This window comes from Limoniibacter endophyticus, from assembly GCF_014652835.1.
In the GTDB taxonomy this organism is placed as follows: Bacteria; Pseudomonadota; Alphaproteobacteria; order Rhizobiales; family Rhizobiaceae; genus Limoniibacter; species Limoniibacter endophyticus.
This window is the reverse complement of the sequence record NZ_BMZO01000006.1, coordinates 115344-230686: the sequence shown is the minus strand read 5'-3', so window position 1 is coordinate 230686 and position 115343 is coordinate 115344. Positions and strand designations below refer to the sequence as shown.

General features: G+C 57.8%; 88 protein-coding genes and 1 pseudogene (2 of these 89 cut by a window edge). 53 read left to right on the top strand and 36 right to left on the bottom strand.

Going from position 1 to position 115343, the window contains the following annotated elements; all coding sequences use genetic code 11:
• Both IE151_RS10495 and aptA read left to right on the top strand, forming a co-directional pair.
• On the top strand, nt 1-511 hold the 3' end of the coding sequence (locus tag IE151_RS10495) for a M20 family metallopeptidase (RefSeq protein ID WP_189489958.1). 920 nt of this gene lie to the left of the window's left edge; only the last 511 of its 1431 coding nucleotides appear in the window; its start codon lies off the left edge, out of view; the stop codon is at nt 509-511.
• A gap of 44 nt (nt 512-555) precedes the next feature.
• On the top strand, nt 556-1893 hold the full coding sequence (gene aptA / locus IE151_RS10490; RefSeq protein ID WP_210310887.1) for an omega-aminotransferase AptA: 1338 nt from the start codon (nt 556-558) through the stop codon (nt 1891-1893).
• A gap of 101 nt (nt 1894-1994) precedes the next feature.
• On the opposite strand, the gene tlpA is transcribed toward aptA, so the two are convergent.
• Nucleotides 1995-2702, bottom strand: coding sequence for a thiol:disulfide interchange protein TlpA (gene tlpA / locus IE151_RS10485; RefSeq protein WP_189489957.1), 708 nt, complete (start codon nt 2700-2702; stop codon nt 1995-1997).
• A 42-nt stretch (nt 2703-2744) separates the two neighbouring features.
• Here tlpA and argH point away from each other — a divergent pair, with 42 nt between their 5' ends.
• The 17 genes from argH (at nt 2745) to IE151_RS10400 (ending at nt 37408) form a co-directional block, all read left to right on the top strand.
• Nucleotides 2745-4145 carry an argininosuccinate lyase gene (argH, locus tag IE151_RS10480; RefSeq protein ID WP_189489956.1) on the top strand — a complete coding sequence of 467 codons (1401 nt, stop codon included), beginning with the start codon at nt 2745-2747 and terminating at the stop codon, nt 4143-4145.
• A gap of 36 nt (nt 4146-4181) precedes the next feature.
• The gene (locus tag IE151_RS10475) at nt 4182-4385 is read left to right on the top strand and encodes a hypothetical protein (protein WP_189489955.1); all 204 of its coding nucleotides are present in this window, start codon (nt 4182-4184) and stop codon (nt 4383-4385) included.
• A 14-nt stretch (nt 4386-4399) separates the two neighbouring features.
• Nucleotides 4400-5659 carry a diaminopimelate decarboxylase gene (gene lysA, locus IE151_RS10470; protein WP_189489954.1) on the top strand — a complete coding sequence of 420 codons (1260 nt, stop codon included), beginning with the start codon at nt 4400-4402 and terminating at the stop codon, nt 5657-5659.
• Nucleotides 5660-5758: 99 nt separating this feature from the next.
• The gene (locus IE151_RS10465; RefSeq protein ID WP_244636703.1) at nt 5759-8332 is read left to right on the top strand and encodes a TIGR02302 family protein; all 2574 of its coding nucleotides are present in this window, start codon (nt 5759-5761) and stop codon (nt 8330-8332) included.
• Between the two features lie 117 nt (nt 8333-8449).
• Entirely contained in the window at nt 8450-9055 is a 606-nt protein-coding gene (locus tag IE151_RS10460; RefSeq protein ID WP_189489953.1) for a biliverdin-producing heme oxygenase, read from the top strand.
• Nucleotides 9056-9059: 4 nt separating this feature from the next.
• Nucleotides 9060-9458 (top strand): YbaN family protein, encoded by a 399-nt coding sequence (locus IE151_RS10455; protein WP_189489952.1) that lies wholly within the window; start codon nt 9060-9062, stop codon nt 9456-9458.
• A gap of 315 nt (nt 9459-9773) precedes the next feature.
• A complete protein-coding gene (locus IE151_RS10450) occupies nt 9774-11642 on the top strand; it encodes a TRAP transporter large permease (RefSeq protein WP_189489951.1) in 1869 nt (622 codons plus the stop codon).
• A 93-nt stretch (nt 11643-11735) separates the two neighbouring features.
• A complete protein-coding gene (locus IE151_RS10445; RefSeq protein ID WP_189490023.1) occupies nt 11736-12746 on the top strand; it encodes a TRAP transporter substrate-binding protein in 1011 nt (336 codons plus the stop codon).
• 75 nt (nt 12747-12821) lie between these two features.
• Nucleotides 12822-13625: an SDR family NAD(P)-dependent oxidoreductase gene (locus IE151_RS10440; protein ID WP_189489950.1), complete on the top strand. Its 804-nt coding sequence runs from the start codon at nt 12822-12824 to the stop codon at nt 13623-13625.
• Entirely contained in the window at nt 13625-14476 is an 852-nt protein-coding gene (locus tag IE151_RS10435; RefSeq protein WP_189489949.1) for an IclR family transcriptional regulator, read from the top strand. The genes IE151_RS10440 and IE151_RS10435 overlap by 1 nt, the downstream gene beginning before the upstream one ends.
• A 32-nt stretch (nt 14477-14508) precedes the next feature.
• A complete protein-coding gene (locus IE151_RS10430) occupies nt 14509-16140 on the top strand; it encodes an acyl-CoA synthetase (protein WP_189489948.1) in 1632 nt (543 codons plus the stop codon).
• 9 nt (nt 16141-16149) lie between these two features.
• Nucleotides 16150-16905 carry an SDR family NAD(P)-dependent oxidoreductase gene (locus IE151_RS10425; RefSeq protein WP_189489947.1) on the top strand — a complete coding sequence of 252 codons (756 nt, stop codon included), beginning with the start codon at nt 16150-16152 and terminating at the stop codon, nt 16903-16905.
• Between the two features lie 4 nt (nt 16906-16909).
• Entirely contained in the window at nt 16910-17749 is an 840-nt protein-coding gene (locus IE151_RS10420) for a PPC domain-containing DNA-binding protein (RefSeq protein ID WP_244636702.1), read from the top strand.
• A gap of 285 nt (nt 17750-18034) precedes the next feature.
• Nucleotides 18035-18685, top strand: a complete 651-nt coding sequence (locus IE151_RS10415; RefSeq protein WP_244636701.1) for a helix-turn-helix transcriptional regulator — start codon at nt 18035-18037, stop codon at nt 18683-18685.
• 404 nt (nt 18686-19089) lie between these two features.
• Entirely contained in the window at nt 19090-34284 is a 15195-nt protein-coding gene (locus tag IE151_RS10410) for a carbohydrate-binding protein (RefSeq protein WP_189489946.1), read from the top strand.
• 63 nt (nt 34285-34347) lie between these two features.
• Nucleotides 34348-36108, top strand: a complete 1761-nt coding sequence (locus tag IE151_RS10405) for a type I secretion system permease/ATPase (RefSeq protein WP_308430496.1) — start codon at nt 34348-34350, stop codon at nt 36106-36108.
• On the top strand, nt 36098-37408 hold the full coding sequence (locus tag IE151_RS10400) for an HlyD family type I secretion periplasmic adaptor subunit (protein WP_189489944.1): 1311 nt from the start codon (nt 36098-36100) through the stop codon (nt 37406-37408). Before IE151_RS10405 ends, IE151_RS10400 begins: the two co-directional genes overlap by 11 nt.
• Nucleotides 37409-37422: 14 nt before the next feature.
• Here the strand turns inward: IE151_RS10400 and IE151_RS10395 are convergent, their stop codons facing one another.
• Both IE151_RS10395 and IE151_RS10390 read right to left on the bottom strand, forming a co-directional pair.
• Nucleotides 37423-38187 (bottom strand): RES family NAD+ phosphorylase, encoded by a 765-nt coding sequence (locus IE151_RS10395; RefSeq protein ID WP_189489943.1) that lies wholly within the window; start codon nt 38185-38187, stop codon nt 37423-37425.
• Nucleotides 38147-38524, bottom strand: coding sequence for an MbcA/ParS/Xre antitoxin family protein (locus IE151_RS10390; RefSeq protein WP_189489942.1), 378 nt, complete (start codon nt 38522-38524; stop codon nt 38147-38149). The genes IE151_RS10395 and IE151_RS10390 overlap by 41 nt, the downstream gene beginning before the upstream one ends.
• Nucleotides 38525-38775: 251 nt before the next feature.
• Here IE151_RS10390 and IE151_RS10385 point away from each other — a divergent pair, with 251 nt between their 5' ends.
• Complete coding sequence (locus tag IE151_RS10385) at nt 38776-38913, top strand: hypothetical protein (protein WP_189489941.1); 138 nt, start codon at nt 38776-38778, stop codon at nt 38911-38913.
• Nucleotides 38914-39174: 261 nt separating this feature from the next.
• Here the strand turns inward: IE151_RS10385 and IE151_RS10380 are convergent, their stop codons facing one another.
• Nucleotides 39175-39573 (bottom strand): hypothetical protein, encoded by a 399-nt coding sequence (locus IE151_RS10380; RefSeq protein WP_189489940.1) that lies wholly within the window; start codon nt 39571-39573, stop codon nt 39175-39177.
• Nucleotides 39574-39702: 129 nt separating this feature from the next.
• Here IE151_RS10380 and pcaF point away from each other — a divergent pair, with 129 nt between their 5' ends.
• Both pcaF and IE151_RS10370 read left to right on the top strand, forming a co-directional pair.
• Nucleotides 39703-40905: a 3-oxoadipyl-CoA thiolase gene (gene pcaF, locus IE151_RS10375; protein WP_189489939.1), complete on the top strand. Its 1203-nt coding sequence runs from the start codon at nt 39703-39705 to the stop codon at nt 40903-40905.
• A gap of 69 nt (nt 40906-40974) precedes the next feature.
• Nucleotides 40975-41544: a DUF2239 family protein gene (locus tag IE151_RS10370; RefSeq protein ID WP_189489938.1), complete on the top strand. Its 570-nt coding sequence runs from the start codon at nt 40975-40977 to the stop codon at nt 41542-41544.
• On the opposite strand, the gene IE151_RS10365 is transcribed toward IE151_RS10370, so the two are convergent.
• The 5 genes from IE151_RS10365 to IE151_RS10345 all read right to left on the bottom strand — a co-directional run bounded on the left by IE151_RS10365 (nt 41545) and on the right by IE151_RS10345 (nt 46675).
• Nucleotides 41545-41907, bottom strand: coding sequence for a VOC family protein (locus IE151_RS10365; protein WP_189489937.1), 363 nt, complete (start codon nt 41905-41907; stop codon nt 41545-41547).
• Between the two features lie 21 nt (nt 41908-41928).
• Nucleotides 41929-43137: a plasmid replication protein RepC gene (gene repC / locus IE151_RS10360; RefSeq protein WP_189489936.1), complete on the bottom strand. Its 1209-nt coding sequence runs from the start codon at nt 43135-43137 to the stop codon at nt 41929-41931.
• A 215-nt stretch (nt 43138-43352) separates the two neighbouring features.
• Nucleotides 43353-44384: a plasmid partitioning protein RepB gene (gene repB, locus IE151_RS10355; RefSeq protein ID WP_189489935.1), complete on the bottom strand. Its 1032-nt coding sequence runs from the start codon at nt 44382-44384 to the stop codon at nt 43353-43355.
• Complete coding sequence (gene repA, locus IE151_RS10350; protein WP_382344738.1) at nt 44384-45613, bottom strand: plasmid partitioning protein RepA; 1230 nt, start codon at nt 45611-45613, stop codon at nt 44384-44386. Before repA ends, repB begins: the two co-directional genes overlap by 1 nt.
• Before the next feature lie 606 nt (nt 45614-46219).
• Nucleotides 46220-46675 (bottom strand): GNAT family N-acetyltransferase, encoded by a 456-nt coding sequence (locus IE151_RS10345; RefSeq protein ID WP_189489933.1) that lies wholly within the window; start codon nt 46673-46675, stop codon nt 46220-46222.
• Between the two features lie 179 nt (nt 46676-46854).
• On the opposite strand from IE151_RS10345, the gene IE151_RS10340 reads away from it, so the two are divergent.
• Nucleotides 46855-47250, top strand: coding sequence for a response regulator (locus IE151_RS10340; RefSeq protein ID WP_189489932.1), 396 nt, complete (start codon nt 46855-46857; stop codon nt 47248-47250).
• Here the strand turns inward: IE151_RS10340 and IE151_RS10335 are convergent.
• The 3 genes from IE151_RS10335 to alr form a co-directional block, all read right to left on the bottom strand.
• Complete coding sequence (locus IE151_RS10335) at nt 47243-49171, bottom strand: PAS domain-containing sensor histidine kinase (RefSeq protein ID WP_189489931.1); 1929 nt, start codon at nt 49169-49171, stop codon at nt 47243-47245. The two genes, IE151_RS10340 and IE151_RS10335, sit on opposite strands and share 8 nt — an antisense overlap.
• A gap of 184 nt (nt 49172-49355) precedes the next feature.
• Nucleotides 49356-50612, bottom strand: a complete 1257-nt coding sequence (locus IE151_RS10330; protein WP_189489930.1) for a D-amino acid dehydrogenase — start codon at nt 50610-50612, stop codon at nt 49356-49358.
• Between the two features lie 29 nt (nt 50613-50641).
• Entirely contained in the window at nt 50642-51772 is a 1131-nt protein-coding gene (gene alr, locus IE151_RS10325) for an alanine racemase (protein ID WP_244636699.1), read from the bottom strand.
• Between the two features lie 127 nt (nt 51773-51899).
• Here alr and IE151_RS10320 point away from each other — a divergent pair, with 127 nt between their 5' ends.
• A complete protein-coding gene (locus tag IE151_RS10320; RefSeq protein ID WP_189489929.1) occupies nt 51900-52370 on the top strand; it encodes an Lrp/AsnC family transcriptional regulator in 471 nt (156 codons plus the stop codon).
• On the opposite strand, the gene IE151_RS10315 is transcribed toward IE151_RS10320, so the two are convergent.
• On the bottom strand, nt 52358-53599 hold the full coding sequence (locus tag IE151_RS10315; RefSeq protein ID WP_189489928.1) for a glucoamylase family protein: 1242 nt from the start codon (nt 53597-53599) through the stop codon (nt 52358-52360). The two genes, IE151_RS10320 and IE151_RS10315, sit on opposite strands and share 13 nt — an antisense overlap.
• A 167-nt stretch (nt 53600-53766) precedes the next feature.
• Nucleotides 53767-54219 (bottom strand): cupin domain-containing protein, encoded by a 453-nt coding sequence (locus tag IE151_RS10310; RefSeq protein ID WP_244636698.1) that lies wholly within the window; start codon nt 54217-54219, stop codon nt 53767-53769.
• A gap of 208 nt (nt 54220-54427) precedes the next feature.
• Here IE151_RS10310 and msuE point away from each other — a divergent pair, with 208 nt between their 5' ends.
• The 8 genes from msuE (at nt 54428) to IE151_RS10270 (ending at nt 63662) form a co-directional block, all read left to right on the top strand.
• On the top strand, nt 54428-54991 hold the full coding sequence (msuE, locus tag IE151_RS10305) for an FMN reductase (protein ID WP_189489926.1): 564 nt from the start codon (nt 54428-54430) through the stop codon (nt 54989-54991).
• Nucleotides 54992-55218: 227 nt separating this feature from the next.
• Nucleotides 55219-56556 (top strand): LLM class flavin-dependent oxidoreductase, encoded by a 1338-nt coding sequence (locus IE151_RS10300; protein ID WP_189489925.1) that lies wholly within the window; start codon nt 55219-55221, stop codon nt 56554-56556.
• Between the two features lie 27 nt (nt 56557-56583).
• On the top strand, nt 56584-57576 hold the full coding sequence (locus IE151_RS10295) for an ABC transporter substrate-binding protein (protein WP_189489924.1): 993 nt from the start codon (nt 56584-56586) through the stop codon (nt 57574-57576).
• Nucleotides 57577-57587: 11 nt separating this feature from the next.
• Nucleotides 57588-58493 carry an ABC transporter permease subunit gene (locus IE151_RS10290; protein WP_189489923.1) on the top strand — a complete coding sequence of 302 codons (906 nt, stop codon included), beginning with the start codon at nt 57588-57590 and terminating at the stop codon, nt 58491-58493.
• A complete protein-coding gene (locus tag IE151_RS10285; protein ID WP_189489922.1) occupies nt 58466-59230 on the top strand; it encodes an ABC transporter ATP-binding protein in 765 nt (254 codons plus the stop codon). The genes IE151_RS10290 and IE151_RS10285 overlap by 28 nt, the downstream gene beginning before the upstream one ends.
• Before the next feature lie 194 nt (nt 59231-59424).
• A complete protein-coding gene (locus tag IE151_RS10280) occupies nt 59425-60756 on the top strand; it encodes an MFS transporter (protein WP_189489921.1) in 1332 nt (443 codons plus the stop codon).
• A 225-nt stretch (nt 60757-60981) separates the two neighbouring features.
• A complete protein-coding gene (locus tag IE151_RS10275; protein WP_189489920.1) occupies nt 60982-62406 on the top strand; it encodes a mannose-1-phosphate guanylyltransferase/mannose-6-phosphate isomerase in 1425 nt (474 codons plus the stop codon).
• Between the two features lie 131 nt (nt 62407-62537).
• Nucleotides 62538-63662, top strand: a complete 1125-nt coding sequence (locus IE151_RS10270) for a zinc-dependent alcohol dehydrogenase family protein (protein ID WP_189489919.1) — start codon at nt 62538-62540, stop codon at nt 63660-63662.
• Here the strand turns inward: IE151_RS10270 and IE151_RS10265 are convergent.
• The 4 genes from IE151_RS10265 to IE151_RS10250 are packed head-to-tail and all read right to left on the bottom strand — an operon-like array spanning nt 63659 to nt 67738.
• Nucleotides 63659-64498: a carbohydrate ABC transporter permease gene (locus IE151_RS10265; protein WP_189489918.1), complete on the bottom strand. Its 840-nt coding sequence runs from the start codon at nt 64496-64498 to the stop codon at nt 63659-63661. The two genes, IE151_RS10270 and IE151_RS10265, sit on opposite strands and share 4 nt — an antisense overlap.
• Nucleotides 64499-65410: a carbohydrate ABC transporter permease gene (locus tag IE151_RS10260; protein ID WP_189489917.1), complete on the bottom strand. Its 912-nt coding sequence runs from the start codon at nt 65408-65410 to the stop codon at nt 64499-64501.
• 7 nt (nt 65411-65417) lie between these two features.
• Nucleotides 65418-66650 carry an ABC transporter substrate-binding protein gene (locus IE151_RS10255; RefSeq protein WP_189489916.1) on the bottom strand — a complete coding sequence of 411 codons (1233 nt, stop codon included), beginning with the start codon at nt 66648-66650 and terminating at the stop codon, nt 65418-65420.
• A gap of 17 nt (nt 66651-66667) precedes the next feature.
• A complete protein-coding gene (locus IE151_RS10250; protein WP_189489915.1) occupies nt 66668-67738 on the bottom strand; it encodes an ABC transporter ATP-binding protein in 1071 nt (356 codons plus the stop codon).
• Nucleotides 67739-68114: 376 nt separating this feature from the next.
• On the opposite strand from IE151_RS10250, the gene IE151_RS10245 reads away from it, so the two are divergent.
• The 7 genes and pseudogenes from IE151_RS10245 (at nt 68115) to cysG (ending at nt 78487) form a co-directional block, all read left to right on the top strand.
• Nucleotides 68115-68717: an ANTAR domain-containing response regulator gene (locus IE151_RS10245; protein WP_189489914.1), complete on the top strand. Its 603-nt coding sequence runs from the start codon at nt 68115-68117 to the stop codon at nt 68715-68717.
• The gene (locus IE151_RS10240; RefSeq protein ID WP_189489913.1) at nt 68714-69922 is read left to right on the top strand and encodes a CmpA/NrtA family ABC transporter substrate-binding protein; all 1209 of its coding nucleotides are present in this window, start codon (nt 68714-68716) and stop codon (nt 69920-69922) included. The genes IE151_RS10245 and IE151_RS10240 overlap by 4 nt, the downstream gene beginning before the upstream one ends.
• A gap of 331 nt (nt 69923-70253) precedes the next feature.
• Nucleotides 70254-71555: an MFS transporter gene (locus tag IE151_RS10235; RefSeq protein ID WP_189489912.1), complete on the top strand. Its 1302-nt coding sequence runs from the start codon at nt 70254-70256 to the stop codon at nt 71553-71555.
• 19 nt (nt 71556-71574) lie between these two features.
• Nucleotides 71575-74023: pseudogene (nirB, locus tag IE151_RS10230) on the top strand (nitrite reductase large subunit NirB).
• Nucleotides 74024-74026: 3 nt separating this feature from the next.
• Nucleotides 74027-74359, top strand: coding sequence for a nitrite reductase small subunit NirD (gene nirD, locus IE151_RS10225; protein ID WP_189489911.1), 333 nt, complete (start codon nt 74027-74029; stop codon nt 74357-74359).
• Nucleotides 74356-77031: a nitrate reductase gene (locus tag IE151_RS10220; protein ID WP_189489910.1), complete on the top strand. Its 2676-nt coding sequence runs from the start codon at nt 74356-74358 to the stop codon at nt 77029-77031. Before nirD ends, IE151_RS10220 begins: the two co-directional genes overlap by 4 nt.
• The gene (gene cysG, locus IE151_RS10215; RefSeq protein WP_189489909.1) at nt 77009-78487 is read left to right on the top strand and encodes a siroheme synthase CysG; all 1479 of its coding nucleotides are present in this window, start codon (nt 77009-77011) and stop codon (nt 78485-78487) included. Before IE151_RS10220 ends, cysG begins: the two co-directional genes overlap by 23 nt.
• Nucleotides 78488-78492: 5 nt before the next feature.
• On the opposite strand, the gene IE151_RS10210 is transcribed toward cysG, so the two are convergent.
• The 4 genes from IE151_RS10210 to IE151_RS10195 all read right to left on the bottom strand — a co-directional run bounded on the left by IE151_RS10210 (nt 78493) and on the right by IE151_RS10195 (nt 82226).
• Nucleotides 78493-79650, bottom strand: coding sequence for an NAD(P)/FAD-dependent oxidoreductase (locus tag IE151_RS10210; RefSeq protein WP_189489908.1), 1158 nt, complete (start codon nt 79648-79650; stop codon nt 78493-78495).
• Nucleotides 79647-81038 (bottom strand): NAD(P)/FAD-dependent oxidoreductase, encoded by a 1392-nt coding sequence (locus tag IE151_RS10205; RefSeq protein ID WP_189489907.1) that lies wholly within the window; start codon nt 81036-81038, stop codon nt 79647-79649. Before IE151_RS10205 ends, IE151_RS10210 begins: the two co-directional genes overlap by 4 nt.
• Nucleotides 81035-81346 carry a (2Fe-2S)-binding protein gene (locus IE151_RS10200; protein ID WP_189489906.1) on the bottom strand — a complete coding sequence of 104 codons (312 nt, stop codon included), beginning with the start codon at nt 81344-81346 and terminating at the stop codon, nt 81035-81037. The genes IE151_RS10205 and IE151_RS10200 overlap by 4 nt, the downstream gene beginning before the upstream one ends.
• Nucleotides 81347-81443: 97 nt before the next feature.
• Nucleotides 81444-82226: an IclR family transcriptional regulator gene (locus tag IE151_RS10195; RefSeq protein ID WP_244636697.1), complete on the bottom strand. Its 783-nt coding sequence runs from the start codon at nt 82224-82226 to the stop codon at nt 81444-81446.
• Between the two features lie 179 nt (nt 82227-82405).
• On the opposite strand from IE151_RS10195, the gene IE151_RS10190 reads away from it, so the two are divergent.
• From IE151_RS10190 to IE151_RS10155, 8 genes are all read left to right on the top strand, one after another.
• The gene (locus IE151_RS10190) at nt 82406-83176 is read left to right on the top strand and encodes an enoyl-CoA hydratase/isomerase family protein (RefSeq protein ID WP_189489905.1); all 771 of its coding nucleotides are present in this window, start codon (nt 82406-82408) and stop codon (nt 83174-83176) included.
• Nucleotides 83177-83266: 90 nt separating this feature from the next.
• Entirely contained in the window at nt 83267-84325 is a 1059-nt protein-coding gene (locus IE151_RS10185; RefSeq protein ID WP_189489904.1) for an ABC transporter substrate-binding protein, read from the top strand.
• Between the two features lie 117 nt (nt 84326-84442).
• Nucleotides 84443-85522 carry an ABC transporter ATP-binding protein gene (locus IE151_RS10180; protein WP_189489903.1) on the top strand — a complete coding sequence of 360 codons (1080 nt, stop codon included), beginning with the start codon at nt 84443-84445 and terminating at the stop codon, nt 85520-85522.
• The gene (locus IE151_RS10175) at nt 85519-87258 is read left to right on the top strand and encodes an ABC transporter permease subunit (RefSeq protein WP_189489902.1); all 1740 of its coding nucleotides are present in this window, start codon (nt 85519-85521) and stop codon (nt 87256-87258) included. The genes IE151_RS10180 and IE151_RS10175 overlap by 4 nt, the downstream gene beginning before the upstream one ends.
• Before the next feature lie 53 nt (nt 87259-87311).
• A complete protein-coding gene (locus tag IE151_RS10170) occupies nt 87312-88826 on the top strand; it encodes an AMP-binding protein (protein ID WP_189489901.1) in 1515 nt (504 codons plus the stop codon).
• A 17-nt stretch (nt 88827-88843) separates the two neighbouring features.
• Complete coding sequence (locus IE151_RS10165; protein ID WP_189489900.1) at nt 88844-89932, top strand: hypothetical protein; 1089 nt, start codon at nt 88844-88846, stop codon at nt 89930-89932.
• Between the two features lie 11 nt (nt 89933-89943).
• Nucleotides 89944-91236 (top strand): NAD(P)/FAD-dependent oxidoreductase, encoded by a 1293-nt coding sequence (locus tag IE151_RS10160; protein WP_189489899.1) that lies wholly within the window; start codon nt 89944-89946, stop codon nt 91234-91236.
• Nucleotides 91229-92179 (top strand): ornithine cyclodeaminase family protein, encoded by a 951-nt coding sequence (locus IE151_RS10155; protein ID WP_189489898.1) that lies wholly within the window; start codon nt 91229-91231, stop codon nt 92177-92179. The genes IE151_RS10160 and IE151_RS10155 overlap by 8 nt, the downstream gene beginning before the upstream one ends.
• A gap of 76 nt (nt 92180-92255) precedes the next feature.
• Here the strand turns inward: IE151_RS10155 and IE151_RS10150 are convergent, their stop codons facing one another.
• The 10 genes from IE151_RS10150 to IE151_RS10105 form a co-directional block, all read right to left on the bottom strand.
• The gene (locus IE151_RS10150; protein WP_189489897.1) at nt 92256-93056 is read right to left on the bottom strand and encodes a phosphodiesterase; all 801 of its coding nucleotides are present in this window, start codon (nt 93054-93056) and stop codon (nt 92256-92258) included.
• 64 nt (nt 93057-93120) lie between these two features.
• On the bottom strand, nt 93121-94413 hold the full coding sequence (locus tag IE151_RS10145) for an ABC transporter substrate-binding protein (protein WP_189489896.1): 1293 nt from the start codon (nt 94411-94413) through the stop codon (nt 93121-93123).
• Between the two features lie 42 nt (nt 94414-94455).
• A complete protein-coding gene (locus tag IE151_RS10140; RefSeq protein ID WP_189489895.1) occupies nt 94456-95277 on the bottom strand; it encodes a carbohydrate ABC transporter permease in 822 nt (273 codons plus the stop codon).
• Complete coding sequence (locus tag IE151_RS10135) at nt 95277-96197, bottom strand: carbohydrate ABC transporter permease (RefSeq protein ID WP_244636708.1); 921 nt, start codon at nt 96195-96197, stop codon at nt 95277-95279. The genes IE151_RS10140 and IE151_RS10135 overlap by 1 nt, the downstream gene beginning before the upstream one ends.
• Nucleotides 96198-96199: 2 nt before the next feature.
• On the bottom strand, nt 96200-97348 hold the full coding sequence (locus IE151_RS10130) for an ABC transporter ATP-binding protein (protein WP_189489893.1): 1149 nt from the start codon (nt 97346-97348) through the stop codon (nt 96200-96202).
• A gap of 185 nt (nt 97349-97533) precedes the next feature.
• Nucleotides 97534-98565: a LacI family DNA-binding transcriptional regulator gene (locus tag IE151_RS10125; RefSeq protein WP_189489892.1), complete on the bottom strand. Its 1032-nt coding sequence runs from the start codon at nt 98563-98565 to the stop codon at nt 97534-97536.
• Entirely contained in the window at nt 98562-99410 is an 849-nt protein-coding gene (locus IE151_RS10120) for an ABC transporter permease (RefSeq protein ID WP_189489891.1), read from the bottom strand. Before IE151_RS10120 ends, IE151_RS10125 begins: the two co-directional genes overlap by 4 nt.
• On the bottom strand, nt 99407-100228 hold the full coding sequence (locus tag IE151_RS10115) for an ABC transporter permease (RefSeq protein WP_189490018.1): 822 nt from the start codon (nt 100226-100228) through the stop codon (nt 99407-99409). The genes IE151_RS10120 and IE151_RS10115 overlap by 4 nt, the downstream gene beginning before the upstream one ends.
• A 69-nt stretch (nt 100229-100297) precedes the next feature.
• Entirely contained in the window at nt 100298-101434 is a 1137-nt protein-coding gene (locus IE151_RS10110) for an ABC transporter substrate-binding protein (protein ID WP_189489890.1), read from the bottom strand.
• A 34-nt stretch (nt 101435-101468) separates the two neighbouring features.
• Nucleotides 101469-102620, bottom strand: a complete 1152-nt coding sequence (locus tag IE151_RS10105) for an ABC transporter ATP-binding protein (protein WP_189489889.1) — start codon at nt 102618-102620, stop codon at nt 101469-101471.
• 247 nt (nt 102621-102867) lie between these two features.
• On the opposite strand from IE151_RS10105, the gene IE151_RS10100 reads away from it, so the two are divergent.
• The 3 genes from IE151_RS10100 (at nt 102868) to IE151_RS10090 (ending at nt 106758) form a co-directional block, all read left to right on the top strand.
• On the top strand, nt 102868-103524 hold the full coding sequence (locus tag IE151_RS10100) for a peroxiredoxin (protein WP_189489888.1): 657 nt from the start codon (nt 102868-102870) through the stop codon (nt 103522-103524).
• A gap of 39 nt (nt 103525-103563) precedes the next feature.
• Nucleotides 103564-104466 (top strand): LysR family transcriptional regulator, encoded by a 903-nt coding sequence (locus tag IE151_RS10095; RefSeq protein ID WP_189489887.1) that lies wholly within the window; start codon nt 103564-103566, stop codon nt 104464-104466.
• Nucleotides 104467-104559: 93 nt separating this feature from the next.
• Nucleotides 104560-106758, top strand: a complete 2199-nt coding sequence (locus tag IE151_RS10090; protein WP_189489886.1) for a malate synthase G — start codon at nt 104560-104562, stop codon at nt 106756-106758.
• Between the two features lie 32 nt (nt 106759-106790).
• On the opposite strand, the gene IE151_RS10085 is transcribed toward IE151_RS10090, so the two are convergent.
• Nucleotides 106791-107666: a DMT family transporter gene (locus IE151_RS10085; protein WP_210310885.1), complete on the bottom strand. Its 876-nt coding sequence runs from the start codon at nt 107664-107666 to the stop codon at nt 106791-106793.
• 165 nt (nt 107667-107831) lie between these two features.
• Nucleotides 107832-108794, bottom strand: coding sequence for a dihydrodipicolinate synthase family protein (locus IE151_RS10080; protein WP_189489884.1), 963 nt, complete (start codon nt 108792-108794; stop codon nt 107832-107834).
• 273 nt (nt 108795-109067) lie between these two features.
• Here IE151_RS10080 and IE151_RS10075 point away from each other — a divergent pair, with 273 nt between their 5' ends.
• The 3 genes from IE151_RS10075 to fdhD all read left to right on the top strand — a co-directional run bounded on the left by IE151_RS10075 (nt 109068) and on the right by fdhD (nt 112673).
• Nucleotides 109068-109484 carry a group III truncated hemoglobin gene (locus tag IE151_RS10075; protein WP_189489883.1) on the top strand — a complete coding sequence of 139 codons (417 nt, stop codon included), beginning with the start codon at nt 109068-109070 and terminating at the stop codon, nt 109482-109484.
• A 100-nt stretch (nt 109485-109584) separates the two neighbouring features.
• On the top strand, nt 109585-111873 hold the full coding sequence (locus IE151_RS10070) for an FdhF/YdeP family oxidoreductase (RefSeq protein WP_189489882.1): 2289 nt from the start codon (nt 109585-109587) through the stop codon (nt 111871-111873).
• The gene (gene fdhD, locus IE151_RS10065) at nt 111870-112673 is read left to right on the top strand and encodes a formate dehydrogenase accessory sulfurtransferase FdhD (RefSeq protein ID WP_189489881.1); all 804 of its coding nucleotides are present in this window, start codon (nt 111870-111872) and stop codon (nt 112671-112673) included. The genes IE151_RS10070 and fdhD overlap by 4 nt, the downstream gene beginning before the upstream one ends.
• A gap of 28 nt (nt 112674-112701) precedes the next feature.
• Here the strand turns inward: fdhD and IE151_RS10060 are convergent, their stop codons facing one another.
• A complete protein-coding gene (locus IE151_RS10060) occupies nt 112702-113004 on the bottom strand; it encodes a hypothetical protein (RefSeq protein WP_189489880.1) in 303 nt (100 codons plus the stop codon).
• Nucleotides 113004-115343 carry the 3' portion of a cytochrome c oxidase subunit I gene (gene ctaD / locus IE151_RS10055; protein ID WP_189489879.1) on the bottom strand. 165 nt of this gene lie beyond the right edge of the window, so the window shows 2340 of its 2505 coding nt (coding positions 166-2505); its start codon lies beyond the right edge, outside the window — the gene reads right to left on this strand; its stop codon occupies nt 113004-113006. The genes IE151_RS10060 and ctaD overlap by 1 nt, the downstream gene beginning before the upstream one ends.

Here is a 115343-nt window from a genome sequence, read left to right as displayed (position 1 = left end):
ATGCATGCAGAACCAGCTCGAACGGCTCGGTCCGGCGATTTTCAGCGAAGATGACAAGGCGACGGCACGCAAGTTTCAGGCGACGTTTACTCCGGAAGACATCGCCTCCTCCTATGCCCGCTTCCAGGTTCAACCAAAGAAGGACGCGCCGCTCTGCGACCTCATCGTGCCGCTCTATGCCGGTGACAGCACGATCGTCGGCTCAACCGATGTAGGCAGTGTCAGCTGGGTTGTGCCGACAGTGCAGATGCGCGGCGCGACTTATGCGATCGGAACGCCCGGCCATTCCTGGCAGCTCGTCGCCCAGGGCAAGCTGCCAGCCGCCCATAAAGGTATGGCCCATGCCGCTAAGGCCATGGCGGCAACGGCCGTTGAGCTCTTCCTCAATCCCATGCTTGTCGAGGAAGCCAAGGCAGACCTTCAGGCGCGACTGGATGACAACCCGTTCATTAACCCTATTCCCGACGATGTGATGCCGCCGATACCCACACAAACGGCGGCTAGGCCGTGACCGGCTCATCCCTCACATTCCCCAAAGACGAAGACGAGACGATAATGGACACACTGCACCTCGGCGCCAATTCCCTGGAATCCTATTGGATGCCCTTCACTGCCAATCGGGATTTCAAGAGAAATCCCGAGCTCGTAACGGGCGCGTCTGGTATGTATTATACAACGCGTGACGGTAAGCCGCTGCTTGACGGCATTGCTGGTCTCTGGTGTGTCAACGCCGGGCACGGTCATCCTAAAATTGTCGAAGCGATCCAGAAACAGGCCGCGCAGCTGGACTTCGCGTCATCCTTCGGCTTCGGACACCCGCTGGCGTTCGAATATGCGAACCGTCTCATCTCGGTCGCGCCGGAAGGTCTCGACCATGTTTTCTTCACCAATTCCGGGTCAGAAGCCACAGATACAGCGCTGAAGCTCGCTCTCGCCTATCATCACGCTCGTGGCCAGGGGCAACGCCAGCGCATCATCGGACGCCAGCGCGGCTATCATGGCGTTGGCTTCGGCGGCCTTTCCGCTGCGGGTATGGGGCCCCACAAAAGACAGTTTGGCATGCTTCTTCCCGGCGCCGCACATATGCCGCACACACACGATCCATCCCGTAATGCCTTCAGCCTTGGCCAGCCCGCCCATGGTGCGGAGATCGCCGATACTCTGGAGCAGATGCTGCAGACATATGATCCGTTAACCGTAGCCGCCGTTATCGTCGAGCCGGTAGCCGGCTCAACCGGCGTGCTTGTGCCGCCCATTGGGTACCTGGAAAGGTTGCGCGATATCTGCACACGTCATGGCATTCTGCTGATCTTCGACGAGGTTGTGACGGGTTTTGGTCGTCTCGGTCATGCATTTGCTGCCCACCGATTCAACGTGACCCCCGACCTGATAGCCATTGCCAAAGGTATGACGAACGGCGCCGTTCCTATGGGTGGCGTCATCACCTCGGGCGAAATCTATCACACACTCATGGACAGCGCAGCGCATGGCGCAGTGGAATTATCGCACGGCTACACCTATTCCGGCCATCCGCTCGCGTCAGCCGCTGCACTTGCGGCTCTCAACGTCTATATCGAAGAAGGCGTATTCGAGCACGCCGCTGCGATCGAACCTCTCTGGCAGAACCGTGTCCATGAAATGAAAGGGCTGCCAGATGTCGTCGACATCCGTAACCTCGGGCTCCTGGCCGGTATCGAACTGGGCACAGATGTCGCAAATGGTAAAGCTATCGCCAAGAAGGTCTATGACTACTGCTTCGAACGTGGCGTCCTGATCCGCCCCGTGGCCAACACTATCGTTCTGTCTCCGCCGCTCATCATCTCAGAAGAGGAGATCGATGTGCTGTTTTCGACGCTCGCAGCCGCGCTTGAAGCCGCTGGAAGCCAGCTTTGATATGCAGAGCACATTCGTGAGCCGTGAAAATCCATCGCCCGCGATAGATGAACAGAAGGAGTTTACAAGGTCGCTGCCGCATCCCCGGGGGTATTTTGCGATCACCGGCCCATGGCGCGCATGATCAGCGCCTTGGCGTCGCGGCTGTTCCATTCAGCCGGGCCGTTCATGGAACCGATGAGGCAACCCTCCCTGTCTACCAGAAGCGTGACCGGCAGGCCCAGCGCAAGCCCCCTGCTCTTCAACTCGTTGAAGATGCCCAGCGTATTGTCGCGATAATAGGCAAGGTTCTTGTTGCCGATCTCACGCAGGAAGCCCTTCGGCTTTTCGTCTCCGCCCGTGTCTACATTAACGGCGATGACGGAAAAATCCTTGCCGCCGAGATCTCCTTGCAGCGCATCGAGTGCCGGCATTTCGGCCCGGCACGGGGCGCACCACGTCGCCCACAGATTGACGAGCAGGGTTTGATCGCGCAAATCGCCGATCTTCATAGGATCACCTTCCGGCGAGTTGAAGGACAGGTCACCGACCGCCTGCACCGGATCGGCCGCGAGCATGGCTGCAACCTCGCCCTGCGCTGTCTTTGCAATTTCAGCCAGCTCGCCCGAACGCAGCAGGCACGCCTTGTCTTCTTCGCTCCCTGTTTCGGCAACGGTGACGACCGGTGGAGGCGTAGACGGCGAAGAAGTGCCCGCAATCTGGTTGCCAGAAGGCGCTTCATTGACATATACCGCGACTGCCCCTGCCGAGAGACCAGCAACCGCGGCAAGGATTGCGAGGGTAGCAGGGGTAAGCTTCTTGAAGATCATAATTCACCAGTCACGTAATTTTCTAAAGCGCGGGTTAGCACGATGAAGGACGACAGACAAAGCAACGCGATGTGGGGCGGCCGCTTCGCTTCCGGACCTGCTGCTGTCATGGAAGCAATCAATGCCTCCATCGATTTCGACAAGAAGCTCTACACCCAGGACATTCGCGGTTCGTTAGCCCACAGCGCAATGCTGGCAGAAACCGGCATAATTTCGGCAGAAGATCAAAAGAAAATCGCCGATGGCCTCAACACAATTCTGTCAGAAATCGAGGAAGGACGTTTCACGTTCTCGCGCAAGCTCGAAGATATTCACATGAACATCGAGGCCCGGCTTGCCGAACTGATCGGCCCCGCTGCCGGACGCCTGCACACGGCACGCTCCCGCAACGATCAGGTAGCCGTCGACTTCCGTCTCTGGGTGAAGGAAGAGCTGATCCGCACGCGCGAAGCGCTGCGTGCTCTGATCGAAGCGTTTGTGACTCGCGCCGAGGAACACGCGGCGACCGTTATGCCGGGTTTCACCCATCTGCAAACCGCGCAACCGGTCACTTTCGGTCATCATTGCATGGCCTATGTCGAAATGTTCGGACGTGATCTTTCGCGCGTCAATGACGCGATCGAGCGCATGGACGAGAGCCCGCTCGGTGCCGCTGCCCTCGCCGGAACCGGCTTCCCCATCGATCGCCATCGGACGGCGAAGTCTCTCGGCTTCCGTGAGCCAACCCGCAATTCGCTCGATAGCGTTTCCGATCGTGATTTCGCGCTGGAGTTTCTCTCCCTCGCCTCGATCTGCGCCATGCATCTGTCGCGTCTGGCTGAAGAAATCGTGATCTGGTCAACTCCGCAATTCGGCTTTATCCGCCTGTCCGATTCGTTCTCGACCGGTTCCTCCATCATGCCGCAGAAAAAGAACCCGGATGCGGCCGAACTCGTGCGCGCCAAGACAGGCCGAATCAATGGCGACCTGATTGCGCTCCTGACCGTGATGAAGGGCCTGCCATTGTCCTATTCGAAGGACATGCAGGAGGATAAGGAAACGGTGTTCGACGCAGCCGAAGCGCTCGATCTGGCCATTGCCGCCATGACCGGCATGATTTCCGACATGGAAGTTCAGAAAGCGGCGATGAAGAAGGCCGCGGGCTCTGGCTATTCGACCGCGACGGATCTTGCCGACTGGCTGGTGCGCGAGGCGGGTCTTCCCTTCCGCGACGCCCACCATGCAACAGGCCGTGCGGTAGCGCTGGCCGAGACAAAAAAGGTCGGGCTCGAGAAGCTCACGCTCGACGAGCTGCAGGGTATCAACCCGGCGATTACCAACGCAATTTTCGACGTGCTGAGCGTCGATGCGTCCGTGCGCTCACGCGCCTCCTTCGGCGGAACGGCTCCACAGGAAGTGCGCAAGCAAATTCGTTACTGGAAAAAGCGCCTGAAAAAGGCTTGATTGGCCGTGCTCGTTTATCGTGATCGGATCAGACTCATGAAATTTCGTACAACTGCTACCCTCGCCGTTCTGATGGCTGTCATTGCCGTGACGGCGTGCGGACGCAAGAACGCGCCGATCACGCCCTACGAGGCCGGCATGGAAGCACGCCGACAGGCGGAGAAGAACAACGAGCCGCTGCCACCAGAGCCGAAGAAACCGGTGGCCGACCGTCCCTTCATCCTCGACAAGCTTATCTGATCCGGATTTTCCCAGTGCATCACTTTGACTATCGCGACGGCGTGCTCCATGCCGAAGATGTCTCCATTCCGGCGATTGCTGCGGAAGTAGGAACGCCCTTCTACATCTATTCCCGCGCCACTCTGGAGCGCCATTACACCGTTTTCTCGGAAGCATTTTCGAGCCTGGACGCGATGGTCTGCTACGCGATGAAGGCGAATTCCAACCAGGCCGTGCTGACAATCCTGGCCAATCTCGGGGCGGGCGCCGATGTCGTCTCGGAGGGCGAGCTGCGACGCGCGCTGAAGGCTGGCATTCCCGCTTCGAAGATCCTCTTCTCCGGCGTAGGCAAGAAAGCCAGCGAAATTGATTTTGCTCTGAAGGCCGGCATCTGCTGCTTCAACGTAGAATCCGAACCGGAACTTGAGCTGCTTTCGGCTCGCGCCACGGCTCTTGGGATTCATGCTCCAGTATCGCTGCGCATCAATCCGGATGTCGACGCCAAGACGCACAAGAAGATTTCCACGGGCAAATCCGAAAACAAGTTCGGCATTCCCTATATCCATGCCCGCGAGGTCTATGTGCGAGCGGCGAGCCTGCCAGGCATCAAGGTGACCGGCATCGATATGCATATTGGCAGTCAGATCACCGATCTCCAGCCCTTTGACGACGCGATCGCGCGCCTTTGCGAACTGGCGACCAGCCTTCGCGACGAGGGCGTTCCTATCGAGCATGTCGATCTCGGCGGCGGTCTCGGCGTACCTTACAACCCCTCTCAGCCTTTGCCGCCGCTGCCAACCGCCTATGCGGAAATCGTGCGAAAGCACATGGAGCCGATGGGACTGAAGGTCTTTTTCGAGCCTGGCCGTCTGATCGCTGCCAATGCCGGCCTTCTTGTCAGCGAAGTCGTCTTCCTGAAGAAGGGCGACGGCAAGAACTTCCTAATCGTCGACGCTGCGATGAACGATCTCATCCGCCCTACGCTCTACGAGGCGTTCCATGAGATTAGGCCGGTAGTCGAGAAGGGTGGCGAGACGATCACAGTCGATGTCGTCGGACCCGTCTGTGAGACGGGCGACTATCTCGGCCTTGAGCGCGCTCTTCCCGCTTTGACGAGCGGTGAGCTGATCGCCGTCTTCACGGCGGGTGCCTACGGTGCAGTGCAGGCCTCGACCTATAATACCCGCCCACTCGTGCCGGAAGTGCTGGTCGATGGCGACCGCTTCCATGTCATCCGTTCGCGTACCGATTATGACGCGCTGATCGGGCTGGATTCCGTCCCCTCCTGGCTCTGAGCTGCCCTCGCGCATTAAGAGACCCAAATCATCTTTTTGTGTGCGCCTCGCCTTCGCCTGATTTGCGCTTAGTCTTGGTTCTATGGCAATCTACGAGCCATGATCCGCCAGACCGAGGAACCGATGCCCGGACCGCAAGCGCAAGACGGAAAAGTCAAGGACGCAAAACTGGCGCGCATGCGTGTGTCGGTTGGTGCCGTCATGATTTTCGAGCGCCTCTGGCCGCTTGTCGTCCCGCCCCTCATCATTGTCAGCACCTTTATCTCGCTCTCGTGGTTCGGGCTGTTCTGGCGGTTGTCCGACTGGCCGCGCATCGGCATCGGCCTTACCCTTGCCGCCGTCTTTCTTGCAGCGCTCTGGCCGCTGCGGAAATTCAGCAGACCCACGCGCGAGGAAATCGAACGCCGCATCGAGCGCGCCAATGCACTGAAGCATCGCCCTATAGCCACGCAGACCGATCGCATTGCTGGCGTAGCTGCCAAGGACGGTTTCGCCCAGGCGCTGTGGGCGGAGCACCAGCGCCGTCTACGCGAAGGGGTGGACAGTCTGCATGGGGATCTGCCGAGTACAAAAATGGCCGAGCGCGACCCCTATGGTATTCGAGCCGGCGCGCTTCTGGTTCTTGTCATCGCCTTTGCATTTTCCTACGGCCCCAATGCGGGATCGCTGACAGACGTGTTCCGCTATTCAGGCGGTCCGGCAAATGTGGAACGTCGCATTGATGCGTGGGTCACACCGCCCGGCTACACGGGGCGCCCTGTCATCTACCTGACAGCTCAAGCCAATAGAGAAAAAACGGAATTTTCCGTACCGGCAGGCAGCATGCTGAGTGTACAGGTCGGGGGCGGAACGGGCGCTGAGCGCCTTGCCATCTCTCCAGACTCCGGCGAGACGGTCGAAATCGAGAATGAGATGAGCCAGAGCGGCACGACAAATACCGCCTCGCGCGGCGCCCGCTTCAACACCCCGGTGGCCCACGATTCAGCTGCCCAACTTTCCAGCGGCATGCGCGGCCTCCAGAGCTGGAGCTTCAAAGTCATCCCGGACAAGGCTCCTACGATTGCCTTTGACGGCGAGCCACACCGCGCCCGCAACGGCACGCTCGAAATTCCCTATATCGTCAAGGATGACTATGGGGCCGTGAAGGGCCATGTGCAATTCGATCTGGCAGAGCCCGTCGACGGCGCGCGACCGCTCTTCGAGGCACCGGAACTGGCGCTCGGCGTGCCGCGTCGTGGTGAAGAAAAAGCACGTGTCCGAAAGGATCTGACCGAGCATGTGTGGGCCGGCGCCGATGTAAACATCGTTCTTTCCGTGAGCGACGGCGCCGAACAGGAAGGCCTCACACAGCCGCTTCGCATTACCATGCCCCAGCGCCCCTTCTCCAACCCGCTGGCGCGCGCGGTGCTTGAGCAGCGCCGCCTGCTTGGAATGGACGCCAACGCCAGGCATCGCGTTCTGACACTGATGGACGCGATGATGCTGCGCCCCGACGACACAATCAACAATACACAAAACTTTCTCCTGCTCGCCAGCGCACGTGCACGGCTCAGCCAAGCCCATAGCGACGACGCCCTACGCGACGTCGTCGCCTATTTGTGGTCGATTGCCAACCAGATCGAGTCCGGCTCCATGTCGGATGCGCAACAGCGTCTTTCTCAAGCACAGCAGGCACTGCGCGAAGCCTTGCAGAATGGCGCGTCGGACGAGGAAATCAGCCAACTTATGCAGGAACTGCGACAGGCGATGAATGAGTTCATGCAGGAACTGGCGCGCCAGGCTATGCAGAATCCCAATTCCCAGCAACAGGCATCGCCCGACGCGCAAATGCTGTCGCAACGCGACCTCGAGCGCATGCTTGACCAGATGGAAAACCTGGCAAAATCCGGCGCGCGCGATCAGGCCGAACAGATGCTGTCGCAACTTGAAAACATGCTCAACAATCGCCAGGCCGGCCAGCCACAACAAGGTCAGGGTGGCGAACAAAACGCAATGCGCCAGAGCATGGACGAACTTGGGCGTCTGCTGCGCGAGCAGCAGCAACTAATGGATGAGACCCATCGTCAAGGACAGCAAGGTCCGGGGCAACAGGGTCAAGACCAGCAAGGCCAGGGAGAACAGGGCGAGGGCCAGCAGCCCGGTCAAGGCGAAGGTGAGGCCCGGGAAGGTCAGCAGCCTGGCCAGGGAAGCGGATATGGGGATCTGCAAAGCCGCCAGAACGGGATACAGCGCGGTCTTTCGGAACTGACGGAAAAACTGCGACAGCAGGGGATCGAACCGGGTGAAGGGTTCGGCGAAGCAGATGGCGCGATGGGACAGGCAGGCGAGGCGCTTGGCCAGGAGCAGAGCGAACGAGCAGTCGGCGAGCAAGGACGCGCCATGGAAGCGATGCGCCGCGGCGCCCAGGACATGATGCAGCAGATGCAACAGGCCCAGCAAGGGCAGGATGGACCTTCGGGACAGGCGGGCAACCGAAACCCGTCCGACCGAGATCCCCTGGGCCGTCCGCGCGCAACCACCGGTCCGCAATTTGACAGCGGTGTGGAAATTCCCGACGAGATCGATGTGCAGCAGGCTCGCCGCATACTCGAGGAAATCCGCAAGCGCCTCGGCGACGCGTTGAGCCCGCAGCTGGAGCGCGAATATCTGGAACGCCTGCTGCGAATGGAATAATTTCCCCGGCGATCATATCCGTCGCACCAGCCTCATCCTGATTTGGATTGCGCAAGATAAGGTGGGTCATTATTTATCTTGTCGGTGCATACGCCAATTCAGAACTGGGGCATCCGCATGACAATGCATGATCCAATCGCACAGCCGTCCGCTGCCGGACGCTGGCAGACATTGAAGGTGCTGACCGCCGGCACACATGAAACGCTCGACAAGCGCATCATGGCCGCGCGCCCCTTTGAAAATCAGGAGCGCTACGCTCTGTTTCTCGTCATCCAGCACCGTTTTCATCAGGCTATCGATACCTACTATGATGACGCGACACTGAACGCGCTGATCGAGGACCTGTCGCGTCGCAAACGCCTCGATCTGATCGCGCAGGACCTGGCCGATCTGGGAAAGATGCTCCCCTCCCCTTCCGAACCTGCCGACGCAGTCGACCCGGCGGAAAAACTCGGCTGGATTTACGTCGCAGAAGGTTCCAATCTCGGTGCTGCCTTTCTGTTGAAGGCGGCGGCTGCCATCGGTCTGAACGCCGCGCATGGTGCACGCCACCTCGCTGCCCATCCCGATGGACGCGGCAAGCATTGGCGTAGCTTCACGACGGTCCTGGATTCGCTTGCGTTCTCGCCCGAGCAGGACGATCTGGTATGCCAGGGCGCGGTCAAAGCCTTCCAGTATGTGCATCGCCTGACCGACGAAACGTACGACGCAATGGCTGGCTGATATCATGTCTGATCCGAGCGGCGCGCGACCGGCAAAATTCCGTGCCCTCTTCCTTCTACTCGGTCTGCTTATGGTCGCATTCGGCGTGATCGGCGCCTTTTTACCGATAATGCCCTCCACGATTTTTTTTATCGTCGCCGTCTGGGCTTTCGGCCGGTCTTCACCGAAACTCGAAACCTGGCTGCTGGATCATCCACGCTTCGGGCCACCGCTGCTGCGCTGGCAAAAACACGGCGCAATCTCTCCCGCCTCCAAACGTCTCGCCTGTGCAGGCATCGCCTTCGGCTATCTAGTCTTTTTCGTCACAGTCGGGCCGGATGTCTGGTTGGCTTTGGTCGTCGCGACCTTCATGCTAGGCTGTACCGTCTTCATCCTGACCCGACCATCCGGCGTGGCTGGCTGACGCGAAGCTTAGCCGAAGCAAATCCTGTTCTTTCACTTGGTCCATAATGTGGATCGAAAAATAGTGCGCGTATGCTTGCGCCATATGACTTTCTATGCCACCACTTAGCTTATGGAGATTTACAGGTTCATGTGATGGACCTGAGAAGTCGGCGGTCCAAGGGGAGTTGGTCCGCTGTGGGAGGAGTTCCGGATAATTTCGCGGAACGAATGGATTCTTTTGCACGCTCGAAATCCTCATTTCGACGCATGGGTTTGCTTGCCCAAAAAAGAACCGGTCGTGCGGGCGATTCTCCGGAAATGAGGAGGAACCATTATGGCAAATGCCGGTCCGGAGACGATGGAGTTCATCACCGTCGCCGAAACCCCGGAAGCCCACTCGGGCTCCCGCTTTATGCGCCCCGTGGAAGTCGTGTCGGCAATATTACTGGTCGCCATTATCGGCTTGCTGCTTGCCGGCGTCATTTCGCGCTACGTTTTTCACTACCCGGTTATATGGATCGACGAAGCAGCATCGATCGCCTTTCTTTGGCTCGCCATGCTGGGTGCCGCGATCGCCATTGATCGAAGCGAGCATCTACGCCTCACGATCTTCCTCAATTCCTTGGGCGAGAAGGCCAAAGCTTTCGCAGAAACGCTAGGGCTTGTGCTGATCGCCACATTTCTGGGCATTCTCCTGCCGCACGCGGTTGAATATGCCATCGGTGAAATGGATATCACATCCTCGGCGCTCAACATTCCCGTCGGGTACCGCGTATCAGCCCTTGCGGTTGGCATGGCGCTGATGTTGCTCCTGGTCGCGGCGCGCCTGCTCAAGACAGCGAAGCCTGTCGATTTCATCACCTCGGTTGCGTTTGTGGGCGGTATCACGGCGCTACTATGGCTGGTTTCGCCCAGCCTTTCCTCGCTCGGCAACTATAATATCCTGATATTTCTCGTCACTGGCGCCGCTTTCTGCCTGGCGCTCGGAGTGCCCATTGCCTTCTGTTTCGGTATCGGAACACTGGCCTTTTTGAGCTTTACGACTTCCATGCCGCTCGTCGTCATGGTGAGCCGCATGGATGAAGGCATGTCGAGTCTCATCCTGCTCTCGGTTCCCGTCTTCGTATTCCTCGGTTGCATCCTTGATGCGACCGGCATGGGCAAGGCGATCGTCGATTTCCTGGCCTCCATGCTTGGGCATGTAAAGGCAGGCATGTCCTACGTGTTGCTGGGTTCGCTCTTCCTCGTGTCGGGTATTTCCGGCTCGAAAGTTTCGGATATGGCAACAGTCGCCCCCGCGCTTTTTCCGGAAATGAAGCGGCGCGGCCACAAGCCGAAGGAAATGATCGCGCTTCTGTCCACCGGCGCCGCCATGGCCGACACAGTGCCGCCGAGCATCGTATTAATCGTGCTGGGCTCGGTCGCCGGGGTATCGATTGCAGCACTTTTCACTAGTGGTTTCGCCATTGCCATCGTGCTCTTGCTCGTGCTCTGCGCACTTGCGCGTTTCAAGGCTATACGAGAAAGCATGGACGGTGTGCGGCGTCCCTCGCTGGCCATCATCGGCAAGGCGGCGCTTATAGCCGCACCCGCTCTCGTGCTCCCCTTCATCATCCGCTATAGCGTGGCAGGCGGCGTGGCCACGGCGACCGAGGTCTCGACCATCGCCGTAATCTACGCTCTCGTCATCGGCATGGTGCTCTATGGCGGCATCGGTCCGAAAAAAATGTATCGCATGCTCGTTGAAACGGCTGCGATGAGCGGTGCCATCCTGCTCATTCTGGGTACAGCTGCCGCCATGGCCTGGGCGTTGACGCAGACGGGCTTTGCCTTCCAGCTGCGGGACATGATGACGGATTTGCCCGGCGGCTGGTTCACCTTCATGCTCATGTCGATCGTGCTTTTCATGCTGCTTGGCTGCGTTCTCGAAGGTTTGCCGGCTATTGTGTTGCTCGCCCCGATCATGTTCCCGATCGCACGCGCCATCGGCATCAATGACGTGCACTATTCCATGGTCGTCGTAACGGCGATGAATATTGGCCTGATCGCGCCGCCCATCGGCGTCGGCTTTTATATTGCATGCAAGATTGGGAACGTCTCTCCCGACGAAGCCATGGGTGCCATCTGGCCCTATATCGGTGCGCTGATCTTCGGCCTTCTGGCGATTGCCGCCGTGCCGTGGTTCTCCACCGTTCTTCTGTAAGGAATCGTCAGGCGTGTTGAGGAGCGCGCCTGACGGAAATGCCAGTCTGAAATCTGAACATTTGTCTGCAATGCGGAGGACATTCGAATGACAATGACCATTAATCGTCGCACCATGCTGATCGGAACCGGCGCGATTGCGCTTGGTGCCGCCTTCCACACGAAGGCACGCGCAGCCGAGTACACCTATAAGTTCGCCAACAATCTTCAGGCCTCGCACCCGCTCAACATCCGTCTCAATGAAGCGACGGCGAAAATTCTCGAAGAGACCAGCGGTCGCCTGCAGATCAACGTCTTTCCATCGAGCCAGCTCGGCAATGACACCGAAACCCTGTCGCAGCTGCGTAGCGGCGCTGTCGAGTTCTTCTCGCTGTCGCCCCTGATCCTTTCAACGCTCGTTCCGAATGCGGCAATCAGCGGCGTTGGCTTCGCCTTTCCCGATTACAAGAGCGTCTGGGCGGCGATGGACGGCGAACTTGGAGCATATGCACGCAAGCAGATCGAAGATAAGGGTCTCGTGCCCATGGACAAGATCTGGGACAATGGCTTCCGCCAGATCACCAGCGGCAGCAAGCCGATCAATACGCCCGATGATCTGAAGGGGTTCAAGATCCGAACCCCTCCCGGCCAGCTCTGGACCACCATGTTCCAGACACTCGGTTCGGCGCCAGCCACCATCAACTTTGCCGAAGTCTACACCGCCCTTTCAACCGGTCAGGTCGATGGCCAGGAAAATCCGCTCGCCATCGCTTCAACCGCCAAGCTCTACGAAGTGCAGAAGCATTGCGCGATCACCAACCATATGTGGGACGGCTTCTGGTTCCTGGCGAATAAGCGCGCCTGGGAAAATCTGCCTGAAGATATTCGCGAAGTGGTAGCGAAGAATCTCAATGCGTATGCCGATCTGCAGCGTGCCGATACGGAAGAACTCAACAAGACGGTCCGTACCGAGCTGGAAGGTCTTGGCATGACCTTCACCGATCCGGACCCGCAAGCATTCCGCCAGGTTCTGATCGACGGCGGCTTCTATGCGCAGTGGAAGGAAAAGTTCGGCGAAGAAGCCTGGACAGCGCTGGAAAAGGCAGCAAACGCCGATCTCGGCTGATTCCCGGCGTCGTCTGAAATAGGGGGCTGCGCTGGAAGCGGCGCGGCCTCGATTTCCCAATGCTTCGAGGCCAGTGTGAACAAACGTCTAGAGAATAAGTGCGCTATCGTGTTCGGTGCAGGATCATCCGGTCCGGGCTGGGGCAATGGCAAGGCCGCGGCAGTGCTTTATGCACGCGAAGGGGCAAAGGTTGCCTGCATTGATCTGTCGTTCGAGGCGGCGCAGGAAACCGCCGAAATCATAGCAGAAGAAGGCAATGAAGCCATTGCCATCGCCGCCGACGTCACCTCGCTTTCTTCGACCCGCGAGGCGGTCAATGCCGCCCACAAGGCCTTTGGAAAGCTCGACGTGCTGCACAACAATGTCGGCATCACCCACATGAACGGGCCGGTCGAGCTTTCGGAAGCGGACTTCGAAGCCTCGATGAAAATCAATCTGGGTTCGGTTTATCACACGACAAAGTGCGTCATCCCGCACATGATCGAGGCCGGCGGCGGAGCCATCGTCAACATCTCCTCGCTCGCCGCGATACGTTGGACCGGCTATCCCTATTTCGCCTACTACGCCAGCAAGGCAGCCGTGAACCAGGCAACCGTGGCGTTGGCCGTGCAGTATGCGAAACAGAAGATCCGTGCCAATTGCATCATGCCGGGCTTGATGGACACGCCGCTGATCTACAAGCAGATTTCCACCCAATATGCGACAGCCGAAGCGATGGTAGCCGGGCGCGGTGCTGCGGTCCCCGGTGGCAAGATGGGCGATGCGTGGGATGTGGCCTACGCCGCTCTCTTCCTCGCCTCCGATGAGGCAAAGTTCATCACCGGCGTCTGCCTCCCTGTCGATGGCGGCCAGAGCTGTACCGTTCCGGAGCCACGTTGATGGTAAGTTCTCGCGCAGAGAAGGACCTGACCGGTGCACAAAGCGTGGACCGGGCACTGCGGCTTCTGGCGCTCGTCAGCCGGCAGGCCGAGCGCGGCATGCCGCTCTCCACCATCGTCGACCGGAGCGGCCTCAACAAGCCGACCGTGCGTCGCCTTCTCCTGGCCCTGATCCGCGCGGGACTGATAGAGCAGAACATCGTCAATCGCCGCTACTATATCGGCGAGGAAGCCTATGTGCTCGGCTCGCTTGCTTCGCGTCGTTACGGGCTTTTGCAGATGTCGATGTCGAGCCTCATCCGCCTGTCCCGCAAGACCGAGGACTCGAGCTTCGTTTCCGTTCGGCGCGATACTTATTCCGTCTGCCTGCACCGCGAGGAAGGTACCTTCCCCATCCGCACACATGCGCTGCAAGCCGGGTTCGAGCATCCCTTGGGCGTGGGTGCCGGGTCGCTTGCAATGTTGGCTTCTCTTCCCGACGACGAGATAGCCTTCATCCTCGATATAAACCGTCCGCTGTTGATGGAGCGCTTCCCGAAGCTGCATCCCGACCGGATATGGGCTGACGTGCATGCTACGCGCGAAACCGGCGTCGCATTCAATCCGGGCCTCGTCTACGCCAATTCCTGGGGCATGGGCATGGCAGTTCTGTTTCCGGACGGAAAACTGGCCGGCGCGCTCAGCATCGCCGCCATCGACAGCCGCATGCAGGCAGAACGCCAGGGTGAGCTGACAGAACTCCTCAGGGCCGAGGCCCGCACGGTGGAGGCCGAACTCGCCCGCACCTTCAAACTGAAACAGGAAGCCGAGCGTCCCTCGCTGCGCAGCGCGCTGGAGAGGGCCTTGCACTAATGAATAGCATCGTAGACATGGAGCATACGAATATGACCGTGAGCGACCCCAAAGGCGGCCTGCGCCCCTGTTCCACCCGCGTCATGAACCTGTCGAACTTTCTCACGCAGGCTGCGCGACGCCATCCTGAGAAGGTCGCGCTGGTCTGGGGCGGCCAGCAGTGGCGCTGGGAAGAGATGGAAGCACGCGTCAACGCGATGGCGCATGCTCTGATGACGGAATTCGGCGTTACAAAAGGCGATCGTATCCTCATCCAGTCCTCAAACTGCAATCAAATGTTTGAATCCATGTTCGCCTGTTTCCGGACCGGCGCGGTCTGGGTGCCGGCAAACTTTCGTCAGACACCTGACGAAGTGGCGTATCTGGCGCAGGCGAGCGGTGCGACTGGCGTTATTTGCAATGCCGCCTTTCCAGATCACGCGAAAGCCCTGAGCGAGCAGGCTCCGGATATTCGTTTCACCATTGCCATTGGAGATACTGCATTCGGCGAAAATTACGATGCTATCGTCGCGCGCAACCTTGGCCAGATAGTCTATCCTGTCGCTGTCGATCGTGACGATCCATGCTGGTTCTTCTTCACCTCCGGCACGACTGGCCGCCCCAAAGCGGCCGTGTTGACGCATGGTCAAATGGCGTTCGTCGTCACCAACCACCTCTGTGACCTGATGCCAGGCACGAATTTCGACGACGCCTCGATTGTCGTCGCTCCCCTGTCGCATGGCGCAGGCGTTCATCAGCTTTGTCAGGTGGCGCATGGAGTGACGACCATTCTGCTTCCTTCCGATCGCTTTGACGTGGATACGGTTTGGTCCCTGGTGGAAAAATGGAAAGTCACGAATCTCTTCACCGTGCCCACCATCGTCAAGATGCTGGTCGAGCACCCTTCGGTGAATGCGTATGACCGCTCGTCCTTGCGCTACATGATCTATGCAGGCGCGCCGATGTACCGCGCCGATCAGCAGAAGGCGTTGCAGACGCTGGGATGTGTTCTGGTGCAGTATTTCGGCCTTGGTGAGGTTACCGGCGCCATCACGGTGCTACCTCCGGCATTCCATCATGCAGATGATGGTCCACATGCACGCATCGGCACCTGCGGCTTCGAGCGCACCGGCATGCAGGTGGAAATTCAGGACGACAATGGTAATCCGGTCAAGCTCGGGGAGAGTGGCGAGATTTGCGCCATCGGTCCAGCAGTGTTTGCCGGCTACTATCAAAATCCTGAGGCCAACGAAAAATCCTTCCGCAATGGTTGGTTCCGCACGGGCGATCTCGGCCACATGGATGAAAACGGCTTTGTCTATATTACGGGCCGGGCCTCGGACATGTACATTTCCGGCGGATCCAACGTCTATCCGCGCGAGATCGAAGAAAAGATCCTTCAACATCCGGATGTCTCGGAAGTGGCTATCGTGGGCGTCCCGGATCCTGTGTGGGGCGAAGTGGGTATTGCAGTGTGCGTTCTCGCTGATGGAGCCAAGGCTGACGCTGCCGGTCTCGCAGCCTGGCTCGATGGCAAGGTCTCTCGCTACAAGCTGCCCAAACGTTACCTGTTCTGGGATGCTTTGCCGAAATCTGCCTACGGCAAGATCACTAAAAAGATGATCCGCGAGGAGCTGACAGCGCGTGGCGAACTCGATGCGCCCGAAGCAAAGCTTTCGGCATAGGGGAAGCACATGACGCAGTACAAGCAAGCTGTCCTGGTTACCGGAGGCGCATCCGGCATCGGGTTCGAAACTGCCCGCCTGCTGATCGAAGAAGGCGCGCTGGTCCATCTCGTCGACCGGTCCCAGGAGGCACTCGACAAAGCCTGTGACGAACTCGCTATTTCGCGCAAGTTTGGTCACGCCATCGATATTACCGACGACAAGGGTATCGATGCGCTGTTCGATGCCATCTTTACCGATGGCGGCCTCACCGGCATCGTCAACTGCGCCGGTATCGGTCTCGACAAGCCTATGGTCGATACCGGCGTCGAGGAATTCCGCCGCATCCTCGACGTCAACGTGACAGGAAGTTTCATCGTGGCGCGTGCCGCAACCCGTCACTGGCTGAAAGACAAGCGAGCCGGAGCCATCGTCAACATTTCTTCTGTTTCCGGTTTGACCGGAAACAAGGGACGCAGCGCCTACGGTTCTTCGAAAGGCGCGATAAACACAATGACCTATATTCTCGCCACCGAGCTTGGCCGCAACAATATCCGCGTCAATGCCGTCGCCCCCGGCGCCGTTGATACTCCCCTCGCCCGTGCGGTTCACACCGAGGATGTGCGTCGCCAATGGCATGAACGCATTCCTCAGGGCCGATACGGCGATTCACGCGAAATCGCTCAAGCCGTGTCATTCCTGCTCTCGGACAAGGCTTCCTATGTGAATGGGCAGGTACTGGCAGTGGATGGCGGCTTCGTCAATGCCGGCCTCGCCCCGGAGTAAGCACATGCGACATATCCAGCACCCTGGCCAGGCAACTCCGGAACGTGCTTCCGCCCTTGCCTGCACGGTAACGCGTCATCGCATCACTATTGGCGCGCATAAACCAATCTGCGATGCGTTGACCGAGGCCCTGGACGAGAACGACATAGAAAGCGCATATGTCTATCTGAAAGGCGGCGCGTTCGATCCACTGGTCTATGTCTATCCCGCTCTTTCAAATGACGGGATCCATGCCGCTTGGTATAGCGAGGAGCGACGCTTCGATGCACCTTCGAAGCTGAATGAGGCTGCACTTTTCTTTGGACGCCGTGATGGCAAGCCATTTCTGCATTGCCACGGCCTCTGGGATCACCCAAACGGCGAAAAGTCGGGTGGGCACCTGATGCCGTTCGATGCGGAGCTTGCAGCTCCCATCGAGGTCGATGTTCTTGCCATTCATGGCGCGATCATGGATCAGCTTGAAGATGAGGAAACAAGGTTCAGGCTCTTCACACCGGTGAAGACGGAAGTCCCCTCCCCTGCCGGGGCAAAACGCGCTGTACTTTGCCGGATCAAGCCTAACGCCCCCATCGACGAAATCGTAGAAAAGATCACGACGCACAGTGGTTTCGTCAGCGCCAGGCTCCATGGCATCGGCAGTCTCGTTGGCTGCGACTTTGAAGACGGGCAGCATATGGCGTCCATTGCCTCGGAACTCTATATCCGCGACGGAACGGTTCAGCATGGGAAAGCAAGCCTCGACATTGCCGTCGTCGATACCGAGCCGAAAATTTTCACCGGCCGCATTGTCCGGGGTGCAAACACGGTCTGCGTTACCTTCGAGCTACTGATCGTCGAGGACTGACGCCCGTTGTCTTCTTCAGCGCCGGCGGTATGCGTGAGCGCTTGTTTTTCATCCGGCACGTCGGCCTGAAGGCGCCTCCGGATTTATATTCTAAACATGCTTAATGACATGGACGCCTCGGAACTCTTCACGATTTCCGGGGTTTACGCAATGAGTGCAAGAACTTGAACGGGAAATTACCGGTCGCAGAAGCGGAGGATCTTCCACTTCTCGGAACAAGTTTTGATTCCAATTGCAATAAATAGCGAATTATTTATTATGTTGGACAGCGTGCCGAGGTTTTTCATGAGCGTTTCCAGAGCAATCATTGTCAGCGATAGTTCTTTGCTGGGATCGAGCCTGGAAATGGCCTTGTCCAAGAATTTCGACCTCATCCTGAAATTGCCGGATCTTCGTCAGGTCAAGGTCGATTCAGCCTGGGCCGATACGGTTGTCCTCGTTGATGCTCCCTACCCCGACCACACGATCGGCCTCCTGAAAGAGATGATCGGGGAAGTAGATCTCAGTCGCACCATCGTTCTTCTGCGCGGCAGCCAGGCTGCGATCGATTTTCGCGACGTCGTGGGTTTCATCGGCGCGGTTCTACCCAATAATTCCACGGTCGAGGAAGTCGGGCTGGTGGCGCGCGTCGTTCGTCAGGGGCTTTTCCTTGCACCGACGGAAATGCTCTCGCTGAACGTGCTCGTCTCAGACGAGACGCCCGAGGACAATGCGCCAGCAGAGCTGACCGAGCGCGAGCAACATGTACTCGCCCTCATCTGCGAGGGCGCCGGCAATAAGGTTATAGCGCGCAAGCTTGATATCAGCGATTCCACCGTGCGGGTCCACGTACGCGCCATTCTTCGCAAGCTCGGTCTTCAGAACCGGACCCAGGCTGCGCTTTACGCCGTGGGACGTCTGCAAAAACCAATGCGTCCCGCCTCCTTCATGAATTAGGTCGGCACCAGCGCCCCCCCTGAGCGCTTGGGCAATGCTTGGCTTATAAAACTTCCATCAAAACACTCTTCAAGATCGGTCGCACCTCGCGCCTCCTTCCCGAAGCACGGTGTCTGCACATCTCGTCCTCCGACTGGGGGGAATGCCAGGCACTAGTCATATTCTACAGTGTTCAAGGGCTGCGGAGGCTGTCACTATCAGAAGCCAAATCTTAACGTTCTGTTTACTATTTTAATTGCCGCTACGCGTTTCGTTTACGTGTCGGCGAAACGACTAGTCGTTTTTCGTGCCCCGATAGCCGGAATGTTGCATTCCCGAGCCGGTGGCAGCGCGCGATACTTCTTCTGAAATTGCCATTTTGGGGCTCGGGCGGTGATCTTCGCCGCCTCTGGGGGACAAGCGTGATGACAAATGACGATGGCTTTGGCAGCCGCGAGAGCGGCCTGCATGGGATTTCTGACGCCTATAGTTCAGACCCTGTCACAAAATCTGACCAGACGACAGCGAGCTTCACGATCGAGGTGCGCGCGGAAGGCAACCATCCCCTGACGATCCGCTATGCGAATGGCTGGTCGGACGAGCGCACCGCTATTCTCATGCTCGACGGGGTTTCCGTACAGGCCCTCACCTTCCCGCCTACTGGTTCCTGGGCAACATCGGAAAACCTCGGCATCCGGTTGCAGCTGTCAACTGGATCGCATCTCCTTCAAATCGTCGCCACCAACGGTGCAGGTCCGGATGTCACGAATATTGCTCTCGGCGAGGAAGCGCCGGCAACGGGACTTCTGGCATTCGGTGCGAATGCCTTCGCCTCCCTCAATCTGGCGTCGATCGCCGCCCTTGCACTGACCAGCAAACTCGGCGAAGCGCAACCGCCGATAGAAGCCAACGCCGCGGCCCTGGATGAGCCGGACGCGGCGGCAGGGAATGCTGAAACCTCCACGCCAGACCAGAAGCAAGTAGCGGCGGCGCAGGACGGCGACGCTCCTGACCTCGACGCCCGTTCCACGGGCGCGCTGGAAGCACCAGCTGAGGGGCCAGCCCAACGAGCTGCCACGGATACGCCTCCCGCAAATAGCGATGGCGGGGCAGAAAACAGCGGAGCAGGTGCGGGAGCGGTCAGCGAAGGCGGGCCGCTCATTTCGTCTCTGGATATGGATTTCTCCCGGAACGGGAGCGCCACCGCCAGCAATGTCCAATCCGGCGCCGGCGCCGTCTCCCCGTCCCCACTGGAAAACGGCGGGAGCAGCGCCCTCTCCCCTGCCCCGTCCTTACCCGGCGGCTCGAACTCCGCCGCCACCCCGGACGGAACAGAGCTTCCGGCTCCAGGTGAGCCAACGAACCCGACAAACCCATCAGAACCCGCCGTTCAGCCTCCGGTCGATCAGGACGACACGGCAGCGAATGACGATGAAGACGACGACACCCCGTCCAATCCGACAAACCCAGAACCGCAGGAGCCTGCCGTGCCTACTCTCGCTGAATCCTCGCTTCGCATTCAGGCAGAAAATGCCGCTTTCGGATACACTTCCACCGGCAATCTGACGACCGATCCCACCGTAGTGTCCGTAACCACGGCTGGCGCAAGCGACATCCCCAACGCGGATGCCGCCGATGGCGATGCTTATGTCGACTTTGCCGGCTATAACGGCAACAACAACGCAGGTGCCGGGCAATATATTGAGTGGACATTCACGGTAGACGAGGCAGGCGTCTACGACATCGGCGTCGGCTACGCCTTTTTCTCGGCAGGTGTCAACAATCGCCCGATGCGTCTCGATGTGAACGGCCAGCTCTGGGATCGCGTTTTTGATTTCAAGACCACCGGGGCCAACACGACCTACTCCGAGGCCACGACTCGGGTCGCTCTGCAGGCCGGCGAAAACACGATCCGCCTGACCGCAAACGGCTTCAGCGGACCGAATATCGACTATCTCGAAATCCGCGAAGCGGACCCGAACATGATCGTCGTGCAGGCAGAGAGCCTGGCAACCCAAGTCGGCAGCAATACGAACGGTGCGATTAACCGACCGATCGATTCCACCAACACTCCGAGCAGCGAAATATTTCGTTTCGGTGCCGAAGGCGAATCCTATCTCGAGTGGGCACAGAATTCGGCCACGCAAGCGTCTATGACGATCGATGTTCCGGTATCCGGAACCTACACCTTTGCAGTTACCTACGCCAATGGCGGAACGACCGACCGCCCGTTACAACTCTATGGCGGCGCTGTCAGCGGCAACCCGCTGGCCACGCTCCAGTTTGCCAGCACACGTCCCAACGCCCTGACGGGACTCCCGAACGACCTTGCAGACCTGGGCGGGGTGCAGACCGCACCGGCTGGCGCCAACGGCGTCGGCCAGGGCTGGGAGGGATGGTCGGTCGAGACCATTACCGTTCACCTGGAAGCGGGGCAGAACACGCTTATACTCAGCGGCGCCGGGGTTACGACCGGACCAAATATCGACAAGTTCGTCATCAAGCTTCTTGAAGCCGATACAACGGAAAATACGCCACCGACGGCTCTCAGTCTCGACATTGACGGCGTCGAGGACACTCAGATCCAGGTCGATATTGCCGAACTGATCTCCGACGCTGAAGATGAAGCGCTGACCATTACAGCTTCCGTTTCCGCGGAGCAGGGCGCTGTAAGCGTCAGCGGCACGATCATCACCTTTACGCCTCCCGCAAATTTCAACGGTTCGGCGCAGATCAGCTATACGGTTACCGACTCGCAGGGTTTGTCGGATACCGCGACGGTCAATGTCGCGGTTGCAGCTGTCAACGATGCACCAACCCTCAGCGGCTCTCTTGCCGCGCAAAGCGTCGCGGCCGGTACGGAGCATATTATTGACCTGCCACTGACCGCCGCCGATGTGGATAGCCCAACGGTTTCGCTGTTCATTGCCAATGCCGATGCACTGCAGGGATTCTCCATCGTCGATGGCAAGCTCGTCATTGCGCCCAGCGTTATCGCAGGCACTTACGCCGTCTCGATAGCAGCAAGCGATGGAAGCCTGACATCGGAGCCGATCATCCTGAACCTAACGGTTACCCCTGGGCCGGTCGATCCAGAAAACAACGCCCCGCAGATCACTACCGAGCCCGGGTTTACCGTAAACGAGAACATGTTGAGCGTGGGGCAGGTTATTGCGACCGACCTTGACGGCGACAGCCTCACTTATACGCTTACCGGCACGGACGCCGCTAAATTTACCATTGACGCAAATGGAAATATATCACTGATCGCGGAGGCAGATTTCGAGCAACCCGACGATGCCGACGGGGATGGCATCTACTCGGCGACCGTAACTGTCAGTGACGGCGTTAGCACCTCTGCGCAAGACATTCAGATCGAAGTTGCAGATGTCAACGAGGCTCCGAACAGCATCAGTTTTACCGGAAATGACAGTTTCGTCGAGAATGTCACGCACAATACCGTGCTTGGCACCGTTGATGCAGCCGATCCCGACGGCGATCAGCTGACATTTTCCGTCAGCGATAGCCGTTTCTTCATCAATGAAGGCGGTCAACTGATCGTGGCAGAAGGCGCGACGTTCGATTTCGACGAGGAACAATCGCTCGAAATCGTCGTGACTGCGACCGACGGTGAATTCACGGCGACCCAAAGCTTCAATTTCGCCATTACCGAGGCGCCGGATGTCGGGCCGGAGGAACCGGTCGATCCGCATAATGTTGTGTTCGATCCGGCGGGCCTTACGCCATACAGCACCCAGGACAGTGGCCCAGGGGGTACGATTACAGACGATGGCAGCACGTTGAATCTCGACGGCAACTTCTGGAAACGTGCGGCCCTCGGAGAGAGCTACACAATCACCGAGAATACCAAACTTACCCTCACCGTCACCGTAGGCGGCATACTACCGGAAATCATCGCCGTCGGCTTCGATGACGATGAACTGCCATTCGAAATGAGCGACAAGTCGATTTATCAGATTGCTGGATCACAAGGCCAGTCTTCTTTTGTCGATCTTCGCAACGGAGCGGCGGGAAACCCAGGGGAGGTGATTACCCTCACCATCGATCTCTCTGCCCATGCTGGCAAGACGATCAATTCCCTTGTCTTCATTGCCGATGATGATCAGTCGAGCAATGGCGTCGGCTCCGTCAGCTTCTCCTCTGTACAGCTCGCGGAAGTAGCACCGGAGAATACCGCACCCAGCGTTGTTGGCGGCGGGTTCATCGACATGAGCGTCAACGAACGCGCCACGCTCGAAGTCGATCTGCCCTTTGTCGATGCAGATGGGGATGCGCTGAGCTACAGCCTTGCGGTCTCCGACGCACAAGGCGGCGCGGTTAGCGGCTTCGAAGACCTGACCTTCGAAAACGGGGTTCTATCAGGCCCGGTTACCGCACTGCCTGGCACCTACACGATCGTCGTCACGGCAAGCGACGGGCGGGGCGGCTCCGCCGTCAGCGACTTTGTATTGACCGTTGCAGATGTCAACGATGCCCCCATTGCCGATTCCGGCAATCTGTTCGAGCCGCTCGAGGCGGTCACTGGTCAGGAAGTATCCATCGACATCGCCATGTATGGTGACGCATTCTCCGACGCGGACGGTGATGAACTCACCTTCACGGTCGAAGGTCTACCCGACGGTCTGAGCCTCAATGAGGAGGGCGTCATCGTCGGTACGCCGACGCAGCCCGGAAGCGGCTTCTTCACCATTATCGCCACTGACCCGCTAGGGTTGAGTGCTTCGCTGGAAATCGCCTACAATGTCGAGGGCGAGCCGATTGGCAATACAAGCTTCACCGTCGAAGCCGAAGCCTTTACCGGCCTGTCGTCCGCAACCGGCTTCTACGCTTCCGCGGCTACGACCGCCTCCGGCGATCAACTCATCCGGACCAATGCCAATCAGGCCGGGAGCGTGGAGACCGTTCTGTCGCAAAACGGCCTGGCTTCAGGCTGGTACACCGTCACTATCACCGTCTTTGACGAAACCGACGGTAACGCTTCATTTACCTTAAAAATCGGTGACACGGTTCTCGCCGATAATCTCAGCTTCAACGACAACGGGACTTTCAACGACCCGTCTGCGATCCGGGGCAATGCCGCTCAGGCCGGAAACCTGAAAACCATCACCTTCACCACACCGGTATTCGTTGATGCCGCCACGATCGCTCAGATCACCGGCCAGGCCGATAATGGCGAGTATCTTCGCATCGACAAGTTGAGTTTCACGTCCACCGATGCGCCCCTTGAGCAGGCCCCGAGCGCCATTACCCTGACGGGTGACACGATTAGCGAGAACGCCGCCGCAGGCGTCATCGGAACATTGTCGGCAATCGATCCGGATGGCGACAGCAATGCAATCGTCTACTCGACGACGGATGAGCGCTTTGTCATCGAAGGCAACACGATCCGTCTCGCCGATGGCGTCAGCCTCGATCATGAGGAGGCAGAGACCGTGACGGTCTCCGTCGTCGCCACCGATACCCAAGGGCTTTCTACGACCACTGAACTCACAATCAATGTCGGCGACGTGAACGAGGCACCGGAACTGGCCGCCGGCGCCACTGTAGAGGACGTCGCGCTGGATGCGGGGGAGGGGACCACCATTGATCTCGCCAGTGCCCTTGGCGCGACAGACCCTGACGCAGGTGATAGCGTGAGCTATATTGCGACGCTCGCAAACGGCGCGCCCCTGCCGGCGGGTTTCAGCCTCGAGAACGGCACTTTGACTATCGCAAGTGACGTCGCGGCCGGTGTTTATGCGATCTCGGCTGCGGCAAGCGATGGCGAAATGTCATCGGAACCGGTCACCTTCACAGTGACCGTCGGAGAACCCGCTGCCTTCACACCGATAGTCGTGCAAGCCGAAGATGCACAGCTCACCGTTCTCGATAATGACGCTAATACGACAGACACGACAATACGCAATCTCGCCAATCCGGAAACAACAGCCGGTCTCGTCGATGGGTTGCGCCCGGATTATTCCGGTACTGGCTATCTTGATTTCGGCGATTTCCCAGGCGACAGCGTTACCTTCACGGTCACCGTGTCGGAAGCTGGCACCTACGACCTGAACGTGCGCTACGCCTCGGTCAATGAGCGTCCGCTCAGCCTCAGCGTCAACAATGGCACCGTTTCCACGATGCCCTTCCCGGACACGAGCGTGCCGGCGCAGAATGGTCAGCCGGCTATCGAGGGCTTCAACAACTGGGAATTTTCGACCGTCGGCGTACAGCTGGTTGCCGGGGTGAATACGATCACGCTCGCCATTCCCGCTGGTGCCAATACCGGTCCGAACATTGACCGTATCGAGCTTACCGAGGGCGGTAGCGGACCAATCCCCCAGGATACCTCTGCGGATGCGGACGAGATCCCGCTCTTTCTTAGCGGTCCACAGGAACCGTTGAGCGGTGCAGCAGCCGAATCGATCAATTTCAACCTTGCCGGTATAGATGCTGATATCGTCAAGGTTGAAATGAGCTTCGACGGCGGCACCACCCGCGTTACCGTGCTTCCGGACACTGACGGCGATTACGCAGTCGATGGCTCCGCTCTTGCCGCAGGCAGCTACACCGCGATCGCCTATGTGACGGATGCTGCCGGCAATCAGGCCCAGTCGCAGATGAACATCGTCATTGCGGGCCCGGTCGTCATTGCTCCCTTCACCATCCAGGCTGAAGACGAAACCAAGGTCATGGTGCAGGACAGCGGCACAGGTGACAGCGACGCAAGCCTGACGCGGGAAGTCAGCGCGAGCCGTCCCGATGCGACCGGTAATTACCGCACGGGTGCCGTGGATGGCGCCTATATCGACTTCGGCACGAATGCGGGCGATGGTATCACCTTCAATATAGACGCCCCAGCCGCCGGAACCTATCTCGTCACGTTCCGCTATGCCAATGGCGGCACCACGGACCGGCCTCTGGCTTTATCCGTCAACGGTAGCAGCGAGGGCCCTGTATCCTTCGTCCCGGGTCCGGTGGTAGGTACTGGCTCGGAGGCGACAGGCTGGAATTCCTGGGTCGAGAAAACCGTCGAGATTACTCTGGCCGAGGGTGCCAACACTGTCAGTCTCGAGATTCCGGCTGGTGCGACGGCTGGTCCCAATATCGATCAGGCAACTTTCGAATATGTCGACGAGGGCAATCCCTCCGAGCCATTCCTGGTGACGATCGAAGCGGAGACTTTCACCGTCTCCGATGTCGAAGCCACTGCCTCGACCCCGGCCGATACTGTTCCACGCACACCCGAAAACAAGGAACCGAATGCCAATACGGGCAATAGCGGCCCTGGCCAGATCTTCGATGCCGATGGCCTGCGCCCAGGCTACGAAGGTAGCGGCTATCTCGACATGGGTAATGACATCGGCGATCAGGCTGGCTTCAATATCACGGTCGAAGAAGCAGGCACCTATCAACTTACCGTCCGCTATGCCAATGGCGGCGACGCCAACCGCCCGATGACCCTGAGCATTAACGGTGTAACTCAGCTTGTAAATTTCAACTCGACCGTTCCCGCCGGTGGCACGGCCGACCAAGGGTGGTCAACCTGGGTAGACGTAACCATCGATGTCCAGTTGAACGCGGGCATCAATGCGATCTCCTTGGCTAATACGATCACCAACGGCCCCAACATCGACAATGTGACAATCAGCCGGGACGGCGATGACGGGCCGGGCGAAACCCGCGACCTGATCCGTTTCGAAGAGGTCGTCAAGATCAACTTCCAGCCAGCTTCCGGGCAGACCTCGAACGGGCTCCCTGCCGGATACCAGACGCCTCAGGGCTTCCTTGCGGATGTCGGCCTGGGGTTCGGAGATCGTGGCAACGGATTCTCCTATGGATGGGTAACGGAAGAAAGTGTAGCAGACGGCACGACCAATGGCACGATTGCCGCAAATCAGCCGACCAATGCGCACTGGTATAAGAACACGGTTTCCGAAGCCTCCGATCTGCAAAAAACCTACGCTCATTTCGAGATGCCGGGATCGGGTGTCTCAAGAGCATGGGAAATGGCATTGGCGAACGGCACCTATCAGGTGACCATGTCTATTGGCGACACTGCCGGTGCGCCGGATTCAACTTACGCGATCAATGTCGAAGGTCAGGACGTCATGCCTGACTGGGTACCCACTGCGCCCAACGGCAATAATAGCGGCGCGGGCTATCGCTCCACGCTCGTCACCACCATTGTGACGGTGACGGATGGACGTTTGACGATCGACTCGATCGGCGGCACGAACACGGAAATCCAGTATCTCGAGATCGACAGGGTTCCGGACCTGACACCTGACGATGGCGTTCCCGCAGATCAGGATTTTTCCTACTTCGTCGCCCCGGTTGCAGCCTCTCTCGAAGACGGGCAAGTGTCGATCGCCATCGGTCCTAACGGCGAGCTGCCCACCGGCATCGATCCAACCTCGACTTTCGTCGTCGGCATCAATCTGCAAGCCGATGGCAATCGTGGCCCCAACATCGCCTATACGGATAATATCAAGCTGGTCGAGACGCTGACGGGTATCGAAGTTCCTGTCTCCATCCAGATCAGCGGCGGTGCCGATACACTCAACATCCGTCCGCTTCAGGACCTGAAGGAGAATACGAGTTACACACTCAAGGTACAGGATGTCATGGATCTTGGTTCGATCACCGACCCGGACGGACCGCTCAAGCAGTTTCAGGACCTGACAACCACCTTCGTTACCGGCACGGCGCCAGTCGATGTACCGCGTGAAGTCGCTTTCACCACGGACGTTCTTCTCAATGGATTTGCCGACGGGGCAGGGGGCTTTACAACGGTCGAGTTCGGACCCGATGGCAAGCTCTATGTCGCCACGATCACCGGCGAAATCCATCGCTGGACCGTCAACGCTAACGGCACGATCGACAAGGCTTCGCAAGAAACATTGTCGCTCAGCTATCTCGATGCCGGTGGCGGCGAACGGCGCGGCATTGTCGGCTTTGTCTTCGATCCGAATGATCCCAACACGATCTGGATTACCGATAACGCACCCATTCCGCGTGAATCGAAAGCCTTTGACACCCCCGAATTCTCGGGACGCGTCAGCAAGATCACGCTCGCGGATAATTTCCAGAATTCTACGGCGGAAGCTTATATTACCGGACTGCCGCGTTCGGGCGGCGATCACCTGACGAACAGCCTCGAATTCCGTCAGAATCCGGACTATTCGCCAACCAATGGTGAACCTGAATATCTGCTCTATCTCAGCCAGGGGTCTAACTCGGCTGCGGGTGCGGCTGATGGTGCCTGGGGCAATCGTCCTGAGCGCCTGCTGAATGCGGCGATTCTGGAGATCGACCCGACGCGGACGCCCCCGAGCGGCGGCTTCAGCGTTCAGACCGAACCGAGCCAGGCGGGCAATCCGAGCTACCAGTCCCCGGCTGCAAATTTCAATATTGATGGCACCTATCCGGGCTTCTACAATCCTTATGCGTCGGATGCGGTTCTTTCGATCTATGCCACCGGCGTGCGCAATGCCTATGATCTTGTCTGGCATTCCAACGGCAAGCTCTATGTGCCAACCAACGGAACGGCTTCGGGCGGCAAAACGCCGACAGACCCGACACAGCCTGGCCTCGATACGACCATCTCCAATTCGCCGAAACAGTACGACTACTTCTTCACAATCGACGAAGGTAAATATTACGGCCACCCGAACGTTCTGCGCGACGAATATATTCTCAATGGTGGCAACCCGACTGGAGGTTCGGATCCGAACGAGGTTGTCGGCGGCAATGACGGCAATTCCAACACAGACGGTTATCAGTCCGGCGTGCAACCGGATGCGGATTACGACCTCGATGGCGTCTACAATCTGGGCTATAATCAGTCGCCCAATGGCGCGGTTGAATATACTGGCAATGCTTTCGGCTCGAACCTGAAGGGAGCCGTGCTCTTTGCCCAGTTCTCGACCGGCGATAATGTCCGCTATATCCAGGTGGATGCGGAAGGCAATATCATCGGCGACGACGTCCTGCGCCGGCCGGATGGCTCGGTAATCGATGATTATATCGATCCGCTCGATATCATCCAGAACCCGGTGACCGGCCAACTTTACCTGATGACGCTCAATCGCAGCACAGGGGCCAGCCAGCTCATCCTTCTGACTCCGGCCCCGGGTGGTGTCAGTCAGGATCTGACGGCAGATGAGGGCAATGATCTGACGCTGGTCGCTCTCGATGTCAGCGACCCGGCAGCGGCAATCTTCCGCATCGACGGTCTCGACAGCGACATCACCGCGATCCGCATATCGTTCAATAATGGGCCTAAACAAACCATCACGATTGATGCACAAAAGCAGTTCACCATTGATCTGGGCGCACTCACCGGTCCGGTCACCGCAACAATCGAGGTCACCGACGACGCGTTGAACACCGCAACCGCTTCGTCGGTCTTCGTACCGGGCGAGGAACCCTCCGGCGAAGACTTCGTGTCGCTCGTCACGATACAGGCCGAAGACAAGACCCCTGCTGACGGCACCTCCGTCACGGTCGCGACCGGCACTGGAGCTCAAATCCAGATCCGTGACGCGTCCAATCCAGAGGCTGCCGGCACGGCCGGAACGGTCAATGGTCTGCGCCCGGGTGCTTATGGCACGGACGGAAACACGAACGGCGATGACGGGGTACCCGGCGGCTATGCCGATTTCGGCTCCACAAATGCCGATTTCCTCACTTTCAACTTCTCGGTGCCTGCCGATCAGGCCGGCAATGCGATCCTGCGCTTCCGCTATGCCAATGGCAGTACCGCTGACCGTCCATTGCAGCTTGAAATCAACGGCAATATCATCAAGGTCCAGTCTTTCCTGCCAACCACCGTCACCGATGGAAGCGACCCGTGGAACAACTGGCAGACCGTTGATATTCCAGTCGTTCTTACAGGCGGCGCCAACACCGTAACGGTGCGTTCCGTCAACAATACCGGTCCGAATATCGATCAGCTCGAGATTCTCGTGCCGGCCGACGGAAACTCCGTTCCGAACGACGGCGAAATGATCATTGATGGCATTACCTATGTGAAATACGAGGCCGAGAATGCCGATCTAGGCGGTGCGGCCATCGTGACTGAAGACAGGAACCAGTCAGGCGGTGCCTTCGTCGATTATGTCGGCACAGCAGATCAATCTGTCAGCTGGACGATCTCGACGTCGACGAGCGGCAGCTACAATCTCGACGTGCTCTATGCGCTCGCCTCGACCAAAACCGCGCGTCCGATGACGATCTCCGTCAACGGCGTGGTCGTCCAGACGTTGCCTTTCCTGCCTAACTCCAACGCAAGCGAAACGACATGGGGACCGCAATCCGTGACGCTCGATCTGGCCGCGGGCACGAATGTCATCACCCTGACCGCACCCGACGGCAACGGCCCCAACCTTGATTATATGCGTGTCACCAAGACGCCTATATCGGTCTTCGAACCGGATTATGCCGAGATCGATGGTTCGGGACGCATCGAACTCGAGGCAACCGATGGTTCGGCCAATACGGTAAATGGCAGCACGGTCGATTTCTATTTCACCGTGAACGCCGATGGCGTTTACAAGATCGACACGGCCGCCAACCTGAATGCCACGAATGGTCAGGGCCTCAGATGGTTCCTGAACGGTGTGGAGGTCGATACCAGCCCATTCCCCGGCGCAGGTACGGCAGGGGAGGAGTCCGTCTATCTTACCCTGCAGGCGGGCCAGAACTACCAGCTGCGCGTTATCTCCAATGCGCCGGGCGCAAATGGGCTCGACTATCTGGATATTCAGCCAGCGCCCGGTAACCCGAATGCGGAGGTGACAATCCACAGCCTTGATGCGGCTTACTTCGACGACCGCCTGCACTTTTCCTATCTGGAGAACCCCGATGCGGTCTCACCCGGCTCGCCGCGTGATTTCAAGGATGACGGTACGGTTCGTATCTCGAACACGGGTACCGAGCCGCTGACAGTCACCGATTACCAGCTGACCGGACCATTCGTCCTGCAAAATCCAAACGCGCTGAACGGCGTTACCATTGCACCAGGGGCTTTTCTCGATGTGACGGTCCTGTTCAACCGGGCCGCCTATACGCCCCCCACCAGCAATGTCGATGGCACGTCCACGATCTTTGAAGGGCAGCTCAAGATCGTGACCAACGATCAGGATAGCCCGGTTGCCACCGTCAAACTTGCCGGCTTCTGGCAGGCTCGAGATGAAGGCGGGCAAGAACCCAACGTCAATGAAATCTGGAAGATTTTCGGTTTCGGTAACGTCATCGAAGGCCTGAAACTCACCGGCGGCGGCGAAAATTCGGTACTTTCGACTAATGACGTGTTTGCAAAAACCGATGAAACGGAGGTGCTGTCGCCTTACTGGAAGATTGCCGATGGCTTCACGTCGGCCAAGATTACGCAGATAGCGGCGTTTCACGGCCCGGGCGGTGCCACGATAGGCATTCATAATCCTGGAACGAAGAACGGCACGATCAACTTCTGGGATCATCAGGGCAACGACAATCAGCGCCTGCTTCCAAATGCCGGCAACGACTCGACCTTTGCCACGAAAACCTTCACGCGCACCGATGTGCCGGACGGCTGGCAGGGGGCGGATATATTCGGCATTTCGGTGGCCGGACTGTCGTCCGATCCACGGCTCAATCCAACAGGCGGCGTCATCGTCCCCGGCGCACAGCAGGGCCACACCGTCAAGATCTTCCAGGCTCTCGATGGCAATGGCGACGTGATACCCAATGTTTATCTCGGCGTCATGGATTACACCGGCATCAACTACGACTACAATGACAACCTCTTCGTCATTGAAGGTGTCGAGCCGGTAGGCTTCGGTGCAGACATGGTCATAAGCGGACTGGACGATGCGGCAGCTGACGACCGTCTGGTCTTCACCAACATCGACCAGCCAGCCAATGCTCAGCAGACCTTCCGCAACGAAGCAACGCTGACTCTGACGAATGACGGCTTTACCGCACTGTCCCTGTCGAGCCTGGTTCTTTCCGATAGTTCGGCATTCGAATTCGTCGGGCCGGTACCGACCAGTATCGCAGCAGGCGCGTCGGCTCAGATCACCATCCGCTTCAAGGGAACACATGCCGGCACCGCTTCCGGCGCCGACCTTTACAACGCAACCCTAACCATCAACTCCAACGACTACGAAGGAGCCAAGGTCATCCAGCTTGCCGGTCTGGCGCAGGAGTTTTCGGAAAACAATTCCGAGCCGACCGTCGCACAGATCGTTGAAGCCTTCGGTTACACGACCGATGTCGCGCAAGGCGAACTGGCTAATGGCGGTCAGGTCGAAACCGTCGGCGACGAAGTTCTGATGCCTTATCTGGAGAAACTCGATCCGACCAAGAATGTCGAGATCATTCAGATGGCGGCTTTCCTGCAGCAGGGCAACGTCGCGCGCCTGGGTTACCATCAGGTCAATTCGAGCGCCGTCACCAACCTGTTTGCCAATGACGATCAACAGGGCCAGACGGTTCTTCCCGATCAGTTGGTGGCAGGTAGCGGGGCAGGGGCGAGCGTGGCTCGCGGCACCATTTCCCAGAACACGCCGTTCGGCCTGTTCATCTCGGTTGATGGGCGGCCAACCTACTCGTCATGGACCGACCCGGAAGCCAACAAGATAGATCCGAATTTCGGCCAGCTCGTCGGAGAAGATCAGGGCCACCTGATCCGCTTCTTTGAGGCACTGGACGCCGATGGCAACGTGATCCCCGGCACATACATCGCCATCCAGGATTACCCCGGTGCAGGTAATTACGACTATAACGACCACATGTTCGTCATCAAAAACGTCAAGCCGCATACGCTGACTAGCGCCAACGATGCCAACGGCGATGGCATCAACGATGCGCTCCAACTTGACGCCGATAATGACGGGACAGCCAACTTCTTCGACAATACCGGCACGCCCCCGACCGGGCCACAAACGCCTTATCCCGGCCCTGCGCCGACTTTCACCAACGGCGTCCTCACCGTCGATGCGACCAACTTCGACAATGGCGGACAGGGCATCTCCTGGAATGACAATGCAGGGCTCGACAATCCCACCGGTAATCCAAGCTTCCGCCCTGGGCGCGATGTGGAACTGGTCGGGGCAGGTCTCGATATAGGTCACGTCAAGCCGGGTGAATGGGTGGAATACACGATCGACGTGCCCACCGCCGGCACCTACAGCTTCTCGGCCAATGCCAAGACACCGGTATCGGGTGCCACGATCAGCGTTTCGCTCAACGGCCAGACGCAACTCGGTACCGTCACGCTGGCTGACGGACATGCAGGCGGCTCGAATTTCAGCAATGCTGCCTTTGCGGACAGCGCTCCCATCTCACTCAACCTCGCAGCCGGTATCCAGACGCTGCGCCTGACCTTCAATGGGCCGCTCGCATCGAACGGCTATGTGCTCGACCTTGCCTCCTTCAAGCTGACGGCCCCGGTCAACCCCCAGACACCTTATCCGGGCGCCGCTCCGACCTTTACCAACGGCACGCTGACCGTCGATGCGACCAACTTCGACAATGGCGGGCAGGGGATCTCCTGGAACGACAATGCAGGACTTGACAATCCGACCAGTAATCCGAGTTTCCGCTCTGGACGCGACGTGGAACTGGTCGGGGCAGGTCTCGATATAGGTCACGTAAAACCGGGAGAATGGGTGGAATATACGATTAATGTTCCGACTGCTGGTACCTATACATTCTCGGCCAACGCCAAGACACCAGTAGCTGGCGCCACGATCGGCATTTCCTTGAATGGCCAGACGCAACTCGGCACGGTCAGCCTCGCCGATGGTCATGCAGGCGGATCGGACTTCGGAAGTGCTGCCTTTGCCCAAAGTGCACCGATCTCCTTTGCACTTGATGCAGGCATTCAGACGCTGCGCCTGACCTTCAACGGGCCGCTCGCATCAAACGGTTATGTGCTTGATCTTGCTTCCTTCACGCTGACGGCTCCAAGCGGCCAGACGCCATTCGGAGGCGTGGCACCTGTCCTGTCGGATGCTGGCCTCGTCATCGACGCGGTTGACTATGATGAAGGCGGGCAAGGCGTTGCCTATAATGACGCCGCCGGCCTTCAAGGCGGCACCAATGGCGGACGTGGCGGATCTTCGGTGGAAGTTACGTCCAGCGGCGATGTCGGCTGGATCGCCAATGGCGAGTGGATGGAATACACGATTACGGTGGAGGAGGCCGGCACCTACGCCTTCAATGCCAATCTCGCACTGGGTGAAGCGGGGGGACCAAACCGCACGGTCACCGCATCCTTCACCAATGGAAGCGCGGTGGACACGGTAACGGTCAACACGCCGCGCACCGGTACATGGTCGAATTTCCAGGATAGTAATACAGTGAATGTCGATCTCGACGCAGGCACGACCGTCATCCGCCTCACCTTCAACGGCGGCGCACAGGACATTTCGTCCTTCAGCCTCGAACCGGTGGCTTCGCCGATGCAGGTGGCGGCCAAGATGGTAACAATCGACGCCTTTGGAGACGCGACCTCTGCTCAGCTCCTGCATGACGACGCCATGCCGGAACCGGCCGATACCGACGTGATGGATCACGACGGCTACAATCCGGACCTCGGACCGGTATTTGGTTACGATCTTCTGACCTGACGAGACGGAACTGGCCCCCCACGGGGGCCAGTTCCTCCCCATTTCAACTTATCGAAATATTGAATGCTGCGCAGTCAGCGTTCGGAGGGCGGGAACATGTTCAATCGTCGTCGAGAATTCACGGTTTCGGAAGCCGTGAAAACATGTCGAAAAGCGTTTATGGGCATTTTCATCGTCAGCGCCGTGCTCAACGTGCTGATGCTGACAGGGCCACTTTTCATGCTCCAGGTCTATGACCGCGTCCTGGCGTCGAGCAGTGTGCCCACATTGGTCGTTCTCGGCGGCATAACACTTGGCCTCTATCTCTTCAGCGGCTTGCTCGACATCTTGCGCCAGCGCGCTCTTTCGCGCATTGCGATGCGCGTATATGCCAAGCTTTCCGGCCCAGCACTGCGCGCCAATGTACAATTGCCCATACTTGCCGGCCAAAAAGCGGCAGGCATGCAGCCCGCCCGCGACATTGACGTTGTGCGCCGCTTCCTAGGCTCCACAGGCCCGGCGGCAATTTTCGATCTGCCCTTCATGCCCTTCTATTTTATCCTGATCTTTCTCATGCATCCGTGGCTGGGCATTCTGGCGCTGGCCGGTGGTGCGGTCATCTTCACGCTTGTCGTCGCCAATGAGCTTTCAGCACGCGCACCGACGCGAGAACTTTCCTCCGTCAGTGCGCAGCAGGCCAAGCTTGCCGAAACGGCGCGTCGCAATGCCGAAGCCGTAACGGCCATGGGCATGATTTCACGTCTCAATATGCTTTATGCTGATCGTCTGGGCGTCTGGTACAATGCCCAGCGGCTTTCGGCGGACCGCAGCAACTTCTACTCGTCGGTCATAAAGACGCTGCGCCTCGTGCTGCAATCAGCCATGCTCGGTCTCGGCGCCTATCTCGCCATTTATCAGGAGATCAGTGCCGGCATCATGATCGCATCCTCGATCATCATGGCGCGTGCCTTGGCCCCGATCGAACAGGCTGTTGGCCAGTGGCCGGCTTTCGTTGCCTCGCGTCAGGCAACCGCACGCCTCGACCAGGCCTTCAAAAGCATCAAGGACGACAATGGCATGGAGGGCCTTCCGCTCCCCAGGCACGAGCTAAGCGTTGACGGATTGGCAACAAGCGCGCCCGGCGAGCCGGTTCTGCTGCTGCAAAACGTCGTGTTCTCTTTGAAGGCAGGCGACGGGCTTGGCGTTATTGGCCATTCCGGGTCGGGCAAAACCAGCCTGGTACGTGCGCTGACAGGCGTTTGGCCTTCGCTTCGCGGCTCGGTACGACTTGACGGGTCCACCATGGATCAATGGCCGGAAGATGATCGCGGGCGCTTTCTGGGCTATCTGCCACAGGACGTCGAACTCTTCGACGGTACGATTGCCGAGAACATCTCTCGCTTTGATCCCAATCTGAATGTAGAGGCCATCGTTGCTGCCGCCCAGCTTTGCAACGTGCATCGTCTTATCGTCGCATTGCCGGAAGGATATAATACGCGGATCGGCGAGGGGGGCGCCCGTCTTTCCGCCGGGCAACGGCAACGTATCGCTCTCGCCCGGGCGCTCTATGGCAACCCTTTCCTCATCATTCTCGATGAACCCAACTCCAATCTCGACGCCGAGGGAGAAAAGGCGCTTGCCGCTGCGCTGCTCGAAATGCGTAGACGAGGCTCCATCGTCGTTCTGGTCGCCCATCGCACAAGCGCTCTTGCCGCAGTCAACAAGGTGCTGATCGTGCAGAGCGGCCAGCAGATCAAGTTTGGCGAGCGCGACGAGGTATTGTCCAACATCGCCGAATTTGCAGCCCCTCAATCAGACAAGAAGGTCGTTTCCCATGCGCTTTGACGATATCGACCGTTCAATCGGTTCCTCGCTAAAAAAACAGGTCCGTATCGCCCTTATCACCAGCGTTGCACTTGCTATCGGTCTGGGAGGCGTGTCCGCTTATGCCAGCATCAGCGGGGCGGTGATCGGCGCCGGCAAGATCATTGTCGAGGGACGTACCAAACATGTGCAGCATCGCGACGGCGGCATTATAGGCGAAATTGCGGTGCAGGAAGGTCAAAGGGTTGAGGCGGGCAGTATTCTTTTCCGCCTCGACGGCACACTGGCTGAAGCAGGCCTTGGGGTCATCGACAGCCAGCTTGAACAGCTGATTGCGCAGGAAGCACGTCTTCTTGCCGAACAGGCGGGCCTGACCGACGTCGATTTCCCGGATTCGCTCGAAGTCAACGCCTCAGATCGCGTGCAACTGCTTCTCGAAGGGCAAGAAATGCTGCTCGACCAACGTGCCCTGACGAAAGAAGGAAAGAAAGCGCAGCTTTCAGAGCAGATCGCGCAGTTTGGCGAGAAAATCAAGGCGTTGGAAGCCCAACGGCAAGCTGTCGCTGAGAATATCGAGCTGTTGAAGGGTCAGTTGAAGGCTATCAAGCATCTGCACGGGCGCGGGCTGGTTGTCGATTCCCAGCTTTCGACCATACAGCGCGAACTCGCGTCGCTTATCGGCAATGAAGCCTCGGTTCTGGCCGAAATCGTCGAGAATCGGCAGGCGACAAGCCAAACGAAACTGCAACGCGTACAGGTGGACGAGGATTTTCAGGAGGCGATTCTGACTGAACTCGACCAGAAGCGCACGGAAATAGCCCGCCTGCAGGAAGAGCGCATGGCAGCGCTAGACAAACTGGCGCGCCTTGAAATTCGGGCACCTATTTCCGGTTATCTGCACGAGCTCAACGTCCATACCGTAGGTGGTATTGTTGCACCGGGCGAAACCCTCGTCAGCATCATTCCGATGGATGACGAGTTGATTGTGGAGGCCAAACTCGCGCCCAATGATGTCGATCAGGTGCGAAACGATCAGCACGCACGGCTGCGCCTGACCGGTCTTGACCAGCGTACGACGCCGGAACTCACCGCTTCCGTCCTCGACATCTCACCAGATCTCACCACCGATCAGCAAACCGGTATGACCTATTACGTTTCTCGCTTGAAACTGAACGAAGGCGAAATCGAGAAGATCGGTGCAGGTCGCCTGCGTCCCGGCATGCCGGTAGAGGTTTTCGTGGAAACAGGCAGCCGCTCGATCCTGTCCTATCTGATCAAGCCGTTGCATGACCAGATCCAGCACGCGATGCGGGAACGTTGAGCCAGTACAAAGCGTTAGCGCTCCCATCGAATATCAGCGAGACGGGGGTCCGAAACAAATATTTCCCTTGAGAAATCAAGGCCCCGTTCTGGAAAGTCCCGTAAGGCACGCACACCGCTAGGGCTCAGGTGGATACGCCAACTCTGCCGCTCCACAGCCTTGGGTTCGGAAAAGGCGGCGCAATTGAGGACGGCGATGTTCTTGCCTGCCTCGGGATCCCGGACCGAGCGATAGAGAATGATCCAAGTGCCTGCTTCGCGCGCGGCATCTGCAAGCGCCTGGCACGCCGCATAATCCGTGAGATTCGTCCAGGCAACAGCATCGCGGGACAAGGATCCTTTCGTAAGGTCGAGCGTCGTTTTTGTGGCAAGTGCGACGGCAAAAGCCGTATACTCGGCGGGATTGGCCGGCCACGGCGTTTCCGGCGATTCCGCATAGAAAAGCAGTCTGTAAAATGCCATTTCAGCAAGCGCTGTCTCGACGCGTTCAGCTGCATAAAATACGCCCTCGGTGAATCCCGCACGGCGAAATCGTGAGCCATAAGGATAGGGCGCATAACGAAACGGCGTCGAAAGCAGATAATCCAGATGCGCGCATGGTTCCGGAACAGCCGGTTTCGCGGTTTCGAGAAGCTCTTCAAGCAAGACCTGCTCAGCCAGCGTATCAACAAGCTTCAGGGTTGAAACACGATGTTGTGCTTCCACGAGCCTCCAGCCCAACCCTTCATATGGCCCCAGCTCAGAGGATAGCGCGGCGGGTGTCCAGATAGGCAATGACATCCATCAATCCGGCAATGCTTTTGATTTTCTCGACGGGCAGACCGCCCAGCGCGGAATTATGAGCCTTCATCCAACGGCGCGACACCATCTCGTCGCCACCCGTAATCGCATCGAGCGAACGAAACAACCGGACGAGAAGCAATGCCAACTCGAAAGCCTTCTGACCACGGTGCAAAAAAAGCTTCTCATTGCGAAGACGTGAAATACTGGCTTCCGAAAGTCCGAGAACGGCGGCAAAATCCTGCGAGGTAAGCCCTAGCCGCTCAGCCGTGCGGATAGCCGCTTTACTAAGAACCAGATCTTCCGTTGCGGGTCTTTCAAGCGCGAGTGTGCTCATGAACCACTCCTTTCAAATGAAAGAATAAACGATTTTCAGATCACCTGAAAGAGCTTTCTTTCGAGTAGTCAACTGGAGCAGGAATATCCCGGCCATTCTTGTGCCTTTATTTACTGCTGCGATAAAGGCTGACGGACACTCCTCATCCTTGCATGGCTATTAATCGCCCCTTGGAAAAATTCTCAGGACGATTATCTTGTTATTGAGAGATGAAGCGTAGCCTGCACCAGTCACATCTTTGGAGCTTATCCATGACAACCCTGACCCTGATTTTGGCCTCCTGCCTAGTCGCCGTCCTCGGCATCACCAGCTTCAAGGTCAAGGCTGCCCGCATGGAAGAAAAGCGTTTGCGCAAGATCCGCATCAGGATCGACGATCGACGCGGCTGATTTTTCCTTTTACCGGCTCTTTTTCGGCTCACTTCCAGGGCCGGAGGAGCCTTTCTCAAATTTACGGAAAAATTTTCGATTTATTTTTGAAATGGACATTTTTATCCATTATTTTAAGATTTTCTAATAAATATTGCAAATCAACGATTTAGTTCCTTCGAAGCATTTGTTACCGTGGATAAATTTCAAGGCCAAAGCTATCAAAAACACTCGAATTTTGCAGCAGAATCAACAAAGCAGCCTATTCCAAGACCCTGCGCATCACAGAGTTTCATCCACACCCCTAAAATCGACCGCATAATAATCCCGCAGCTCGTGAATACGTCTTATCCGGCCGGTGAGACAGGGACGCGAGCAGCCACTGGCGTCCGTCGTCAGTGTTTCGGACCATTGGCGGTCCGGAACATTGGGCGAAGAGCGGGCGAGGAAGGCAGACGGGCGACCGCGTCCTGCACCATCCCCTCCGGCCAATGGGAGAGGATGGAAAAGCTCAACCATCCAGGCATGGATGACACGGGCAGCAGGATGAATAAGAGCGGCGTCGTCCGGCAGGAGAAGAGTGTCTGCTCCGCCCAGTGAAATGGCATAACCTCTTCCGGCAACGACCGGTTTGCCGGAAGAGGCCTTTCGATCCAGGCGAAGCCTGTCCGACCAATCCAATATAGTATGTTCACTGGGCAGGCTTCGTCCGATCTCTCACCCGATGCGTAAGCGTTCGGGACGTTGTGCTTGACAGCAGCTGGCTTGGGAATAAATTGCTTCAAACTTAAAATTATAACGGGGACGATCATGCCGGAAGCCTTCATCTGCGACTATATTCGCACACCTATCGGACGTTTCGGCGGATCCTTGTCGTCGGTCAGGACCGATGATCTTGCTGCCATACCCCTGAAGGCTCTGGTCGAGCGAAATCCCTCCGTTGACTGGGCAGCCATCGACGAGGTGTATTTCGGCTGCGCCAATCAGGCTGGCGAAGACAACCGCAACGTTGCCCGCATGGCTGTACTTATTGCCGGTCTGCCGCAGATTGTTCCAGCTACGACCATAAACCGGCTTTGCGGTTCAGGGATGGATGCAGTGATGATGGCAGCGCGAGCCATCAAGGCCGGGGAAATCGATCTTGCGATCGCTGGTGGTGTGGAGAGCATGAGCCGCGCGCCGTTTGTCATGCCCAAGGCCGACACTGCCTTTTCGCGTAACGCAGAAATTCATGACACGACAATTGGCTGGCGCTTCGTCAATCCGGTTTTGAAGAAGCAGTACGGTGTCGATTCCATGCCGGAAACCGGTGAGAACGTCGCGGAACAATTTTCGGTGTCGCGCGAAGACCAGGATCGTTTCGCGCTCGCGTCGCAAGCCAAAGCGTCAAAAGCTCAGACGCAAGGCAGGCTCGCCAGGGAAATCACCCCCGTCTCCATCCCGCAGAGAAAGGGCGATCCGCGCATGGTGGACCGCGATGAGCATCCGCGCGAAACTACGGTAGAGGCTCTGGCTTCTCTGAAAACCCCTTTTCGGCAAAACGGAACCGTTACCGCCGGCAACGCATCGGGCGTCAATGACGGCGCTGCCGCGCTGATTATCGCTTCGGAAGCAGCGGCGCGGCAATATGGCCTGACGCCGATTGCCCGTGTTCTGGGCGGTGCGACCGCTGGCGTCGAACCGCGTATCATGGGCATAGGGCCGGTTCCAGCAAGCCAGAAGCTTTTTGCCCGCCTTGGATTGACCCAGCGCGATTTCGACATCATCGAACTGAACGAAGCTTTCGCCGCACAGGGTATTGCCGTTCTTCGCCAACTTGGAATTGCCGATGACGATCCACGCGTCAATCCCAATGGTGGGGCCATTGCCCTCGGTCATCCGCTCGGCATGTCGGGAGCGCGAATTGCCGGTACGGCCGCGCTCGAACTCGCACAAAAAAATGCCGGCCGAGCGATCGCCACCATGTGTATCGGTGTGGGGCAGGGGATTTCGCTCGCGCTCGAAAGAGCCTGATCACAAAAATGTAATATTTATTGATCCGGGTATTATCGAACAGATTCGCGCTTCTCGTGTTCGGTCTGCATGGAACCCACGAGAATTTTTTCGGCCTTTTCGGGCCAGAAGCTTTTAAAGCGCGGCACGGCGCAAACCGTCGCCGCGGCCATGAAACGGGCGCTGGAAAATCAACGAGATGTAAATTTCGCGATCTTCGATGACAAGACCGGACGCCGGCTTGACGTACCCGTCGCGGAAACGGAGGAAGACCTTGCCTCCATCATTCGCGAGGCGGCGATGCCAAGCAGACCGCGTGCGCCGGGCCGGCCACGTCTTGGGGTTGTCGCCAGGGAGGTGACCCTCCTTCCGCAACAATGGGCCTGGCTCAACGAGCAGGAAGGCGGCGCGTCCGTGACCTTGCGCCGGCTGGTGGACAATGCCCGCTCGAAGGCGGATGAAGACAAGCGCAATGCTCAGGCCGCGTCGAGCCGTTTCATGGCCGACATGCTGGCTGATCAGGAAAATTACATCGAAGCATGTGCGGCATTGTCCAACGCAAACCGCGCGCAGTTCATCGAGTTGACCAGGAACTGGCCGATGGATTTACGCGACCATGTGCGCCTTCTGGCAGAACCTGCTTTTCAGCCGGTGCGATGATCAACCAACATTGCGCGCCGACCATACGGCAAATTCATAACCATCGGGCGATTTGAATTGAAACCGATGCCCTCCGGGAAAGGCGAACGTGTCTAAAGTAATTTTTCCACCAGCTTCAACGACCCGTTTTTTCGCGGCCTCGAGATCGTCACAGTAGAGAATAATCAGGGGTCCGCCGGATGTGATTTCGCCCGAGGTCGTAAGCCCGCCGGTTAGACGGCCGTCACTGAATTCCGAGTAGGTCGGGCCGTAGTCGGTGAAGCTCCACCCGAACGCGGTGCCGAAGAAGGCTTTGGCCTCACCAATATTGCCGACGACGAACTCTATATTGTCGATCTGAAAATCCCGGCCGCGCTCACCCATTTCCTAATCCTCCCAATTCCGCTAGCCTGACTTTCGCCCGGTCGTTCCGTTCTCCCGTAGCAAAGCCATCAGCATCGGTCCAACTGTAAACGACCCGGCCTTTGCCTTCATTGTCAGCGCGCGTAAATATCCGCCTGGCGCGCGCACGCCGTCGGCTTTTTGAAGAATTCCTGCTATCGAGATCGCCGCTTGCGTCGTCCCCATCGCGGAAACGCAATCTTCCCACGCATCGGCACTTATGCCCAGCGCCTCGCGAACTAGATGCGCTGTCTGGATCAGATCGCTCCAATCAGATATTCCGTCTTTCGCGTAGGTTTCAATATCGGGGCAGGCCCGTAGCACAAGTGCAAGCGGATATCCGGTCAACGGCCGCACCTTTGCATTTCCAGTTGGAGCGGCAATGGCCCCGTGCTCTTTTTCGAGAGCAGGTTCAAATTCAAGGGGTTTAGTTTTTGAATTATGTATAAGGCGCTCATTATGAGCATCATTGCCGCTCGTATTTTCTGATTTCTCTTTCTTTTCCAACCAGTTGGAAGCTTTCTCCCTGAGAATTTCCAGCGTTCCTTCCATTTCCAGCAGTTCTCCCCTGGTCAGCGAGCGCCGAAGCTGCGTCGTCACGTCTGCAAGATCCCCTATAAGGCCAGCCCAGTCGCCCGAAATCGCCTCTTCAAGAGCATAGGCGGCAATCTTGCCTATGTCGCGCCGCAGCAGAGAAATGCGCTCGCGAACCAGCCTGATCTCGCGTTGCTCGGCCGCGATCTGCTGCGCCGTTGCTTCAATTTCCGCGGCGCGTGCCAATAGAGGTGCCAGATCGAAACCGAACGCCTGGTCGATTTCGCCCTCGCCGTCGCGACGCGCGTAGCGCTTTCCATTGGGACTGTCGCGACGCAGGAGAAGCCCGGCCTCTACGAGAGCCGCCAGATGACGCCGCAACGTGGCAGACGCCATGCCATGCGCACGCAAGGACAATTGTTGATTGGAGGGAAAGACAACGAGATTGCGGTCGCCCTCCAATGTCTCTTCCGGATAAAATGTCAGCAATGCGTTGAGCACTATGAGCGAGCGATCGCTCAGGCCAAGACGCACCCGTGCTTGCGCAACGGCGCGAAACAGTGGCCATTTTCCGATGGCTGCGTCCGACCTGACCGTTTCGGCCAGGCGGCTTGCTTTCAACATGGCATGCGACATCGGTCGCTGCCCGAAAGGCGTCGTCGATTGATAACCCGTCATGTCCCTTTGCCTTTCAGCAGGCAATGAAAACCCCGTTGTCAAACAGCCATGCCGCTTGACACTGATTCCCGGACATGCGATTCTCTTGTTGCTACACTAAGAGAGAGGTTCCGGAACGCTTGTTTCGGGGCCTTTTTCTTTACCTGTCTATCGTCGGTTCATCTTCCCGTTCTCTTTGTACCTTGTCAGCCGATAGACTGACGGCGAAATTGTATTCAGCCCTGCTTTGCCTTTTCGAATTCAGCGAAAAGCTGTGGCAGGGCATCCGCGACATAAGCCACGAAATTCGGATCGGTCGCTGCGGCAAAGGAAAGACTTTGCGCATTACCGGAGGATTTCAGCGTTGCCAGGATGGCGCCATCGGCACTTTCGATCGAACGCGTGTCAGCCAGCGTCTTCTTGCGCGACAGAAGCGCGAACAGCCGCTGAAAGCGCGCATCCGACCCTTCGGCCTTGAAACGTTCGCGCGCAATTTCCTCGCGGATTTTTTCCAGCGCCGCAGCGCGGTCTCCATTAATGAGTTCGCCAAGGGCGAGCCAGCGCGGCCGCCCAACCTTCGGGGCCGGACCAATCGCATTGACGATCTCCAGGGGCACTGCATCCAGCACCTGCAGATAACGCGTCATGTCAGCCTTGTGCAGAGATAATGCCCGCTGAACGGTGGCGCGGTCGAAGCCGTAACGGATCAATGCATGTGCAAACACGGCCCGCTCGATAAAGGAAAGATCACGACGTTCGCTGTTTTCTTTGCCTTGCGCCAAAACAAGATCGACATCGCTCAGCTCGCGAATGACCGCTTTGACGTCGATGCCAAGCGTGCGCGCGGCACGGAGACGTCGCTGCCCGTAAGCTGCCTGATAGCGTCCCTTTTGTTCGGGATGAGGACGCACCAGAATCGGAACCTGCTGACCGTCATCGCGGATGCTGTTCACCAGAGATTGGAAATCCGGATCCTGTTCGCGGGCAAGACGGTCTTCCACGATGGAATTGTCGATAAGCTCCGGCGAAAGCAACACGACACGGTCGCCACTTGCCAGGCTTTCTTTCAGCTTTCGGGCATTTTCCAGCTCGCGCGACATGTCGCCAAGCGAAAGCCCCATCGCCTTGACGGCGCCTGAAGAAGTATGTGGACGCGGCGCATCGGTGCGCGGCACGCCGATTTTAGCGGCGACTTCTTCAGGCTTGAGCGTCTGCGGATCTGCACCGAAAAGGGACTTCAGCGTATTGCGGCGATTTGCATTAGACATTAGCGACCTCCTCTCGGCGGACGGTTCCAGGCCTGCAGCATCAACTGTTCGACTTCGCCATTGACCGCATTGAGGGATTCCATGGCTCGGTCATAGGTCTGGCGGGAGAAGTTCTCGCGCCCAACCTCATAAAGCGTCTGTTTTGTCAGGCCAGCGTCGGAAACGGCGGTGGATTTCAACATTGCGGACGTGAGGACCCGCTCGCCAAACTGGCCACGCAGAAACGCTGCGATTTGCGTCTGCGGGCCGTCATTTGGTTCAAAACGCGTCACGAGATAGCGCAAGAAATCGAAGCGCAGCTCACCACCACCCTCCGCGACAACCGATAAAAGATCAGAGGTCATGAAAAGGAACTGGCTCATCGATGCCACGTCCAGCATTTGCGGATGCACGGTGACAATGACCGAGGTCGCGGCGCAAAGTGCTGATAGGGTCAGGAAGCCCAGTTGCGGCGGACAGTCGATAACGACGACGTCGTAATCGTCGGAAACCGTTTCCAGAGCGCTCTGTACCCGCGCAAAGAACATCTCGTGTTCACTCTTTTCGCCGCTCGCCAGAACACGGGGCGTGGTGTGCTCAAACTCTTGCAGCTCAAGATTACCCGGAACAAGGTCGAGACCGTCGAAATAGGTCTTACGGATGATATCAGAAAGCGGGCGACGCTCATCATCATAGCGGATCGCCCCGTAAAGCGTGTCGTTGCCCACGAGATCGAGCTCCGGCTGATAGCCGTAGAGCGCCGACATGGAGGCTTGCGGGTCGAGATCGACGGCAAGTACGCGAAAGCCCGAGAGCGCCAGATGCTGGGCGAGGTGGGCAGCAGTAGTCGTCTTGCCAGAACCACCCTTGAAATTGGTGATGGCAATCACCTGCATGTGCTCGCCCTTTTCAGGGTCGCGGTGCGGCAGATAAAAGCGGGCTTTTGCAGGGTTTTGCTCGGCCAGGTGCCGGCGCAGCGCATTGATCTCTTCCAGAGAGTAGAGGCGTCGCCCGCCAGCGCTTGTCTGCGGTTGCGGTCCCTCGCCGGCAATCGACAATTGACGCAGATAGCCATCGGAAACACCTATCATGCGCGCCGCTTCACCGCTCGTAAAGCGGCGCAGGACCTTCGCGGAATCCGGGGCAAAGAGCCGCTCGCGCATCGTCTTCAGCTGGGCGGACAGGACTTCCGCATCCGCTGCGATCGCATCTGCAGCCGATGGCATCCTCTCCTTGCTGATCATCGTCATCGACGCGTCCTTAACCATAATTCCCGATCTCTTATATGCAGCGATTCGAGAAAAGAGACGAGGCCCGGCTAACGGCTTTCAGCGCTACAGCGCCAATTTAGCCGCTTACAGATTTTTCCAAACCTACGAAAACTTCCCTCAATCTGAGCATTTGCCGTAACAGCGATACCAGAGTTCGAAAAAGCGTCAAGCGATTTATCCTTAACGTGCGTTAACCAATATGCCAACGCTGTCAACGCTTTAGACGGTTAAAGCTAAAGTGCGTACCTGCGCATAATGTGAAGCGGCGCTGCAGACGCGAACACACGGAAAACTCCCCGAAACGGACGAAATACCAGAGGTTACAGTGGTTTCGCGACCCGAACATCTGCGTTTATGAAAGGCCGGGCTCCGGTCAGAAGCAGCGCATCGGCTATCCCGCATTCACAATTTGACGCGGCAGAAGACCTGAAACATAAACGACAAGCGTCGCGCGATTACGAGCTGCGCAAGCAATTTTCAGGCGAACACAAGGTGCATCCACGACAATTTTTCCTAGACGATTCGGCTTGGGCGAGATCGGAAAAGACTCACAGGTAACACCGCTCGGCGGCTCCCTGGAAAGCATCAACTGCTATTTGCCTTGCCGCGCCACTCCATCAGGATGCGCTCCGGTGTGCGCGAAACCTCCAGCAGACCTTCGCGCAGATAGAACCGATAGGCGGGGTTGGTCGTCAGCACGCTGAGCTGCAGAGCAACGCCGGCTTCGGCAGCGCGAGCCTTCATGGTTTCGAGAACGAGCGCACCGATTCCGTTGCTCTGATATTCAGGCGAAATATACAGCTTCGCGATGAACAAGACGGAATCGCTCTTATATCGCGTCGCCACGCAGCCGCATTCGTCGGCGCGCCCTTCATCCGTCGCGACAATAATGAAGGTTCGCGACAAGTCGATGCTCGCCGGATCGACTTCTTTCCACACACCCCAGAGCGCCACGGCATAGTCATGCATGACTTGCTTTTCGAGTGCGACGAGAGCGGCACGATCCCCTTCGAGGGCTGGTCTCAGGCGGATTTCCTGCATTTACGCGAACCCTCCCGGTTCTCATGAATTTCGATAGCCACGCAACCAAAGCGATCCTCGTCCGTTTGCATTCACCGAACCTGAATCAACGGGGGTTGACGAGAGGGCTTTTAAGGTGGAAATGGCATCGCTACAACTGCACGCCGTGGCGCGCAAAACATCCGACAGACGGAACGACGATGACGCATAAGATCTTGGTGGTCGAGGATGAAATCTTCGTCGCTATGGAAATCGAATATGTGGTGTCTGAGCTCGGCTGCAATTCCATTGGCATAGCGACGGACGCTTCGTCTGCGGATGCATTGGCCGAAGGCGCACAGATTGCACTCGTCGATCTCAATCTTCGCGATGGTCCAACTGGTCCGGACATCGGGCGCAGACTTGCCGAAAACGGCGTTACCGTTCTCTTCATGACAGCGAACCCGGCACAGCTTGGCAATGGCGTCCCCGGCACTATCGGCGTGCTACCGAAGCCGGTTGGCGAACGCGAATTGCGAGAAGCGGTCGCTTACGCTGTTGCGTTCCACGACAATAAACCTGCAATGGCACCAGCCAGGCTTCAACTCTTTAACTAGACGCGCGATCCATACTGCGCAGGCGGTTGCTGCGTTCCAAGGAGCGTAGCGGTAGCCGGATGGTCGCGTGCAAGCCTTCCGGGGGCCATGTCTTGACGATCGAGCCTCCGAGCTGGCCCTCGACATTGAGGCGGATCATCCGCGAACCGAAACCATGCTCGAAATTCGGCGGCTCATGCAGAACCGGCCCGCCTGTTTCCGTCCATAATATTTCGTACATATCGCCATCTATCCTACTGCGTAGCCAGACATGCCCCGAAGGCTGGGACAAGGCCCCGTACTTGGAGGCATTCGTAGCAAGCTCATGAAGGAGTAGTGCCAATGGCGTTGCCGGCGAATCTCCCAGGACAAGGTTCTCGCCGGAGAGAGAAATGCGCCTTTGGCCATCTCCGCCGTAGAGAAACGGCTCCAGAACCTGCGAAACGAAAGCGAAGAATTCGCTTCGCGCATCCTCCGCGCCTGCCAGATCGCTGCGCGGACGCATGTGGTTATGCGCACGCCCCATGGCCTCTATGCGCTGGCGCAGATCGGCGGCAAAATCCCGCGATTCCGGATGAAACCGCGCGCTGATGCCGATCACGCCGCTCAGAACCGAGAATATATTCTTGATCCGATGCGACAATTCATGTGCCTCGATCTCACGTTCGGCAGCAATCTGACGTGCATCATGTATGTCGGTACAGGTCCCGTACCAGCGAACAGTATCCCCGCGCTCATCGAACGTGGGGAGGGCACGTCCCAGAACCCAGCGATAACCATCGGCCACATTCTTCAGGCGGTATTCGACCTGGTAGGGCTCAGCGGTGCTCAAGGAATGCGCCCAGCGACTGCGAACTTCCTCGACATCGTTCGGGTGCACATAGTTCAACCAGCCCATATTCTGAGCCGCGCCAGCTTGAACGCCGGTGAAAGCCGACCAGCGGGCATTGTAATAGTCGTGGTTTCCGTCTGGAGTTGCCGACCAGACGATCTGGGGCATCGCATTGGCGAGCGTTCGAAAGCCACTTTCCGAGCGCTGCAGCGCATCTGCCGCGGCCTTCTGATCGGAGATATCGACCGAGATACCCGGAATGCGAATGCATTTGCCATCTTCATCGAAAACGGCCCGTCCCTGCGCCAGCACCCATCGCTCCCGTCCGTCAGAACCGCGCACACGGTACTCACCGAGAAAAGAGGTGCCGGAGCGCATCGTTTCTTCGAGTCCAGATTGAACATGCGGGAGATCGTCGGGATGAATGGCGGGCAGATAGCGTTCGATCGGCGCGCCGGCCAAGCCTTCCTCAATACCTACATCATAGCTCTGAGAAAAATGCGCGTCGGAATAGACGCGGTTTTCGGCTACATGCCAATCCCACGCTCCAATGATGCCCGAAGCATCAAGCGCGAGTTCAAACTGCTCGCGGGTGCGCGACAAAGCCTGTTCTGCCTGAACGCGTTTAGTCGTTTCGGAGAGAATGGCCAGCACGCCAACAACCTGCGCTGCACGATCATAGACGGGACTGTAATCGAGATCGAGCCAGACCTCTTCATCAGGACCGTTGCGCTGAAAAATGAATGGCTGATCGGTGAGGGATATGCTTTCGCCGCGAAAAACGCGTTCGAGAATATCCCTGTTGAAGGCAGCAACTTCCGGCCAAGTGTCAAAAACAGATTGACCGAAGCAATCAGGGTGGCGGCCTCCGGCGATCGCTATATAGGCGTCATTATAAAGCATGATACCGTCACGCCCGGCCATCAGAGCCATTGGAAGCGACGATCCCATCATGATGCGCAAGGTAACGACGGCAGCATCGTCCCACTCGGAGATAGGCCCCAGGGACGTCTTGCTCCACTCGAACGCATCAATGAGCGGGAGTATCCGGCTTTCACGCAAAGCTGAATTCGGATTGTGCTTCAGATCTGGAAACAGTTCCGACAGCATATGCTCAACGCTCTCCAGACGCGACGTTCGCGTGCAAATCATACTCGGGCTTGTGTCTCTCCCGAGCCAACTTATGCAGGCATCCGACGCGGTTCAAGGCGTTCCCGGACGTTGGGCTGCGAATTACGGAAGCGAGTCCCGTGATGCCAATGCGCCATCACGGGACTACTCGTCCATGCAAGCATCAAGCCGCGTAACGTGATACGGCCAGATCGTCCGTCTCAATACCCGGATTACCACCACTGATCAGGTCAGCCAGAATGCTTGCTGATCCGCACGACATGGTCCAGCCTAGCGTGCCATGCCCGGTATTCAGATAAAGATTGTCGAGGCGAGTCTTGCCGATGACAGGAGTGCCGTCTGGCGTCATGGGGCGAAGGCCGCTCCAGAACTTGGCCTGGCTTTGGTCGCCGGCGCCTCCGAACAGATCTTCAACCGAAAGCGTCAGGGTTTCCTGACGCGCTTTTGGCAGAGTTTTTGAAAAGCCCGCTATTTCCGCCGTACCGCCAACACGGATGCGGTCGCCCAGACGCGTGATCGCAACCTTGTAATTTTCATCCATAACCGTGGAGACCGGCGCACGGCTCTCATCGATGATCGGCACGGTAATGGAATAGCCCTTTACCGGATAGACAGGCAGATTAATGCCCAGCGGCTTGAGGAATTTCGGCGTATAACTGCCCATGGCCGCGACGAAAATATCCGCTTCCAGATCGCCCGCAGTCGTCTCGACCGCAACGATGCAACTGCCCTGACGGCGGACATCCTTGATCGCTGTATTGTAAAGGAACTTGACGCCGCGCGCCGCGCAGAGCTTGGCAAGCTCGTTGGTGAAAATGAAACAATCGCCCGTTTCATCGTTGGGCAAACGCAAACCGCCGGCGATTTTATGCGCATTAGGCGTCAGCCCGGGCTCGGCATCTGTGCACCCCTTGCGATCCAGCACTTCGAATGGAACGCCGTAGCTCTCCAGAACCTTGAGGTCGCCGCCAATGCCATCAAGTTGCTTCTGCGTACGGAATACTTCGAGCGTACCGCGGGTGCGATGGTCATAGCGGATGCCGGTTTCTTCACGCAGCGCAGCAAGGGCCGCGCGGCTGTGTTCCGATATGCGGACCATCCGGCTCTTGTTGACAGCATATCGTGCTTCCGTGCAATTCGAAAGCATCCGCAGGAGCCAGCTCCAGGTCTCCATATCAAGCGTCGGACGAATCTTCAAAGGCGCATGCTTCTGGAAAATCCACTTAGCCGCCTTCACCGGCACACCGGGTGCCGCCCAAGGCGAGCAATAGCCGAAAGAGACCTCGCCTGCATTGGCAAAGCTGGTTTCCAGCGCTGGGCCAGGCTGGCGATCCACAACAGTAACCTCATGGCCCGCCTTGGAAAGATACCATGCGCTGGTGACGCCAACGACTCCTGCTCCGAGAATAGTGATTTTCATCAAGAGTGCCCCTTGTTTTTCTTTATGTTTCAGCCGGCGACCGGGCGATATACGCGTCGATAGCGGTCACCAAGGCTTGTGAGAATTTCGTAGGAAATCGTGCCCGCATCAGTTGCCAGTTGATCGATAGTCTGGCTTTCACCAACCAGTTCCAGCATCGAACCCAGCGACAATGTTCCCTCCGGCAAGGCGGTCACGTCGACACAGATTGAATCCATCGAGACACGACCAATAATCGGCAGGCGCACGCCGTTGTAATAAAACGCTCCGCGATTGCTCAACGAGCGCGGCAGCCCATCGGCATAGCCCGCGGCAACTGTCGCGACGCGGATATCCTGACTGGCGACGTAGGATGCGCCATAGCCCACGAAGCTGCCCGCAGCAACAGTACGAACCTGCACGACTGCGATGTCGAGCGATACGACCGGCCGCATGGGATTGGGCTTAACAATGGACGGTGCGCCGCCGTAAAGCGCAATGCCCGGACGCACAAGATCGCCGTGATACCTGGAGCCGAGAAAAACCCCGCCGGAATTTGCGAAACAGAAAGCCGTGCCAGGGAAATGGCCGCTCGCCTTCTTCATGCTGGCAAGCTGTTCGCCATTATGAACGGCATCCGGCTCATCAGCGCAGGCCAGATGGCTCATGATGAGATCGAGACGAATGCCCCCCAGCAGGCTTTTATCGGCACAGAGCCGGTCAAGTTCCTGAGGCGAGAGGCCAAGGCGCGACATGCCGGTATCGATCTGAAGCGCTGCGGGCAAGGTCTTGCCGGCGGCGCGCGCGGCAGCATCCCATGCAAAGACCTGTTCCAGCGAATTTAGCACCGGCGTAAAGCCACCTTGAACGCAGGCGAGTTCATTGCCGGGCTGCAAACCGTTCAGCACCAGAATGCGTGCGTCCGCGGGAAGATACTCCTTGAGCCGTAGAGCTTCAACGAAAAGCGCGACGAAGAAGTCGCGACAACCAGCCTTGTAAAGCGCAGGCGCCACGATCGACGCATCGAGACCATAAGCATTTGCCTTCACGACGGCCGCAGCTTTCGCCGGCGCTGCCGTGCGAGCAATAAGGCGATAATTATTCACCAGCGCGTCCAAGTCGATGGTCAACAGACCGCTTTGACCGCGCAGTTCGATCTCGTTCATCGACATGGCATCCATCACCTGCGTTCCCTTATAATTTAACGCGTATAGGATATTGCAAGAAATGAGCAAAATCCTGTCGATTTTTGCAATCATTCGGCGTTAGATACCGTTCTGTCGAAGAAAATCGGGATAAACGCACGAAATGAGCGCATTGGACAATATTGATCGGAACATATTGCGTCTTCTGCGTCTCGACGCCCGGACCAGCAATGCCAAATTGGCCGCAGAGGTTGGCCTTTCGCCTTCAGCGTGCCTTCGCCGGATTCAGGCGATGGAGCGCGACGGCGTGATCCGCGGCTACACGGTACTGCTGGGGAGTGCCAGTGGCGAGGATGCTATCTCCGTCCTTGTGCAGATCACCCTTGAGCGTCAAACCGAGGACTATCTCAACCGCCTGGAAGCAGCGGTACGCAAGCATCCAGAGATTAAGGAATGTTACCTGATGACTGGAAGCTCCGATTACTTCCTGCGCGTGGAGGTGGAGAAGGCTCAGGACTTCGAGCGCATCCATAAGGATATTCTGTCGAAACTACCCGGCGTGCAGCGCATCCATTCGAGTTTCTCGATCCGCAATGTCATGACTTCGCGGATGCGCGCCGATCATTCCAGATGAGGCGATGAAAAGCCGAGTGCCTTCAGGCCGCGCCTGACCTGCGGCGCCGACATGAAAAGCTCCCACAGCAGACCCGAGCGGAAATTCTCGATCATGCAAATGATGGGTCCCTGATCGACGGCAAGGCAGGTACGCGCCGCCCAACCGGTGTGCGGACAGAAGGAATCTACGAAACCATAAGGACCCCAGAGCCGCCCGCCTTGATAATATCTGTAGAAATGCAATGACTGCAGCACCTCCTCCGGCAAATAGGGCAGGGACGAGATAGCGGCGGAGGGCGCGATGATCCCCGTATCGTTCGTGGGGGAGGCTACAGCGTAGCCTGACGAGCTGTGGCATGCCGTCAGGCCCCAGCAGCCAGGACCGTAGGACGAGTAGCCTTGCGGATTGTCGCAGGCATAGGCGTAATGGATGCGCGCGTGCGTTACATTCTGGTCGTCATAGCGCGCATATTCGTCCTGCAGACCACGGGGATCGAGGCCACAGAAGGAGTAATATGCGAAGAAAAGCGGGCCGCCGAAATCGGGACCAAGCGGAAGCGTCTGGTCATAAAAGGTGCCGCCGTTTCGCATGCCCCCTGAACGGGCGAAGCCTTCGTGATAGGTACATCCTTCGATGGCGTGATCCTGTGCACCGGCGGCCAGCACATAAGTGAGAAGCGCTTCGTTCCAGCCCGATATGCGCTGATCAATTTTCCAGCCATGGCGGGGCGACCAGTGCCAATAAAGTGCCTCGTGTTCATCACGCGCGAACCATCGCCAGTTGACACCTGTCACAAGATCATCAATGCGGCGGCGAGCCGCTTCAGTGCCCGATCGATCAGCGAGATATTGCTGCATCGACAAGAGTCCTTGAAGCAGGAAAGTTGTCTCTACGAGATCGGCACCATCATCAATCCGCGTAAAACGAACGCAAGAACCATCCGTCCCATTGATGAAATGAGAAAAGGCCCCATGAAAACGCTGCGTCTTCTCAAGCGTTTCAAGCATACGGTCGAGCCGGTTCAGTGCCTCTCCGCCGTCGATGAAACCGCGCTCCATCGCAACGATCAGAGCCAGCAGACCAAAGCCAGCGCCCGTTATCGAGACAAGATCGTTCGGCGCGCGTCTACCGATGACCAGCCTGTCATAAGGCAGAGCGCTGACAGGATGCGCGCCCTGGAGGAAATAGGAGGAGGTTCTCTGCTGAATGACATCGAGTTGAGTATCCAGGTTCAATTGCAGATGCATTCTCGTTTTCACCCGAAGCAGGCAGGATACCTTTAGCGGCAGCAACGTAAGACATGTGCACGCAAGATCGTTCCATGCACTCTGCTACATGCTCCATCCAAAACGCAAGAACGCGCCGACATGCCTTCGTCAGCGCGTTCTTGATTGAAAATGCATCTGTCTGAGGATCAGAACTCGATCCATTCCGGATCATCGACCGGATCTATATCGAGATTGACGACAATCTCTTCCGGACCGCTGCGCACCAGCGCGCAATGCAGATCCTCTGTCTCGGAAGCGTTCAGTTCCTGATGGGGCATCCATGCGGGAACCTGCAGGAAATCGCCGGGGCCAGCCTTGGTGATATATTCCAGACGGTCACCCCAACGCATGATCGCGTGGCCGCTGACAATGTAGATGATGCTCTCGAGTTCGCCATGATGATGCGCGCCGGTGATTTCGCCAGGCTTGATATGATTGGTGCCAGCCCACAGCTTCGCAGAACCGGTGCGGCTGCCGCTGATGGCGACCTGGCGATTCATTCCCTTTGTATCCGGTGTTTCGCAGCTTCTGGCAGAATTGCGCACCACCTTGATGCCTTGCGTTTTCCAATCGACGGTCTGGGTAAGGCGGTCGAGCACTTTCATTCTCCTCAATGATGACATCTCTTATATTGCGGAAGACTATGGAGCAGAAGCCGTGGAGGTACGAGCGACGGAATTTTGCAAGAGAGCGCTTCAGGAGAAATGTTTTTTACACATGAAGGATTGAAAGCATCGCATTTCTTTCGCAAGGGAAAGAACGCAATAGGATAGGCCTCAACATTTTCTGCCTCGTAGGATCAAGCTCATGTCATCGCTCAAGCTCGTCGGACTAGCCGGAAGCTTCAACCGTCCGTCCAAGTCCAAAGCGCTGGTGGACACCATCGCCGCACGTGCCGCCGAGCGATATGGCTTTTCGCAAACGGTTTATGATCTCGGCGATCTTGGCCCGTCGCTCGGGCAGGCCAATTGGCCCTCGCAACTCGACGGGCAGGCGCAAGGCGTGATCGACGCCATTCTCGATGCCGATCTTCTGATCGTCGGAACGCCGACTTTCAAGGGAAGCTATCCGGGCATGTTTAAGCATTTGATCGACCTGATCGATCCCCTGGCTTTGCGCGGCAAGCCGGTCATCCTTGCTGCAACGGGGGGAGGAGAACGTCATGCGCTGGTTGTCGAGCACCAGTTGCGTCCGCTTCTGGCGTTCTTCCAGACCTTTACCCTGCCTACTGCAATCTATGCCGCCGATCGTGAATTTACCGACTACAAGGTGTCTGCCGAGCATATCGACCTGCGTATCGAGCAGGCCGTCCAAGAACTAGCGGCGATTTTTTCTCAGCGTGCAATCCCGCAGGCCATCGCAGCAGAGTAATTCCGGCTATTTCTTCGCTGGACTTGAGAATCCGCATCAGACGATGCGGATTTTTTTGTTTTCTGGCGCAGAGGTGTTTTATACATTTCCCTTTCGGTTTGAAATTTTCTTTTCAACACTCGCCTCAAATAGAAAATTTACTTTCTCTGCAAAGCCCGCTTTCATCCCTAACCTTTCTCTCAGCGTCATCCGGCACGCCGGACACAACTGGGATGGGAGCAACATCGATGGCTGCGAAGCGACAACTCAAACTTGGTTTCATGCTGCATGGCAATGGCACCGGCTGGGGTGACTGGCGTCATCCCGACGCCGTACCGAATGCCAGCACCAACTTTCCCTATTATAAAAGACAGGCCCACATCGCCGAAGCGGCAAAATTCGATTTTCTCTTCGTCGCCGACAGTGTTTTCATCACAGCTAAATCGAGCCCGCATTATCTCAATCGTTTCGAGCCGCTGACGATCTTGTCCGCGCTGGCAGCTGTGACGGACCATATCGGTCTGGTCGGCACGCTGACCTCGACCTATAGTGAACCCTTCAACGTCGCGCGCCAGTTCGCATCGCTTGACCATATCAGTGGCGGGCGCGCGGGCTGGAACGTCGTAACGTCCTGGCTCGAGGGGAGTGCCGAAAACTATTCCAAAGACCAGCACCTGGCGCATGATACACGTTATCGCCTCGCCTCCGAACATCTCGATGTCGTCCAGGGTCTATGGGATTCCTGGGAGGACGACGCGCTCGTGCATGACAAGGAAAGCGGCGTCTTCTTCGACGAGAGCAAGCTGCATCGCCTCGATCACAAAGGCGAGTTCTTCAATGTAAGAGGACCGCTCAACATCGCACGCTCGCCCCAAGGCCAGCCGGTGATCTTCCAGGCCGGTGCTTCCGAGGATGGGAAGAACTTCGCCGCCGCCCGCTCCGACGCCATTTTTGCGCATATCGACACGCTGGAAGCCGCACAGAAATATTATGCTGACGTGAAGCGTCGCGCGGCAGGCTTCGGTCGCGACGCTGACACCGTTTTTGTGCTGCCAAGCGCGCGTCCCGTCGTCGGTTCCACCAAGGAGGAAGCCGAGCGCAAATATCAGGAATTCATTGCGCTGACGTCAGTCGAGAACGCGCTGTCGCTGCTTGGTCGCCCATTCAACGATTATGATTTCAGCCAGCACGACCTCGATGCGCCCTTCCCGGATGTGCGGGAGCATGGCGCAAACAGCAATCAGAGCCAGTCCGACTACGTGATCAGGCTGGCGCACTCGGAAAACCTAACACTGCGCGAAACAGCGCTCCGCTTCGCCACGCCGCGCACGGATTTCATCGGAACGCCGGAAGAAGTCGCGGACGCGTTTCAGCGCTGGTTCGAAGAACGGGGAAGCGACGGGTTCGTCATCAATAATTCCCTGCCGAACGAACTCGACGTGCTCGCATCCGAAGTCATTCCGATCCTGCAGAAGCGAGGCATCTATCGTTCCGAATACGAGGGCGAGACCTTCCGGGAACATCTAGGTATCCCCAAGCCAATCAATCGCTACACCGCAAAGACCCTTGCGCAAGCGGCGGAATGATTTTCGCCCCAATCGAAAGAAACCGCTATGACCACAACCTACTCACGCCGCAGTTTCGCCGTTCTCCTCGCCAGTCTCACGACTACCCTGGTCCTGTGCGCCTCCGCACCCTCTCATGCGCAACAGGATATTTCCAAGGTTACGCTTCGCATTGGTGACCAGACCGGCCTGATGCGCGCCAAGCTGGAGGCCGCTGGCCTTCTCGAGGGTGTACCCTATACTATCGAGTGGTCGGTCTATCCCGCCGCCGTCAATCTTCATGAGGCCTTGAAGGCAGGCGCGGTCGACATTGGCTACGCAGCGGACTCACCAACAGTGAGCGCCATTGCCGGCGGTTCGAAGATCAAGGTCGTCGCCGCCTATGGCAATGGCGGCAAAGGCACATCCGTACTCGTGCCCGAAGACAGCGATATAAAGACGATCGCCGACCTGAAGGGCAAGACGATCTCGCCAACGACGCGCGGCAGCGTCGCTCATTATCTGACGCTCGGCGTGCTGAAGAAGGCGGGCATCGACCAGAAGGACGTGAAACTCGCATTTCTCTCGCCGACCGATGCCAGCGCCGCCTTCCAGGCCGGCAGCATCGACGCCTGGACCACCTGGGGCGTGTTTACCGCCCGAACCGTCGGCGTCCTGAGGGCCAAAGTCCTGATCGATGGCGAAGGCATCAACACCGGTCATGGCGTGATCAGCGCGACTGATGAGGCACTGAGGGATCCGGGCAAGGTTGCTGCGATTGCCGATTACGCCGATCGCTACGCGCGTGGCCATCAATGGTCAAAGGATAATAAGCAGGCCTATATCGACTTCTTTTCCGCTTTCAGCAGGCAGGACAAGACCTTGATTGAAACCGTCTATCCGGAGGAAGCGGCCTATAGACGCCTGCCGCTCGACAATGTTCTGGCTGCTTCGCTGCAAAACGTTTTCGAAACCTGGAAGGAAGCAGGCGTGCTCTCAGGAGACTTGAAGCTTGTCGACTTTGTTTACCGCGATCTCCCAACTGAACAACTCCAGAACTGAGGGACGAGATCATGAACACGATCGCCACGTTTGCTCCGGGAGTAACAGAGAAGAGCCGCGATCTCCGCGGCTCCGATCTGATCCCGGTACCGGAGAAAATACGCCATCAAGCGCCTAAACTGGAGAAAATCCAGCCTGTCTCCGAGCAGAAAAAAGGCGTGCCGCGCTGGCTGCGTCGAGCCAGCGGGCCAGTGCTGCTTGTGCTTTTCTGGCACATGATGTCCGTGACCGGTATTTTGCCGCGGGAAGTATTGGCTGGACCGACCAGCGTGATATCCAGCGCGGCGACGCTGATCGAAACCGGCGAATTGCAGCAGGCGATTATAGTTTCGCTCGGCCGCGCCGTGGGTGGCCTTGCGATTGGCGGGACCATCGGCGTCGTGCTAGCCCTTGTCGCCGGTCTTTTCCGGCTCGGTGAAGATATAGTCGATGCGCCGATGCAAATGCTGCGCACCGTGCCTAACGTTGCCCTCATCCCGCTGCTGATCATCTGGTTTGGCATTGGAGAAGCGCCGAAGATCGCGCTCATCGCACTGGCAACGGCCTTCCCCATCTATCTCAACCTCTACGCGGGCATTCGCAATGTCGATCCGGCGCTGATCGAAGCGGGGCGAACGCTCGGCCTTGCGCGTCTCTCAATGGTCAAGGACATCGTTTTGCCCGGAGCATTGCCAAACGCGCTTGTCGGCCTGCGCTACGCGCTCGGCATCTCATGGCTTGCACTCGTTTTTGGCGAACAAATCAACGCAACAGCGGGTGTCGGCTATCTGATGGCTACCGCACGCGAATTCTTTCAGACCGACGTTATCGTCGTGTGCCTGGTCGTCTACGCGCTGCTTGGCCTCGGTGTGGATTTCATCGTTCGTACACTTGAAAGGGTATTTCTGGCATGGCGTCCGTCCTTCAACGGAGCATAGGCTCCGAACATCTTCCCATTCACACGCTGCGTCAACAAAGCGCCGTGCGGGTGAGGGGGCTGTCGCGCCGCTTCGGCCAGCGCATGGTCCTGAAAGAACTCGACCTGGACATCGCGCCGGGGGAATTCGTCGCACTTCTCGGAGCAAGCGGCTGCGGCAAGAGCACGTTGCTACGCATCCTTGCCAATCTCGATCGCGAGATTTCCGGCGAAGTGTCGGTACCTCTCCAGCGCGCCGTGGCTTTCCAGGCACCGCGTCTGCTGCCCTGGAAGAGGGTCTGGCGCAATGTGGTGCTGGGTCTCGCCGGGAATCCCAACAAGAAGCGCGCCTTGGAAGCCCTGCGGGAAGTGGGCATCGAGCATCGTGCCGATCAATGGCCGAAGGTACTTTCCGGCGGCGAGGCCCAACGAGTCTCGCTGGCCCGAGCCCTGGTGCGCGAACCGGACCTGCTTCTGCTCGATGAACCCTTTGCGGCACTCGATGCGTTGACCCGCATGAAGGCGCAGCAGCTCGTCGGCGAATTGTGGGACCGGCATGGCTGTGCGGTTCTACTCGTCACCCATGACGTGGAAGAGGCCGTATTGCTGTCGGATCGAGTGCTTGTCATGCGTGACGGCGTCATCGCCCACGAAGAACGCGTTGCTCTTGATCGCCCCCGCGATGTGGCCGACCCTGAATTTGCAGCATTGCGCGGCAGGTTGCTCTCGTGGCTAGGAGTAGGCCACGGCCACGCATAAGCCTGCATGAAATACCTATCCTGCGGCAGTTTTGCACCGTTGCCGCGGGATTCAACACGAGACGAGACAGAAAAAGCTTGAATCCCTAGCGTGTTTCTCGCATGCGATCCTTCTAAGGCTGTCGCTCGACGCAATTGGGACGGCTGCCTTTTTTCTTGTCGGGAAGAGGAACCCGACTCCTTGGGATGAGAGCAATGTCACCGACCACCGCAACACCACATGCCCCACCGCGCAAGCTGACGCGTCAGGATTTCAGAACTCTGGGCCTTTCCGCGCTGGGTGGCGCGCTTGAATTCTATGATTTTATCATCTTCGTGTTCTTCGCGGCGGTCATAAGCCAGCTCTTTTTCCCGCCGGAAATGCCGGAATGGCTGCGCCAGATCCAGACCTTCGGCATCTTCGCGGCAGGCTATCTCGTTCGCCCGGTCGGCGGCATCATTCTTGCTCATTTCGGCGACAAGTACGGTCGCAAACGGGTTTTCGCCTTCTCGATCCTGCTCATGTCGATCTCCACGCTCGGCATGGCGCTGATGCCTACCTATGCCAGCATCGGCGTTGCGGCACCGATCATCCTGATCGTGCTGCGTATGCTGCAGGGCGCTGCGATCGGCGGAGAAGTTCCGGCGGCCTGGACATTCGTGGCCGAGCACGTGCCTTCGCGTCACGTAGGCTTTTCCGGCGGCTTCCTCTGTTCCGGTCTCACGCTGGGCATCCTGCTGGGCTCGCTCATCGCAACCGCGGTCAATGCGATCTTCCCGCAGGCAGAGGTGCTTGAATGGGCCTGGCGCATCCCGTTCCTGCTCGGCGGCGTCTTCGGCTTGATGGCCGTCTATCTGCGCCGCTGGCTGCAGGAAACGCCAGTCTTTATCGAAATGAGCAAGTCTCGCGCGGGTTTTCAGGAGCTGCCGCTCAAGACGGTGCTGCGCGATCATGGCCGCGGTGTGGTGGTTTCCATGCTGATGACCTGGATCCTTTCAGGCGCCATCGTCGTGACCACCCTGATGACCGCCACCTTCCTGCAGAAGATCTATGGCTACACGCCTCTCATGTCGCTTGCCGCAACAAGTGTCGGCACGCTCTTCCTGATCTTCGGCTGCAACTTTGCCGGATGGCTCATCGATCGCATCGGCGGTGGTCGTTTCTTCGTCGTCACTGGCGTGATCTTCGCGGTCACGACCTTCGCCTTCTATAGTTATGCTGGTGTCTCATCCACAGTCATGTTCGTGCTTTATGCAATTATGGGCTTTTCCGTGGGCATGGTCGGCGGCGTGCCGTATGTCATGGTCCGCGCCTTCCCGGCTCCGGTGCGTTTCAGCGGCATGTCGTTTGCTTATAACGTCGCTTACGCGGTCGCAGGAGGCCTGACTCCGGTCGGCGTCGTGACCGCGCTCGGCTGGTCGCCAATGGCTCCAGCCTATTACCTGCTTTTTATCGCCGCACTCGCCGTTGCGATGGGCGTCTACTTCCTTGTTGAAGGCAACGCCGCCGAAAATCCGGCTGGCATTGAAGAAGCTGCGCGCGCCTGAGCGTCGACCATATCGTCAGTGGAGGCGGATACGGGTTCGTATCCGCCTTTTTCATGCGCAGACAATCATCAGCTTGTTCATCATAGATGCATATTTGTTGCGGGGCATCGCGTCGATACGAATGCGATTTGTTGACAGTCGTTCGAAAAACGACTGTTAAATAACGCGCCTGAATGGTCCCGCCATCCATAGATCATTCGGATCGTCTGAAAGGAAAGCTTTGTCTTGCGCGATAATTTGATCACTCCCATCGTTCTGGCCGGTGGCAAGGGCACGCGATTGTGGCCAATGTCACGCTCGCAACGCCCCAAGCAGTTCCTCGCGCTGACCGGTGATCTGAGTCTCTATCAACAAACGCTCAAGCGCCTTGCGGAGGATGACCGCTACGCCAGACCGATCGTCATCACCAATTCCGAGTATCGCTTCATCGTTGCCGAACAGGCATTTGAGTGCGGCATCGAGCTGGGCGAGGTTCTGCTTGAACCGGTCGCGCGTAACACCGCACCCGCGATTACAGCTGCCGTTCTCGTCGCAGGGAAAGACGAACCCCGGCTCGTCCATATCGTTGCCTCCGACCACGATATAGATGCCGACGGAAACTATCTTAACGCCATCGATACGGCGCGGGCGGCTGCGCAAGCCGGACGCCTCGTGACCTTCGGCATCACGCCGCGTGAGCCAGCTACGGGCTTTGGCTATATCGAAGGAGGCGAGAAAGAACCTAGCGGCGCGCTCGCCATCAGGCGCTTCGTCGAAAAGCCGGAGGAGGAAGCCGCTCGCGCGATGATCGCGACGGGAAATTTCTATTGGAATTCCGGCATGTTCCTGTTCGCAACTAATGTGTTTCTCAAGGAGTGCGAGAAGCTCGCCCCGGAGGTTTTCGCAGCAGCGCAGGCATCGATCGAAAAGGCCGTGCATGATCTCGACTTCGTGCGTCTTGATCCGGACGAATTTGCGAAGGCCACCAATATATCCATCGACTATGCCATCTTCGAGAAAACCGACCTTGCATCCGTTGTGCCTTCGCCGATCCGCTGGTCGGATCTTGGCTCCTGGGATGCTGTTTGGAAAGCGGGCGGAGCAGACGCACAAGGCAATATTGCGCGCGGTCCCGTCAGCCTGCACGGCACGAGCAATTCCCTCGTAATATCGGAGGGCGTACATGTAGCGGTCGGCGCCATCAACGATGTTACCGTAGTCGCTTCCGAAGACGCCATCTATGTGGGCAAGCTTTCAGAGGCACAGAATGTCGGCACGATCGTCAAGACGCTGCTCGAGGACGCGAAGACTGCCAGACTGGCGGAAGAGCATCGCACGGTTTATCGCCCCTGGGGCGGCTATAGCCAGCTTCAGAAGGGCGACCGTTTTCAGGTCAAACGCATCTTCGTCAAGCCGGGTAAGAAGCTGTCCCTACAGAAGCATCATCATCGTTCAGAGCATTGGGTCGTTGTGCGCGGAACAGCCGACGTCACGATAGACGACAAGACCGTCACGATCACCGAGAACCAGTCGGTCTACATCCCGCAAGGGTCAGTTCATCGCATGGCGAACCCGGGCAAGATCCAGCTCGAGGTGATCGAGGTGCAAACCGGTTCCTACCTGGGGGAAGACGATATTGTGCGCATCGAGGACGACTTCGGACGCACATAATATCCGTTTAACGCGATGCGACTGCCTGCGGCCCTGGAATGAGGCCCAATACCAAACCGGCTTTGCGCGCTTTGAGCTTTTCGAGATGCACCGACATGCTATCGTTCTCTTCGAAGAGGGAGGGAAATTGCATGAAAATCAAGGCAGCCTTGTTGCGCGAAATGGGCGCAGCCCAGCCTTATGCTCAAAGCAAGCCACTGGAGATAGCAGAACTGAACCTCGACGAGCCGGGTCGAGACGAGGTTCTGGTCCGCATTAGAGCAGCCGGTCTTTGCCACTCCGACCTTTCCGTCATCAATGGTAACCGCCCGCGTCCGATGCCCATGGCAATCGGCCATGAGGCGGCGGGCGAGGTGGTGGCGCTGGGCGAGGGTGTCGACGACCTTGAAATCGGCGATCATGTTGTCCTGGCCTTCGTCCCGAGTTGCGGCCATTGCCTGCCCTGTTCGGAGGGCAGACCAGCGCTGTGTGAACCTGGCGCTGCCGCCAACGGCAAGGGCACGTTGCTTTCCGGTGAAGTCAGGCTGCATGAACACGACCATTCGGTGCATCACCATCTAGGCTGCTCGGCCTTTGCCGATCATGCCGTCGTTTCACGGCGTTCTCTCGTCAAGATCGCCAGGGAACTGCCGTTCAACGAGGCCGCCTTGTTCGGTTGTGCCGTGCTGACGGGTGTTGGCGCGGTAGTGAACACGGCGAGGGTACAGGCCGGACAGACCGTCATTATCATCGGGCTTGGCGGTGTGGGTCTAGCGGCCCTACTTGGCGCAATTTCAACCGGAGCATCGCAAGTTATCGCCGTCGATCTTTCAGAGGAAAAACTGGAGATCGCGCGCGGCCTGGGTGCCACTGCCACGGTGAATGCCGGTGATGCCGACGCGGTTGAAACGGTACGCACGCTGACCGGGGGCGGTGCCGATTTCGCCTTTGAATTCGCCGGATCGGCCAAGGCGCTTGAAAGCGCCTATAAGATGACACGCCGTGGCGGCACGACAGTGACGGCAGGTCTGCCCGCGCCAACGGCAGCGCTACCCGTTAATATTGTCAGCCTCGTTGCTGAAGAAAGGACGTTGAAGGGCAGTTATATAGGTACATGCGTACCGGTGCGGGACATCCCGCGCTACGTCGCGCTCTTCAAGGCCGGACGCCTGCCGGTGGACAAGCTGCTGAGCGGCACGATACGGCTTGAGGAAATCAATGAAGGCTTTGACCGCCTGCATAGAGGCGAAGTCATCCGGCTAGTGGTCGAATTCTAGCCTTTTACGCCACCGGTCGTCAGTCCGGACACGACGCGTTCCTGAAAGAGCACGATCAAAATGGCGACCGGTACGATACCGACGACGAGCGCGGCCGAAATAACCGGCCAGGGAAAGGAAAACTCGCCCTGATAAAGCTGGATGCCGACCGGCAGCGTTCGCAGTGCCGGTGAAGAGTTGAATGAGAGCGCCAGCAGGAACTCGTCCCAGGCGTTTACAAAAGCCAGGATCGCCGCAGTGAAAACGCCGGGTGCCGACAGCGGTACGACGATGCGAAGAAGGGCACCCATCCGGGTGCAGCCGTCGATCATCGCGGCGTTTTCCAGATCGCGCGGAATACCTTCGAAAAAGGAGACGAGGATCAGCGTACAGACTGGTAAGGACAGGACGGAATAGGGCAGCACCAGCGCCGTCCATGAATTGAGCAGCGACAAAGCGCGCATCGTTTCAAACAGCGGAACGAGAAGTGTAACCAGCGGGAAGGTCGATACTGCAATGATCGAGGACAGAATCAGTCCGCGAAAACGCAGATCGAGCCGGGCAATAGCGTAGGCCGCAAGAACCGATACGAAGATCGTCAAGAGGGTGGAAAGAAACGCTACCATGAAACTGTTGAATAAAAACAAATGTAAAGGCTGGTCTGTGAAAGCAATCTGGTAATTGGCGAGCGTGGGCGTATGAGGGAGCCAGGTAATCGGCGTCTGCGTCAGTTCGGCATCGGTCTTCAACGAGGTGAAGAGTATCCAGAGGGCTGGGAAAAGCCCGTTGACGAGCAGGATCGCAGCCACGATGAGGCGCAATGGGCGACCGGAGAACAGGCTGGATTGCGCAGCCATCTATCGCTCCTTCGCTTGAATGAGCCGAAGATAGATAATGGTGACTAGCATCGAGAGGAGAAACATGATGACCGCAAGGGCCGAGCCATAGCCAATGTCGAGGAATGACACTGTGTTCTGATGGATATACATGGCAAGCGTCTGCGTGGAATTGCCGGGGCCGCCCGCCGTCATCGTGTAGGGGATGTCGAAGGTCTGGAGCGCGGTAATGGTCCGGAAGATGAGCGCCACGACGATGGCAGGCCGCAGCAGGGGCAGAGTGATTTCGAAGAACTGTCGTAATTTGCCAGCACCGTCGACCTCTGCTGCCTCATAGAGCGAACGCGGAATGGTCTGCAGGCCTGCAAGCAGAATCAGCGCAATGAAAGACGAAGTCTTCCAGATGATCGTCAGGCAGATTGCGGTCATCGCCCAGCCCGGCGAATTGAACCAGATGACCGTACCGAAGCCGAGGCGACGCAACACGTCGTTTACGATGCCATATTCCGAATGAAAGAACCATGCAAAGATAAGACCTGCAAAAGCGAGCGGCAGTGCCCAGGGAATGAGCAGAGACAGGCGCACCGGCCATTTGCGCTTGAATGGAAGATTGGCCATGAGTGCCATTGCAAGGCCGACGACCAACGCACCCGGCACGGTAAGCAGGGTAATCAGCACCGTATTCCAGAGCGTCGACCAGAAGGTCGGATCATCGAGCATCAGTGTGAAATTCTCGAGGCCGACGAATTCCGCAGGCACGCCAGAAGTAAGCGAATGGTTATAAAGACTGGACTGGAACAGCCGTAAAACCGGATAGACGATGATCAGCGCGACCAGAATGCTCAATGGCGCGAGCAGCATGACCGCCAGAACCCGATCGCCCGGATCTGCCCACCAGGAGGATTTTATACGTCTTGGCTCTGGCACGGTCATGCGGAACTTAACGCAACACGCGCGTCAGCCGCGCCTTGATTTCGGCCACCGCGTCTTCCGGGGTGGTGACACCGGTGAGGACGGCGTTGAAGGTGGTGCGCAACACGTCGCTGACTTCCGAATAGCGCGCCGTGACAGGTCGGGGACGAGCAGTTTCGACAACTTCCTTGGCATCGGCAAACCAGGGAGCAGCGGCCAGCACTTCCGCATCATCGAAAACCTGAGGGAAGGCAGGCATGAGCGCGCCATGAACCGCCATATGCTTCGCGACCTCCGGGCTGGAAAGATATTTGACGAGCGACTGCGCTTCTTCCGGATGTTCCGAGAAGGCCGAAACGCCCCATTCCCAGCCGCCCAGGCAGGTGGTGGATTCGCCACCTTCCATAGCGGGCAGTCGTGCAACTCCGACTTTGTCTTTTACAGCCGACTGGTCGGACTGCGCCTGTGCCCAGGCGTAGGACCAGTTGACGGCAAACACTGCCTGACCCGCCTGGAATTCGCGACGTGTATCGTCCGTTGCGACCTCGGATATGTTGGCTTTGGACGTGCCGTCTTCGGCAAAGCTCTTCCAAAGCTTCATGGAAGCAAGGGCCGCCGGTTCGTCCAGCGTCAGCTTGCCGTTCTCGACAAGGTTCTTGCCCTGGCTCCAATAAGGCAGCAGGAAGGTACAGACGGCTCCCTCGATAGCCTTGCCCTGGAAGGACAGGCCCTGCAGGCCTTCAGTGCCCTCCGCCTCGAGGATCTTCTTTGTCGAGGCACGCAGCTCTTCCCAGGTCTTAGGTACCTCCACACCATGCTTCTCGAGCAGATCCTTGCGATAATACAGGAACATGGCATCCGAAAAGGCTGGCAGCGCAACCACTTCGCCATCGACGGTATTAGCCTCGGCATAGGCCGGAAGATAGACGGACATATCGACGCCGTCGACAGGAGCAGTCCAGTCCGCCGCGGCAAACTGCGCCGGGCGAACAATGTCCAGGATCATCACGTCCAGAGCGGTATCTTCAGCCGACATGACCGTGTTCAAATATTGGCTCTGCGCCTCGGATGTATTGCCACCCGTTTCGATCGTAACGGTGATCTCCGGATTTTCTTCCTCGAACTTGTTGAGGACCTGACGCCAGACATCTGGCTGATGCTGGGCTGAGATGAATATACGCAGATCTGTTTCGGCAAAGGCGAAGTTTGGCGAAACAATCGCACTTGAAACGAGCAGTGCAGACAGAAGAAATTTTTTCATGGGTGCCTCCCGTTTGATCAGCGCAAAGCGCGCTCTGTTCCGGCGTCGAAAAGACGGATGTTTTCTGGTTTGATCGTCATCGTTAGTGGCTGGCCAATCTGCGGCCGCTCCTTTGCTTCGAACCTGGCAACGATCGTTATTTTCCCCATATCAAGATGAACAAGTGTGTCGGCTCCCAGCGGTTCCACGATCTGGACCGTGCCCGCAAGGTCAATACCGTCTCCCGTCCCGCTGCGAATATGTTCCGGGCGCAGACCCATGATGATTTCGTCCCCCGTTGCTTTACCGATGCCTGCAACATTCGTAAGATCGCAAACCATGCGATCGGCAAGGCGCGCGACGGAGCTTTCCAGCCGGGCCGTCAAAAAGTTCATCGAGGGCGCGCCGATGAAGCGCCCCACAAACGTACTCGCCGGTTCCTGATAAATCTCATCCGGCGTGCCGATCTGCTCGATCATACCGTCGCGCAGGATTACGATACGGTCCGCCAGCGTCATTGCCTCGACCTGATCATGCGTCACGTAGATCGTCGTTGTCTTAAGCGTCTGATGCAGCTTCTTGATCTCGGTGCGCACCTGGCCACGCAGTTGCGCATCGAGGTTCGACAAGGGTTCATCGAACAGAAAAACCTGCGGGCGGCGGACGATGGCGCGTCCCATGGCGACACGCTGGCGCTGACCGCCTGAAAGCTGCGCCGGGCGACGATCGAGCAAATGGGAAATACCCAACATGCCGGCGACTTCGTCAATTCGTCGAATCGCTTCATCCCGCGGCACACCACGTACCTTGAGTCCGAAACCGAGATTATCGCGAACGGATTTATGCGGATAAAGCGCATAATCCTGAAAGACCATGGCAATGTCGCGATCCCGCGGACGCAGATTATTGACCAGCTCGTCTCCTATACGGATTTCGCCGGACGTTATGTCTTCAAGACCGGCAAGGAGACGCAGCGTCGTGGACTTTCCGCAGCCGGAGGGACCGATGAGAACGAGAAACTCGCCATCCGTGATATCGAGATCGATGCCCTTGAGAATATGCGCAGCGCCGTAGTTCTTGCTCAAGCCACGAAAACTGACTGCTGCCACGCATACCCCTCCAATTCAACCGAGATCGATCGACTGCCATAACGCAAAGCTAATGCCACAGTTTCCTCGCGGCAAGCATTCCTTCGCAAACGCACGATTCGGGAAGATGACGCAACCTCGATAAAGTGGAGTGCACACGCATCTTGCCTCACATCTCGCATCAGTTCGAAATGGAAGCGACAGGAAAGCCCAATCCGCTCCGGATGCTGGTTTTGTAGAATCCGACGCTCAATCATTGGCGAAGCGTGTGGAACAATGTTGCGCTTGGCCTAAACCCGATCGGGCCACTGCTCGCTCTGGAAGAGCTTGGGATTTCTTCGCGATGGTAGTGATTTTTGCGTTGCAGTACGCCGGTTAACGCGCAAACAATCATCCCATGAGCCGCAACCCCCTTCACATACTGATCATCGACGAGAACCGGATCCGCGCGGCGATCATCGAGGAGGGTTTGCGCGAGGCCGGGCATGGCGAAGTGACCGTCATCCACGACATAACTGGCATAGCGCTGCGCATCGCCGAGATAGAACCGGACGTGATCGTCATTGACCTGGAAAACCCCAATCGCGACATGCTCGAAAGCATGTTTCAGCTTAGCCGCGCGGTAAAGCGGCCGATCGCCATGTTCGTCGATCGTTCAGACAGCGCCTCCATCGAAGCAGCCGTAGACGCCGGCGTATCGGCCTATGTCATCGACGGGCTGCACAAGCATCGCGTGAAGCCGATCCTTGATATGGCAATCAGTCGCTTCAATGCGTTTTCGCGCATGGCGCGCGAGTTGGAAGAGGCCCGGACGGAACTGGAGAGCCGCAGGCTCGTGGAGCGGGCAAAGGGCATATTGATGAAATCCCGTGGCCTTTCGGAAGCTGACGCATATGCGCTTCTGCGTAAAACCGCGATGAACCAGAACCGCAAGATCGCAGAGATCGCACAAAGCCTGGTCACTGCCGCCGGCCTGCTCGATCCGGAGGAAAAATCATGAGCCTGGACCATCGCGTCAGTGTCGGCTTCCTGCCATTGCTCGACAGCGCCATCCTCGTCGCGGCGCGCGAGAAGGGTTTTGCAGAAGCTGAAAGCCTCGATCTTGTCCTCGTGCGGGAAAATTCCTGGGCCAGTATCCGCGACCGTCTGGCCGTGGGTCACTTCGCTGCTGCCCATATGCTCGGTCCCATGCCCATCGCATTTAATCTGGGTCTCGCGCCGCTTGCGGCCCACACCATCGCACCGATGGCGCTCGGTCTCGGGGGCAACGCCGTGACGGTTTCACGAAATCTTTGGACCGCCATGGAGGATAATGGAGCATCGTCCCGCTTCGACCCGGCATCAGCTGGCAAAGCCCTTCGCGAGGTAATTGCTGCGAAAGCCGCCAAAAGCCGACCGCGTTTCGCCGTCGTTCATCCCCATTCGGGCCATAATTACGAATTGCGCTATTGGCTTTCCGCATCCGGGATCGACCCCGAGCGGGATGTCGAGATCGTGGTCGTCCCGCCGCCACTCATGCAGGATGCTTTGGCTGGTGGCCGGATCGAAGGTTATTGCGTCGGCGAACCGTATAATTCGGCCGCCGCCCTCGCGGGAATTGGACGCATTATCACTCTTAAATCGTTGGTCTGGCGTTCAAGCCCGGAAAAAGTGCTCGGCGTGGCGGCCAATTGGGCTGACGCCAATCCCGAGGCACTCGGACGACTGCTGCGTGCGCTCTATCGAGCAGCGGAATGGTGCGGCACAGCTGCCAATCATGGCGAGCTTGCGGAGATTCTGGCGCGGCCTGGCTATATTGGCTGTCCTGCGGAGTGGCTCCTGCCTGCATTGTCGGGGAACATTCCCACGGGTGATGGACAAGTGGTTGCCGTTGACGATTTCTTCGTCCCGCACAAGAAGGCAGCGACCTTCCCCTGGAAAAGCCATGCGCTCTGGTTTTATAGCCAAATGGTGCGTTGGGGCCAGATCGAGGCCAATACCACAAACGAGGCCGTGGCGCGAGAAAGCTATCGGCCCGATCTCTATAGAACTGCGCTCGGGCCAATCGGCGTTGCCTTGCCGGGTGCGAACGCCAAGGTCGAAGGTGCTCTGACGAGGGCGACCCCGGTTGGATCGGCGGGCGCAAGCCTCGTTCTCGGACCAGACGGGTTCTTCGATGGCAAGATCTTCGATCCGGACCGGGTCGGAGAATATATAGGCAAGTGAAGGATAATTACCTCCGGCGAATATTTATGCAACGCACAAATATTATGCAGCGCCTTGCACATTACTCGATCATGCATCGCATAGCCCCCACCCGGCCGGAAATCTTAACCCCTTGAATTTCAATATGGAATATTTCCTCTTCAAATTGGCACGCCTTTTGCTTTTATGATTATAGGCCCATAGTCGGGCCAACGTTTTTGCGTCCAATGGAGGGCGCTTCCAGGCAAAGCCGCCGCTCAGGTTCTCGTGATCCGGATATCCGGATGCGTGCGCCTGATCGGCGGCTTTTTTTGTTTCAAGCCAGCGCCCACGGCTGCAGATGGAGCCAGAAATGACCGAACTTACCAAATCAGAGAACCCGCTCGGCCGCTCCGCGACGAGAGCGTTATCGATGTCGACGATCGCCTTCACGGTGTGCTTCGCCGTATGGACGATTTTCTCGATCATCGGCATTCGTATCAAGGAAGAACTCGTCCTCACCGAGACGCAGTTCGGGCTCCTAGTGGGAATGCCAATACTGACGGGTTCCCTCGTCCGGATGCTTCTGGGCATATGGACGGACCGTCTGGGCGGGCGGCTCGTCTACACAGGCACGATGCTTGCAGCGGCGCTGGCAACGTGCCTTCTCGCCTTCGCAACAACTTATCTCCAAATGCTGATCGCAGCTCTTGGAATCGGACTTGCAGGCGGCTCATTTGCCGTCGGGGTCGCTTATGTATCTCGCTTTTATCCTCCCTCCCGCCAAGGCACGGCGCTCGGCATCTTCGGTGTCGGCAATGTCGGCGCAGCCATCACCAAATTTATTGCTCCCTTCGTACTCATTGCCTGGGGTTGGCAGAGCGTCGCGCTCGTTTGGGCGGCAGCGCTTGCCTTGATGGCGGTCGCTTTCTGGCTAACGACGGAGGATGACCCGGTGATCCGCCATCGTCGTGAGACCGGAGCCGGGCAGACGCGCAGCTTCCTCGCGGAGTTCAGGCCACTGAAGGACGTTCGTGTATGGCGCTTCTCCCTTTATTACTTCTTCGCCTTCGGTGCCTTCGTCGCACTGGCCTTATGGCTGCCGCGCTATCTGATCGGCGTCTATGAATTTGATCTCGCAACCGCCGGCATGGTTGGTGCGGCTTATTCAATACCTGCCTCGATCTTCCGGGCTTATGGCGGGATATTGTCAGACCGTATCGGTGCGCGCACGGTCCTCTACTGGACTTTTGCCGTAGCCACCATCTGCTGCGCGATCCTGTCCGTGCCCTCCGGTGACTATACAATGCGCGGCATTGAGGGACCGATTGCCTTCCACATCTCCGTGGGACCAATGGCTTTCATCGCTGTTTCCTTCATTCTCGGCTTCTTCATGAGCCTGGGGAAGGCTGCTGTCTACAAGCATATCCCAGCCTACTACCCGGAGAATATAGGCGCGGTGGGCGGCCTCGTTGGCATGATTGGCGGTCTCGGCGGGTTCGTCCTGCCGATCATCTTCGGCGCCCTCAACGATCTCACCGGCATCTGGTCGAGTTGCTTCATGCTTCTGTTTGTTCTGACGGCAGCCTGCCTCGGATGGATGCATATCGCCATTCGGCGCATGGAGCGAAAAACACACGAGCCCGCACTTGCCGCCGCACCGGCCGCAGAATGACGTTCAGGAGAAGACGGCAATGACCGAGAAACTTGTAATTATAGGCAATGGCATGGCGCCCGGGCGCATGCTGGAACATTTGTTCGAGGCCGCGCCCGACCGCTACCAGGTCACGATCTTCAACGCCGAACCCCGCGTGAACTACGATCGCATCATGCTTTCGCCCGTGCTCTCCGGCGAGAAAAGTTTTGAGGAGATCGTCATCCATGGCGATGGCTGGTACATCGCTAATGGCGTGCTCCTCTACAAAGGGCACAAGATCATCGCCATTGACCGGGTGGCAAAAACCGTCACCTCAGACAAGGGCATTACGGAAAGCTACGACAAGCTGGTCGTAGCGACCGGATCGGTTCCCTTCCTGATCCCTGTTCCGGGCCATGATCTTCCCGGCGTCATAACGTATCGAGATCTGGACGATGTGAGTGCGATGCTGCTTGCTGCCCAGTCGCAAGACAAGGCGGTCGTCATCGGCGGGGGCCTCCTTGGCTTGGAGGCCGCTGCCGGTCTCAGGGAACGGGGCATGAATGTCACTGTCCTTCACGTTATGCCGACGCTGATGGAGCGCCAGCTCGATCCCGCTGCGGGCTACCTGCAAAAGGCCGTGGAGGCGCGTGGCATCGAGGTCATCACCAAGGCCGACACAAAGGCGATCCTCGGTGAAAAGCGCGTGACCGGCGTGGAGCTGAAAGACGGCCGCATCATTCCGGCCTCGCTCGTTGTAATGGCCGTCGGCATCCGTCCGAATGTCGCACTTGCCAAAGAAGCAGGACTTGAAACCGGACGAGGTATCGCGGTCGATGCGTCCATGCAGACATCCGATCCGTCAATCCTGGCGCTCGGCGAATGCGTCGAGGTGGGGGGGCGAACCTATGGCCTCGTGGCGCCGCTCTATCAGATGGCGCGGGTGGCAGCTGAGAAGCTGGCCGGCGCGCCCGAACCACGCTTCGAGCATTCCGAGACCCCAACCAAACTCAAGGTAACAGGCATCGACCTCTATTCGGTCGGCGACTTCGCAGACGGCGACGATCGTGAGGAAATCGTGCTGCGGGATGCCACGGCAGGCGTCTATAAGCGCCTTGTACTGAAGGATAACCGCATCATCGGCGCCGTACTTTTCGGCGAGACTGGCGACGGCGCGTGGTTCGCCGAGCTACAGAAGAAGGAAGCGGACATCGCGTCCATGCGTGACACGCTAATTTTCGGACAAGCCTTTCAGGGGGGCGCCTCCGCGGACCCTTTGGCAGCCGTTGCGGCACTGGCAGATGATGCGGAAATCTGCGGCTGCAACGGCGTCTGCAAGAGCAAGATCGTTTCTACCATTCTATCCAAAGGACTGACCGGCCTCGACGATGTGCGGGCTCATACGAAGGCGTCGGCCTCTTGCGGCACCTGCACGCCGCTGGTCGAGAAGCTGATGACGCTTACCCTGGGTGACAGCTATAACCCAGCCGCCGTCCAGCCTGTATGCTCCTGCACCACGCTGGGGCATGACGAGATCCGCCGTCTCATCAAAGCCAAGCAACTCAAGACCATTCCCGCCATCATGCAGGAACTGGAATGGAAGACGTCCTGTGGCTGCGCGAAATGCAGGCCGGCCCTCAACTACTATCTGATCGCGGATTGGCCCGACCAATATGCCGACGATTACCAGTCGCGCTTCATCAATGAGCGCGTCCACGCCAATATCCAGAAGGATGGCACTTATTCGGTCGTGCCCCGCATGTGGGGCGGCGTAACATCTGCGAGCGAACTCCGCGCCATTGCCGATGTCGTCGACAAGTTCGCCATACCAGCCGTAAAGGTCACCGGCGGCCAGCGTATAGACATGCTGGGCATCAAGAAGGAAGATCTGCCGGCAGTATGGGCAGATCTTGGCGAGGCGGGTTTCGTTTCCGGCCATGCCTACGCAAAAGGCCTGCGCACGGTAAAAAACCTGCGTCGGTACCGACTGGTGCCGCTTCGGAACGCAGGATTCCACCGGTTTCGGCATTCGCATCGAAAAATTCATGTGGGGCTCGTGGACTCCCGCCAAGGTGAAGATGGCGGTGTCGGGCTGTCCGCGTAACTGCGCAGAAGCCACCTGCAAGGATGTCGGGGTGATCTGCGTGGATTCCGGCTACGAAATCCACTTCGCCGGTGCAGCTGGTCTCGACATAAAGGGAACCGAGGTTCTGGGTCTGGTAAGGACGGAGGACGAGGCGCTCGAGGTGATCGTAGCGCTCGTTCAGATGTATCGCGAGCAGGCCCGCTATCTCGAGCGCATCTACAAATGGGCCAAGCGCGTCGGCACCGCCGAGATCAAGCGACAGGTGCTGGACGATGTGGTGCGACGCCAGGAATATTTCGACCGCTTCGTCTTCTCCCAGAAATTTGCACAGGTCGACCCGTGGTCCGAACGCGTGTCCGGGAAGGACAAGCACGAGTTTCAGCCGCTGGCGGCTGTTTCTTTTCAGCAGGCAGGGGAGTGAACCATGGAATGGTTTGACATTGGCCGCATCAGCGACATCCCGCTACGCGGCGCACGATGCGTGGAATCGCCGCTAGGCCGCGTCGGCATCTTCCGGACAGCCGATGACAAGGTCTACGCAATCGAGGATCATTGTCCGCATCGGGGCGGCCCCCTCAGCCAAGGCATTGTCCACGGCGCATCCGTGACCTGTCCGCTGCACAATTGGGTTTTCTCGCTGGAGACGGGAGAAGCGCAAGGGGCGGACGAGGGCGCCGTCAAGACCATTCCCGTCAAGCTGGTCGAAGGACGTATTTCGCTTGGACTAGACCTCACCCTGGCGGCAGCCGCGGAATGACAAGAATTCAGGAAAAGCCGACAACCGAGGTGAGGACAACCTGCCCCTATTGCGGGGTGGGATGCGGTGTGTTGGCGCGTGTCGCCGCGGACGGGACCGTAACGGTTCGCGGCGACACGGATCATCCCGCCAATTTCGGGCGACTTTGCTCCAAGGGTTCAGCGCTTGCCGAGACCGTTGGGCTGGAAGGTCGGGTCCTTTATCCCGAGATTGGAGGAAAGCAGGCATCCTGGGAGGATGCGATCAACCTCGTGGCGCAGAAATTCTCCCAATCCATCACGGAACACGGGCCTGATTCCGTCGGCTTCTATATTTCCGGCCAGATGTTGACAGAGGACTACTACGTCGCGAACAAGCTGATGAAGGGCTTCATCGGTTCGGCCAATATCGATACCAATTCGCGACTGTGCATGGCCTCATCCGTCGCCGGGCACAAACGCGCCTTCGGGGAAGATATCGTCCCGGGCGTTTATGAAGATCTGGACGAGGCCGATCTGGCCGTGCTTGTGGGTTCCAACCTGGCCTGGTGCCACCCGATCCTCTATCAGCGGTTGGTTTCGGCTCGCCAGAAACGCGGAACAAAAATCGTGGTTATCGATCCGCGCCGCACCGCCACGGCCGACGAGTGTGATCTTCATCTACCGATCCGTCCGGGTACGGATGTCCTGCTTTTCAATGGCTTGCTTGCCCATCTGGCGAGTCACAACCTGCTGGATCGCAGCTTCATAAATTCGGCAACGTCCGGCTTCGAGGAGGCGCTAGCATTAGCCTCAGCCGACGCCTCCGTGCCGGAAGCGGTGGCGAAGGGGTGCGGGATTCCGCTGGCGGATCTGCACCTTTTCTACGAGCTTTTTATTGCGACGGATCGCAGTGTTACAGTCTATAGCCAAGGGGTCAACCAGTCCGCACATGGCACCGACAAGACCAATGCGATCATCAATTGCCATCTGGCGACCGGGCGCATCGGGCGGCCCGGCATGGGGCCTTTCTCCGTCACCGGCCAGCCAAACGCCATGGGCGGGCGCGAAGTCGGGGGACTCGCCAATCAACTTGCAGCCCATATGAGTTTCGAAAACCCGCAGGATGTCGATCGCGTCGGGCGCTTCTGGAACGCGCCAAACATTGCTCGGAAGGCGGGCCTGAAAGCCGTCGATCTCTTTCGCGCCGCCGGCGATGGGAGCATCAAGGCCTTGTGGATCATGGGCACCAACCCGGCCGTCTCCATGCCCAATGCAGGCCAGGTGCGCGCCGCGCTGAAGAGTTGTGATTTCGTTGCTGTGTCCGACGTGACGAGAACCGACACGACCCGATATGCCGACGTGTTCCTGCCCGCCGCCAGTTGGGGGGAGAAGAACGGCATGGTGACTAATTCGGAACGAAGAATGTCCCGCCAACGACCATTCCTGCCTGTGCCGGGAGAAGCACGCCCGGACTGGCGCATCATATGCGATGTCGCGGCGCGGATGGGCTTTGCCGGAGCGTTCGCTTTCGACGATAGCGCAGCCGTATTCCGCGAACATGCCGCGCTATCCGCCTTCGAGAATGCTGGCCAGCGGTTCTTCGATATCGGGACGCTGGATGAGATGGACGGCGAGGCTTACGATCATTTCGACCCAAGCCATTGGCCCATGCCCAAAGCACGACCCGCGATAAGCAGGTTGGGCGGCGACGGTTTTTTTCCTACTGCGGACGGGCGCGCGCACTTTGTGCCCGTGCGTCAGGAGGCGGTAGCGCTGCCCACCGACGTGGCCTATCCGCTCGCGCTGAACACCGGACGCATGCGGGATCAATGGCATACCATGACACGCACAGGCCGCGTGCCGCGACTGATGTCACACGTATCGGAACCGGCGATCGATATGCATCCGAACGATGCGGCCGCTCGCGATCTTGTCGACGGGGATCTTGCATACGTGACAAGCCCTTACGGTTTTGCGCGCGCCAAAGTGAATATCACCGATGCGCAACGGCCCGGCGAAGCTTTCCTACCGATGCATTGGAGCGGATACTTCGCCGCGAATGCCGGGACTGGCGCACTATCTACTCCCATCTGCGACGCGTTTTCCGGTCAGCCTGAATTGAAGCACGTTCCCGTCAAGATCGTGCGGGAGAATGTTGCCTGGGAGGGCGTCCTGATCACGCGACGTGATCTGCGACCCGTCGGTTTTGTTCATTGGAGCCGCCATGCTGTGCCGGGCGGCTGGATTTATGCCCTGTGTGGCACCGAAACACCCGACCAGGGCATCCTGTTGTCGCGAATGCTCATGGAAGCGCAGCGTGAACAATTGCTGGAATACACCGACCGCCGGGGTCTCAATTACCGCGCCGCCGCCATAGACGCCGACGGAACTCTGAGCGAAGCGCTGCTGGTCGCCCCAAAAGGCCAGTTGCCACCGCGCGACTGGCTCGTGTCATTGCTTGGCTCGCGCGACGCTTTGAGCAGTGCCGAGCGGATGGCGTTGTTATCGGGTCGCTCTCCCGTTCCTATGCCCGCGGTCGGGCGAATAATCTGCTCCTGCTTCAATGTTGACGTGAACCAGATTGTATCAGCCATCGCTGCGGGATGCGGCGAGGTGGACGACATTGGAGAACGCATTCGTGCCGGTACCAATTGCGGCTCGTGCCGCTCCGAGATCAGGAAAATCATCGATGAAACTCGTGTCAGCGCCTAACACCAATTCGCCGCCGCCGCGCATTTCCGCGCTCAGCGTGCTTCCAGCTTTCTTCAACCTCGCAGGAAAACGCGCGGTTGTGGCGGGCGGGAGCGAGGCGGCGGCCTGGAAAGCGGAACTCCTGGTTGCGGCCGGAGCCGATGTCCATGTCTACGCGTCCCCCGAATGTCTTTCGGAGAGCATGGCGTCTCTTTGCGCACAGGAGCCTTGCATGACGTACCACGCAGAGGGTTGGAGCGCGGAATGCCTTGCAGGCGCGGCAGTAGCGCTGGCCGATGCTGAAGACGACGTGGTAGCGGCGACATTCGAGAGGGCGGCGCGCAGTGCAGGCGCTGCCTGGAACGTGATAGACAAGCCCGCCTACTGCCAATTTCAGTTCGGTTCCATCGTAAACCGATCACCGGTAGTTATCGGCATCTCGACGTCAGGCGCAGCACCCATACTTGGTCAGGCTGTGCGCCGTCGCATCGAAACATTGCTGCCGCGCTCGCTTGCTGAATGGGGCGCCCTCGCGCAAACGTTACGTGACAAGGTTACGGAGCGCCTTGCTCCGGGGCAGGCTCGCCGCAATTTCTGGGAGCGATTTGTCGACCGCGCTTTCGGCTCCATACCTGATGATAATACCCGCACGGAACTCCAAGGCGACATTGACGGCTTGGCCGCACGCCGACCTCGGGGCCATGTGACCTTTGTCGGCGCCGGTCCCGGCGATCCAGAGTTGCTGACGCTGAAAGCCGTTCGTGCACTTCAGGCAGCGGATGTCATTTTGTTCGACGACCTCGTATCGGACGAGGTGCTGGAACTGGCGCGGCGCGAGGCAAAACGCATTCTTGTCGGCAAGCGCGCCGGAAGGCCCGGTTGCCAGCAGCACGAGATCAACACGATGATGATTACCCTGGCAAAGGCCGGCCACAGAATTGTGCGACTGAAATCCGGCGATCCGATGATATTCGGTCGCCTTGGCGAGGAAGTGGCGGCCCTTGATGGCGAAGAGATAGAGCACAGCGTCGTTCCGGGCATCACCGCCGGACTGGCTATGGCTGCGAGACTTGGCGTCTCCCTGACCCATCGCGATTGCGCAAAGTCAGTCCGGTTCGTAACCGGACATTCGCGGTATGGCGGCTTGCCGCGGGATATGGACTGGGAATGTGTTGCCGATCCCTCTGCAACAACGATCTTCTACATGGGCGGCCGCACAGCCGCCGAAATATCGGCCGCGCTGATCGCGCGCGGCATGCCGGCTGACACACCTACCGTTGTCGGCACAGATATTGGCCGTGCCAAAGAGAAAATATGGCCCACCGATCTGGCAGGGTTATCGCAGTGCTGCGCCATGGCAGCTGACGGACAGCCCGTTCTGATCGGCATCGGACGCGTATTCCGGCAGAAATCAGCTTCCGATCATCTCCTGCCCTCTGACCTACCTAAAAAAGCGAGGATGGCGCATGCCTCGTAGCGATTTCAGGCGTCAAATTCTCGCGCGATTTTTTCGCTTTTCTCGACTGTCGTCTGGAACCGCGAGATCGAATAGGTGGCGAGATCGACTGAAGGCGGCTGATCGCAGATAATCTGAGCCAGGCACTCGCCTACAGCTGGCGCGATCTGAAATCCCCCGCCACTCGCGCCAAATGCGTGAAACAACCCGGGCGTCGTCTGGCTTTCGCCGATGACCGGCAGCATATCGGGCAAGTAACCCTCGACCCCCGACCACACTCTGATGACTTCCGCGTTGCTCAGCGCGGGAATATGGCTAGCAACGGCGCGCATACCGTTCAGCGTCTTGTGTGGAGGCACGAAAGTATGCCTTCCATCCGCATTGGCGAGCGTGCGCGGATAGCCGGCAAATATATAGTTGCCACGCGGGATCTGCCGGATAATCAGATCGCCCTCAATTGCGTAGACAGAAGGCTTGAGATGATAGGGAAGAGGCTCGGTAACGAACTGCGGCGGACCGGCGGAGAACAGGGGAACGGGTTCACCAAATTGCGTGCAGATGGCGTTTGCCCAACCACCTGCGGCGTTGAGCAGCTTCGTTGCATGGATTTCCCGACCATCTTGGCATTCAAGCCTGAAGAGATCGTCCGACCAGGTTGCTCTGACAAGCTCAATATTCTCAAGCAAGGTGCCGCCATGGCGCAGCATTGCCCTTGCCACCGCGGGTGTCGCAAGTCTTGGATTGGCGACTGCACAGCGGGGCGAATAGGATGCAATCAGCGCGCTGTCGGCGAGCCATGGCAGGTTCTGTCGCAGTTCTGCACCCTGCCAGATCACAATGTCCAGGCCGCATGCACGCGAGTTTGACGCATAGGCAAGCAGTCTTTCCCTGCCGGTTTCCGTATATGCAAAATAGACCATGCCGTTGCGGTCGTATTCGCAGCCTTCGCCGATCAGCGCATCGAAATTTTCCCAATGCGCCTGCGCCAGAAGAGAGAGCGGATATTGACTTATCGAGCGCCCTTGAAGGCGCAAACCGCCGAAATTCGCACCACTTGATTGCGCTCCGACATACCCTCGTTCGATGATCGCGACCGTCTTGCCCATGCGAGCCAGAAAGAACCCGGTGAAACAGCCGAACAGGCCACCGCCAATAATAGCAACGTCGTAATGCGCGGTACTCATGGATGAACAACTTCCGATTGACTGGCAGAGATCGGAATTGGTTTGACCGGCGCCTGGGCGCGCATACGCCCAACGTCAGCGACCGGTAAGCCGCTGGCCGTCGCTGTCAGTTCCTGCAAGGTCTGGCCACAGAATCGCCCCTGGCAACGCCCCATCCCGCAGCGGGTAATGGCTTTGACGCGGTTCACCTCGACCGGGCCAGCAATGTTTCCTACCGCCGCGCGGATTTCTCCGGCACTGACTCGTTCACACCTGCAAACGATGGTCGCATCCGGCAGTGTGCCCGCCATCTCATGTGGCCAGCGGAATGCTTTCGCCATATGGAGCTGAAACTGTCTTAACCTGCCGACTGAACGACGCAGCGCCCTCATTTCTGCGGACAGAGCGGGATTTCCGCGCGCTTCAAGCATTGAAAGAGCCGCGAGACGTCCGCTCTTGGCAGCAGCAACGCGCCCGCCGGTCTGCGCGCAATCGCCGGCAAGCCAGAGATTCGGGCCTGCGCGTCCGTCCTCGTCGATGAGGGGAAACCAGTTGCGCAAGGTCGGATCGAAGCGGAACTGCGCTCCAGCCAATTCCGCCAGCTGCGTTTCAGGTCGCAAACCGTAGCCGTAGGCGACGGCGTCGCAGGATATGCGTTCGACACAACCATCCGCGTGTTGGATCTCGAGCGCTTCTACTCGATCGTGGCCGACGATGCGCTGAGGGCTTGCGCCCGTAACCATTCGCACGCCGCGTCGTTTCAATTCCAGCAGAAGTGACACACCCTCAAGCAAGGTGGTGGGCGCTGTCAGCGCCATTCCAATGCCCGCTTTCATCTTGTTCAGTCGCGGAACGGTATCAACGACCACGAGACTTCTGACGCCCATGCGGGCATATTGCACCGCGGCCAGATAGAGCAGGGGAGAAGATCCCGCCATAACGACCGACTGTCCGATCAGCGCCGCATGCTGCTTCAACGCGACCTGCGCGCCGCCAAGCGAGTACACCCCGGGGAGCGTCCATCCGGGAAGGGCCATGATCCGATCGGTCGCCCCCGATGAAATCATCAACTGACTGAATTTCAACTCCTCATGCCGACCGTCACGCAGGATTTCGAGACGATCGCCGAATATGCCCCATATAAGATTTCCTGGACGCCAGTCACATGCCTTGAGTATCGCGTCCTCGGCGGCTTCTCGGCGTGCGGTTTCCACAACGCCCTTGCTGCCCATGAGGCGGCGAGCCAGCGGCTGCACCGCCGATGCCAGACGGCGTGTGCCTTGGCCACCGGGCCGCACAGCTTCATCGAGAATGATCGGGCGCAACCCTGCTTCAACCAGAGTTGCTGCACATGCCAGTCCAGCCGGTCCCGCGCCGATTATGACAGGAGAATGTTCGCTCTCGCTCATGTCAGGGTGATCTCTTGTTTCGGCAAGGAGCAGAGGTCGAGGCCAGGCACCACCTCGACCGTGCAAGCGCGCAGACGTCTGCCATCGCGCGTCCATACCGTGCAGTCCTGACACGCGCCCATCAAACAAAAGCCGGCGCGTGGCTTGTGATCGAACTCCGAGCGCCCCGTCGTCAGCCCAGCCCCAAGTAGCGCCGTAATCAGCGACTCGCCCGAAATGGCTTCAATCTCACGCCCATCGAAGCGAATAATCGTGTCGGGTTGCCGGGGACACAAACGGTGAAAGAGAGGTGCAGGCGTGATCGTCATTATTGCAATCCAATAAACCCTATTGCATAAAGAGAATGCAAAGCAGCACTGCTGTCAATCCATATCTGGATCGTCCCCTAGCCCGACAGCTAATCTTCTAGCTGAACGAGATGGCGCGCGCCGCCGCGATGACCAGCTTCGGGAAGGTTTCCAAAACAACGTCCCGATTGAACCGGGCCAGTGGAACGGCAACGCTAACAGCGGCAATGACATTTCCGTCCGGACCGGTAATCGGCGCGCCGATCGACGCGTCCCCGTGATAGATTTCCTCGAATGCGGCGGCAAAACCCTTGCCTCGCGCTTCATCGAGAAGCGCCATGACGGCATCGGGCGTCGTCGGTGTTGCGGGCGTATGCGCCTTGAACTCTGTATTGGCCAGAATATGCGCGACATCTTCCTCTGGCAGACGCGATAGAATGGCCCGGCCCGGCGAGGTGCAATAGGCGGGCAGGCGAGATCCCGTAATAACGTCGGTCGCTAGCATTTGCCGGCTGAGATAGCGGGTTACGAACACTATCTCGGTACCGTCTAGAATGGTCAGCGAGACAGCTTCCTCGGTTTCCTTACTCAAGTGCTGGAGTGCGGGCATTGCGCGATCGACCAGCCGCGAACTGCGGGTATAATGATATGCAAGATCCAATGTCTTGATCGACAGCTCGAACTGGCGAGAGATCGGGTCCCTACGCAGATATCCCAACTGCGTCAGCGTATGCGTGAAACGCTGCGCCGTACTAATATCCATGCCCGTGAACTGCGCAATCTGCGACATCGTCAACGAGGCGTGCCCCTTGTCAAAAACCGTAAGAACCTTGAATGCCTTCGCGACCGACTGCACCATCAGCGGATCGGTTCTCTTGGGCTGCGGGGTCTTGTCGTTCATCCGTATTCCTCCGTCCCGCTCTCTCCGCACACAATCGCGTCCATTGCAAGCCATCATAGCCATGCGGCAGGCTCGCTTTGGATGCGCAGAAGCGACGCTCAAATTTTAAGCTTGACCTAACAATCCTGCATAGTACCATTATGCAATAATAGTTATTGCAATGCAATGGGAGAGCTTTATTGGAACAGTTCGTACTTGTGGAAACGATCGGCCGCGTTCGTCGCCTGACCCTTAACCGCCCGGAAAAGCTCAACGCGTGGAACACGCCGATGCGCGACCAGCTGATCGCAGAACTGAAAGCTGCCGAATCCGATGCGGACGTGGGTGCAATCGTACTCACTGGCGCTGGCGACCGTGCTTTCGGCGCAGGGCAGGACCTGTCGGAGAGTAAGAGCTTCGATGCAGACCGTGCCGAGTCGTGGATGGCGGAATGGAAGACGCTCTACAATCTGTTCCGGAAAGGCTCGAAGCCGATCGTTGCGGCGCTCAACGGCATTGCCGCCGGCTCGGCGTTCCAGGTTTCTCTTCTGTGCGATCTCCGCATCGCTCACGCCGGCGTCAAGATGGGGCAGCCGGAGATCAATTCCGGCATCGCCACTGTCACCGGAAGCTGGATCATGCGCGAAATTCTCGGCCTCGCTCGAACCATTGACCTGACCCTGACCGGCAGAATGCTGGAGGCAAAGGAAGCCTTCGAATTCGGACTGATATCGCGCATTGTCGACGCCGACAAAGTACAGTCCGAAGCGCTCGAGCTCGCGGAATTTCTGGCCGGTAAGCCGCCAGTTGCGATGCGATTGAACCGCCAGCGCTTTTCCGAACTGACAGAGGCTGGCTTCGAAAATGCAATGACTGCCGGTGTCCGCATCCAGCGGGAGGCCTACGCCTCCGGGGAGCCGCAGGCAATGATGGAAAAGTTCCTGGCAACGAGAGCTGCCCGCAAGGCCTGATTTCTACCAGTCGTCGCAATGGGAGACGATTGTATCTGCCAACCCAATAGACGCCGTCGAAACGGTGCGCGAACTCCAGAGGAACACAGAATGTCCAGGTCCAACCTTTTCAATCTCAACCGCCGCACGCTGCTCGCTACAGGCGCGGCAGCACTCGCCACGCCCGCATTTTTGCGGCGGGCGTGGGCGGAACAATCTCTCGTAATCGCCGATCCGGGCGGCCCGTTCACCGAAGGCTATCGAAAAGCGTTTTACGAGCCCTTCACCGCGGCGACGGGCATCACGATCACTGGCGTTGCGCGCGATGCAGAGCCCACAGCGCAGTTCAAGTCCATCGTGGAAACAGGTTCCTACATCTGGGATGTCTGCACGCTGACCCTGTCGGCACGCCTTATCCTTGAAGATGAAGATCTGCTCGAACCCTTGAACCTCGACCCGGCGAAGGTCAGCAATGTAATGCCGGAAGCCGTGTACCCGAACATGCTCGGCACCGACGTCTATTCGACGGTTCTCGCTTACAATACCGACACCATAACCGAGGCACCCGAGGGCTGGAGTGCTTTCTGGGACGTCGAACGCTTTCCCGGTCGCCGTTCGCTACGACGCAATCCGATCGACACGCTCGAAATCGCGCTTATGGCGGATGGCGTCGAACCCAAGGATCTCTACCCGCTCGATGTCGATCGCGCGTTCAAGAAACTTGATGAAATCAAAAGCCACGTCGATGTCTGGTGGACCGGCGGTGCGCAGTCGACGCAGTTGCTTGAAAGCGGCGAAGTCGACATGATCGCAGCCTGGAACGCTCGCATTCAATCCGCCATCGACGGTGGAGCACCCGCAAAGATCGTGTGGAACGGGGGACTTTATTCCATCGAAGGGTGGGGAATCCCCAAAGGAAATCCGAAAGCCGACATAGCACGTGAGTTCGTCGCCTTCTGTGCGCAAGGTGATATGCAGGCCAAGTTTACAGACGATGTCGCCTACGGCCCGACCAACCTGAGCGCCTATGATCACATCGACCCCGAACGCGCCGCGATTCTGCCGACGGCACCTGAAAATCTCAAGGTAATGTCGCTCGCCTCCGAGCCCTACTGGAAAGAGAACCGCGCCGCCCTCAGCGAGCGGTTCAACAGCTGGCTTCTGGCCTAACCCATTCGGGAGGACGGCTTTGGTGCCGCCCTCCCGCCCATGAAATCAAGCGTCACTAAAGCAGCGCGTTCGCCTGAGCGGATGCGAACGCTCCCTCGTGGAATTTTAGGAATAACGATGACAGCGGACCAGCAGCAAGCCAAACTTGTCCTCGAAGGACTGTCTAAGCGATATGGGAATTTCACTGCGCTTGAGCAAACAAGCCTGACGGTTCAGAACGGTGAATTCCTGACATTGCTAGGGCCATCGGGCTCAGGCAAGACCACTTTGCTGCAGATGGTTGCAGGTCTGACGGAACCAAGTGGTGGCAGGTTGCTGGTTGACGGCGCAGACTGGACCTACCGGCCGGTCAACGAACGCGGCATGGGCATGGTTTTCCAGCATTACGCGCTTTTTCCGCACATGACGGTTGCAGAGAATGTCGCCTTTCCCTTGCAGATGCGCAGACTTCCAGCCGCCGAGGTTCGCAGCCGCGTCGAAGAAACCTTGCGCAAAGTGCAGCTCGATAAGTTCTCGCACCGCTTCCCCAAGGAATTGTCGGGTGGTCAACAGCAGCGTGTCGCCCTGGCGAGATGTTTTGTCTTCAACCCCAACGTGATCCTGATGGACGAGCCGCTCGGTGCGTTGGACAAGGCGCTGCGGGAGCATATGCAGCTGGAAATACGGCGTCTGCATAAGGAATACGGAACAACGGTCATCTACGTGACGCACGACCAGGAGGAAGCTCTGGTCATGTCGGACAGAATTTGCGTGATGAACCACGCACGGGTGGAACAGCTCGGGAGTCCGCATCAGATCTACGCCAATCCGGAAACTCTCTTTGCAGCGACGTTCATCGGACATTCCAATGTCCTGAAAGGAAAGCGCGACGGGAGTGACGGGGATTTCGCAAAAGTGCGGACAGCCAGCGGCACATTCTCCGGGCGTGACATGTCGCGCACCCGTTCCGATGAGGTCGCCCTCTCCATACGCCCTGAACATATGCGTCTCGGCGAGGCGCCAACGGGGGAATTCGATAGCGTTCGCGGCAGGCTGACGGACATGGTCTATGTCGGTGTCGAGACAAGACTGCTCATCGCACTGGCCGACGATAGCATAGTGACGCTTCGCCACGACGTTGCAACGGGTGATCTACCTGTCATCGGGGAAGAAGTCGTCACGCATTGGCCGAAAGCTGCTGCGAGGGTCGTCGCATGAGCATCTCTCACGTGACTTCGCGCGCGAGGACATTGCGGCCTGGTCCGATCTGGCTTGCCGTGCCGGCGATTGCCCTCCTCGCCGTGTTCTTCCTGTTTCCAATGGCAAGGCTGTTCGTGCTCGGCATCCAGGATGGCGCCACCGGTGGCTTCACAACAGAGCACTATGAACGGCTCCTGACTGCCCCGGTCTACTGGAGCATTCTCGGCATCACCTTCCGCATCGCTATCCTCACGGCGGTATTTTCGGTGCTGCTCGGTTATCCCCTGGCGTTGTGGCTTTCGCGGATGCAAAGCTCGCGTCAGGCGATGTTGACCTTGCTGGTACTGCTGCCGTTCTGGACCTCCTACCTGGTGAAGACCTTTGCTTGGATGATCCTGCTCGGCAACCGCGGCGTTCTCAATACGCTCTTCATGGATATAGGCCTCATCGATAGGCCTCTTCGGATGATGTATAATGAGCTTGGCGTGATCATCGGCATGGTCCATGCGATGATGCCGCTTGCAGTCCTGACCATGCTTCCAGTGATGAACGGCATAGACCGACGTCTCGCACTGGCTGCGGGAACCTTGGGAGCGAGCCGTTCCGAACGATTCTGGCTGATATATTTCCCGCTCTCAATACCGGGCGCGGCTGCGGCAGGTCTGCTGACCTTCATAACCTCGCTCGGCTTCTTTATTGTCCCCGCCTTCCTGGGTGGACGCGGCCAGACCATGCTTGCGCAAACTATCATCACGCAGGTGCAGGAGCTGGTGAACTGGGCGTTTGCAGCGGTGTTGGCGAGCCTCATGGTTGCCGCAGCGCTGATCGCGATCTGGATTTACAACCGCTTCTTCGGACTCTCGACAATTTCGGGTGCGAGCGCGGACAGCACAACCCCAAGCAATGGCGTACTCAGGCACACGGGCCGGAAGATACTCAGCGCCATGGCGACGCTTAGCCGGCCATTTGATCGCCTGAGCAGGGGCACGAATGCAGGCGAGGGTGGCTTCAAGCTTTATCCCCTGTTAGCGCTGACATTCCTCATCGCTCCGATGTTTGTCGTCTTCCCGATTGCCTTCACCTCCGCCAGTTCGCTGCAGTTCCCACCGCCGGGCTACTCACTGCGTTGGTTTGAGCAATACCTGACCTCTCCGCTCTGGCTCTCCGCCACGTTGCGCTCGTTCGGAGTGGCCTTCGCCACCGCGTTCTTTGCAACCGTTCTCGGCGGTCTGGCGGCGCTTGCTTTGGCACGCAGCAAGTCGCGCTGGAACGGTCCAATCTTCGCGCTGATGCTGGCGCCAATGGTAGTTCCGCGTATCGTCATTGCCGTCGGCCTCTTCTACCTAATGGCACAGCTTGGAATGGTGGCTACAAATACCGGCCTTATTATCGGCCACACGCTTCTCGCCATACCCTACTGCTTCATCACCGTGGGCGCAGTGCTGAACGGGTATGACTGGCGCCTGAACCAGGCGGCGGAGACACTTGGAGCAGGGCGTCTGACGATCTTGCGACGCATCACCCTGCCGCTATTGCGCGGAGGCGTGATTTCAGCTGCCCTTTTCGCCTTCGTTACCTCGTTCGATGAGCTGACGGTCGCGATCTTCATCTCGGGCGGTCTGAAGACGACGCTTCCCAAGCAGATGTGGGACGACATGTTCTTGCAGCTCAATCCGACGCTCGCTGCGGTATCGGTCGTGGTGCTGCTCCTCGTCACCGCCATTCTGCTCGCAGCCCAGAAGCTTCAGAAATGAAATTTGCCAAGGTTCTTTGACCCCTCCGGCTAAATATCAAGGTTTTCGTCGAAATGCAGATCCAAGGATTGGCTAACCGCCTGCAAGTCCTCGCCCACGAGACACCCAACCGAATTTTTGCCAATACCAGCACCGGGCCGCTTACGTTCCAGTGCCTTGCCATGGCCGCGGAGGGTTTTGCCCAGCGCTATTATGATCGCGGCCTGCGCAAGGGCGATCGCGTGGTCGTGATGATGGCAAACAGCCTGTCATCGCTCGCGATCATTCACGGCCTGCTGCGCGCCGGCCTCGTCTGGGTGCCTGTCAACCCGGCTCTAGTGGGCGCTCCACTTGCCCATGTCATCCGTACCGTAGAGCCATCGCTGATCGTCTGCGATCCAGACGTCGCGGCGCGCCTTCCCGCATGCGCAGAAGCGGAAGGAATTCCCGTCGACCAGATGCATGAGGACGAACTGCCAACGGGAGCTTCACCGCTGCCCGCTGCGTTTCCCGAAGCTGGCGATCTGGCCTCTATCATGTTCACTTCCGGCACGACGGGTCCCGCCAAAGGTGTCATGGTGAGCCATATGATGCTGGAATTGGCTGCCGAGGGTGTCGCCCTCTGCGGCGACATGAAGCCCGGCGACAACATGTTCATGTGGGAACCGTTTTATCATATTGGCGGTGCTCAGGTACTGATGGTCCCGCTGTTGCGCGACGTGCATCTGACGATTTCCGACCGTTTCAGCGCGTCGCGTTTCTGGCAACAAGTTGCAGAAGCCGGGTGCACGCATATCCATCATCTAGGCGGCATCATTCAAATTCTTCTCAAGCAGCCCATAAGCGACTGGGAACGCAATCATGCGGTGCGCGTGGCGTGGGGCGGGGGTTGCGCGCCCGTTGCATGGCGTCCTTTTGAGAAGAGGTTCGGTGTACAAATCCGAGAATGCTACGGCATGACCGAGTGTTCGAGCCTGACGACCTGGAACAATGAAGGCGTGGTCGGATCCGTCGGACGCGCAATGCCATGGTTCGAGATCGACCTGAAAGACGAGAACGGCCGAACATTAAAGGCAGGAGACGGTCCGGGCGAGATCGTCGTGCGAACAAGTTTGCCCGGCGCGATCACGCAGGGCTACTACCGGAATCCCGATGCAACGGCCAGGGCCTTGCAGCCTGACGGGTTCCATACAGGCGACCTTGGTTCGTGGGATGAAAACGGCATGCTGTTCTTTCTTGGACGCATGACTGACTCTGTGCGCTGCAAAGGCGAGAATGTTTCAGCCTTCGAGGTAGAGACCGTGGCCAATCTCCATCCAGATGTCGTGGAGTCCGCGATGGTGGGCGTGCCGGGAGAAATAGGGGAGCATGACATACTCCTCTTCTTACAGGTCCGCAGCGGGATCACGATCGATTTCGATCAGCTATGGCACTGGATGGCCGAACGCCTCGCTCCGTATCAAAGGCCGCGCTATTTCAAGGTTGTGGAAGAGTTTCAGCGCACGCCAAGCCAGCGCATTCAAAAGCATCTCCTGCCAAAAGGGCAGGAGGGGCGGTGGGATGCCGCGCAGTTGAAGAAGTCAGCATGAGCAGGAAAGAACCCTCAATGAGCTATGACGTTCTTATCACGGGTACCGGCATGTTCGCCGGCAGGATCGCGCTAGACATTGCGGCAACGGCAAAGACTCCCGTTACCGTAATGATCGCGGGGCGTAATCAAATGCGCCTGGACTGGCTTCGAACGGCCGGAAATGCGCGTGCCGCAATGTTTGGAACGCCTGCGCGTTTCGAAACTCATACGCTCGACCTGCTCAAGCCAGGCGCAAGTGAAGCTCTTCTGGAACTTTACAAGCCGCGACTGGTGGTGCAAGCCGCATCAATCCAGACCTCTACCGTTATCTCCGACCGTGGCTCGCGATGGACTGATCTGGTTGCAGAAGGTGGCCTGAGCGCAACTGCCGTCTTTCAGGCGCTTATTTCGTCGCGCATGGCCAAGGCGATCACGGACATTTCGCCAAGCACAAAGCTGATCAATTGTTCCTTTCCGGACGTGGTCAATGGCATGATCACGGCCATGGGACACAATGTCCTGTGCGGCACCGGCAACGTTGCGATTCTTTCGAACGTCTTCTCCGGCGCACGCGAGCATCTTCCAAAAGGCAGGATGCGCGTCATCGCGCACTACCAGTGCCTTGCGCCATGGCGGTTGAAACCCCAGGAGCGGATGGGATGCCCGGCGCCGCGCGTCTTCATCGATGATGAGGAAATCTCCGACCCCTTCAAAACATTCGAGAATTGCCAACTGACCCCCGAGCCGGCGATTGAAATATCGGGTGCGTCAGGTGTGACGCTCATTCTTGCCCTGATCTCCAATGATGAATGGCAGGGACATGTGCCGGGTCCGAACGGGCTTCCCGGCGGTTATCCCGTCCATCTTCGGGAGGGAGAACTTGTGCTGGATCTGCCTGTTGGCATCTCGGAGACGGAGGCCATTGCCTGGAACGAGGATTTCGAGCGACGCAAGGGGCTGATCGTCGAGGGGGGCACGGCTACCTACCACGGCAGGCTGAAAGATCTTCTGACTGAGGAAGGCTCTGCCCATGCCGAGGGTTTCGAACTGGCCGATCTGGAGCGTGTCTGCTCTGATCTCGTGCAACTGCGCGACCGGCTGATGACGCTTCCCAGCGCGACATAGCAGGAACGCAAATGAGCGCCACACATCCAACGCCTCGGATTTCAGTTGCCGTCCTAGGAGGCGGCATCATAGGCCTATACTCGGCGTTGGAACTGCTGGACCGCGGCTACCAGGTCAGCCTGATCGAACCTGCTGCCCCGGGAGGGCGGCAGGCCGCGTCATACGGCAACGGCACGTGGATCAACGAGGGCGCAATTATCCCGATTTCTCTCCCAGGTTTATGGAAGTCGATCCCTGGATTCCTGCGCGATCCAACCGGGCCGTTCGTCATTCAAGCCAGCCACATCCCCAGAATACTACCTTGGCTTATCCGCTTCGTCGCTGCCGGGAGAAGCTGGCAACGCGTAGAGAGAGATATCCCTGCCCGCCTCGCGTTGCTCAAGGGCGCGGTTTCACACTATCAGGCTCGTGCCGCAAACGCCGGAATGGCCGAGCTCATCGGCACACAAGGCGTCATGTATGTTTATCGAAACCGCGCAGAGTATGAACTTGATCTAAAGGCATGGGATCTGCGTAAGAAATATGGCATCGCGTGCTCGATGCACGAAGGCACCGAACTGCGCAGATACGCTCCGGACCTCTCGCCCGACTACAAGATCGGAATGCGAATATTACCGGCGATTTCCTTGCGGGATCCAGGCGCTTTTTGTGCAGGCCTGGCAAGACTTTTCCAACGCCACGGCGGACGGCTTGTCGCAGCGACGGCAAAGGGCTTTGATCTGAAGGACAACCGTCTTCGAGGCGTGCATACCGATCAGGGAACGGTCACCTGCGATCGTGCAGTGATCGCCGCGGGGATCGGTTCAGCGGGCCTCGCGCGGGCCGCTGGAGATCGAGTTCCGTTGATAGCGGAACGTGGCTATCATATCGAGATACTGGATTGCCCTATTCGCCTCGTCACGAGCCTTATGCCGGCAGACGGCAAAATGGCTGTCGCTAGTACGCGGGCAGGTCTGCGCCTTGCCGGGCAGGTCGAACTTGCATCCTGCTCGAGCGCACCCGACTGGCGCAGGGCACGCATCCAACTTACCCACGCCTGCCGCATGTTTCCGCAAATAAAGGAAAAGATAGAGAACGGGCCGCACGATATGTGGATGGGAAATCGCCCTTCCACACCGGATTGCCTGCCCGTTATCGGCACTTCATCCGGTAGTCCCGATATTTTTCATGCATTTGGCCATGGCCATACCGGCATGGTGATGGCACCCAATACGGCGCGTCTTGTCGCGGGACTTTTAAGCAATGCCGCGCTGGCCATAGATCCGCAGCCATATTCTCCCCGGAGGTTTCGCTTTGTTGCCTGATCTGCTCCACATCTCCAAATCCGATGTTCTGGCCCTGAAAATAACACCCGCGCAGATGAGAGCGTCAATTTCCGACGTATTTGCCGACCTGGCCGCTGGTAAGTGCCGGTTTGAGCCGAAATCACAATTGCAACTGGGCGTCGGTCAAAGTTTTCAAATGATGGCCGCCGCGTCATACACTTGGTCCATGGCGGTCGTGAAATGGGTATCGGTCGTCCCCACTGGACCTGCGTCAAAGCTCCCCGCGATCAGTGCAGTTTTGTGCCTCAACGACACGGAAACCGGTCACCCGCTGGCTTTCATCGACGGCGAAATCATTACATTGCAGCGCACTGCCGCAATGGCGGCAGTATCTGCGCAGCGTCTTGCAAGGGATAATCCCGAGGTGTTGGCACTGGTCGGTTGCGGAGCGCAAGCGCGCAGCCAGCTTCTCGCATTCACCGATGTGTTTCCCTCACTGCGCAAGGTATTATGCCACAGCCGGAGCAGGTCATCTGCCCAGGCTTTGGCTGACATGGCTGCCGAGCATGGATTAGAGGGCGTAGTTATGGAGAGCGCCGACGACCTCATTCGCGATGCTGATATCATCATCTCGATGGTTCCCGCTGCCCCTGATCTCGAACCCTTCCTCGACGCATCCCGTCTCAAGCCGGATGCGCTCGCAGTCATGGTCGATCTCGGCAGAAGCTGGCTGCCAGACAGTTTGACCTGCTTCAGCCAATTCGCCACAGACAGCCTGGAGCAAATGCAACATCCGATGGATGCGCGCGGCCACGAGGTGAAATCTGCAAGAATTAACGCCGATCTGATCTCCGGACTGACGAGAAGCGAAGGAAGGCAAGCCTTCTGCTTCAAGGGGCATTCGGCAGGCGACCTGGCGGCTGCCAAACTGGTTTACGATCTGGCCCGAGAAAAATCGCTCGGGCAGACGCTTAGCAGGTAAGATTTGCAAAGGTCATCGCCTGATCGGAGAAGAGTCTGCTCCGGCACCGGCGATCGCTCTATCTTTTCCGATAAGATCACGGTCCTTCGCAAACCGGCGCTTGTGTCGTCGGCTTTTGCCCCACCTCGACACTATAGGCGCGCAGCCCATTCTGATCGAGCGAGATGATCCGGTAGCAGGGGTTGCCATCGGTCCACCATGGCTGCGGCGTGTCGATATCGGTGATGAAACGATGCGCACAGGCCTGGCCGGAACTATAGCCGATTCCAGAGGCCGTCGTTCCAGCGAGCGGGACGTGGATATGGCCGAATATGACGTGGCGGACGCCCGGCGTATGCGCTTCCAGACGAGCCAGAAGCAAGCCATCATCGTGCATTCCAATCTTATCGAAATGAGCAATGTCGACGTTCATGGGCGGATGATGAACGAAAATGGTTACTGGAAGCGTGCCAGCGTCAGTTAGAGCCGCGTCGAGAAACTCCATCCGGTCAGGGCCGTAAATGCCACCGATGACACCAGCTTCATGGCTGTCGAGGAAAATCAGACGGCCAAAAGCCGTATCAATGAACGATTGAATAAAACCCCGGGGATCACGCGGTTGCTCTGGAAAGGCCAGCACGAAGTTCGAGCGATCATCGTGATTGCCAAGCAGAAGCCGTATATCGCAACGAACGGGAGCAAGAATTTCCTTGAGCAGCGCATATGCCTCAGGCTCGCCGTGATTTCCCAGGTCGCCAGTCAGAACGAGAAGGTCGGCGTCGGAATGTTTTTCGACGATATCTGCAATCGCCGCGCGCAGCTTTTCTTCCGGATCGACTGCGTTGACTATGGTGCCGGAGGGAACGAGGTGGGTGTCTGTGATCTGGATGATCTTCATTCATTTTGCTTTCAAAAAAGCGGCTGCGGATACATGTTCCCGCAGCCGCTTCGTCAAACCTGACTTATTTCATCAAGGCGTTGGTCTGCTCGACGATCTGCTTGAGACCATCTTCCGGCGTCACTTCGCCACGCATGACGCTGCCAATAATGTCGCGCTGGGTGCGCCAGATGCGGACCGAGTCCCCACCCGGATAGCCCGCCCACGGCAGAGAACGGTCGGCCTGAAGCGAAGCTGTCTTCACATTCGGGTTCTCGGCATAATATGGTGCAAGATAATCTTCACCCGTCGCAAGCTTGTTGGTCGGCAAATAGCCGGTAATGCGAACGATGACGTTCTGCGCTTCCGGTCCGGTCACCCATTTCAGATATTTCCAGGCAGCTTCCTGCTTGACCTTGTCCTGCGTCAGCATAACGGCTGAGTTGCCGCCGGTGGGCACGCCACCCTTTTCAGGATTATCTAACGGGAACGTTGCAGTCTTCAACTCGAAACGATCACCGACCAGGCCTTCCACAGTCTGGACATGCGCTGGCGTCGAGAAGATGAAACCGGTGAGACCCGCGCCGAACTGCTGGCGGGACTGGTCCCAGTCAAGAAGGTTCTGATGACCTTCAGTAACGAAACGACGCGTCAGCTTGAGTGCGTTAAGGCCGATCTCATTATCGAAACCAACAGTCTTCGTCGCCTCGTCAACCAGCGTACCACCCTGCTGGAAGATCAGGGCCTGCCAGAGCCAGTCGTCGGGCCACAGGTTGATGTCATAGCCCATGCCGGCCACTTTTTCGTCCTGAGCGTGGATCTTTGCAGCGAGCTCGATCAGGCCTTCAAAAGTCTTCGGCATGTTGTCAGGATCGCCACCAGCCTTCCTGACGAGATCGGCATTGATATAAATGATCGGCGATGAGGCATTGACGGGAAGCCCGTACTGCTTGCCGTCAATGACGCCGAGCGCTGCCATGTTCGGCGTATAGTTCTTGTCGAGAAAAGCCTGTCCGCCTTCAGCCTCGATGAACGGGGCTAGATCAGTGATCTGGTTGCGCGGTGCCAGCGTGTGGACCAGTTCGGCTGTAAGATTGTAGCCCGAAAAATACACATCCGGCAAATTACCCGTCACAGCGGCGCGAAGAACCTGCTGCTGTCCCTCATTATAGCCAGGTGCCGGAGCAAGGAAATTGATCTTGATATCGGGGTTGTTCTTCATGAATTCATCTGCCAGCGGCTGATGAAATTTCGTAAAGCCGGGCAGATTGTACAGGACTTCGAGAGTGACCTGCTCTGCAGAAGCCGGCTGCGAAAAGCTGGTGGCGGCGAGGCCTAGAGCAAGACCACCGAGGACGGTGCGTCGGGTGAACTTCATTGTCATTCTCCGCGGAGTTTGTGGGTTGGCAGGAGGAGAGGGTTATTTCACGCCGGTCATGGTGATGCCGGCGATGAAATGCTTGCGGGCGATAAGGAAGCAGATCACCATCGGGGCCGTGATGATGGTCGCTCCCGCCATGAGCGCGCCGTAATTTGCTCCGGACTCGACATCAGCAAAGAACAGCATGCCGAGCGGCGGCGGTGCGAGATTCGTGTCGGACACCACGATCATCGGCCAATAGAGATCGTTCCAGTGGGCAACGAGCGAGAAGACCGAAAAGGCAGCAAGCGACGGCAGCGAACCGCGCAGCACAAGCCGCCAGCAAATTTCCATCTCGGAGAATCCATCCATGCGGGCCGCTTCGATGATTTCATCAGGGTAGCTGCGGAAGGACTGATGGAAGAGAAAAATCGCAAAGACCGAGAGAAAGAACGGCATCATCATTGCGAAGTAGGTGTTGAGCAGTTGCGCCTTGGCCAGCCCTACGAAAAGCGGCAAGGCAAGCGCCTGAATGGGTACGCACAGTGCGGCAATCACCAGGGTGAGCAGGAGTTTACGTCCTGGAAAGCGCAGCTTTGCAAGGGCATAGGCCGCCGGGACTGCGGTTAGTATCTGGACGATCAGAATACCGAAACAAACAATCATACCGTTAAGCATGAAGCGTGCCATCGGCACCTGACTGGCCGCGCGCGTGTAGTTGTCCACGGCAGTGAAGTTTTCAGGAATAGGCCACAGCGAAACGCTGAAGATTTCAGCTGGAGACCGTATCGAGGTCAGCACCATCCAATAGAAGGGCAGAAGCATCGCAAATGCACCGACGGACAGGATTGCATGAGGGAAGTACTTGCGGAGTGCGCTCATCAGTAATGTACCTTCCGATCCATGTGCAGGGTCTGGCCGATGGACAAGACCAGTACTATCGCAAGGAAGATCAGGGTAAGCGCTGCTGCATAACCCGTATTGGCATATTCGAAGCCTTCCAGATAAAGCGCGAATAGAAGCACTTCCGAGCCAGAACGGCCTTTTGTCAGCACAGCCACCGTCTCGAAAACCTTGAACGCGGAGATCGATGTCGTGACGACGACGAACATGGTTGTCGGTCCAAGCATAGGCCACGTTACAGTCAGGAACCGGTCTATCGGGTTCTTTGCTCCATCGAGTCTTGCCGCCTCGTGCAGGTCTTTGGGGATGGCCGTCAGGCCGGCCAGAAAGAGCACCATATTGAAACCCAGGACCTGCCAGATGCCTATCAGCGCCATTGTGGGAATGAGCAACGAAGGATTCGACAGGAATGCCACGGGCTCGAAGCCGAACCATTTAATGGCCGCATTGACCGGGCCGAGCGATGGATGCAGCAAAAACTGCCAGACGGTCGCCATCGCAACCAAGGTCGCTGTTACAGGAAGAAAGTAGGCGATTTCCCAGAAGGCACGACTGTGCTTGCGATTATAAACGAGGAGAGCGGCCCCCAACGCAAGAAACACGCCTGCTGGAATAACGATGATCGCATAGAGGACCGTGTTCTTCAGCGCACGCATGAAAACAGGGTCGGCAAACGCAGCCGTAAAATTATCCAGGCCGACAAACTGCGTCGAAAGGGCTCCTAATCGGTAATCCGTGACTGAAAATCCTGCGAGCACTATGATCGGGATAATGTAAATAGCGATCAGCAGAAGCGTTGCGGGAAGCGCGAACAAGATGCCACGTCGCGCCATGCGGCGTGCCGTCGACGAGGTTCGCGACGGAGCCTGCAATTGCGCAGCGCTTGCGGTCGTTACCATACTCACGCCGGCACCTGTTCGCAGGTTTCAACGACATAACGTTTTTCGTCCGCCCCAAAGAGATGCGCATGACTTCTGCTTATCCCGAGCGAAATAAGGCCATCGGCATCGACGTCGAGGTTCTCGCCTGCCTTCTGACGCATGATGATCCGGACATTTTGATCATCCAGCAGCTCGCAACTGACAAAACGATCGGCACCCTGCGTTTCCACGCGGATCACCCGCGCCTCAAGGCCGTGCGGGGAGACGGTAATGTCCTCTGCACGAATGCCAAGCGTTGCGGGACCAATAGCGGCATCTTTCGCTCGCAATCCAAGGGTGCGACCAAACAATGACACCACCGTTCTGTTGTCGATTTCAACGGGCAGGAGATTTATGGACGGCGTGCCAATGAAACGTGCCACGGTGAGCGTGGCGGGACGTTGATAAAGTTCGTCCGGCGTACCAAGTTGTTCGATGCGCCCTTCGGACATGAGCGCGATACGATCCGACATGGTCATCGCTTCGATCTGATCATGCGTGACGTAGATGAAGGTCGCCTTCAGGCTGCGATGCAAGGCCGTCAATTCCTCGCGCATATGTGCGCGCAGCTTGGCATCAAGATTGGAAAGCGGTTCATCCATGAGGAATGCTGCCGGCGAGCGAACGAGCGCTCTCGCCAATGCAACACGCTGACGCTGCCCACCTGACAACTGCGCCGGCTTACGATCCAGCAGATGAGAAATCTGCAGAAGTTCGGCCGACTGACGCACGGCAGCATTGATTTTTTCCAGGGCATCAGCGCGCCCTGGTGCAAGACCACCAACAACGGGCAGACGCGCGGCAAGGGATAGCTGCCGCATTCTCAACGGCGTCGAGATGTTTTGATGCACCGTCATGTGCGGATAAAGTGCATAGGACTGGAACACCATCGCGAGATTACGATCGCTTGGATCGGTGTCAGTCACATCCTGATCATTAATCTGAACGCTGCCTCGGTCAGGCGCTTCAAGCCCGGCGATGATACGGAGCAGGGTGGATTTTCCGCACCCGGACATGCCGACGAGCGACAAGAATTCACCCGGCCTGATAGAAAGGTCGATCCCCTTGAGAACTTCTTCCTTACCGAAGGTCTTGCCGATTCCTTTCAGTTCCAGCGATTGCGAAAGCATTACGCACTCCTTTTGGGGCGGCATATGCATCCGGTTGATGACAGAGAGACGACAAAACCAATACCGGTTGATGACAGTCCCCAGGCGCATCGTTATAGATCCCGCAACAGTGCGGAAAGTAGAGGCGCGCACGAGGCCAACGCTTTGACCGGCGTCTTTTTTTAGCCTGGTTGAAGATGAACGTGTCAGTCTGCGATCACTAAACGCGCACTGGAACGGACAATAAATTCGGGGTCCAGCTGGACAGTAGAGGGGGCTGCGAGAGGATTAACCAGTCGCCGCTCAAGCTGCCTGACGGCGCGCGCCGCCATTTCGCCCGGATCTTGTCTGAAGGTCGTAAGCTGATAGGAGTCCCAGGCTGACTCGGGAATATCATCAAATCCTACAACGGAAACATCGTCGGGAACACGCAGTCGAAACCTGCCTCGAGCCGCGTCCATCAAGCCGAGCGCAATCAGATCATTGACGCAGAAAACAGCCTGCGGACGCGATTTCCTGCCGAACAATTCCGCAGCGGCCTGCTGACCGCCAGCGTAGTCGGAATCGCCGCAATATGCGATATCTACGGTTGCACCAAGACGTCGCGCTTCGCTGACAAATGCCTGCTCACGCTCGACCAAGCTCGGGGTTCCAGTCGCAGAACCGGCAATGGCAAGGCGTGTATATCCGTTAAGCACAAACAACGCCGCTGCCTTGAGGGCTGCACCATGATTATTTATCCGAACGTGGTCGCAATCCGCTTCGGAGCGACCGATCATAACAAGTGGCTGCCCGTTAAGACGAGCAAGCTCTACGAGTGAAGCCGGTGGTGAACCGGAAAGGACGATCGTTGCTTCCGAGCGGTAGCCGAAGAGTGCCGTCTGGGCAGCGCTCAATTCCTGCTCGGAACTTCCCGCATTAATGAGGAAAGGGATGTTGCCGCGCTTGATCAGAAGGCGGGTGAGCGCAGCCACAAGATGGGCCCTGAAGCCGACTTCCGGTTTGGTCACGATCAAGCCGACCAGACGGCTGCGGTTCGCGAGCAGGCCACGCGCCAGATCGTTGACCTGATACCCCAGGACGGATGCCGCCTCCATCACCTTCGCTCGTGTCGCCTCCGATATGCTGGCACCTGGTGTGAATGCGCGTGATACGGCCGACCGGGATACACCGGCACGGTCAGCAACCTGCTGTGCGCTGACAAAGCCCGACGATCCTGCTTCATCCTTTTTCTTCAATGACCTACCTTCGAAAGAACGTCGGATTTCAAAAACCGTTCGACAATAAACATAAAACCTACTGAGGGTATCAAAAGCAACAAGGCGGTAATCGACGCGATCTGATAATTGCCTCCGGAACTCGCCGTATATAGCAGTAGCGGCAGGGTGTTCACGTCGGGTGCGCCAACGAAGTAGCTACCGGTGAATTCGTCAAGCGATTCAAGAAACACGAAGATCGCGCTGGCAAGGAGGCCTGGCGCGGCAAGCGGCAGGCTTACATCCCTGAACGCGCGGATCGGCCCTGCTCCGATCGAACGCGCGGCTTCCTCCAGTTCCGTGTCCACGGCGGAGAATGCCGCAGTTGCAATCCACACGGCATAGACTAGTCCATGCGTGACATGAACGAGCACCACACCGGCCACCGTGCCATTCAAGCCGAACTGATAGAAAATGCGGGCTATGTTGACGTATACAGGGAGATTGGGGAACGCCTGCGGAATGAGAAAAGTGAGCAGGATCAGCGCGCGGAAAGGCAGTTTCAGGCGCGCAAGAGCATAGCCAGCAGGCACTGCAAGTGCCATTGCCACAATCACGGTAAGTGTAGCAACCATAATGCTGTTTGATAGCGATTCCATCGCTGTGCCGCGAGGCGAGAACACGCGTCCCCAATAACTCAGACCATATTCCAGCGGCAGCACATGGGGAAAGTACCAGCGTTCGGCAACGGTCCATAAGAGGAGATTGGTCAGCGGTCCGAAGATGATGAAGGCAAGAAGCCCCAGGATGACTGCGCGGGGGACCCAAAACCAATCAATAGCAAACAAGGCACGAGGCTGAGAGGGCACATGATCGATCGTGCTCATGAGCGTTCTTTCATCGTTTGTCGTAGGTAAAACCAGCCCACGCAGGCGCTGGCTACGAGTGAAATGAGGCCCAGCGCATTGGCGACCCCATAATCGCCATAGGCATTGATGCGAAACGCAATATCAGCGGTGATCATTGTGGGTGTCTGAGCGTTGATCATCAACGGCACCGACAGAACCGACATCATCGTCACAAAGGACAGCACAAGACCAACCATCAAGGTGGTTGCAACTTGCGGAACGATGATTTCAATCAGGATACGCAGACGCGAAGCACCCAGATTGCGCGCGGCCTCCATGTTGCTGCGGTCGATCGAGGCCATTGCACCGGCAACCAGCATCGTGACGAAGGGCGTTTGTTTCCAAACGAAGGCGATGACAATGCCGCGCCAATCCAGAAAGCTGACGGCTTGCAACGGTGTTATGATGCCCGCACCTACGAGAATATTATTCATCAGCCCGTTCTTGGCGAGGAACGTACGCAGTATCTGCCCGACAACTATAAAGGGAATGAAGAGTGGCCAACGATAGAGCCAACGCAAGATGGCAACGGCACGCGGGTTTTCGCCAAGAACGAGATAACCGCCGATCGCTATCGAGAGGACTCCGATGATGGCGGTGGAAAGCGAGACGATCACCACGGTGAAGATAATATCCGAAGTATAAAGCTGGAAGGATTTGGTAAAATTACCAAATCCAAAACCATCTGCGACCTCGAACGCACCGATAAGCGAATTGCCCAGCGGAACGACGAACAGAAGCACGATCACAGCCAGTGCAGGCAGCACAAGCAGCAATCCAAGTAATCGCGTCGAAATGGTTTGCATCGCCCCTCCAAAAAAGGAACCGCCCGCACAAAGCGGACGGCCCCCTCGAATAAAAGTTGCTTAATTGGTCACATGACGTTCGTAGGCTTCCAGAATTGCGTCATTGTACGGCGCAATCGGGAAGGGCTTGCCGAAATTCGCTAGATCCTCCGGCGTGACATCCGTGAACAGTTTATTCCAGGTCGCTTCGTCGAGTTCGGCCTCAACGTGCTGGGCGTCGATACCCGGGTACCAGTTGAACCTCTCGACAATGCCTTCAGCCTGCACTTTGGCGCTGGTGGCCAGCTCCACGAACTTCTCAGCCAAGTCTTTGTTCTTTGCCTTGGCCGGGATCACATAGTGCATCGGCTGACCAGGCATGCCGGGTGCTGGCAATACGAGTTTGAATTCCGGCGGCAACTGGCCGTTGGTCTGCCAGGAGTAGAACATGTCTACCCAGACAGGGCCGATCGCGATCTCGCCGCGTGACAGAAGGTCGAGTGTGCCCGCATTGCCCGGCGTCAGGGTGGCGTTTGTCGTGAAATCGGCGAGGCTGTCAAAAGCCTTGTTCCACTTGTTGGTTTCGGCTTCCTCGAACGGGCCATTCATCAGCTTGTCGGCGTCGCCTTCGCCAAACGCATAAATCCAGCCCATGACGAAGCTGACGCCCGATGCTCCGCCCTTGATGCCGTTGTAGCCGAACTGTTTCGGATTTTCATTCGCCCATACCACGAGTTCTTCGTAGCTCTTCGGCGGGTTCGCCACCAGGGCCGGATTATATGCGAGCGCCGTCTGGCTATTGAACATAGGCATGACATAGCCTTTGACCTGGGCACCGAGCGCCATGTCCGCATTCGAGCGCGTGACGAGCGATCCCGAGGCTATCCGGTCCCGATAAGCTTCGAGGTAGCCGGCTTCCACCATCGGTCCGGCGAACTTCTCATGAACGACGGCAACGTCGGCGTCCCACGTCTCGATACCGGCCTTCTTCTGGGCCTCGAAGCGCTCGACGATCTTCTGCGACCCTGCATCACCAGGACCAGTACCGATGGCACGGACGCTGTTACCCGGGTTCTGTTCCTCGAAAAGCGGCCCAAGATATTCGTTAATATAATCGACCATGTTCTGGTCGCCCGCAGTCAGAACAGTCAGTTCCGCTGCTGCCGCCGGCGATGCCGCGAAACCAAGTATCAGTGTTGCCTGAAGGGTTTTCTTCATGAGTTGTGTCTCCGTTGATCGCGATTCTTCATGCTTACGATGCCTCCAGAACACGGGCTTTTTCCCCGTCGTTCTGGGAACTGGTTTGCGGCCGCCCCGAGGCGCCATGCGTGTTGAACAGGAAGAGATTTGACGCCGAGACGCGCACGCGCACCACCTGACCTAATGCCCATGGCTGGGCGCCATCGACAAGCAGGAGGTCCTGACCAATGCGAACCGAATGCCGCCACGCGCCACCGGGATAGCTTACCGCTTCAACTTGACCGGTCAGATCGAGAGCGCCTGTCGTCTGCGTCGATCCAGGCTCGTCTGGCAACAGCTCCGCACCTTCAGCTCGGAATCGCGCCTCGTAGGAACCACTTACGAGTCCACGCCCGTCAAGCGGTAGAACCGCTCTGCCGTTGGCAGGGCCAGCGTCGATCATGACGACATCGCCACTGACACTTCCTGAAAGAGCAAGTGTATTTTCTGCTCCCATGAAAGCTGCAACGAAGGGTGAAACTGGCCTATTGAAAACGTCTTCCGGTCTGCCCTGCTGGGCGATGCGACCGGCATTCATAATGACGATGCGGTCGGCCATGACCATGGCTTCTTCACGATCATGCGTGACATGAACCGCAGTAATGCCAAGACGCTTCTGCAAGGCGCTAATGTCGTGCCGCACTTTGAGCCGGATGCGCGCGTCGAGATTGGAGAGCGGCTCGTCGAGAAGCAATATCTCAGGATCGATCGCGAGTGCGCGCCCAAGCGCGACGCGCTGGCGTTGTCCGCCGGAAAGAGCAGCAGGCTTGCGTTGACCAAGATCGGCCAATCCAAGTAAATCCTGCAGCTCCGTTACGCGGCGTACGATGTCGTTACGCGGCGTGCCACGGAGCTTGAGCCCGTAGCCGATATTCTGCGCCACGGTCATATGCGGCCACAAGGCATAGGACTGAAACATGAGCGCCATGCCACGCTTGTCCGGTGGCAGATGCGTAACATTTTTTCCTCCAACGAAGATGGAGCCTGCTTGCGCCTTCGCAAAACCCGCGATTGTTCGAAGGAGTGTCGTCTTCCCGCAACCGGACGAGCCCAGCAGCGCAACGAACTCGCCTTTGCGAATGGAAAGGTCGAGTCCTTCCAGAATCTTCGCCTGATTATAGGCTACCGATATATTCTCGACCCTCAGAAAGTCGGTTTCGCTCATTTTCATTCCTTGCACAGCCGTGCATCGCTGGTTGTACGAGCAACGCTTAAGCGGATCACATGACGGGCAGATGACTGTAGGAATGATTTTACGAGATGCGCCTGTCGGCTCGACAACGGCAGCGAGGAAGTTTCAGTCGTACCCCTTATCCATCTCGCGGATGATGCAAACCCTATGAAAATGTCTATGCTAGAACGATTGCCTTGCTAAACTGATTTCGAACGCCCAGCTGATGAAAGGAAATCCCATGAGCCTGCGCATCAATGACATTGCGCCTGACTTCACAGCGGAGACCACCCAGGGGACAATTCACTTCCACGATTGGATCGGCGACGGTTGGGCCGTGCTTTTCTCGCATCCCAAGAATTTCACGCCAGTCTGCACGACCGAACTTGGCACGATGGCCGGACTGGAGCGCGAATTCACGAAGCGTAACGTGAAGATCATCGGCATGTCCGTGGATCCGGTAGATAGCCATGACAAGTGGAAGGACGATATCAAGATTGCTACAGGCTTTAACGTAGAATATCCGTTGATAGGCGATAAAAAACTGGAGGTTGCCAAGCTCTACGACATGCTGCCTGCCGAAAGCGGTGGTTCCTCGGAAGGGCGCACGCCCGCCGATAATGCGACTGTGCGCTCTGTATACGTGATTGGACCCGACAAGAAGATCAAGTTGATCCTGACGTATCCGATGACGACCGGCCGCAATTTCGATGAAATTTTGCGCGCCATCGATTCCATTCAGTTGACGGCGAAGCACCAGGTTGCGACGCCTGCGAACTGGCAGCAGGGCGACGACGTCATCATCACAGCTGCCGTGTCCAACGAAGACGCCATCGAGCGCTTCGGATCCTACGAGACTGTGCTGTCCTATCTGCGCAAGGCCAAGCAACCTTCCTAGCACGGCATTACGAAAGTCAGGTTTCAGGGAGGGATCAACATGTCTGAGCTCGGAGATCTGCACATATTCGCCAAAGTGGTCGCCTTGCGGAGCATGTCGGAAGCGGCAAGGTCACTCGGCATTGCGCCTGCCGTCGTTTCGAAGAGCATAAAACGTCTGGAAGAAAGCCTGGGCGTGCGCCTTCTGCAACGCACGACGCGCCGGATAACCGTTACGGAGCTTGGTCAGGACTATTATAAACGCATCGCGAATGCTTTGAACGATCTGGAGGAGGCGACGCTGCTCGTATCCGGGCAGGCCGACGAGGCCAGTGGTCTTCTGCGGGTTTCCGCACCAACATCGTTTGGGCGCATGCATATCGCGCCGCATCTCGGCACCTTCATGCAGTCGCACCCACGACTTAACGTCGAGCTTAATCTTTCCGATGATATTGTCGACGTGATCGCCGATGGATATGACATCGCCGTGCGCATCACCGAACCCCGCGACAGTAGCCTGATCGGCCGGAAGCTTGCACGCGTCCGACGCGTATTGTGCGCGTCGCGAGAATATGTGGCGAAGTACGGCTATCCACAAACCATCGATGATCTGAAAACGCACCGGTGTCTGCAAGCGCATGGGGGAGGCCCATGGCATCTCGAAGGCCCGGAGGGACCGCTGACAATCAGACCCGAGAGCGCCTTGCTTACTAATTCCAGCGAAGTTGTGCGTGAAGCGACCATCAGTGGCCTCGGCATAGCATTACGCTCGACATGGGACGTGGGGGAGGAGTTGCACATCGGCAAGCTGGTCCGGGTTCTGCCTTCTTACGAAGGCTCGCGGAACATCTGGATTTCCGCCGTCTTCGCTTCGCGCCAGCACGTGCCAATGAAGATACGTGCCTTCGTGGAATATCTGGTCGCCCTCTACGGACCGCGCGCACCGTGGGACAGAATGATGTGATTATTCCCTTGACGGAATAAGTAACTTTCCATTTTCGCCGTTGCCGCAGAACCCGGTTTAACCCATTCTTTGGGTAACGACTGGGAGGTCCACATGCCCCGCATAACAACTTACAACTTGCAGATTGAAAGCGAACTCCACGCGTTCCTGATTGACGAGGCGCTACCGGGGACGGGTATCGAAGCGGATGATTTTTTCCAAAGCCTCTCGGCAATCGTGGAGGATCTTGCTCCCAAGAATCTCGAGTTGTTGGCAAAACGAGACACATTCCAGGACAAAATCGACAACTGGCATCGCGATCATGGCGCTTCAACAGATTTGTCCGCGTATCGGGCGTTCCTTGAAGAGATTGGCTATCTTCTGCCGGAAGGTCCCAATTTCAAGATCGAAACGCGGAATGTTGATCCTGAAATGAGCAGCATTGCCGGCCCACAACTGGTCGTTCCGATCATGAATGCGCGCTATGCGCTCAATGCAGCCAATGCACGCTGGGGGTCGCTTTATGACGCGCTCTACGGGACAGACGCGATTTCGGAAGCATCTGGTGCGACGCGTAGCGGCGCCTATAATCCGGAGCGGGGCGAAAAGGTCATCGGCTGGGTGCGCTCCTTTCTCGATGATGTCGCTCCTCTGGGAGATGGTTCCTGGAGGCAGGCGAGTGGCTTTACCGTGGATCGCGGTGTTCTGAAAATCCACAGAGCAGGAAAAGCAAGTTCCGATCTCTTCGATCCGGCGCAGTTCGCCGGCTATCGTGGCAGCAAGGAAAAACCGGAGGCTGTCATTCTCGTCAATCACGGCCTTCATATCGACATTATCATCGATCCGCGCACACCGATCGGTAGCGTAGACACGGCGGGCATTTCCGACGTCCTTCTGGAATCGGCGCTGACCACGATCATGGATTGCGAAGATTCAGTCGCGGCCGTCGATGCACAAGACAAGACGCTCGTCTATCGCAACTGGCTCGGATTGATGAAAGGCGACCTTGAAGAAACCGTGGCGAAAAACGGTAAGCAGATCATCCGCAGGCTTAATCCGGACCGCACGTTTATAGGGCGGAATGGCACTGAAGAGTCGTTGAAAGGGCGCTCGTTGATGCTTGTGCGTAATGTCGGACATCTCATGACAAATCCAGCCATCCTGGATCGGGACGGCAACGAAATCCCCGAAGGCATTCTCGACGCGATGGTTACCAGCCTTATTGCGTTGCACGATATCGGGCCGAACGGGCGGCGCGCCAATTCGACGAGTGGATCACTGTACATCGTGAAGCCGAAGATGCATGGCCCCGAGGAAGTCGCCTTTGCCTGCGAACTGTTCGCGCGCGTCGAAGACGCACTCGGAATGACCCGCAACGTCATCAAGATCGGCCTGATGGATGAGGAACGACGCACGACGGTCAATCTCAAGGAATGCATCAGGGCCGCGAAAGAGCGTCTGGTATTCATCAACACCGGCTTTCTCGACCGGACCGGCGATGAAATCCATACGTCGATGGAAGCGGGCATCATGATGCGCAAGGCCGACATGAAGAGGGCGGTCTGGCTTCAGGCGTATGAAAACTGGAACGTCGATAATGGTCTCGCAGCAGGCCTTTCCGGCGTGGCTCAGATCGGCAAGGGTATGTGGGCGATGCCGGACCTGATGGCGGATATGCTGGAGCAGAAAATCGGTCACCCGAAAGCCGGCGCAAGTACAGCCTGGGTTCCATCACCGACCGCGGCAACGCTACACGCCACGCACTACCATCGTATCAACGTGCACGAGGTGCAGCAAACCTTGACAGAACGCCCTCGCGCCAAGCTTGATGATATTCTCTCCATTCCGGTTGCACCGCGCCCCAACTGGACAGATGAAGAGATCCAACAGGAACTGGACAATAATGCGCAAAGTATCCTGGGTTACGTCGTGCGCTGGATCAATCAGGGCATCGGTTGCTCCAAAGTGCCGGACATAAATAATGTCGGCCTGATGGAAGATCGTGCAACCTTGCGCATTTCCGCCCAGCATATAGCCAACTGGTTGCGACATGGATTAGTCGACAAGAGCCGTGTTGAAGACACGTTCCGACGCATGGCGCAAGTCGTGGACCGGCAGAACGCAGGCGATCCGGATTATATCGCCATAGGAAAGAACCCTCACGACTCCATTGCGCTCCAAGCGGCTCTTGAACTGGTTCTTGAAGGAACAAAACAGCCAAACGGCTATACCGAACCCTGCCTGCACAAACGCCGGCGCGAATTCAAGGCCTCCATTGCGCGTCCTGCCAAAAACGAAGCGCTTGAGGCTTGAGTCCAGGCTATACGCTACGGTTCGCAGCCTGCTCACGCAGGTTTGCGCACACGTTCCCGCCAGAGAGTGAAGAGGCCGGAGCCGACGACGATGGCTGCGCCGATCATGACATTGAGCGCCAGTGTCTCACCGAACACGAAAAGGCCGATCATCGACACGAACGGCAGGTTCATATAACTAAACGGTTGAACGCTTGACGCGTCAGCAACTTCATAAGTCTTGATCAACAGCCAGTTGCCAAGAATAGCAAAGACACAGAGACCAGCCAGCATAAAACCTGTCTGCATTTCCACAGCCTGCCAATGTAAAAGCCCCATGGGTGTGCTCACTACCGCACCGACAATGCCGGTCCAGAAGAAGCTGACACTGGCACCGTCCTCTCGCGCGACATAGCGCGTCAGCAGCGTATAGGTGGCAAACAGGATGGCGCTGCCGAACGGCAAAAGCACAAGCGGGCTGAAAACATCCGTACCTGGGTTGATAATGACCAGAACCCCGGCAAAACCGACAAGAATGGCCAGCCACCGGCGCCAGCCCACCTGTTCGCCGAGCAACGGAACAGAGAGCGCCGTGACGATCAGCGGATAGCAACTAAAAACTGCGTGTGTTGCAATCAACCCCAACGTGACGAACGAGATCATGATCAGACAGATTTCGCTGATCAGCAAGACGCCTCGCAGTATCTGCAATTTCGGGAAACGGGTTCTGGTGGCGAAGGAGAAACCGCCCTTGTTGCGCAACGCCCACATGATCGCCAACAGACCGAAGAACCAGAAGCGAAGCATGACGATCATGTAAACGCTTACCGACTCGGCAAGAAATCGGGACACGCCGTCCTGCGTTGCAAATACAAGGCAGGTTGCGGTCATCAGTATCATGCCTTTGCGGGCATTTGATTCAATTGCCATGGGACGTCCAGTCATTGCCGCTGCGCGACCAAGGGCGCAGAATCCTGTACGCTTATCCGCGACTAGCGGCTGACAAAGCAATCCCATTCATTTGGCGCAGTGCATTTTGCCGTCCGACGTTGCGAAAGCCCGGCAACCGCAGCGCCCCCGGGCTTTCGCAAGTCCTTATGGTCGGTATTTTTCCACGGCACCCGACAATTTCGACCATTCGGAATACCAGTTGTTGAAGAGCTTGAACTGTGCTTCGACATAACCCCGCTGGCTCTCGGAGAGTGCATCCGTGTCGTTGAAATGCAGCTCGTATTCGCGGTCGCCCTTCAGGACCATCATGTGCTTGAAATACAGAACAAGATCAGGCCCTTCGTCAAAGGACGAGAGAACGGCAAGCGCCTGCTCCAGTTCCAGTGCCCGTCGCCGCGCATCCGCATCGCCCGCAGCCGCAGCTTGTGACAGGGCGCACAAATGCAGCACTTCCTTTGGCAGAACATTGCCGATGCCGGTGATGGCGCCCGTTGCACCGCAGTTGACATAGCCATGGAAGACGGCGGTATCGACGCCGATCATCAGCGTCACATCGTCATCACGACTGGTAATGTTTTCTGCCGCGTAACGCATATCATTAGGGCCGCCGAACTCCTTGAACCCGACCAGGTTGGGATGCTCCGAACGCAAAGCAAAGAAGAGGTCGGCCCGTGTCGCAAAGCCATAATAGGGGCTGTTATAGATAACGGCCGGTAGAGCGGCCGCGGCCGAAAGTATCGCCTTGAAATGCGCTTTCTGCGCCGTGATCACCGAACCGCGAGACAAAACGCGGGGGATGACCATGAGTCCCTGGGCACCTACTTTCTGGGCATGCGCTGCATGCGCGACGGCAAGCCTCGTGTTGACCGCGCCGGTCCCCACAATGACCGGCACACCGGCTTTGACTAGCCGCTCAACACCTTCCATCCGCTGCTCATCCGTCAAAAGCGGCCAATCGCCCATGGAGCCACAATAGACGACAGCTGACATGCCCTCGGCCAGCAGCTCCTTTGCCTTGGCAACGAGCGCATCGAAATCGGGGCTGCGGTCTTCCTTGCATGGGGTCATCAATGCCGGCACGACGCCGGAGAAAATCTTGGATTTCAATACAATTCCCTTCGTGTTTTATCGCTCAAGCAGAGTGGCCGGAGACCAGGTCTCTCAGCTTCCTCCGTTCCATCTTGCAAGGATTCCTCCTGGCGGGAGGAGAGCACAGGAACTTGCCGCTGTCATCACGTTCCGCAACGAAAGACACAGATCGCGACCTCTGCCACCGACTGATGATAATTTGCGTGCTCGGAAGGAAATTGATAGCAGCTGTCAGGATTAACGCCTTTTAGCCCATGACGAGGCGGCATTCAGAATGCAGAGTGAATCGCAATGATCGACTCAAGCCCAGAAAAAGCCCCGGCCCCGCTGACCGAGGAGGTAATCGGCAAAATCGTCGAAGCGTTTTACACGGAAGCTCGGCACGATCCCGTCCTTGGCCCCATATTCAACGGGCACGTAGAGGACTGGCAAGTGCATCTGGATCGCATCAAGGCTTTCTGGTCGTCAATCATGCTGGGAAGCGGCCGCTATAAGGGCAACCCCTTCGCCGCTCATGCACCGCTTGCGTCGGAAATCGATGAAGCACATTTCCGGCGCTGGTTGGCCCTCTGGTCAACGACCGTTCGCCAGTTCGCCGACGAGGACGTTGCGGTCTCGCTTGAAGCGAAAGCGCAAAAGATTGCCGCAAGCCTCCGCGCAGGATTGCTTTTTCATGCGGAAATCATGGACCCCGACCGCAGAGCATGACCCGCGCGTGCGGTCGGATCACCGCTATGTGAAGATCAGGAAAATTCTGGAACCCTCATGTCCGGTGTTCATTGTTCTCTCACGTTGATTGGGGGAGATCATGACCGAAAAAGAAAAAATCGAACCTTATGACGGACCGGCCGGGGGGTGGGGATCGCTCAATTCCGTCAGACGTCATGCGCTCGAGGCCAATGCTGTTTCTGCCGTTCCGACATTGCTGAAACAGAACAAACCGGACGGCTTCGCCTGTGTGAGCTGTGCCTGGGCAAAGCCTGCGCATCCACGTCCAGCAGAATTCTGCGAAAATGGTGCCAAGGCAACGTTCTGGGAATTGACAGGGGACCGTGCCACGCCAACCTTTTTTGCGCAGCATACGATCCAGGAATTGCGGAGCTGGTCGGATCACGCGCTGGAAAAAAGCGGCCGCTTGACGCATCCTATGCGTTATAATTCGCTAACAGATCACTACGAGGCAGTGGACTGGGAAACAGCGTTTGCGGAAATCGGCTCTGAACTCGCTCTAATTCGGCAAAATGATCCGAAGCGCGCAATCTTCTACACGTCGGGGCGGGCATCGCTCGAAACGTCATATATGTATGCCCTGTTTGCGAGACTCTACGGCAACAATAACCTGCCCGACAGCTCGAACATGTGCCACGAGTCTACGTCTGTCGGGCTCCTCGACAGTATTGGTGTTCCAGTGGGCACAGTGACGCTAGACCACTTTGAGAAGGCCGACGCCCTGTTTTTCTTTGGCCAGAACGTGGGATCGAACAGTCCGCGCATGCTGCATCAACTAAAGGAAGCCAGCGACCGCGGGGCTGCGATTGTCACCTTCAACCCCTTGCGCGAACGAGGCTTGGAGCGTTTTACCGATCCGCAAAACCCCGTGCAAATGCTGACAGGTGGCGAAACCATCATCAGTCGCGCCTATTATCAGTTGCGGCCGGGTGGGGACATTGCCGCCATCTCCGGCATGTGCAAATGGTTGCTTGACCAGGATCGGCAGGGGAAACCGACGCTCGATCAAGCCTTTATTAATGAACATTGTCACGGTTTCGAGGAGTTCGTGCGCTTTCTGGACGACCTCGCCTGGACTGAAATCGAGCAGGAAAGCGGCCTTTCGAAAACGCAGATCGAAGAGGCTGCGGCGATATATGCGAATGCGCGCCGCGTGATTGCAATATACGGCATGGGCATCACCCAGCACAAATTGGGTGTTCAGTCCGTGCATATGCTGGTGAACTTCCTGCTGATGCGCGGCAATATAGGCAGGGAAGGCGCAGGAATCTGTCCCGTGCGGGGTCATTCCAATGTACAGGGACAGCGCACAGTGGGCATTTCGGAAAAACCGGAACTTGTGCCGCTTGACAAGCTCGCCGATCAGTTCGACTTCGCCCCCCCGCGCGAACAGGGCACGACGACGATCGAAGCGTGCGAAAGGATCATCGACGGCGAGGTTGACGCGTTCGTCGGGCTGGGTGGTAATTTTTTGCGTGCAGTGCCGGAACGTGAGCTAATGGAAGCGAACTGGCCTCGTATGCGCCTCAGCGTACAGATAGCGACCAAGCTCAATCGTGGCCATCTCTTTACGGGAGAGGTGGGTTACCTCTTGCCGTGCCTGGGGCGTATCGAAATCGATCGACAGGCATCCGGCCCGCAGGTCGTGACGATTGAAGACAGCACCTCAATGATACACGTATCCAAACCGATGCGTGAGCCAGCAAGCGAGCACCTGCTTTCAGAGCCGAAGATTGTTGCAGAGATTGCAAAGGCTTGCCTCCCGCCAAACCAATCCGTGCCATGGGACGATTGGATCGCGGACTATGGGCGCATCCGCGATGCTATCGCTCAAACCTATCCTGCGATTTTCCATGATTTCAACCAGCGAATGCATCAACCGGGCGGTTTCAGAAAGCCTATTGCTGCGGACGAGCGCAAGTGGAACACGCAGTCCGGCAAGGCGAATTTTCTGATTCCGTCCGCTCTTCATGCCAGCTTTGATGATGGAAGGGACCCGAACATATTCCGGCTTATCACTCTGCGCAGCAATGACCAGTTCAATACGACCGTTTACGGTTACCGTGATCGCTTCCGCGGCATCGAAGGGACACGCATGGTTGTGTTTCTGAACGGCGAGGACATGGCTCGACTGGGCATTGCCGAGGGCGAGCTGATCGGCATGGAAAGCGCCGCCGATGATGGTGTTGAGCGCCGAATGCGGGGTTTTCGTGCAACGCGCTACAATATTCCAAGAGGTAGCTGCGGAGCCTATTACCCGGAAGCCAACGCGCTAATCCCGCTGTGGCAGCACGCCGAGCGCAGTCAGGTCCCGGCGGCGAAATCCGTGCCGGTTCGCCTCCTTCTCAGGAACGGAGCGACAGCATGATGGACGTCCAGACCGCGCGTGCAGCAAGAACCGTCCGCTGGCGCAACTGTTTTTCTCCGGACGAGCGAACCGTGCTGGAGGAACAGCCAGTGGCTCTGACAATCAACGGGTCAACATATGCGGTTATGCTGGCCACACCCGTGGATCTGGAAGATTTCGCAGTCGGCCTCGCTTTCAGCGAAGGACTGATCGACAGTAGCGCCGATATTCTGTCATTCGAGGCTATTGCCCTGGAAATGGGGCTGGAAGCACGACTTTGGCTGGAGGACACGAAAGCCAACGCCGTTTCCCAGTCGCGAAGGGCAATGGCCGGTCCTTCTGGCTGTGGTTTGTGCGGAGTGGAGAGTCTCGAACTGACGACGCGCCGCCTGCCATACGTCAACTGCAAAAATTTCCAGGTAAAGGCAGATGATCTGGTGGATGCAATGGATACGCTTGAGATGCATCAGCCGATCAACCTCGCCACGCGTTCGGCGCATGCGGCCGCGCTATGGAAACCAGGATCGGGACTGATAACGGTCCGCGAGGACGTCGGCCGTCACAACGCGCTCGACAAACTCATCGGCTCTTGCCTGCGGGGAGGTGTGTCGTCCGAAGATAGTGTCCTCTTGATAACAAGCCGCATCTCGCTCGAACTGGTCCAGAAGGCTGCGGCGTTTGGTGCCCCGCTTATCTGCGCGGTGTCAGCGCCGACGACGCTCGCTTTGAAAGCCGCAAATACTGCCGGCATTACGCTCATCGGCATCGCACGACATGACGGCTTTGAAATCTTCACTCATGCTGAGCGCGTGGTGGGTTGAGAGGCATATGTACTGAAAAATGGCAGGGTTAGCGGCAAAAGCTCAGCCAGAAAATTCCGGAGAAACAAAGGACGATACTCACCGTAGCCGCCAGCGTCGCTCGAAACGCAACGTGGCGGATAAACCCGTCGCGCGGTTTTCTGCGCAACTGTAGAGCCAGAAACACACTGGCACCCACGCTGGCGGTAAAAATGGCGATAAGCAGAATGCGCCATGTAGAAACTGATCCTTCGCTCAGGTGGCAGCCTGTCGCCTGAGTCGCGTACAGAACGAAGAAAGCGACAGACCAGAGACCGAAACCAGCAATCAGCCAGAGCAGCGGGTGTCGCATCACAAACCTCCCGCAGTTGCTTTGAGCATCGTCAAAAACGGCGCGAACAGAAAGGCGATCGCCCCCGCTATCGCCGTATAGCGGTGCCAAAGCAAACCGATGCGGAGATCGACGTTCCGCGCCTTCGAGATGTAGCCGGTTGTAATCCGCCAAATACCGAAAAGCGCGAACACGATGCCAAGCAGACTATGCAGCGAGCCGTAGATCGCAACGACGAAGATGCTCGCATATGCCGCGTGCTGGAAAGCCATGGTATAATAGTTTGCGATGACCAGTGCGGCGGCAGCGGTCGCGATGACATGACAAAGCGCTGTTAGACGTAGATGAGGGACCGAGCATTCCCGAGTTCGAGCAGCAGAGAACGAAGCGCCGAATAAAGCTACCACGCCCACCAATATAGGTATCAAGCCAGGCTCGATGATCTGCGCGGCGGGCCAATTGGGGGCGGACAGCCACAAGAACAGACTGCCGAAGATGAGTGCGGCGTAGGCAACAGCATTGGCCGTGAGAATAAGCTGCATGCCCAGCAAAGAAGGGGGCGATCTTGCCTCCAAATGGGATGGCGCCATCTCACCCATACCTATGTCCAGAGGACCCTGATCCTTTGTTACGGCTGGATCGCGGGTCCAGCGCAAAAAAAGTCCCACTACAACGACCAAGGCAACCGGGGCGACCCAGTACAATTTCAGAAGCATAGCGACGAAAAAAAGACCGGTTGCAATTGCCGTCCAGAGCGGCAGAGAGCTTTGTTTCGGCAGTATGACTACCTGATCAGGTTTACCGCTGACGATATCGACACCCAACACCTCCATATGCCCCTCCCGGGTGCGGCCAAGATATCCATTTCCGGCAGCAAGATTGTTGCCAAGGACATCCACGTCGATCTTGTCAGCCGCGTCCGTGACGTGCGGGATGGCCGCGAAATTATAGGGCGGTGGCGGCGTGGGCATCGCCCATTCGAGCGTTCCGGCCTTCCACGGATTACGATGATAACGCTTGCCGAAGCGAAAAAGCAGGATGAAATCCAGGGCGATCAATGCAAATCCCATCGCCATGACGAAGCTGCCAACGGACGATACGAGATTGAGCACCTCCCAGCCGCTTTCGGGTGGATAGGCGTAGACGCGGCGCGGCATGCCGCGCAGGCCCGTCAAGTGCATGATGAAGAAGGTCAGGTTGAAGCCTACGAAGACCATCCAGAATGCAGCATGGGACAGATGCTGCACAGACTGCTTGCCGGCAATGTGTGGCAGCCAGTAATAAGCCGCAGCCAGCATCGGAAAGATGAAGCCTCCCACTAGAACATAATGCAAATGCGCCACGACAAAATGCGTGTCATGTGCCTGCCAGTCGAAAGGAACCATGGCGAGCATTACGCCTGTCAACCCGCCAATCACAAAGACAAAGAAGAAGCCGAATATGTGCAGCATGGGAATGGAGAAACGGGGACGCCCCCGCGCCATGGTGCCCAGCCAGGCGAAGATCTGCACGGCCGTCGGAATGGTCACAAGTGCGCTTGCTGCCGAGAAAAAGGAGAGGGCGACATGCGGTATGCCAACCGTATACATGTGATGCACCCATAGCCCCAGGGACAGGAAGGCCATCGCCAGCAACGCGACGATAATGGCGCGGTAGCCGAGCAGGTGCGTGCTGAAGAGAACAGGCAGGATCGTCGAGATCGCACCGGCCGCTGGCAGGAAGATGATATAAACTTCCGGATGACCGAAGAGCCAGAAGAGATGCTGCCACAATAGCGGGTCGCCACCACGCTCCGGATCGAAGAACGGCAAGCCGAACGCGCGTTCGAGCTCAAGCAGTATCGAGCCGAGGATGAGTGGGGGGAAGCCGATCAGCATCATTCCGGCAACAATCAGCATATACCATGCAAAAATCGGCATTCTCTCGAGCCGCATACCTGGAGCGCGAACCTTGAGTATAGAAACCAGCATCTCCACAGCCGCCGAAAGCGCCGAGATCTCAACAAAAGTGATACCGAGCAGCCAGATATCCGGGTTGATTCCAGGCGAGTAGGCCGAGGAGGAAAGGGGGGTATACATGAACCAGCCCCCCGCGGGCGCAATCCCAAACAAAAGCGCCACAAGCAGGATCGAGCCGCCAAACAGGTAGCACCAGTAACCATAAGCGGAGAGGCGCGGAAACGCGAGATCACGCGTTCCTAGCAGCTTCGGCAGCAGGTACATTGCCATACCTTCGAAGAAGGGAATGGCAAAAAGAAACATCATAATAGTGCCATGCATGGTAAAGACCTGAGCATATTGCCCGGCCTCCATGAAAGCACTCCCTGACGTCGCCAATTGAGTGCGGATTAACATGCCTAA

What these genes read in the sequence shown, in the direction of transcription:
- IE151_RS10180 (WP_189489903.1), top strand. Translation starts at nt 84,443, where the DNA reads ATGACAGCGGACCAGCAGCAAGCCAAACTTGTCCTCGAAGGACTGTCT.
- IE151_RS10295 (WP_189489924.1), top strand. Translation starts at nt 56,584, where the DNA reads ATGACCACAACCTACTCACGCCGCAGTTTCGCCGTTCTCCTCGCCAGT.
- IE151_RS10235 (WP_189489912.1), top strand. Translation starts at nt 70,254, where the DNA reads ATGACCGAACTTACCAAATCAGAGAACCCGCTCGGCCGCTCCGCGACG.
- IE151_RS10095 (WP_189489887.1), top strand. Translation starts at nt 103,564, where the DNA reads ATGTCTGAGCTCGGAGATCTGCACATATTCGCCAAAGTGGTCGCCTTG.
- IE151_RS10085 (WP_210310885.1), bottom strand. Translation starts at nt 107,666, where the DNA reads ATGGCAATTGAATCAAATGCCCGCAAAGGCATGATACTGATGACCGCA.
- IE151_RS10160 (WP_189489899.1), top strand. Translation starts at nt 89,944, where the DNA reads ATGAGCGCCACACATCCAACGCCTCGGATTTCAGTTGCCGTCCTAGGA.
- IE151_RS10475 (WP_189489955.1), top strand. Translation starts at nt 4,182, where the DNA reads ATGAAATTTCGTACAACTGCTACCCTCGCCGTTCTGATGGCTGTCATT.
- IE151_RS10220 (WP_189489910.1), top strand. Translation starts at nt 74,356, where the DNA reads ATGACAAGAATTCAGGAAAAGCCGACAACCGAGGTGAGGACAACCTGC.
- IE151_RS10140 (WP_189489895.1), bottom strand. Translation starts at nt 95,277, where the DNA reads ATGAGCGCACTCCGCAAGTACTTCCCTCATGCAATCCTGTCCGTCGGT.
- repB (WP_189489935.1), bottom strand. Translation starts at nt 44,384, where the DNA reads ATGTCTAATGCAAATCGCCGCAATACGCTGAAGTCCCTTTTCGGTGCA.
- alr (WP_244636699.1), bottom strand. Translation starts at nt 51,772, where the DNA reads ATGGATGCCATGTCGATGAACGAGATCGAACTGCGCGGTCAAAGCGGT.
- IE151_RS10335 (WP_189489931.1), bottom strand. Translation starts at nt 49,171, where the DNA reads ATGCTGTCGGAACTGTTTCCAGATCTGAAGCACAATCCGAATTCAGCT.
- IE151_RS10255 (WP_189489916.1), bottom strand. Translation starts at nt 66,650, where the DNA reads ATGAAAAAATTTCTTCTGTCTGCACTGCTCGTTTCAAGTGCGATTGTT.
- IE151_RS10270 (WP_189489919.1), top strand. Translation starts at nt 62,538, where the DNA reads ATGAAAATCAAGGCAGCCTTGTTGCGCGAAATGGGCGCAGCCCAGCCT.
- IE151_RS10200 (WP_189489906.1), bottom strand. Translation starts at nt 81,346, where the DNA reads ATGACGATCACGCCTGCACCTCTCTTTCACCGTTTGTGTCCCCGGCAA.
- nirD (WP_189489911.1), top strand. Translation starts at nt 74,027, where the DNA reads ATGGAATGGTTTGACATTGGCCGCATCAGCGACATCCCGCTACGCGGC.
- IE151_RS10070 (WP_189489882.1), top strand. Translation starts at nt 109,585, where the DNA reads ATGACCGAAAAAGAAAAAATCGAACCTTATGACGGACCGGCCGGGGGG.
- IE151_RS10365 (WP_189489937.1), bottom strand. Translation starts at nt 41,907, where the DNA reads ATGGGTGAGCGCGGCCGGGATTTTCAGATCGACAATATAGAGTTCGTC.
- IE151_RS10110 (WP_189489890.1), bottom strand. Translation starts at nt 101,434, where the DNA reads ATGAAGAAAACCCTTCAGGCAACACTGATACTTGGTTTCGCGGCATCG.
- IE151_RS10280 (WP_189489921.1), top strand. Translation starts at nt 59,425, where the DNA reads ATGTCACCGACCACCGCAACACCACATGCCCCACCGCGCAAGCTGACG.
- IE151_RS10400 (WP_189489944.1), top strand. Translation starts at nt 36,098, where the DNA reads ATGCGCTTTGACGATATCGACCGTTCAATCGGTTCCTCGCTAAAAAAA.
- IE151_RS10245 (WP_189489914.1), top strand. Translation starts at nt 68,115, where the DNA reads ATGAGCCGCAACCCCCTTCACATACTGATCATCGACGAGAACCGGATC.
- IE151_RS10395 (WP_189489943.1), bottom strand. Translation starts at nt 38,187, where the DNA reads ATGTCATTGCCTATCTGGACACCCGCCGCGCTATCCTCTGAGCTGGGG.
- IE151_RS10300 (WP_189489925.1), top strand. Translation starts at nt 55,219, where the DNA reads ATGGCTGCGAAGCGACAACTCAAACTTGGTTTCATGCTGCATGGCAAT.
- IE151_RS10385 (WP_189489941.1), top strand. Translation starts at nt 38,776, where the DNA reads ATGACAACCCTGACCCTGATTTTGGCCTCCTGCCTAGTCGCCGTCCTC.
- IE151_RS10145 (WP_189489896.1), bottom strand. Translation starts at nt 94,413, where the DNA reads ATGAAGTTCACCCGACGCACCGTCCTCGGTGGTCTTGCTCTAGGCCTC.
- repC (WP_189489936.1), bottom strand. Translation starts at nt 43,137, where the DNA reads ATGACGGGTTATCAATCGACGACGCCTTTCGGGCAGCGACCGATGTCG.
- IE151_RS10135 (WP_244636708.1), bottom strand. Translation starts at nt 96,197, where the DNA reads ATGGTAACGACCGCAAGCGCTGCGCAATTGCAGGCTCCGTCGCGAACC.
- IE151_RS10170 (WP_189489901.1), top strand. Translation starts at nt 87,312, where the DNA reads ATGCAGATCCAAGGATTGGCTAACCGCCTGCAAGTCCTCGCCCACGAG.
- IE151_RS10410 (WP_189489946.1), top strand. Translation starts at nt 19,090, where the DNA reads ATGACAAATGACGATGGCTTTGGCAGCCGCGAGAGCGGCCTGCATGGG.
- IE151_RS10130 (WP_189489893.1), bottom strand. Translation starts at nt 97,348, where the DNA reads ATGCTTTCGCAATCGCTGGAACTGAAAGGAATCGGCAAGACCTTCGGT.
- IE151_RS10290 (WP_189489923.1), top strand. Translation starts at nt 57,588, where the DNA reads ATGAACACGATCGCCACGTTTGCTCCGGGAGTAACAGAGAAGAGCCGC.
- IE151_RS10465 (WP_244636703.1), top strand. Translation starts at nt 5,759, where the DNA reads ATGATCCGCCAGACCGAGGAACCGATGCCCGGACCGCAAGCGCAAGAC.
- IE151_RS10345 (WP_189489933.1), bottom strand. Translation starts at nt 46,675, where the DNA reads ATGCAGGAAATCCGCCTGAGACCAGCCCTCGAAGGGGATCGTGCCGCT.
- IE151_RS10285 (WP_189489922.1), top strand. Translation starts at nt 58,466, where the DNA reads ATGGCGTCCGTCCTTCAACGGAGCATAGGCTCCGAACATCTTCCCATT.
- IE151_RS10415 (WP_244636701.1), top strand. Translation starts at nt 18,035, where the DNA reads ATGAGCGTTTCCAGAGCAATCATTGTCAGCGATAGTTCTTTGCTGGGA.
- fdhD (WP_189489881.1), top strand. Translation starts at nt 111,870, where the DNA reads ATGATGGACGTCCAGACCGCGCGTGCAGCAAGAACCGTCCGCTGGCGC.
- IE151_RS10105 (WP_189489889.1), bottom strand. Translation starts at nt 102,620, where the DNA reads ATGAGCGAAACCGACTTTCTGAGGGTCGAGAATATATCGGTAGCCTAT.
- IE151_RS10240 (WP_189489913.1), top strand. Translation starts at nt 68,714, where the DNA reads ATGAGCCTGGACCATCGCGTCAGTGTCGGCTTCCTGCCATTGCTCGAC.
- IE151_RS10425 (WP_189489947.1), top strand. Translation starts at nt 16,150, where the DNA reads ATGACGCAGTACAAGCAAGCTGTCCTGGTTACCGGAGGCGCATCCGGC.
- pcaF (WP_189489939.1), top strand. Translation starts at nt 39,703, where the DNA reads ATGCCGGAAGCCTTCATCTGCGACTATATTCGCACACCTATCGGACGT.
- IE151_RS10150 (WP_189489897.1), bottom strand. Translation starts at nt 93,056, where the DNA reads ATGAAGATCATCCAGATCACAGACACCCACCTCGTTCCCTCCGGCACC.
- IE151_RS10330 (WP_189489930.1), bottom strand. Translation starts at nt 50,612, where the DNA reads ATGAAAATCACTATTCTCGGAGCAGGAGTCGTTGGCGTCACCAGCGCA.
- IE151_RS10450 (WP_189489951.1), top strand. Translation starts at nt 9,774, where the DNA reads ATGGCAAATGCCGGTCCGGAGACGATGGAGTTCATCACCGTCGCCGAA.
- IE151_RS10090 (WP_189489886.1), top strand. Translation starts at nt 104,560, where the DNA reads ATGCCCCGCATAACAACTTACAACTTGCAGATTGAAAGCGAACTCCAC.
- msuE (WP_189489926.1), top strand. Translation starts at nt 54,428, where the DNA reads ATGTCATCGCTCAAGCTCGTCGGACTAGCCGGAAGCTTCAACCGTCCG.
- IE151_RS10455 (WP_189489952.1), top strand. Translation starts at nt 9,060, where the DNA reads ATGTCTGATCCGAGCGGCGCGCGACCGGCAAAATTCCGTGCCCTCTTC.
- IE151_RS10390 (WP_189489942.1), bottom strand. Translation starts at nt 38,524, where the DNA reads ATGAGCACACTCGCGCTTGAAAGACCCGCAACGGAAGATCTGGTTCTT.
- IE151_RS10370 (WP_189489938.1), top strand. Translation starts at nt 40,975, where the DNA reads ATGGAACCCACGAGAATTTTTTCGGCCTTTTCGGGCCAGAAGCTTTTA.
- IE151_RS10435 (WP_189489949.1), top strand. Translation starts at nt 13,625, where the DNA reads ATGGTAAGTTCTCGCGCAGAGAAGGACCTGACCGGTGCACAAAGCGTG.
- IE151_RS10265 (WP_189489918.1), bottom strand. Translation starts at nt 64,498, where the DNA reads ATGGCTGCGCAATCCAGCCTGTTCTCCGGTCGCCCATTGCGCCTCATC.
- IE151_RS10185 (WP_189489904.1), top strand. Translation starts at nt 83,267, where the DNA reads ATGTCCAGGTCCAACCTTTTCAATCTCAACCGCCGCACGCTGCTCGCT.
- IE151_RS10405 (WP_308430496.1), top strand. Translation starts at nt 34,348, where the DNA reads ATGCTGCGCAGTCAGCGTTCGGAGGGCGGGAACATGTTCAATCGTCGT.
- IE151_RS10320 (WP_189489929.1), top strand. Translation starts at nt 51,900, where the DNA reads ATGAGCGCATTGGACAATATTGATCGGAACATATTGCGTCTTCTGCGT.
- IE151_RS10195 (WP_244636697.1), bottom strand. Translation starts at nt 82,226, where the DNA reads ATGAACGACAAGACCCCGCAGCCCAAGAGAACCGATCCGCTGATGGTG.
- IE151_RS10430 (WP_189489948.1), top strand. Translation starts at nt 14,509, where the DNA reads ATGACCGTGAGCGACCCCAAAGGCGGCCTGCGCCCCTGTTCCACCCGC.
- argH (WP_189489956.1), top strand. Translation starts at nt 2,745, where the DNA reads ATGAAGGACGACAGACAAAGCAACGCGATGTGGGGCGGCCGCTTCGCT.
- IE151_RS10260 (WP_189489917.1), bottom strand. Translation starts at nt 65,410, where the DNA reads ATGACCGTGCCAGAGCCAAGACGTATAAAATCCTCCTGGTGGGCAGAT.
- IE151_RS10075 (WP_189489883.1), top strand. Translation starts at nt 109,068, where the DNA reads ATGATCGACTCAAGCCCAGAAAAAGCCCCGGCCCCGCTGACCGAGGAG.
- IE151_RS10315 (WP_189489928.1), bottom strand. Translation starts at nt 53,599, where the DNA reads ATGCATCTGCAATTGAACCTGGATACTCAACTCGATGTCATTCAGCAG.
- aptA (WP_210310887.1), top strand. Translation starts at nt 556, where the DNA reads ATGGACACACTGCACCTCGGCGCCAATTCCCTGGAATCCTATTGGATG.
- IE151_RS10460 (WP_189489953.1), top strand. Translation starts at nt 8,450, where the DNA reads ATGACAATGCATGATCCAATCGCACAGCCGTCCGCTGCCGGACGCTGG.
- IE151_RS10340 (WP_189489932.1), top strand. Translation starts at nt 46,855, where the DNA reads ATGACGCATAAGATCTTGGTGGTCGAGGATGAAATCTTCGTCGCTATG.
- IE151_RS10175 (WP_189489902.1), top strand. Translation starts at nt 85,519, where the DNA reads ATGAGCATCTCTCACGTGACTTCGCGCGCGAGGACATTGCGGCCTGGT.
- repA (WP_382344738.1), bottom strand. Translation starts at nt 45,613, where the DNA reads ATGACGATGATCAGCAAGGAGAGGATGCCATCGGCTGCAGATGCGATC.
- IE151_RS10060 (WP_189489880.1), bottom strand. Translation starts at nt 113,004, where the DNA reads ATGCGACACCCGCTGCTCTGGCTGATTGCTGGTTTCGGTCTCTGGTCT.
- IE151_RS10420 (WP_244636702.1), top strand. Translation starts at nt 16,910, where the DNA reads ATGCGACATATCCAGCACCCTGGCCAGGCAACTCCGGAACGTGCTTCC.
- cysG (WP_189489909.1), top strand. Translation starts at nt 77,009, where the DNA reads ATGAAACTCGTGTCAGCGCCTAACACCAATTCGCCGCCGCCGCGCATT.
- IE151_RS10165 (WP_189489900.1), top strand. Translation starts at nt 88,844, where the DNA reads ATGAGCTATGACGTTCTTATCACGGGTACCGGCATGTTCGCCGGCAGG.
- IE151_RS10120 (WP_189489891.1), bottom strand. Translation starts at nt 99,410, where the DNA reads ATGAGCACGATCGATCATGTGCCCTCTCAGCCTCGTGCCTTGTTTGCT.
- IE151_RS10210 (WP_189489908.1), bottom strand. Translation starts at nt 79,650, where the DNA reads ATGAGTACCGCGCATTACGACGTTGCTATTATTGGCGGTGGCCTGTTC.
- IE151_RS10100 (WP_189489888.1), top strand. Translation starts at nt 102,868, where the DNA reads ATGAGCCTGCGCATCAATGACATTGCGCCTGACTTCACAGCGGAGACC.
- tlpA (WP_189489957.1), bottom strand. Translation starts at nt 2,702, where the DNA reads ATGATCTTCAAGAAGCTTACCCCTGCTACCCTCGCAATCCTTGCCGCG.
- IE151_RS10205 (WP_189489907.1), bottom strand. Translation starts at nt 81,038, where the DNA reads ATGAGCGAGAGCGAACATTCTCCTGTCATAATCGGCGCGGGACCGGCT.
- IE151_RS10445 (WP_189490023.1), top strand. Translation starts at nt 11,736, where the DNA reads ATGACCATTAATCGTCGCACCATGCTGATCGGAACCGGCGCGATTGCG.